The following is a 111,587-nucleotide window of genomic DNA, read 5'->3' as shown; positions in this document are numbered from 1 at the left end:
ACGACCGTGGCGCCGGGGCCGGTGCCGACGGCCCGCATCGCCTGCAGCACCATGCCCGGATCGGGCTTGGAGGGGGCGTCGTCGGCGGTCTGGACCGTGGCGAAGACGTCGCGCCAGCCGAACCGGTCGAGAATGTGGTTGATGCCGCGCCTGGCCTTGCCGGTGGCGATGCCGAGCACGACGTCGGGCCGGCCCCGGAGCGCGGCGACGGTCTCCGCCGCGCCCGGGAACAGCGGCTCGGCATGGGCCGGGTCGGAGCGCAGGGCGAAGAACACCTCTCGATAGGTCGCCGCCGCGGCGACGACCAGATCCTCCGGCGCCTCGGGCCCGAGCAGCCGACGCATGGCCGGCAGCATCGACAGGCCGACGCCGCCGAGCAGGAAGGCGCGGTCCATCGGCTCGAGGCCGTGGCGGGCCAGGGTCTCGACCAGGGTGGCGTGGATGATGTCCTGGCTGTCGAGCAGCGTGCCGTCGACGTCGAAGAGCACGAGGCGCCGGGTCATGAGGAGTTCCTCCTACTCTTCCGGGGCATCGACGATCGGGTCGTAGGACGACGTGTCGAAGCCGAGCAGGTCGAAGCTCTCGCGCATGTGCGGGGGCAGCGGTGCGGTGACGTCGAGCGTGCCGCCGCGCGGATGCGGCAGGGTGATGCGGCGGGCATGCAGATGCAGCTTCTTCGGCAGCCCCTCGGGCAGGGTTTCCATGCCCTCGCCATATTTGGGATCGCCGACGATGGGGTGGCCGATATGGGCGGTGTGGGCGCGCAGCTGATGGGTGCGGCCGGTGACCGGCTTCAGCGACAACCAGGCGACGGCGTTCGAGGCGCGGTCGACCAGGGAGTAATAGGTGACGGAGTGCACCGCCTCCTCGTCGCCGTGCTTCATGACGCGCACGCGCTCGCCGTCCATGCCGAGCTGCTTGGACAGGAACAGCGAGATGCGGCCCTGCTTGGGCGTCGGCACGCCCTTGACCAGGGCCCAGTAGATCTTGCGGGCCGACCGGGTGCGGAAGATGGCGCCGAGATCGGCCGCCGCCTTGCGGGTCTTGGCCAGGACGAGGACGCCGGAGGTGTCGCGGTCGAGCCGGTGCACCAGGCGCGGCTTCTCCCCGTCCGGCCCGGCCAGCGCCGCCAGCATGCCGTCGACATGGCGCTCGGTGCCCGAGCCACCCTGGACGGCAAGGCCGTGCGGCTTGTTGATCACCAGGACGTCGCGGTCCTCGTGCAGGATCAGCCCGCGCAGGAACTCGGCGTCCTTCTGCGCCTGCCCCGTCCGCTTCTGCGGCACCGGCGCGCCGGGCGTGTCGCTGCGCGGCAGCGGCGGCACCCGCACGCTCTGGCCGGCGGCGATGCGGTCATTGGTCTTGGCCCGCGCGCCGTCGACCCGCACCTGGCCCGAGCGCAGCAGCTTCTGCAGGTGGCCGAAGGCGAGGTCGGGGAAATGCACCTTGAACCAGCGGTCCAGGCGCATGCCGTCCTCGTCGGCTTCGACAATACGGGTTTCGACGGTGGCGGTCATTCCAGGGTCCGGGGCAGAGCAGATGTGATCGGCGCCGGTTTAGAACAAAACACCACCGCTGTCGCGATCGAACGTTCGCCGATCCGAGGTCCAGGCCCTCAGGAAGCCAGGGCCTTCAGCTCGGCCAGGTCGGGCAGGCCCTCGCAGCAATCGTTGACGAAGAAGGCGACCAGGGCCCGCGCCCGGCCGGCATCGACCCGGCAGCGCTGGATGCGGCCCTCGCGGCTCTGCGTCATCAGTCCGGCCGCCACCAGCTGGGCGATGTGATGCGCCAGCGTCGACTTGGGGATGCCGAGCTCCCGCTGGACGGCGCCGACCGACAATCCCTCCCGCCCTGCCCGGATCAGCAGGCGGAAGATCTGCAGCCGGTGCGGATGCCCGAGCTCGGCCATGCAGCGGGCCGCATCGTCGAAGGCGATCTGCGCCATGCCGGTCACCCGCAGGGCGCGAACCGGCCATCGAGCACCGGGCCGAGGCGGGCCTCGTACCGCGGCCACCCCCGATGCCGGTCGATCGTCCGCTCGATGTCGCAGCGTTCGATGCCGAGATCGGCCAGCGTCCGGTCGCTGAGCCCGTCGAGAAGCGCAATATCGGCCCGACGCCGGCGCGCCGCCCGCGCCTCGTCCAGGACCGTCCTGATCCAGTCGAACATGGCAACCTCCCTGTCACCGCCACGGTCCGTCGCGCGATGAGCGATGGACCGGACTATAGTTCCAGTTATATAGTCCTTTTATCGAGCCCGGCAAGGGCCGCAGGCAAGGAGGCCGCAATGGAATTTTCACGCGAGGCCAGGCGGCTGACCGGCGGGTGCCTGTGCGGATCGGTGCGCTACGCCGTCGACGGGCCGGTGCGCGACGTCTGGATGTGCCACTGCCGGTTCTGCCGCCGGCTGCACAGCCATGCCGCCGCCTACGCCGCCTGCGCGCCCGGCGACATCGTCATCGAGGGCGAACGCAAGCTGCGCTGGTACCGCTCCTCGCCGATGGCCCGCCGCGGCTTCTGCTCCAAATGCGGGGCCCAGATGTTCTTCGAGGCGCGCGGCGGCAGCACCCTGTCGATCGCGGCGGGAACGCTGGACGAGCCGACCGGCCTCAGGCTCGCCCGTCATATCTGCGTGGCGCAGAAGGGGGACTATTACGACATCGCGGACGACGTGCCGCAGACACCGGGTCATCCCGGCCGCCTTCCCGCCCCTTCATGACCGGATGCGCGGCCCGCCGCCGTCCCGCCTTCCCTCAGCGATCCGTGAACGCCAGCCGGGCGCCGAGAGCCACGAAGGCGGCGGCGAAGGAACGGCGCATCCAGGCGAGGACACGCGGCCGGGAGATCACCCGGTCGCGCACGGCGGCGGCGAACAGGCCGTAGACGGCGAAGACGGCGAAGGTCATCGCCATGAAGACGGCGCTGAGCAGCAGCATCTGCGCCAGCGGCCGGGCCTCGGCCGGACTGACGAATTGCGGCAGGAAGGCCAGGAAGAAGATCGACAGCTTCGGGTTGAGGATGTTGATCAGCACGGCCCGGACCACGATGCCGTCGAGCGAGAGGTTGCCCGCGGCCGGCCTGACGTCGAGCGCTCCGTCCTCGCGCAGCGCGTTCCAGGCCATGAAGAGGAGATAGGCGACGCCGGCATATTTGAAGAGCTGGAAGGCGAGCGCGCTGGCGTGGAGGATCGCCGCCAGGCCACCGATCGCCGCGGCCAGGTGCGGCACGATGCCGATCGTGCAGCCGAAGGCGGCGGCCATGCTGGCGCGGGCGCCGCGGCCGAGGCCGGTCGCCAGCGTGTAGACCACGCCCGTGCCGGGCGAGGCGACGATGATGAAGGCGGTGATCAGGAATTCGAGGCTCATGCCGATGTCCCCTGCTGCGCGCCGGGACGACCCGCGACGCGGCAGGAACTGAAGCGGATCGCGCCGCGCCGGTCTTGAACGCGATTGCAGCGCTTCGGAGCAAGAGCCGAGTGTTGATCGAAGCAGCTCGCCCGATCTGCCCGGTGCGTCAGCCGGGGTCTCGGGCGGCTGCGGCGGCATAGGCGCCGGGCGTCACGCCATAGGTGCGGACGAAGGCGCGGGTCATGTGGCTCTGGTCGGCGAAGCCGCTGGCGGCCGCGGCATCGGCGAGGCGGGCGCCGCCGGCGATCAGCCGGCGGGCGAGGCCGATCCGCCGCTGCAGGAGATAGGCGTGCGGCGTCAGCCCGGTGGCGGCGGCGAAGCCGCGCAGGACCTGGAAGCGGCTGAGGCCGCTCGCCGCGGCGAGGTCGGCCAGCGTCACCGCGGCGGCCGGCTCGTCGTCGATCCGGTGCCGGGCCTGCAGGATCGCGGCAGGCGCCGCCCGCGCCGCGTCGAGGCGGCTCCGTTCATGCGCGACCACGGCCAGCAGATCGAGCAGCAGGCTCTCGCGATGCAGCCCGGCGGCATCCGCGTCCGCATCGGCGGTGACGGCGGCGTAGAGGGCGAGGAAGCGTCCGGCGAGACCGGCCTGCCGGACCACCGGCCAGGTCAGCTCGTACTGCGCCGCCCGTCCCTCGCTGATGTCGCCGGCCGCCTGCCATACCAGGGCGGGCTCGAAATAGAGCATGCGCCAGGCGCGATCCTGCCCGCCGATCGGCGCGCCGTCGTGCACCTCGCCGGGATTGACGGTGATGACATCGCCCGGGCCGGCCTCGACCATGCCGCGGCCGCTCGACGAGCGCTGGGCGCCGCGATCGATGACGCCGACGCCGTACTGGTCATGGGTATGCCGCGGGAAGGCATGGCGCGTCTGCGCCTCCACGGCCTCGACGCCGGCAAGCCGGCAGCGCCGCATCCTGAAGCCCGACGAGGTCACGCCGTCACCGCCTGAACATCCGCCTTCCCGCAGCATAGGCCGGGCGGGCCGCGATCCCAAGCGGCCCCTCAGGGCCGCGGCGCGAGATCCCGCCGCATGAACACCCGCCGGCTCTCGTCGAGCCCCCGCGCCTCGTGCTCGCGGCGGATGGCGAGCAGGGACGCGGCCAGGGTCTCGTCGGGCAGGTCGACGAAGCCGAGGCGCCGGTAATAGGGCGCGTTCCACGGCACGTCCCGGAAGGTCGAGAGCAGCAGGGCCCCGAGGCCGAGCGAGCGCGCCGCCGCCTCGACCGCGTCGATCAGCCGGGCGCCGAGGCGCCGGCCGGCATGGCCGGGGTCGACGTCCAGCTCCTCGACATAGGCGCAGCCGTCGACGAGATCGAAGACGGCGAAGCCGACCGGACCATCCGCCCCCGCCGCCACCCGCACCCGGTCCGCCCGGATGCGGGCCTCCAGCAGATCCGACGGCAACGGGTCGCCCTCGGCGAGCCCGGCCATGCCCAGGGCGAAAAAGCGCCGGGCCGAGCGGACCTCGATAGCCTGGAGGGCCGGGATGTCGGCGAGGGAGCCGGGGCGGATGACGGTCACGGATCGTATCCTGTCACGACGGCGGGCTGCCTGCGGCAAGGCCGGGCCGGCCCGGCGACAGGCCGCCGGCGCTCCCTACCCGTCCCCGCGCTCCTTGCGCAGCCTGTCCCACCATTCCATGCGCTTCCTGACCTCGCGCTCGAAGCCGCGCTCGACCGGCTCGTAGAAGCGGCGGCGGCCGAGGGCGTCGGGGAAATAGTTCTGACCGGAAAAGGCGTCGGGCTCGTCATGGTCGTAGCGATAGCCGGCGCCGTAGCTCTCCGCCTTCATCAGCTTGGTCGGGGCGTTGAGGATGATCTTGGGCGGCATCAGCGAGCCGCCCTCCTTGGCGAGGCGCATCGCCGCCTTGTAGGCGGTGTAGGCGGCGTTGGATTTCGGCGCGGTCGCCACGTAGATCACCGCCTGGGCGATGGCGAGCTCGCCTTCGGGACTGCCGAGGAAGTCGTAGGCGTCCTTGGCGGCGTTGGCGACGACCAGCGCCTGCGGGTCGGCCATGCCGATATCCTCCACCGCCATGCGCACGACGCGGCGGGCGATGAACAGCGGATCCTCGCCGGCGTCGAACATGCGCGCGAGATAATAGAGCGCGGCGTCGGGATCGGAGCCGCGGACCGACTTGTGCAGGGCCGAGATCAGGTTGTAGTGGCCGTCCTGGCTCTTGTCGTAGATCGGCGCGCGGCGCTGCAGCACCTCCTGCAGCACGGCGGCCGAGAAGACCTCGCCGGGCTTGGCGGCGCGCCAGGCTTCCTCGGCCAGGGTCAGCGAGGCGCGGCCGTCGCCGTCGGCCATGCGGATCAGCACAGCGCGGGCCTCCTCGTCGAGCGGCAGCGCCCTGCCCTCCACCGCCTCGGCATGGGCCAGGAGCCTGGAGACCGCGTCCTCGTCGAGCGCCTTGAAGGTCATGACGCGGGCGCGCGACAAAAGCGCGGCGTTGAGCTCGAAGGACGGATTCTCGGTGGTGGCCCCGACCAGCGTGACGGTGCCGTCCTCCATCACCGGCAGGAAGCTGTCCTGCTGGGCCCGGTTGAAGCGATGGATCTCGTCGACGAACAGCAGCGTGCCGCGGCCGGTCATGCGGCGGGCGCGTGCGGCCTCGAACACCTTCTTCAGGTCGGCGACGCCGGTGAAGATCGCCGAGATCTGCTCGAAGGACAGCTTGGTGGCGCCGGCCAGCAGCCGCGCCACCGTGGTCTTGCCGGTGCCCGGCGGGCCCCAGAACACCAGGCTGCCGACCGAGCCCGAATCGAGAAGCCGCGTCAGGGCGCCGTCCGGACCGACGAGATGGTCCTGGCCGACCACCTCGGCCAGCGTCTTCGGCCGCAGCCGGTCGGCGAGCGGGCGCGGCGCCTCGCGATCCAGGCCGGCGGCGGCGAAAAGGTCGCTCACATCATCCCCCGAACACCGACGTGATCTCTCGGCCGCCGCGATTGATGGTGACGCGCCACAGCGAACGCGACCGGCCGGCGAGGCGCGCCAGCGTCTTGGCGTCGGTAACGGCCTGGCCGTTCACCGCGACGATCAGGTCGTTCTTCTGGAAGCCGAGCTGGCCGGCGGTGGCCTGCTCGTCGACCGCGGTGACGACGACGCCCGTGACGCTCAGATCCAGGCCGAGCGCCTCGGCCAAGGCCGGCGACAGGTTGGCCACGGTGGCGCCGGCCAGCGGCGAGGGCCCGTCGATCCGGGTCTCGTCGCGCGGCGTGGTCTCGGCCGCCTCGGCCAGAGCGACGTCGACGGTGACGGCCTTGCCGCGGCGCAGCACGTCGAGCCTGGCCGTGCCGCCGAGCGGACGGGTGGCGAAGCGGTAGCCGAACTCGTCAGGATCGGAAATCGGCGTGCCGTCGATGGAGACGATCAGGTCTCCGGTCTCCAGTCCGCCCTTGGCCGAGGGACCGTCCTTGGCGATTTCGGCCACCAGCGCGCCGGCCGGCCGTTCCAGGCCGAGCGATTCGGCGATCTCCGGCGTTACGCCCTGCAGCGTCGCGCCCAGCCAGGGCCGCATCACCCTGCCGGTGCCGGCCTTGGCGCTGTCGACGACGACGCGCACCATGGCGGCGGGAATGGCGAAGCCGATGCCGATGCTGCCGCCCGAGCGCGAGACGATGGCGGTGTTGATCCCGGCGAGCCGGCCGGACATGTCGACCAGGGCGCCGCCGGAATTGCCCGGATTGATGGCCGCGTCGGTCTGGATGAAGGACTGGAAGTTGGACGAGCCGACCTGGCTGCGCGCCAGCGCCGAGACGATGCCGGAAGTGACGGTCTGGCCGACGCCGAAGGGATCGCCGACGGCCAGGACCATGTCGCCGACCTGCAGCTCGTCCGACGGGGCCAGCGGCAGGGTGGCGAGCGGGGCCTTGACGTTCTTGAGGCGCAGCACGGCGAGGTCGGCGCGCTGGTCCTTCAGCACCACGTCGGCCTGCAGCTCGCGCTTGTCGAACAAGGCGACCTTGACCTGCGTCGCCTCGGCGATGACGTGGTAGTTGGTGACGACGAGGCCGTCGGCCTCGACGATGACGCCGGAGCCGAGCGAGCGCTGCACCCGCTCCCGCGGCATGGCACCGCCGCCGAAGAACTGCTGGAAGAACGGGTCGTCGAACAGCGGGTTGGCCCGCGTGCGCTCGACGCGCTCGGCATAGACGTTGACCACGGCCGGAGCGACCCGGCGCACGATCGGGGCGAAGGACAGCTGCGCCTGCGCGCTGGAGCCGGGAACGGCGCGCGGCGCCTCCTCCGCGGCGGCGGGCAGCGCGGCGGCGAGGACGGCGGCGGCGAGGACAAGGCGACGCATGGGCATGCTCCTGGCAGAACGTGCGCCCGATATATCGACAGCATGGGCGCGAAAAAAGGGCGGCCCGCCGAGCCCGTGCCGAAAGGCGTGCGCAAGCCGCCGACCCGGCGCGCGGGTCGCCGAACCTCGCCCCGCGGCGGCGCCGGAGCTCAATCCTCCAGCAGGCGATAATGCGCCGCCAGCGTCACCGCATGGACGCGGTTGCGGGCGCCCAGGCGCCGCGCCGCCGAATTGAGGTGCAGCACGACGGTGGCGACCGAGCGGTCGAGCCGGTGGGCGATCTCCTTGGCGGTCAGCCCCTCGGCGGACAGCCGCAGGCACTGGCGCTCGCGCTCGGTCACCCGCGCCACCTGGCAGCTCAGCGCCGCCGCGTCGTAGAGCGGCACCGCCGCGGCGTGGAAGACGTGGGCGAGCAGGGAGAAGTCGGCGACGACCTCGTGCGCGGCCCGCTCATAATCGGACTCGGCGTCGAAACGCACGCCGGTGACGGTGGCGTAGTCGCCGCGCGGCATGTGGATCGGCACGGTGACCCCGCAGGTCATGTCGGTGTCGTGCAGGTAGCGCACCACCGGAACATGCGCCTCGCTCATGATCCGGTTGATCACCGTGTCGGAGTTCTTGCGGTAGCACCAGATGAAGGGCGTGATCGAGCGCGAGGCCACCTGCTGGGCCGGATCGATCAGGTAGTAGCCCTGGCGGCACCAGAGCTCGGACATGTCCTCCGGCGCCCGGCGCAGGCGCAGCAGCGAGGGGCTGATCATCGTGCCGTCCGGCCGGAACGGCACGGGCGTGTAGTCGTAGATCAGCGCATCGAAGCCCATCGGCCCCATCAGCGCGAAGGCGGCGTCGATGCGGTCGTCGAGGGTGCGTCCCCGCTCGATGCGGGCTGTCAAATCCGGGATCGCGAGCACGGCGTCCAGTTCGTCCGGATGAGGTTGCAGGGGCTTCCAGGCACCACCATGACCCAGCCTATCCGAGCCTGCTGCACTGCGGCAAGAGGATCGTGACGGCGGGATGACGGGCATCGGCGGCGCAACCCTATCAGAAATGATAGCTGGTCCGACAGGGCGGCCGCCGCATAACCTGCGCCATCGACAGGGGAGAGGCGGACGTGTGGCGTGAAATCGAGCCGGACCAGCGGCATGAGATCGATGTCGACGGCCACAGGGTCGTCGCCTACAGCTTCGGCAGCGGCGAGGAGGTGGTGTTCTGCCTCAACGGCGGCCCGGGCCTGCCCTGCGACTATCTGCGCGAGGCCCATTCCTGCCTGATCGACCACGGCTACCGGGTGGTCGCCTTCGACCAGCTCGGCACCGGCGCCTCCGACCGTCCCGACGACGCCTCGCTCTGGCGGATCGAGCGCTATGTCGCAGAGACCGAGACCGTCCGCCGGGCTCTCGGGCTGGGCAGGGTCCACCTCCTCGGCCATTCCTGGGGCGGCTGGCTCGGCATCGACTATGCGCTCGCCCATCCCGAGGCGCTGAAGACCCTGATCCTGGAGGACACGGTCGCCGACATGCCGCATCTCGTCGGCGAGCTGGAGCGCCTGCGCGCCGCGCTCGGGCCGGAGACGGTGGCGATGATGCAGCGTCACGAGGCCGAGGGCACGCTCGGCCATCCCGAATATCTGGCCGCCATCACCATCCTGAACTATCGTCACGTCTGCCGCCTGGCGGAGTGGCCGGCTCCGGTGCGCCGCTCGCTCGACGACTGGAACATGGCGCCGTACGAGACGATGCAGGGACCCAACGAGTTCCTCTATCTCGGCAACCTGAAGGACTGGAACCGCGTGCCCGACCTGCCGCGCATCACCGTTCCCGTGCTCATCACCTGCGGCCAGCATGACGAGCTGACGCCGGCCTGCGCGGCGCGGATGAAGCGGGCCCTGCCGGACGCACGGCTTGCCGTGTTCCCGAATTCGAGCCACATGCCGTTCTACGAGGAGCCGGGCGCCTACTACCCCGTGCTGCTCGATTTCCTCGGGCGGCATCGCGGAGGAGCCTGAGGCCGGATGCACCGATACCGGTTCCTGCTGTTCCGCCCGTTCCAGCTGCTGCCGGTGCTGCTCGGCATCAGCGTCATCACCTTCGTGCTGGTGCGCTCGATCCCCGGCGATCCGGCGCGGCTGCTGCTCGGGCCGCGCACCACGCCGGAGGCGCTCGCCAATATCCGCGCCCAGTTCGGCCTCGATGAGCCGCTCTGGGCGCAATACTTCTATTTCATCGAGAACCTGCTGCGCGGGCAGATGGGGACCTCGATCGTCTACCGCATCGACGTGCTGCGCGTCACGGCCAACCGCATCGAGCCGACGCTGGTGCTGGTGCTGGGCAGCGTGGTGCTGGCGCTGCTGATCGCGGTGCCGCTGGCGAGCCTGGCGGCGCGCAACCGCGGCCGCCTCGCCGATCACGCCATCCGCATCGTCTCGACCGCCGGCCTCGGCTTCCCGCCGTTCTGGCTGGGGCTGATGCTGATCATCGGCTTCAGCGTCAAGCTCGGCATGCTGCCGGTGGCAGGCTACGGCTCGAGCCTGACGGAGAAGCTCAGCCACATGGTGCTGCCCTGCCTCACCATCGCGCTGGCGCTGTCGGCGGTGCTGGCGCGCAGCCTACGCGCCGCCATGATCGCCCAGATGGGCTCCAACCACGCCGTGGCGGCACGGGCGCGCGGCCTGCCGGAGGCGGCGATCTTCCGCCGCCACGTGCTGCCCAACTCGCTGGTGCCGACCATCAACCTGCTCGCCGTCAACATCGGCTGGCTGATCGGCGGCACGGTGGTGATCGAGAGCGTCTTCGCCATCCCGGGCATGGGCCAGCTCCTGGTGCGCTCGATCTTCGCACGCGACTACATGGTGGTGCAGGGCGTGGCGATGATGTTCGCGGTGGCGACCGTGATCGTCAACATCGTGGCGGACGTGCTCACCGTCGCCGTCGATCCGCGGGTGCAGCTGTGAACGCCCCGGCCCTGCCCGCGCCGCGCCGCTTCCTGCCCGCCGCCTGGCGCGGCCATGGCGGCCTCGGGCCGTTCCTGGCCGGCGCCGCCATCCTCGGCTTCTGGCTGGCCGTCGCCGTGCTGGCGCCGCTGCTGGCGCCCTACGACCCGATCCTGCAGGACGCGGCGCTGCGCCTGCAGCCGCCCTCGCTGGCCCATCCGCTCGGCACCGACAATTTCGGCCGCGACATCCTCTCGCGCATCATCTGGGGCGCGCGCGTCGACCTGCAGATCGCGGTGCTCGGGGTGATCTTTCCCTTCGCCATCGGCACGGTGGTCGGCACCGTGGCCGGCTATTTCGGCGGGTTGGTCGACACGCTGTTCATGCGCCTGATCGACATCGTCCTCGCCTTCCCCTTCCTGGTGCTGATGCTGGCGATCCTGGCCATCCTCGGTCCCGGCCTCTCCAGCTTCTTCATCGCCATGGCCCTGGTCGGCTGGGTCTCCTATGCCCGGCTGGTGCGGGCCCAGCTCCTGGTGCTGCGCCATGCCGACTTCGCCGTGGCGGCGCGCAGCCTGGGCTTCGGCCACCTGCGCATCATGTTCCGCCATCTCCTGCCGAACGCCCTGGTCGGTCCCTGCGTCTTCGCCATGTCGGACGCGGTGCTGGTGCTGCTGAACGGGGCCTCGATCTCCTATCTCGGGCTCGGAGTGCAGCCGCCAACGGCCGAATGGGGCGTCATGGTGTTCGAGGGCCAGGGCTTCATCACCACGGCCTGGTGGATCACCGCCTTTCCCGGCGTCGCCATCGTGCTGCTGGCGTTCGGCTTCAGCCTGTTCGGCGACGGCCTGGGCGAGCTTCTGGGGGCCCGCGAATGACCGCCCCGGTGCTCAGCGTCCGCGACCTCGTCATCGAAGGCGCCGGCCGGCGCATCGTCGACGGCATCTCCTTCGACCTCGGCGCCGGCGAGATCCTCGGGCTGGTCGGCGAAAGCGGCTCGGGCAAGACCATGGCCTGCCGCGGCCTGATCCGCCTGCTGCCCTCCGGCTCGCTGCGCATCGGCGGCGGCCAGGTGGTGTTCCAGGGCCGCGACATCGCCCGCCTGCCCGAAGAGGAGATGCGGCCCCTGCGCGGGCGCGGCATCGGCATGATCTTCCAGGATCCGGCCAGCCATCTCGATCCGGTCATGCGCATCGGCGAGCAGATCGGCGAGGGCCTGCGCCTGCACGGCGCCCTGTCGCGCCGCGAGGCCCGGGCGGAGGCGGTCGAGCTGCTGCGCCAGGTCGGCATTCCCGATCCGGGCCGCCGGGTCGACGACTATCCGCACCAGTTCTCCGGCGGCATGCGCCAGCGCGCCATGATCGCGGTGGCCCTGGCCTGCCGCCCCGGCGTGCTGATCGCCGACGAGCCGACCACGGCCCTCGACGTCACCGTGCAGGCGCAGGTGCTGCGCCTGCTCAAGGAGATCCGCGACAGTCGAGGCCTGTCGATCATCCTGATCACCCATGACCTCGGCGTGGTGGCGCAGACCTGCGACGCCATCGCGGTGATGTATGCCGGCCGCATCTGCGAGCGCGGCCCGGCGCGGGCGCTGCTGCGCCGGCCGCTGCATCCCTACGCGGCCGGCCTGCTCGCCTGCCAGCCGGACGGCGGCGGCAGCGGCCTGCTCGCCACCATTCCCGGCCAGCCGCCCTCTCTCGACGCCCTGCCCCCGGGCTGCCGCTTCCATCCGCGCTGCAGCCACCGCATCGGCGCCTGCGAGCGGGAGGAACCACCGATGCGCGGCTTCGAGGGCGGGCGGGCCGCGGCCTGCCACGCACCCCTGCTCGCCACGGAGGCAGCGGCATGACCCCGGCGCCGCTGCTCGAGGTCGAGGACCTCACCGTGCATTTCCCGGCGCCCGGCGGCGGCCCGCTCGGGCTGAAGCGGCGCAGCGTCAAGGCGCTCAACGGCGTGTCGCTGACGCTCCGGGCCGGCGAGACGCTCGGCATCGTCGGCGAGTCCGGCAGCGGCAAGAGCACGCTCGGCCGGGCCATCCTCGGCCTGGGGCCGATCACGTCCGGCCGGGTGCGGCTCATGGGCGAGGACGTGACGGCCGGCGGCCGCCGCGCCCGGACGACGCTCAGCCGCCGGACGGCGATGGTGTTCCAGGACCCGTTCAACGCGCTCAACCCGCGCATGACCGTCGGCCAGACCCTGCGCGAGGTGCTGCATGTGCACAGCCGGCTGCCGCGCGGCGGCGAGGCCGAGGCGGTGGCGGCGCTGCTGCAGCGCGTCGGCCTGCGCCCGGATCTGGCCGACCGCCGGCCGGCCGCCCTCTCCGGCGGCCAGTGCCAGCGCGTCGGCATCGCCCGGGCGCTGGCGGTCGAGCCGAAGCTGATCGTCGCCGACGAATGCGTCGCCGCGCTCGACGTCTCGATCCAGGGCCAGATCATCAACCTGTTCATCGAGATGAAGGCGCAGCGCGACCTCGCCACCCTCTTCATCGCCCATGACCTGTCGATCGTCCGCCGGCTCTGCGACCGCGTCGCGGTGATGTATCTCGGCCGCCTGGTCGAGGAAGGCCCGACGGACCGCGTCTTCAGCGCGCCGCGCCATCCCTACACCGCGGCGCTGCTGCGCGCCGTGCCGCATATCGATCCCGACCGGCGCCTGCCGGATGATCCGGTGCGCGGCGAGCCGCCGAGCCCGCTCGACCTGCCGGCCGGCTGCCCGTTCCACCCGCGATGCCCGTCGGCCGAGGCGCGCTGTGCCGCCGATCCGCCGCCACCGCTGCGGCGCGAGGACGGCCATGCCTCGGCCTGCCTCCTCGACGCCCGGCAGCCTCTCGTCACAGCCGCATGAAGCGGCGGAAAAAACCGGAAGGGAACCAGAGCATGATGTTGAAAGGACTGCGACGCCTGGCGGGAGCGCTCCTCGCCGCCACGCTGCTCGGCGCTCCGCTTGCACAGGCGGGCGGCGTGCTGACCATCGGCAAGGACCAGGACAGCACCACCTTCGACCCGATCAAGTCGGCCCAGAACACCGATTTCTGGGTGTTCTCCAACATGTACGACGTGCTGGTGCGCGTCGACCGCTCCGGCACCAAGCTGGAGCCGGGCCTGGCGGAGAGCTGGACGGTCTCGCCGGACGGCCTCACCTACACCTTCAAGCTGCGCGAGGCGAAGTTCTCCGACGGTTCGCCGATCACCGCCGGGGACGCTGCCTTCACGATCCTGCGCATCCGCGACGACAAGGGCTCGCTGTGGAGCGATTCCTACAAGAACGTCGCCTCGGCCGAGGCCAAGGACGATCACACCCTGGTGGTGACGCTGAAGACGCGATCGGCGCCGTTCCTGTCGACGCTGGCCATGCCGGGCGTCTCGATCGTTTCCGAGAAGGCCGTGACCGCCAAGGGCGACGCCTATGCCGAGGAGCCGGTCTCCTCCGGCGCCTTCACGCTGAAGCAGTGGAGCCGCGGCGACCGGGTGGTGCTGGAGAAGAACCCGAACTTCTGGCAGGCCGACCGCGTCAAGCTCGACGGCGTGGAGTGGATCATCGTCTCCGACGACAACACCCGCATGCTCAAGGTCCAGGCCGGCGAGCTCGACGCCGCGATCTTCGTGCCGTTCTCGCGCGTCGCCGAGCTGCAGAAGGATCCGAACCTCACCATCCACCTCGATCCCTCGACGCGCGAGGACCATCTCCTGATCAACCATTCGCACGGCCTGCTGGCCAAGAAGGAGGTGCGCCAGGCGCTGGACTACGCCGTCGACAAGCAGGCGATCATCGACACGGTGATCTTCGGCCTCGGCGAGGTCGCCAACTCCTACGTCCCGAAGGGGGCCCTCTACTACAACGCCGCCAATCCGGCCCGACCCTACGACCCGGAGAAGGCCAAGGCGATGCTGGCCGAGGCCGGGGCCAAGGACCTGACGCTGACCTATGTGGTCAATGCCGGCAACGAGGTCGACGAGCAGATCTCGGTGCTGCTGCAGCAGCAGCTCGCCAAGGTCGGCGTCACCGTCAACATCCAGAAGGTCGACCCGGGCCAGAGCTGGAACATGCTGGTGGACGGCGCCTACGACATCTCGGTCAACTACTGGACCAACGACATCCTCGATCCCGACCAGAAGACCACCTTCGTGCTGGGCCATGACAGCAACAACAACTACATGACCCACTACAACAATCCGACGGTGAAGGCGTTGGTCGAAGAGGCGCGCAGCGAGCCGGACGCGGCCAAGCGCGCGGCCATGTACAAGCAGATCCAGGAGACCGCCAAGGAGGACGTCAACTGGATCGACCTCTATTACAGCCCCTATCGCAACGTCTCGCGCAAGACCATCCAGGGCTTCGACCAGAACCCGCTCGGCCGCTTCTTCCTGGAGGATACGGTCAAGGATTGACCGGAGCACGGACAAGACCGACCGCCACGGCCCGCCGGAGAGCCCCTCCGGCGGGCCGTCTTGCTTGCGATCCCTCCCAAATTTCATATGTCAATATAAAGATGCGTTTATATCATACTTGACGCTTTGCCGTCCCCGTGCTCCATTGCCGCCGTCGAGGTTCTCCATGCGGGCCGTCCGCATGGAGCCAAGAGGGAATCCGGTGAGCCGCGAGGCAAGGCCGGGGCTGCCCCCGCAACTGTGAGCGGAGAGCCGCTGTCCGAACAGGCCACTGCCGTCCGGGATCGGAGGGTGGGAAGGCGGGACAGGGGCGACGACCCGCGAGCCAGGAGACCTGCCTCGACGGTCCTGACGTCCTCGGGCGGGGTGCCCCGGTGGTCGCGTGGCATGGCTGCGTCCGATCGGCAGGCTCTCCCGAACCCGCCGGCACCCGTGACTGCCTGCGCGCATCCGCTCGGCCTTTGCCCCCAAGAATTTGGGGTCTGCCGATGTCCAACTCCCATCTGCTGAAATCCACGCTCGATCCTCCGCGCCGCTGCTCCGCGTCCGGCCGACGATGCCGGCGCCCAGGCCGGCCATAGCCGGCCACGCCGCCTCCCCTTCCCAGTCCATCAGCGAGCCGGCGCCGTCCTGCGGCGGCCGGCCGAAGGATCACGCATGTCCATTCCCGTCAGCACCCTGGGCGCCCCGCGCATCGGCCCCCGCCGCGAACTCAAGACCGCCCTGGAATCCCACTGGGCCGGCGCCACCGACGCCGCCGCCCTGCGGGAAACGGCGGCGCGGCTGCGCGCCGCCAACTGGGGCCGCCAGAGCGCCCTCGGCGTCACCCATATCCCCTCCAACGACTTCTCGCTCTACGATCAGGTCCTCGACACCACCGCCATGGTCGGCGCCGTGCCCGAGCCCTATGGCTGGCGGGGCGGCCCGGTGCCGCTGGAGACCTATTTCGCCATGGCCCGCGGCAGCCACGCCGAGGCGCATGCGGCGGACTGCGGCCATCACCACCCCGGAGCCGGCCAGCCCGCCCTGGAGATGACGAAGTGGTTCGACACCAACTACCACTACATGGTGCCGGAGTTCCGCCGCGGACAGAGCTTCGAGCTGGCCTCGACGAAGCCGGTGGACGAGTTCCTCGAAGCCAGGCGCCTCGGCATCCCGACCCAACCCGTGCTGATCGGCCCGGTGACCTATCTCCTGCTCGGCAAGAGCCGGGACGCCTCGCTCTCGCCGCTGTCCCTGCTGCCGGGCCTGCTGCCCGTCTACGCCGAGGTGCTGTCGCGCCTCGCGGCCGCGGGCGCCGACTGGGTGCAGATCGACGAGCCCTGCCTCGTGCTCGACTCCAGCCCGGCGGTGCAGGCGGCGATGCGGATCGCCTATGACGCCCTGGCCGTGGCGGCGCCGCGGCTGAGGATCATGCTCACCACCTATTTCGGCGGCCTCGGCGACAATCTCGACCTTGCCCTCGGCCTCCCCGTGGCCGGCTTGCATCTCGACCTCGTGCGGGCGCCGGAGCAGCTCGACGCCGCCATCCGCAAGGCGCCCGAAGGCCTGGTGCTGTCGCTGGGGGCAATCGACGGGCGCAATGTCTGGCGCTCCGATCTCAACGGCCTGCTCGACCGCCTGGAGCCGGCGGTGCAGCAGCTCGGCGCCCATCGCGTCGTGCTGGCGCCCTCCTGCTCGCTGCTGCACGTGCCGCTCGACCTCGCCCTCGAAACCGACCTCGATCCGGAGCTGGCGAGCTGGCTCGCCTTCGCCGTCCAGAAGATCGGCGAGCTCGCGGTGCTGTCGCGGGCGTTGGTCGACGGCCGCGGCGCCGCCGCCGGCGAGCTCGCCCTCTCCGACGCGGCCCGGGCGTCCCGATCCTCGTCGCCGCGCATCCACGACCCGGCGGTCGCCGGGCGGATCGCCGCCGTCAAGCCCGCCATGGCGCGGCGCCAGCACCCCTACGCCCTGCGGCGCCGGACCCAGGAATGGCTCGGCCTGCCGGCCTTCCCGACCACCACCATCGGCTCCTTCCCGCAGACCGGAGACGTCCGCAAGGCGCGCGCCGCCCACGCCAAGGGAGTGATGGACGATGCCGGCTACCGCGCCTTCCTGCGCGAGGAAACCGCGCGGGCGGTACGCTGGCAGGAGGAGATTGGCCTTGACGTCCTCGTGCACGGCGAGTTCGAGCGCAACGACATGGTCCAGTACTTCGGCGAGCAGCTCGTCGGCTTCGCCTTCACCCGGCACGGCTGGGTGCAGAGCTACGGATCGCGCTGCGTGCGCCCGCCGATCATCTACGGCGACGTGTCGCGGCCGCAGCCGATGACGGTGGAATGGTCGGCCTATGCCCAGTCGCTGACGCCGCGGCCGATGAAGGGCATGCTCACCGGCCCGGTCACCGTGCTGCAATGGTCCTTCGTGCGCGACGACCTGCGGCGCGACGAGGTCTGCCGGCAGATCGCCCTGGCGCTGCGCGACGAGGTCCACGACCTGGAGCAGGCGGGCATCCGCATCATCCAGATCGACGAGCCGGCGATCCGCGAGGGGCTGCCGCTGCGCCGCCGCGACCGCAAGGCCTATCTGGACTGGGCGGTGGAATGCTTCCGGCTCGCCTCCTCGGGCGTGGACGATGCGACGCAGATCCACACCCACATGTGCTACTCGGAGTTCAACGACATCATCGACGCCGTCGGAGCCATGGATGCGGACGTGATCTCGATCGAGACCGCCCGCTCCAACATGGAGCTGCTCGACGCCTTCGCCGCCTATCGCTACCCCAACGAGATCGGCCCCGGCGTCTATGACATCCACTCGCCGCGCTGCCCGAGCGTGGAGGAGATGACGGCGCTGCTCCGCAAGGCGGCCGAGCGCCTGTCCGAGGGCCAGATCTGGGTGAACCCCGATTGCGGCCTGAAGACCCGGCGCTGGGAGGAGGTGCGCCCGGCCATCGCCAACATGGTCGCCGCCGCCCGCCTGCTGCGCGGCCAGGCCGCGACGCGGCGGGACGAGGCCGCGGCGATGTCCTGAACAGCCGTGGCGCGCCGCCGCGCTTCAAACGGGTGGGGCGACACATGGTCCGATGGGCGTTCGAGGCGTCGGCCCGCCGAACGCGGCGAAGGTCACGCGGGACTTCGGCATGAACACGCGCAACGGCATGACGGGCCGGATCCGCGGCCGGCGCCCCGGCGCAAGGGCGGCATCCCCGCCGGTGGGATTGAGGCCCGAGACGGCAGGGCTCGATCCCGCCGTCGCCGAGCCCTGCCCGGATGCCATCATGCTTCACGGCCTTCTGCGGACCGGCGGGGACGGCGGCCCGTCCGGCTGGCCGGGCCGGGCCCGGCTGCTGCTGCTCGCCTGGATCATGGGGCAGCCGGCGACGACGGACATGGCGAACGCCGCATCGCGGCTGCGCCGGCGCCTCGCCACGCTGCCGCAGCCGCACCCGGCGCTACCCCACATCCAGGCATTGCTGGACACGCTGGAGGTGGGGGCGACCATCGTCCCGCGGCGACGGGGCGGGAGGCGCCGCAACCGCATCCCCCGGGATGCCTGAAACCACGCACTGAACGGCCGCGCGGCCTGTCCCATCGGACCGGCGTTCACAGGATCCGTCATTCCAGCCCGGAGGCATTTGCATGCCGACGAAAAGTATTATGATTATTTTCTTATCGAGCCCATATCGGCCAAGGAGAGTAGCCATGGCGGCAATGACCATCTCCCTGCTCGACCCCATGAAGGAATGGATCGAAAAGCAGATTCTGGCGCAAGGCGAGTATGCCAGTGCAAGCGACTACGTGCGGGATCTGATCCGCCGAGACAGAGAGAACCGGGCCGAGGAACTGACCCTGGACGAACTGAGGACGTTGGTCGCCAACGCCAAGGCGAGCGGCATCAGTCCGCGCGGAGTCCGCGACATTTTTGCGGCTGCCAAGGCCAAGGCGCGATCGCGTGGCGCCGTGAATGAGTAGCTGCCGTCCGTCGCAGCGCGCGGACGCCGGACTCCTTGAGATTTTCCTTCATGGCATCGACACGACCTTGTCCGAAAACTCGGCATGTCGGGGCCGGAACGAGGTGCGAAAAAGCCTTCTCCGCGCTCCATTCTGCTGCCGATGGACCCTGCCGACTTGATCGGCATCCCGGCTGGGCCAGAACGTGACGAAAAAGCCGGCACATCCGGGGCCCCGAACCTGCGGCGCCATGAACACGGAAGCAACGTCGTTCTTTACGAAGAGGATCGGGACGGCGTCCTCATCGTCGCCGTCGTGCACGGCCGTTGCCCGCCGGGCCGCGTCGGGGCCTGCTCCCGCCGCCGACAACGTCGTTGCAATGCCGCCTTCATACGTTATACTTCACATAAAGATATCTTGATATCATGATTTATTGATGGGAATGCCGCGATGGCCATGTCGATCGATGCGCTGTTCGAAGACGCCCTCTCCGGCGACCGCGAGACGGCCGCCGCCGCCCTCGCCGCCGCCGCGCGCGAGCGCATCCTGGTGCTGGACGGGGCCATGGGCACTCAGATCCAGGGCCTCGGCTTCACAGAGACTCATTTCCGCGGCGAGCGCTTCGCCGGCTGCGAGTGCCACCTGCAGGGCAACAACGACCTCCTGACCCTGACCCAGCCCGAGGCGATCGAGGCCATCCACTACGCCTATGCCATGGCCGGCGCCGACATCCTGGAGACCAACACCTTCTCCTCCACCTCGATCGCCCAGGCCGACTACGGCATGGAGGCCGCGGTCTACGAGCTCAACCGCGACGGCGCGCGCCTTGCCCGGCGCGCCGCGCTGAAGGCCGAGCGCCAGGACGGCCGGCGGCGCTTCGTCGCCGGCGCGCTGGGGCCGACCAACCGCACGGCCTCGATCTCGCCCGACGTGAACAATCCGGGCTACCGGGCCGTCACCTTCGATGACCTGCGCATCGCCTATGGCGAGCAGATCCGCGGCCTGATCGACGGCGGCGCCGACCTCATCCTGATCGAGACCATCTTCGATACGCTCAATGCCAAGGCGGCGATCTTCGCCTGCACCGAAATCTTCGCCGAGAAAGGCGTCGAGCTGCCGGTGATGATCTCAGGCACCATCACCGACCTCTCCGGCCGCACCCTGTCGGGCCAGACCCCGACGGCATTCTGGCACTCGGTGCGCCACGCCCGGCCCTTCACCATCGGCCTCAACTGCGCCCTCGGCGCCAATGCCATGCGCCCGCACCTTGCCGAGCTCGCCGAGGCGGCGGACACGCTGGTCTGCGCCTATCCCAATGCCGGCCTGCCCAACGCGTTCGGCCAGTACGACGAGAGCCCCGAGGCGATGGCGGCGCAGATCGAAGGCTTCGCCGGCGAGGGCCTGGTCAACATCGTCGGCGGCTGCTGCGGCTCCACGCCCGAGCATATCCGCGCCATTGCCGCGGCCGTCGCCCGGCACAAGCCGCGAGCCATTCCCGAGCACGTGCCGCTGATGCGGCTTTCCGGACTGGAACCCTTCACGCTCACCACCGACATCCCCTTCGTCAATGTCGGCGAGCGCACCAACGTCACCGGCTCGGCCAGGTTCCGCAAGCTGATCACCGCCGGCGACTACGCGGCGGCGCTCGAGGTGGCGCGCGATCAGGTGGCCAACGGCGCCCAGGTCATCGACATCAACATGGACGAGGGCCTGATCGATTCGGAAAAGGCGATGGTCGAGTTCCTCAACCTCGTCGCCGCCGAGCCGGACATCGCCCGCGTGCCGGTGATGATCGATTCCTCCAAGTTCTCGATCATCGAAGCCGGCCTCAAATGCGTGCAGGGCAAGCCGCTGGTCAACTCGATCTCGATGAAGGAGGGCGAGGACGCCTTCCTCCACCATGCCCGGCTGGTGCGGGCCTATGGCGCCGCCGTGGTGGTGATGGCCTTCGACGAACAGGGCCAGGCCGACAGCTACGAGCGCAAGGTCGCGATCTGCACCCGCGCCTACAGGCTCCTGACCGAGGAAGCGGGCTTTCCGCCCGAGGACATCGTCTTCGACCCCAACATCTTCGCGGTCGCCACCGGCATCGAGGAGCATGCCGGCTACGGCGTCGCCTTCATCGAGGCGACCCGCGCCATCCGGCAGACCTTGCCGCATGCCCACATCTCCGGCGGCGTCTCCAACCTCTCCTTCTCGTTCCGCGGCAACGAGCCGGTGCGCGAGGCCATGCATGCCGTGTTCCTCTACCATGCCATCCAGGCGGGCATGGACATGGGCATCGTCAATGCCGGCCAGCTCGCGGTCTACGAGTCGATCGACCCCGAGCTGCGCGAGGCCTGCGAGGACGTGGTGCTCAACCGCCGCGAGGACGCGACCGAGCGCCTGCTCGCCCTGGCCGAGCGCTTCAAGGGCGCCGGCGCCCGCGAGGCCAAGGCGCAGGATCTCGCCTGGCGGGACTGGCCGGTCGAGAAGCGCCTGGAGCATGCCCTGGTCAACGGCATCACCGACTATATCGAGAGGGATACCGAAGAGGCGCGCCTGGCAGCCGAGCGGCCGCTGCACGTGATCGAGGGCCCGCTGATGGCCGGCATGAACGTGGTCGGCGACCTGTTCGGCTCCGGCCGGATGTTCCTGCCGCAGGTGGTCAAGTCGGCCCGGGTGATGAAGCAGGCCGTGGCCGTGCTGCTGCCCTATATGGAAGCTGAGAAGGCGGCCAACGGCGGCGGCGAGCGCAGGAGCGCCGGCCGGATCCTGATGGCGACCGTCAAGGGCGACGTCCATGACATCGGCAAGAACATCGTCGGCGTCGTGCTGGCCTGCAACAACTACGAGATCATCGATCTCGGCGTCATGGTGCCGTCGGCGAAGATCCTCGAGACCGCCCGCGAGCGGAAGGTCGACATCATCGGCCTGTCCGGCCTGATCACGCCCTCGCTCGACGAGATGGCGCATGTCGCCGCCGAGATGGAGCGCGAGGGCTTCGACATTCCCCTGCTGATCGGCGGGGCGACGACCAGCCGTGTCCACACGGCGGTGAAGATCCATCCGCGCTACGAGCGCGGCCAGGCCGTCTACGTCACCGATGCCAGCCGGGCCGTCGGCGTGGTCTCCAGCCTGCTGTCGCCCGAGGCCGGCCCCGACTATCGCCAGACCGTGCGGGCCGAATATGTCAAGGTCGCAGCCGCTCATGCCCGCAACGAGGCGGAGAAGCTGCGCCTGCCGATCGCCCGCGCCCGCGCCAACGCGCATGCGATCGACTGGGCCGCCTATGACCCGCCGAAACCGTCCTTCCTCGGCACGAAGGTGTTCGAGACCTACGATCTCGCCGAGCTCGCCCGCTACATCGACTGGACGCCCTTCTTCCAGACCTGGGAACTGAAGGGGCGCTATCCCGCCATCCTGGATGACGAGAAGCAGGGAGCGGCGGCGCGCCAGCTGTTCGAGGACGCCCGGGCGATGGTCGACAGGATCGTGGCCGAGCAGTGGTTCCGGCCCAAGGCGGTGGTCGGCTTCTGGCCGGCCGGGGCCGTCGGCGACGATATCCGCCTGTTCACGGGCGAGGACCGGCGCGAGACGCTCGCCACCTTCTTCACCCTGCGCCAGCAACTGGCGAAGCGCGACGGCCGGCCCAACCTGGCGCTGTCCGACTTCGTCGCGCCGGAGGACAGCGGCAAGCCCGACTATGTCGGCGCCTTCGTCGTCACCGCCGGGATCGAGGAGGAGGCGATCGCCGAGCGCTTTGCCCGCGCCAATGACGACTATGCCTCGATCATGGTCAAGGCCCTGGCCGACCGCTTCGCCGAGGCCTTCGCCGAGGCCATGCACCAGCGCGTGCGGCGCGAGCTCTGGGGCTATGCGCCGGACGAGGCTTTCGGCCCGGACGAGCTGGTCGAGGAGCCCTATCGCGGCATCCGTCCGGCGCCGGGCTATCCCGCCCAGCCCGACCACACCGAGAAGGCGACGCTGTTCCACCTCACCGACGCCGAGGCGCGGATCGGCGTCCGCCTCACCGAGAGCTTCGCCATGTGGCCGGGCTCCTCGGTCTCGGGCCTCTATCTCGCCCACCCCGACGCCCATTATTTCGGCGTGTCGAAGATCGAGCGCGACCAGGTCGAGGACTATGCCGCGCGCAAGGCCATGCCGGTGCGCGAGGTCGAGCGCTGGCTCTCGCCCATCCTCAACTACATGCCGGTCGCCGAGGCGGCCGAATAGCCCGATGAGAAAGGTGGGGGCCGTCTCTCCTGCATATTGACGGCCCCGGCAAGTACGGCCACCATATCTAGCAGTCATGGGTCTGCGGATTCGTCATTGCGCGTCCGCGGCTAAGAGGGAATCCGGTGGGCGGGCGCCTTGCGAGAGGCGCCGGCGAGGCCGGGGCTGCCCCCGCAACTGTAAGCGGCGAGTTTCCTGCCAACCAGCGTCACTGGCGAGCAAAGCCGGGAAGACCGGCAGGAGACCACGACCCGCGAGCCAGGAGACCTGCCCATGGCCGTCTGTCTGTCCTCGGGCGGGGTGCCCCGACGGATCGCCTTGCCCGCCGCGCGGCCGTCCCGCGCGGGCGCAGCATGCGTTCCTCGGCCCAAGCCTCCAGATTTGGGGTTTGCCGAATGTCCATCCATCTTGAAACCGAAGCTCCCGACCGGCGCCGGCCGGCCATGCCGGCAGAGCGGCAGCAGCCGACCGCGGGACCGGGCTACCAGGTCATCCGCCGCAACGGCGCCGTCACGCCCTTCGCGCCCGCCAAGATCGCCGTGGCGCTGACCAAGGCCTTCCTGGCGGTCGAGGGCAGCCAGGCCGCCGCCTCGCGCCGCATCCACGAGATCGTCGAGGGACTGACCGCCGAGGTCGTCGCGGCGCTGACCCGGCGGGCCGATGCCGGCCGAGCCTTCCACATCGAGGACGTGCAGGACCAGGTCGAGCTGGCGCTGATGCGCGGCGGCCATCACAAGGTCGCCCGTGCCTATGTGCTCTACCGCGAGGAACGGGCCGCCGAGCGGGCGCGCAGCACCCAGGCGATCGTGGATGCGGCGCCGGCCCTGCGGATGCGCATGGCGGACGGGAGCCTGGTGCCGCTCGACGTCCGCCGGCTGCAGGCGGTGGTGGCGGAGGCCTGCCAGGACCTCGCCGACGTCTCGACCGAGGCCATCCTCGCCGAGACCCGGCGCAACCTCTATGACGGCATCACCGAGGACGAGCTCGGGCTCGCCCCGGTGCTCGCCGCCCGCACCCTGATCGAGACCGAGCCGAACTACGCCTATGCCAGCGCACGGCTGCTGCTCGACCGGCTGCGGGGCGAGGCGCTGTCGGCCGTGCATGGCGGACACCAGGACGCCACCCAGGCAGAAATGGCCGGGCGCTACGCCGAGTATTTCCCCGCCTATGTCCGCGCCGGCATCGCCGCCGAGCTGCTCGACCCGGAGCTCGGCCGCTTCGACCTGCCGCGGCTGGCGGCGGCGCTGCTGCCCGAGCGCGACCTCTCCTTCCAGTATCTCGGCCTGCAGACCCTCTACGACCGCTACTTCCTGCACAGGCACGGCCGGCGCTTCGAGCTGCCGCAGGCCTTTTTCATGCGGGTGGCGATGGGGCTCGCCCTGCGCGAGATCGACCGCGAGGCCAAGGCGATCGCGTTCTACCGCCTGCTCTCCTCGTTCGACTTCATGGCCTCGACGCCGACGCTGTTCAATGCCGGCACCACCCGGCCGCAGCTCTCCTCCTGTTTCCTCACCACCGTCGCCGACGACCTCGACGGCATCTTCAAAGCCGTGAAGGACAATGCCCTGCTCGCCAAATATTCCGGCGGCCTCGGCAATGACTGGACGCGGGTGCGCGGCCTCGGCGCCCACATCAAGGGCACGAACGGCGAGAGCCAGGGCGTGGTGCCGTTCCTGAAGGTCGCCAACGACACGGCCATCGCGGTCAACCAGGGCGGCAAGCGCAAGGGCGCCGTCTGCGCCTATCTAGAGACCTGGCACGTCGACATCGAGGAGTTCCTCGACCTGCGCAAGAACACCGGCGACGACCGCCGCCGCACTCACGACATGAACACGGCCAACTGGGTGCCGGACCTGTTCATGGAGCGGATCGAGGCCGACGGTCCCTGGACGCTGTTCTCCCCCGACGAGACGCCGGACCTGCACGAGCTCCACGGCCCCGCCTTCAAGGCCGCCTACGAGGCGCACGAGGCCCGCGCCGCCCGCGGCGAGGTCAAGGTGTTCCGCACCGTGCGGGCCGTCGACCTCTGGCGGCGCATGCTGACCATGCTGTTCGAGACCGGGCACCCCTGGATCACCTTCAAGGATCCCTGCAACATCCGCTCGCCCCAGGGCCATGCCGGCGTGGTGCACTCCTCGAACCTGTGCACCGAGATCACGCTCAACACCTCGGACGAGGAGGTGGCGGTCTGCAATCTCGGCTCGATCAACCTCGCCAGCCACGTCACCGCCGCAGGCCTGGACCGGGACCGGCTGGCGCGGACGGTGGCGACGGCGATGCGCATGCTCGACAACGTCATCGACATCAACTTCTACACCATTCCCGAGGCGCGGCGCTCGAACCTGCGGCACCGGCCGGTCGGCCTCGGCCTGATGGGGTTCCAGGACGCGCTCTACACGCTGCGCCTGCCCTATGCCTCCGAGGCGGCCGCGCGCTTTGCCGACGAGAGCATGGAGGCGATCTCGTTCCACGCGATCGCCGCCTCGACCGACCTCGCGGCCGAGCGCGGACGCTATCCCAGCTTCGAGGGCTCGCTCTGGTCGAAGGGCATCCTGCCGATCGACTCGATCGAGCTCCTGGCCGAGGCCCGCGGCGGCCTCGATCTCGACCGCTCGGCCGGCCTCGACTGGGGCGCCCTGCGCGAGCGCGTCCGGACGGTGGGCATGCGCAACTCCAACTGCATGGCGATCGCGCCGACGGCGACGATCTCCAACATCTGCGGCGTCGCCCAGTCGATCGAGCCGGCCTACCAGACCCTCTACGTCAAGTCGAACATGTCCGGCGACTTCACCGTCGTCACCGCCAGCCTCGTCGCCGACCTCAAGGCGCGCGGCCTGTGGGACGAGGTGATGGTCTCCGACCTCAAATATTTCGACGGCTCGCTCGGACGGATCGACCGCATCCCCGACGATCTCAAGGCGCTCTATGCCACCGCCTTCGAGATCGACGCCGCCTGGCTGATCGAGGCGGCGGCGCGGCGGCAGAAATGGATCGACCAGGCCCAGTCGCTCAACCTCTACATCGCCGAGCCGAGCGGCCGCCGGCTCGATGCCCTCTACCGCCTGGCCTGGAAGCGCGGGCTGAAGACCACCTACTACCTGCGCTCGCGCTCGGCCACCCATGTGGAGAAGTCGACGCTGAAGGGCACCGACGGCAAGCTCAACGCCGTCGCGCCCGCCGCTGTCGCGGCGGAGCCGATCCTGACGCCGATCGCCTGCTCGATCGACAACCCCGACTGCGAAGCCTGCCAGTAGGCCCGCCCCCAAGAGCCCCTTTCCCGCAGGGAGAGGGCTTCCCAGCCCTTTTCTCCTCGCGATGCCCCCCTCTTCAAGGACCTGCCATGCTCGACTGGTCAGCCCCCGCCACCGCAACGCCCCTCGTCTCGCCGCCCGAAGCCCCCCTCGATCCGACCGGCCTCGGCGCGATCGAGCGCGGCGGGGCGCGCGTCTCGGTCGACGACAAGCGGATGATCAACTGCCGCGCCGACGTGAACCAGCTCCTGCCGCTGAAATACGCCTGGGCCTGGGAAAAGTACCTCGCCGGCTGCAACAACCACTGGATGCCGACGGAAGTGTCGATGCAGGCCGACATCGCCCTGTGGAAGGCGCCGGGCGGCCTGAGCGAGGACGAGCGGCGCATGCTCAAGCGCAATCTCGGCTTCTTCGCCGCCTCCGAGAGCCTCGTCGCCAACAACATCGTCCTGGCGATCTATCGCCACCTGACCAATCCGGAGTGCCGGCAATACCTGCTGCGGCAGGCGTTCGAGGAGGCCGTCCACACCCACACCTTCCAGTACATCGTCGAGAGCCTCGGCCTCGACGAGGGCGAGCTGTTCAATATGTATCGCGAGGTGCCCTCGATCACCGACAAGGCGGCCTGGGCGCTGCGCCACACCCGGCATCTCGGCGACCCGGATTTCCGCACCGGCACGCCGGCCGCCGACCAGGCCTTCCTGCGCGACCTCCTCGCCTTCTATGTGGTGTTCGAGGGCATGTGGTTCTACACCGGCTTCGCCCAGATCCTGTCCCTGGGCCGGCGCAACCGCATGGTCGGCATCGCCGAGCAGTACCAGTACATCCTGCGCGACGAGAGCATCCACCTGAACTTCGGCATCGACGTGATCAACCAGATCAAGGTCGAGAACCCGCATCTGTGGACGGCGGCCTTCCAGGACGAGACGCGCGGCATGATCCGCGAGGCGGCCGAGCTGGAGGCGGCCTATGGCCGGGACACCATGCCCCGCGGCTTCCTCGGGCTCAACGCCGCCTCCTGCGAGCAGTACATGCGCTTCATCGCCAACCGCCGCTGCGCCCAGCTCGGCCTTGCCCCGGTCTTCGCCGAGACCGACAACCCGTTCCCCTGGATGTCGGAGGCGATGGACCTGAAGAAGGAGAAGAACTTCTTCGAGACCCGGGTGATCGAATACCAGAACGGCGGCGCGCTCGCCTGGGATTGAACAGGGCCGCCCCGACGAAGCAGCCTTCCTGGTCGCGCCGGCGGAGGCGGCGGTGCTATGGCTTGCCGATCATCGGCGAGCGAGGCGGGACATGGCCGAACGCGAGATCACATGGTCGGTGGAGGGCGAGACCGTCCGCCTCGGCCTCGACGAGGCTGGCAGCGGGACGACCGTGCTGCTGCTGCCGGCGCTGAGCTCGATCTCGACGCGCGGCGAGATGGCACCGCTCGCCCGGGCGCTCGCCGAGCGGTTCCGGACCGTGCGCCTCGACTGGCCCGGCTTCGGCGACCGGCCGCGGCCGCGGCTCGACTGGTCGCCCGACCTGCTCTCGGGCTTCCTCGCCTGGGCGATCGGCGAGCTCGGGCCGCTGCACGCGATCGTCGCGGCCGGCCACGCCGCGGCCTATGCCCTGCACCACCTCGCCGCCCATCCCGGCAGCGCCGGGCGCCTGGTGCTGGCGGCGCCGACCTGGCGCGGGCCGCTGCCGACGATGATGGGCGGCCCTCGCCCGTGGTTCGGCCGGGTGCGGGCCGCCGTGGACGCGCCGGCGGTCGGCCCCCTGCTCTACGCCGCCAATCTCAGCCGGCCGGTGCTGGCGAAGATGGCGCGCGAGCATGTCTATTCCGACCCGACCTGGCTCGAGGGTCCCGGCCGCCTTGCCGCCAAGCAGGCGGTGACTGCGGCGGCGGGCGCCCGGCACGCCTCGGTGCGCTTCGTCACCGGCGCCCTCGACCGGGTCGGCGACCGGGGAGCCTTCCTGCATCTGGCCGAGACCGCCGGCGTGCCGATCCTGGTGATCTATGGCGAGGAGACGCCGCCGCGGTCCCGGGCCGAGATGGAGGCGCTCGCCGGCCTCGCCGGCGTCACGGCGCGGCGGCTGCCGCGCGGCAAGCTGGCGATCCATGAAGAGTTCGCCGAGCCGGTCGCAACTGAAATTCTAGCATTTCTTTCGGCCCCCGATCGCTGATATCAGCATGGGGTCCACCGCTGCCGAGAGTCCCGTCATGCCCAGCCCGGTCACCTGCATCGAAGATCTGCGCCGCCTCGCCGAGCGGCGCGTGCCGCGCATGTTCTACGACTACGCGGATTCCGGCGCCTGGACGGAAAGCACCTACCGGGCCAACGAGACCGAATTCGCCAAGATCCGCTTTCGCCAGCGCGTCGCCGTCGACATGCGCGACCGCACCCTGGCGACGACCATGGTGGGCGAGCCGGTGAGCATGCCGGTCGCCCTGGCGCCGACCGGCCTCACCGGCATGCAGCATGCCGACGGCGAGATCCTCGCGGCCCGGGCGGCCGAGGCGGCGGGGGTGCCGTTCACCCTGTCGACCATGAGCATCTGCTCGATCGAGGACGTGGCGGAGAACACCACCAAGCCGTTCTGGTTCCAGCTCTACGTCATGCGCGACCGGGAGTTCGTCGGCGCCCTGATCGACCGGGCCAAGGCGGCGCGCTGCTCGGCCCTGATGCTGACCCTGGACCTTCAGATCCTCGGCCAGCGCCACAAGGACATCCGCAACGGGCTGACCGCCCCGCCGCGGATGACCATCCCCAACCTGATCAACCTCGCCACCAAGCCGCGCTGGTGCCTGGGCATGCTCGGCACCCAGCGTCGCACCTTCCGCAACATCGCCGGCCACGCCAAGGGCGTGACCAATCTCGGCTCGCTCTCCGCCTGGACCGCCGAGCAGTTCGACCCGGCGCTGAGCTGGGACGACGTGAAATGGATCAAGGACCGCTGGGGCGGCAAGCTGATCCTGAAGGGCATCATCGACCCGGAGGACGCCGAGCTCGCCGCCCGCAGCGGCGCCGACGCCCTGATCGTCTCCAATCATGGCGGCCGCCAGCTCGACGGCGCGCTGCCCTCGATCGAAGCGCTGCCCCCGATCGTCCAGGCAGTCGGCGATCGCATCGAGGTGCTGATGGACGGCGGCGTGCGCTCCGGCCAGGACGTGCTCAAGGCCGTCGCCCTCGGCGCCCGCGGCGTGCTGATCGGCCGTGCCTTCCTCTACGGGCTCGGCGCCAATGGCGAGGCCGGCGTGAAGCAGTGCCTGGACATCATCCGCAAGGAGCTGGACGTCACCATGGCCCTGTGCGGCGAGCGCGACATCAAGCGGGTGACCAGCGCCATCCTCGCCCCGCCGCGGGCCGCGTGATCGTGGTCCGCCGAGCTCACGCGAAAAGGCCGGCAGCCCAGTCGATGAAGACGCGCAGCCGCGGCGAGAGCCTCTTGCTGCGTGGATAGAGCAGCGAAACCGGGCTCGGCGAGGGAGGATGGTCCGCCAGGAGGCAGACCAGTTCACCCGACGCCAGGTGAGCCTCGATGCCGTGGCGCGGGATCTGGATCAGCCCGAGTCCTGCCAGCGCCGCGGCGGCATAGCTTGCCGCGCCGGTGACGGTCATGCTGACGGGAAGCACGACATGGACAATCTCGCCGCCGACCGTGAACTCCAGCGGCAGGACCGCCCCGGTCGCGGAGGAGCGGAAGCCCACCATGCGGTGCCCGCCGAGATCGTCCATGCCGGCGGGCGTGCCGTGGCGCGCGCAATAGGCCGTCGAAGCGCAGGTGACATCGGGCAGGACCGCGAGCCGGCGTGAGATCATGTCGCTGTCGCGCAGCGCGCCGACCCGCAGCACGCAGTCCACGCCCTCCCGCACGAGATCGACGAAGCGCTCGCCCTCGCTGACGCACAAATCGATGTCGGGATAGCGGGCGAGAAAATCCGGCAGCCTCGGGAAGACATAGTCCCGGGCCAGGGTGGCCTGGACGTCGACGCGCAGCAGGCCCTTGGGCTTGATGGCCGTGAAGGCTCCCTCCGCCTCATCGAGGTCGGCGATCAGTTGCAGGCAGCGAGCATAATAGGCCTCGCCGTCCAGCGTGGGGCTGACATGCCGCGTGGTCCGCTGCAGCAGGCGAACGCCGAGCCGGGCCTCAAGGCCCTTGATGGCGTCGGTCACGGTCGCCCGGGGAAGCCCGAGATCCGAGGCCGCGAGCGTGAAGCTTCGCCGTTCGACGATCCTGGTGAAGACGCGCATCGCATCGTAGCGATCCATTGGCCGAAAATCCGAATGGTGTTGTCGAATTTTGCCGGATTATCCGAATGGCGCAAAGGCCTATCTCCCGACCGTCATCGTCACCCGGCTGATGCGAAGGAGAAGGCCAATGACCACCCCGTCCCCCAAGGTCGCCATCGTCACGGGCGCGTCCCGCGGCATCGGCGCGGCGATCGCCGAACGACTGGCGCAGGACGGCCTTGCCGTCGTCGTCAACTATGCCGGCCGCCGCCACGACGCGGACGCCCTCGTCGCGACGATCGAATCGTCCGGGGGCCGCGCCCTCGCCGTGCAGGCCGACGTCGGCGACGCCGCCGCCGTCGCCCGCCTGTTCGATGCGGCCGAGGCCGCCTTCGGCGGCGTGGACGTTCTCGTCAACAATGCCGGCGTGATGGCCCTCGCCCCGATCGGGTCGACCGACGACGCCGATTTCGACCGTCTGGTCGCGACCAACCTGAAGGGCAGCTTCAACGGCATGCGCGAGGCGGCGCGCCGGCTGCGGCCGGGCGGCCGCATCGTCAACTTCTCGAGCAGCGTCGTGGCCATGCGGCTGGAGACCTACGGGGTCTACGCCGCGACCAAGGCAGCGGTCGAGGCCCTGACGGCCGTGCTGTCGCGCGAGTTGCGCGGCCGCTCGATCACCGTCAACGCCGTCGCGCCCGGCCCGACCGCCACGGCGCTGTTCCTCGACGGGAAATCGCCCGAGTTGGTCGAGCGCATGGCCCGGATGAATCCCCTGGAACGCCTGGGCGAGCCCGAGGACATTGCCGCCGTGGTCGCCTTCCTCGCCGGCCCGGACGGCGGCTGGATCAACGGCCAGGTGATCCGCGCCAATGGCGGCATGGTCTGAGCTCGGCCCACCCGGAAACCTCGGGCGGACGGCGGACGTCCCTTGTCAAAGCAGGAAGTCGGTCGCGTGGAGAGTGACGTGACCGTTGAGCAGCACGGCGAAATCCGCGGCGCCGTCGCCGTTGACGTCGGCGCTCACCAGCGTATCGGCCCCCGAGAAGGCAAAGCGCAGTTCGCCGGCATGATGGGTGAAGGCGCCGGAGCCGAGAAAGGCGAACGCCTGGTTGCCGGCGAGCCCCGCATCGGCGTCGATGGCGTGCAGGTCGAGCCTGTCGTGCTGCTGCGTCGAGAAATCCGTGACGACGTCGCGGCCGGCAAGGCCGGGCGTGCTTTCGGCGAGGGTGCGGAAGACGAAGGTGTCGGCGCCGGCGAGGCCGGTCAGGTGGTCCGCGCCACCGCCGCCGATCACCTTGTCGGCGCCGGCGCTGCCGGTGAAGCTGTCATTGCCGCCGCCCAGGCTGACGATGCCGTGCACCTTGCCCAGATGCGTGTCGAACTTGTCGCTGCCCGCGCCGAGGCTGACATTGCCGTCGATGACGCCGGCATTGCTGACGACCACGTTGCCGCTGACGGCCTGGATGGCGTCCACCGCGCCGGAGATGAGGCCGCCGGCATGATTCTTGATCGTGTTGGTCGCGGACGCGCCCCCCTGGACGAAGATCGCCCCGATGCTGCCGTCGGTGCCGAAGATCGTGCCGGAGTTGTCGACGGTGTTGCCCGCTCCGCCGACGATCACGCCGGAGGCTCCTTCGATGTCGCCGTCGTTGACCAGGGTGTTGCCGGTGCCGGAGATGTCGAGCGCGTGGCCGAAGCCGTACGCGTCGCCGCTGCCGTCCGAGACGATGGTACCGTGATTGACGATCTTGCCGTTGTCCGCCTGCAACTGCACCCCGACCGCGCCGCTGATGCTGCCGGTGTTGGTGATCGAGGCGCCGTCCTCACGGGCGACGACGGCCTCTTCGGTGCCCTCGATGTGGCCGCTGTTGAAGAGGATGTCGTTCTGCCCGTCCATCAGCACGCCCGATTTGCCTGTGACGAGAGCGGTCGCGTGGACGACGAGCTTGCCGGTGTCGGCGAGCGTGATCGCCTGCGAATTGTCGGTCCGGACCAGGCCGTCGACGGTGATCTGGCTGCCGACGCCGCCGGCGATGCCGACGCTGTCGAAGCCGGTTTCGATGACCTTGCCGATTTTGGTGACCAGCAGATTCTCGAGATTCGCGAGGGGAACGGCGGTCGTGAAGTCGGTATCGAGCTTGACGGTGAAGTCGATCGTGGTGGTGGCCATGGTTTCTTCCAATGGATGATGCGTCGCCTGCAGCCCTGGCATCCACCATGCCCGCGGATTGTTTCGCTCCGACGTCGCCGCAACCTTCCAATGTTTCACGCCTGAAACAAAGCCTCGTCGGACCCGGGCCCGGCGGGCGATCAGGACGCGCTTTTCGGCAACCGTGAAAGGCTTTCGTCGGCAAGGCCCACGACGCCGTAATCCATGGTGGCGAGGCAGGAGTCGGCGTCCATGATGATCCGGCTGCCGCACGGCCTCCCGGCGGGGGCGAAGACAACGCCTTTCACGTCCGCCTCCGCGGCGGGTCGATCGCCGACGGACGGCGACGGGAGCAACCCACCTTCAGCCCGGAACGGGCCTGCCCCATGCCTCGAAGGGATCCGGCAGGTTGCGATGGGCGGCAGGCTCGAAGCCGGCCTCCTCGCTTTCCCCGACGAGACAGGCGTCGAGCGCGGCGCGGATCGAGGCCTCGTCCATGCCGGCGCCGATGAAGACCAGTTCCTGCCGCCTGTCGCCCCAGAGCGGCGACCAGTGTCGCTCGAGCAGGCGCCGCCATTCGGGATGGTCCGGCCAGCGCTGGCGGGGGATCGCAGCCCACCAATGACCCATCGCGCTCACCCGGGCGATCGTCCCGGCAAGCGAGAACTCGCCCACCCAGTCCGGCCGGGTCGCCAGCCAGAAATGTCCCTTGGCCCGGATCAGGCCAGGCCATGGCGCCTTGACGAAGCAGTCGAACCGGCCGGGATCAAAGGGCCGCCGGGCGCGATAGACGAAGCTGGCGATGCCATATTCCTCCGTCTCCGGAACATGCGCGGCATGACCGTAGAGTTCCTTGAACCAGAGCGGATGCTCCTCGGCCCGATCCTCGTCGAACAGCCCGGTGTCGAGCACTGTCTCGAGCGGCACGCGGCCGAAATCCGCCTCGACGATCCGGGCATCGGCATTGAGCGAGGCCACGACCTGGCGGACCTGCGCCCGCCGGGCCGGCGGGACGTCCGACATCTTGTTGATCACCACGACGTCGGCGAACTCGATCTGCTCGACCAGGAGATCCACGACGGTGCGCTCGTCCTCGGCGCCGGCCGTCTCGCCCCGGTCGCGCAGGAAATCGCCGGTGCCGTAGTCGTGCAGCAGGTTGACCGCGTCGACCACAGTCACCATCGTGTCGAGCCTGGCGACGTCGGAAAGGCTGGCGCCGCTCTCGTTGCGGAAGGAGAACGTCGCGGCGACGGGCAAGGGCTCGGCAATCCCCGTGCCTTCGATCAGGAGATAGTCGAACCGCCCCTCCCCGCTCAGCCGTCGGACTTCCGCGAGCAGGTCGTCGCGCAGCGTGCAACAGATGCAGCCATTGCTCATCTCGACCAGCGCTTCCTCGGTGCGGGAGAGGTCCGCACCGCCGCTGCGAACGAGGTCGGCATCGATGTTGACCTCCGACATGTCGTTGACGATCACCGCCACGCGGCGGCCTTCGCGATTGTTGAGGACGTGGTTGAGCAGCGTCGTCTTGCCCGCCCCCAGAAACCCCGACAGGACGGTGACGGGCAAGCGGCCGTCGTCGCAGATGAATCCCATGAGAACCACTTTCTCCCTGTGCGGTCGAAGCTCGAATTTATTCGTTACGTTATAACATAACAATTAGCAAGGACTCGTGACGGCGCAACGGCTGGCGCGGAAGCCGGCAGGGAGGGGCTCCGCCACGCGTCGTCTCAGCGAAACCTCCAAGTCGACCAAGCACTCCATTGCCCCTTTCCCGGGTCCGTCGGGTTGGATCGGTGGGGCCAGAAGCACATCGGTCAGCACCGCACCGTTCCTCCTCCGCATGCCTGATGGCGCAACCCGTTTTCCTGGAACCGATGACTTTTTATGTTTGGGACTATGGGCACAACGCTGAGATTCTTGGTGGATGCATTTCCCGCCTCCCAACCTAGTCTGGCAATCGTCTCCGGATCTCGCGAGCGACGGCAAGCCTGTCGTTTCCGGGAGGCTTCATCGCGTGGTCTCAACGTTCCTTCGGTTTGAGAGAACACAACCGGGAACAGGCTCCGGCACGGCTCGGATGGTTCGCGGCGGGTCCGGGCACAGGCAGGCATGGACGCCCCCCCGGGAACGGTCCGGTCGGCCGGCTCGGGTGTGCGGGATCGGTCCATTGCCGAGGAGTGCGCATGAACGACAGGTCGGCTTCCTTCCGGTTCCTCCTGCGCTGGCTCGCGCCTGCCTTGCTGCCGTCGCTTCTCGCCTCCGGCGCCTCGGCCCAGAATGCTCCGCCCAGCGTCATCGTCGAGCCGGTCCAGATGGCGGACGTCTCGCCGAGCGCCGAATTCGTCGGGCGCGTCGAGGCGGAGAATGCGGTCGACATCCGGGCGCGGATCGATGGCTTCGTGAAGGAGCGGCCCTTCGGCGAAGGACAGTCCGTCGAGAAGGATCAGACTCTCTTCGTCATCGAGAAGGACACCTATGAGGCCGCGGCCGCCGCGGCCCGAGCCAATCTCACCGGGGCGCAAGCCACGCTGCTCGACGCGGAAGGGCGACTGCAGCGCAATCAACAGTTGCGCCGGACCCAGGCAACTTCCCAGGCCGCACTGGACGAAGCCCAGGCAAGCCGTGACACCGCCCAGGCAGCCGTGAACGTCGCCGAGGCCGCGCTTCGACAAGCGGAGTTGAATCTCGAATATGCCACCATCAGGGCACCGTTCGCGGGTCGAGCGGGGGTCGCAGCGTTCTCGGTCGGGAGTTTCGTCGGCCCCTCCTCCGGGCCGCTGGTCCGGATCGTCCAGGTCGATCCGATCCGCGTGGTCTTCTCGGTCAGCGACCGGCTGATCCTCGACCTGCGGGAGCGCGCCGGCAACGCGAGCAAGGAGGCGCTCGCCCGAAAATACCGCCCGACCCTGAGGCTGTCGAACGACCGCGACTATGCCGCCGCCGGGGAGATCGAGTTCGTCGGCAATGAGCTGGACGCCAGAACGGGAACGCTGCCGATCCGCGCCCGCTTCCCTAATCCCGACGCGATCCTGATCCCCGGCCAGTTCGTGACCGTCGTGGTGCGCGCGGCCGAACCACGGCGCCGGCCGGTGGTCCCGCTCGGTGCGGTCCAGCTGGATCGGGAAGGACGTTTCGTCCTCGTCCTCGGCGACGGCGACAAGGTCGCCCTGCGCCGCATCCGGACGGGCAGCCAGATCGGGCAGAACTGGGTCGTCGAAGAGGGCTTGAGCGGCGGCGAGAGCCTCATCGTCCAGGGCGTGCGGAATGCCCGGCCCGGCGCGGCCGTCCGCGTTCTGCCGACCGGCGCCGACGCCGGCCAGGCGGCCGGTGCCAAACCGCAATGATCTCCTCCGCCTTCATCGAGCGGCCTCGCCTCGCGATGGTGATCGCCGTCGTCATGACGCTGGCCGGGCTTCTGGCCCTGACCCAGATTCCCGTCGCGCAGTTTCCGCCGATCACGCCGCCGGAGGTGCAGGTCACCGCCAGCTATCCCGGCGCCAATGCCGAAGTCGTCATGGAAAGCATCGGCGCTCCGATCGAGGACCAGGTCAACGGCGTGGAGGACATGATTTACATGTCGTCCTCCAGCACCAACAACGGCAGCTATTCGCTGACCGTCACCTTTGCGGTCGGCACGGACCCCGCGATCGCGCAGGTCAACGTCCAGAACCGGGTTGCGCTTGCGACGCCCCGGCTTCCTCCGGCCGTGGCCCAAACCGGCGTCTCGGTTCGCAGCCGCTCGACCAGCATGCTGATGGGCGTGGCGATCTATTCACCGAAGGGTACGCAGGACGAGATCTTCCTCAGCAACTATGCCTCGATCAACGTGCGCGAGGCGCTTTCGCGCATTCCAGGCGTCGGGGAAGCCGGCATCTTCGGCCCGGTCTACAGCATGCGGGTGTGGATGAACCCGGATCGCATGCAGGCTCTCGGCCTCACCGCATCGGACCTGACGACGGCGATCCAGGCGCAGAATGCGCAGGCCTCGGCCGGCCAGCTCGGTTCCGCCCCCGCCGTCAAGGGCCAGCCGCTGCAGCTCACGATCATGGCGCGCGGCCGGCTGAGAAGCGCCGAGGAGTTCGGCGACATCGTGGTGCAGACGAATGCCGACGGGGCGATCGTGCGGCTGCGCGACGTGGCCCGGGTCGAGCTCGGCGCCCAGTCCTACGATTCCCGATCGCAATTCAACGGACGCCCCAGCGCGACCCTGCTCGTCTACCAGTCGCCGAACGCCAACGCCCTGTCCGTCGCCGAAGCCGTCAAAGGTGAGCTCGAACGGCTCAAGGCGCAGTTTCCGGAGGACCTCGCCTATGCGGTCGTCTTCGACAACACGGCCTTCGTGACCGAGACGATCAGGGAGATCGTCGTCACGCTGCTGATCACCTTCGCCCTCGTGGTCCTGGTCACCTTTGCCTTCCTGCAGGACTGGCGTGCGACGCTCATCCCGACCTTGACGATCCCCGTCTCCCTGATCGGCGGCTTCGCGGTGCTTTATCTGCTCGGCTTCTCCGCCAACACGATCACGCTGTTCGCCGTCGTGCTGGCGATCAGCCTGGTGGTCGACGACGCGATCATCGTGGTGGAGAACGTCCAGCGCCTGATGAAGGAGGAGAGCCTCGAGCCCGGCGAGGCGACACGGCGCACCATGGAGCAGGTGACCGGGCCGATCGTGGCCACCACGCTCGTGCTCGCGGCTCTCTTCGTGCCGATCGGGTTCATCGCGGGGATCACCGGCCAGCTCTACCGGCAGTTCGCGGTCACCATCCTGGTGACGATCGTGTTCTCCACGGTCAACGCCCTGACGCTGAGCCCGGCGCTCTGCGCCATCATGCTGCGGCCGCCGGAACGCGAGCGCGGACGGCTGTTCCGCGCCTTCGACGCGATGCTCGAGGCATCCCGCTCCTGGTACCTCAAGGCGCTCGGCCATCTGGCGCGGCGGTTCCTGGTGGTCGGCGCAATGCTCGTCGCTGTGCTCGCCGGCAGCTACGCCCTCTTCCGCACGCTGCCGACCGGGTTCATCCCGTCCGAGGATCTGGGCTATCTGTTCGTCAATGTGCAGTTGCCGAACGCAGCCTCGCTGGAGCGCACGGAGGCAACGCTCGCCGATGTCGTCAAGATCCTGCGCGAGACGCCCGGCGTCTCCGGCACCATCAGCATATCGGGCAGCAGCATGATCGGCGGCGGCGGCTCGGAGACGGGCATGGTGATCGCGTCGCTCAAGCCCTGGAACGAACGCCGGCCTGCCGAGGAGACCGCTGCCGGTATCCTGACCCGGCTGCGCGGGCAATTCGCGGGCATTCCATCCGCCACCGTGGCGGCATTCAGCCCGCCCGCGATACCCGGCTTGGGGGCAACCGGAGGCTTCGACCTGCGGCTCCAGGCGCGTGCCGGGCAAAGCCAGGAGGATCTGGCCGAGGCGATGCGGGCGCTGATGTTCAAGGCCAACCAGACCCCTGGCCTTGCGGGCGTGTTCGGGACCTTCTCGGCCGACGTGCCGCAGATCTATCTCGACATCGACCGCAAGCGGGCGGAGTTGCTGGGCGTTTCCCCCGCGGCGATCTTCCAGACGCTGCAGGCCCATCTCGGCTCCGCCTATGTCGGCGATTTCAACATCCTGTCGCGCGTCTATCAGGTGCGCATCCAGGACGAGCCGGACTTCCGCGGCCGCATCGAGGATATCCAGCGTCTGCACGTACGCGGCCAGCATGGCGAATTGGTGCCTCTGCGGACGATCCTCTCCCCCTCCACCTCGTTCGGGCCCAACACGATCAGCCGCTACAACCTGTTTCCCGCTGCCGCCGTGAACGGCCAGGCCGCTCCGGGCACGAGCACCGGCCAGGCTCTCGCCACGATGGAGACGCTCGCCCGGCAAACGCTTCCCGACGGCTTCGGCTTCGAATGGACGGGTCTGGCCTTGCAGGAACGTCAGGCAGGCAACCAGACCCTCGTCATCCTGGTGATGGGCGTCGTCTTCACCTATCTCTTCCTCGTCGCACAATATGAGAGCTGGACCGTGCCGCTCTCGGTCATGCTGTCGGTCTCGGTGGCCCTTCTCGGCGCGCTTGCAGGTCTGGTCGTCGCCGGCATTCCGATCGACATCTATGCCCAGATCGGCCTCGTGCTCCTGATCGGCCTGGCGGCGAAGAATGCCATTCTCATCGTGGAGTTCGCCAAGGAACGGCGCGAGGCGGGGATGACGATCGGCGAAGCCGCCCTCGCGGGGACCCGGCAGCGTTTTCGGCCGGTTCTCATGACGGCCTTCGCTTCGGTGCTCGGCGTCCTCCCCCTGGTCCTGGCCGCCGGAGCCGGTGCGGGAAGCCGCCGATCGATCGGCATGACGCTCTTCGGCGGGCTGCTGGTCGGAACGGTGCTGGGGCTGCTCGCCATTCCCCTGCTCTACATTCTCGTTCAATCCATGCGCGAACTGATCAAGCAGCGCCTCGGACAAATGCCTCGGACATCTTGATGTTCGTGGACGTCGGCGCAGTCACACAAAAAACCCCGCAGGCTCACGCCGACGGGGTTGCTCGCAAGCCGCCTGGGCGGCGCTATGCCTCAGCCGGCGGCTCACGCCGCCTCGGCCTGCTCCTGAACCGGGCCGGAATCCTGGCCCTTGGCCGAGACGTCGCGGTCGACGAACTCGATCACGCCGACCGGAGCGCTGTCGCCATGGCGGAAGCCGGCCTTCAGCACGCGGGTGTAGCCGCCCTGGCGGGTGGCGTAACGCTTGCCGAGCACGTCGAACAGCTTGGTGACGATCGCCTCGTCCTGCAGGGCCGCGATGGCCTGGCGACGGGCATGCAGGTCGCCGCGCTTGCCGAGGGTCACCAGCTTCTCGACGATCGGACGCAGATCCTTCGCCTTGGGCAGCGTGGTGACGATCTGCTCGTGCTTGATGAGCGACGCCGCCATGTTCTCGAACATGGCCTTGCGGTGTTCGGCGGTGCGATTGAACTTGCGATGAGCCTTGCCGTGACGCATGGCGAAATCCTCAATGTTTAAGGGAGCCAAGCCCCGGTCAGTAATGTTCCTCGAAGCGCTTGGCGAGCTCTTCGATGTTCTCTGGCGGCCAGCCGACCACGTCCATGCCCAGGTGCAGACCCATCTGCGCCAGCACTTCCTTGATCTCGTTCAAGGACTTGCGGCCGAAGTTCGGCGTGCGGAGCATCTCCGCCTCGGTCTTCTGGATGAGGTCGCCGATATAGACGATGTTGTCGTTCTTCAGGCAGTTGGCCGAACGCACGGACAGTTCCAGCTCGTCCACCTTCTTGAGCAGCGCCGGGTTGAAGGCGAGCTCCGGAATGGCGGGCGCCTCGGACTCCTTGCGCGGCTCCTCGAAGTTGACGAAGACTTCCAGTTGGTCCTGGATGATGCGCGCGGCAAAGGCCAGCGCGTCCTCCGGCGTGATCGAACCGTTGGTCTCCACCGTCATGGTGAGCTTGTCATAGTCGAGGATCTGGCCCTCACGGGTGTTCTCGACCTTGAAGGCGACCTTCTTGACCGGCGAATACAGGCTGTCGACCGGAATGAGGCCGATCGGCGCATCCTCGGGGCGGTTGCGGTCGGCCGCCACGTAGCCCTTGCCGGTGTTGACCGTGAACTCCATGCGGATGTCCGCGCCCTCGTCGAGGGTGCAGAGCACGTGGTCGGGGTTCAGGATCTCGATGTCGGCGATCGTCTGGATGTCGCCGGCGAGCACCTGGCCCGGGCCCTGCTTCTTCAGCACCATCCGCTTGGGCCCTTCGGCCTGCATCTTGATGGCGACTTCCTTGATGTTGAGGACGATGTCGGTCACGTCCTCGCGCACGCCCGGAATGGACGAGAACTCGTGCAGCACGCCGTCGATGTGCACGGAGGTCACGGCCGCGCCCTGCAGCGACGACAGGAGCACCCGGCGCAGCGCATTGCCCAGAGTCACGCCGAAACCGCGCTCCAGCGGCTCGGCGACGGCGGTCGCCTGGCGCTTGGCGTCGTCGCCCGGAGCAACCTCCAGCTTCTGGGGCTTGATCAGTTCCTGCCAGTTCTTCTGAATCACAACGGCACCTTTCGGTCGGTCTTCAAGCGGCCTCTCCGGCCCTGTCCGCTCCCTGATATCGGGAGCGGAGGCATCCAACGCAATTCCGTCAGACGCGGCGACGCTTGCGAGGGCGGCAGCCGTTGTGCGGGATCGGCGTCACGTCCCGGATCGAGGTGATGGTGAAGCCCGAGGCCTGCAGCGCGCGCAGCGCCGACTCGCGGCCCGAACCGGGGCCGGACACCTCGACCTCGAGGGTGCGCATGCCGTGCTCGCTGGCCTTCCGGCCGGCGTCCTCGGCCGCCATCTGCGCCGCGTAGGGGGTGGACTTGCGCGAGCCCTTGAAACCCATCGTGCCCGAGGATGACCAGGCGATGGTGTTGCCCTGCGCGTCGGTGATGGTGATCATCGTGTTGTTGAACGTCGACGCGACGTGAGCCACGCCAGACACGATGTTCTTGCGCTCGCGGCGGCGAACGCGACCAGCGGCTTCCTTAGCCATGTCTTCTGTCCTTCAAGCGCGTCCGTAATACCAGACGCTGGGGAACGATGTTCCGGTTGATATCGGGCCGGGCAAAACCCGGCCGGTCGTGCAGGCGCCACCTCGCCAAGGCTCGCGGACGCATCCGCGAGCCGTCGCGTGCGGCGCGTGGATTACTTCTTCTTGCCGGCGATCGGCTTCGCCTTGCCCTTGCGGGTGCGGGCGTTGGTATGCGTGCGCTGGCCGCGGACCGGCAGGCTGCGGCGATGGCGCAGGCCGCGATAGCAGCCCAGATCCATCAGGCGCTTGATGTTCATCGACACTTCGCGGCGCAGGTCGCCCTCGACCAGATAGTCACGGTCGATGGTCTCGCGGATCTGCAGGACTTCCTGGTCCGTGAGCTGGTGCACGCGACGCTCCGGCGCGATGCCGACCTTCGCGACGATCTCCTTGGCCTTGGCCGCGCCAATGCCGTGGATGTACTGCAGCGCGATCTCGACGCGCTTAGCGGTGGGAATGTTGACGCCTGCGATGCGGGCCACGTTCCGATCTCCAAATCTGGTCGCTCCGTCCGCCCCGGTCCGCGACAGCATGCCGCAACCCGAGCTGGAGCTGTTTGTCGCCCTGCCCTGCCGTTCGCAGCCCCTCCGGGCCGCTGCCGCCATGGCATCGCGTGCTCACATCGCAACCGGCAAGCCGGAAGCGCAAAAACGAGCCGCCCGCCCATTCGAGCGATCGACCCGCGCGCCGTTCACGTGAGAGCCGCCTTCTAGAGATTCCCTAGAGCGACGTCAACCCCCGCGAACAACACTTCCGCGCCCGGAACGGACCGGGCACGTCTTGAACCTGCCGGCCTCGCGGCCGGGACAACCGAAGCCTCAGCGCTTGCCGTGATCGGCCAGGATCGCATCGATCTGGGCCGCCACCTCGCCGATCGCGGCCATGCCGTCGACCGTCCGCAACTCGCCGGTACGATCATAATAGTCGGTCAGCGGCGCGGTCTGCGCCCGATAGGCGACAAGACGCGTCTTGAACACCTCGGGGTTGTCGTCGGCGCGCACCGTGCCGCCGGCCGCGATCGTGTCGGCTGCCCGCTTCTCGATACGGCCGAGCAGCGCCGATTCGTCCACCTTGAACTCGATCACCGCGTCGAGCTTCAGCCCCTTGCCGACGAGCATATGCTGCAGCGCCTCGGCCTGGGCCACTGTCCGCGGAAACCCGTCGAGAATGAAGCCCCGCCTGGCGTCCGCCTCCTCGATCCGGTCGGCAACGATGCCGACGACGATCTCGTCCGACACCAGCGCGCCCGAATCCATCACCGCCTTGGCCTTGAGGCCGACCGGGGTCTCCGCCTTCACCGCGGCCCGGAGCATGTCGCCCGTCGAAAGCTGCGGAATGCCGTACTTCTCGACCAGACGCGTCGCCTGTGTGCCCTTCCCCGCCCCCGGCGGGCCCAGCAGGATCAGTCTCATCCGCGCCTGCTCCCCTTCAGCTTCGACTTCTTCACGAGGCCCTCATATTGATGCGCCAGCAAATGTCCGTGGATCTGCGCCACGGTGTCCATCGTGACACTGACGACGATCAAAAGCGAGGTGCCCCCGAGCACGAACGGAATCTGCGCATAGGAGACCATGATCTCCGGCAGGAGGCAGACCACGGCGATGTAGATCGAGCCGATGACGGTGATGCGGGTCAGAACGTAGTCGATGTACTCGGCCGTCCGCTCGCCCGGGCGGATGCCCGGAATGAAGCCGCCATGCTTCTTGAGGTTGTCGGCCGTCTCCACCGGATTGAACACGATCGCGGTGTAGAAGAAACAGAAGAACACGATCAGCAGCGCATAGAGCACCATGAACAGCGGCCGGCCGTGCGACAGATAGAGCGCGACGCTGGACAGCCAGGAGTTCGGGTCGTTGTGCGCCAGGAACTGCGCCACGGTGGTGGGCAGCAGCAGCAGCGACGAGGCGAAGATCGGCGGGATCACGCCCGACGAGTTCAGCTTCAGCGGCAGGTGCGAGGATTGGCCTTCATAGAGGCGGTTGCCGACCTGGCGCTTGGGATACTGGATCAGCAGGCGGCGCTGCGCCCGCTCGAAGAAGACGATGGCGAACACGGCGGTGATCGCCACCAGCACGGCAAAGAGCAGGAAGGGCGTCGAGATCGATCCCTGGCGGCCGAGCTCGAAGGTCTGGGCCATGTGGACCGGGAACTCGGCGACGATGCCGGCCATGATGATCAGCGACGTGCCGTTGCCGATGCCGCGGGAGGTGATCTGCTCGCCCAGCCACAGCAGGAACATCGTGCCGCCGACCAGCGTGATCGTGGTCGAAATCTTGAAGAACATGCCCGGCTGGGTGACGATGCCGCCGCTGCCCTCGAGGCCGACGGCAATGCCCCAGGCCTGGGCGGTCGCCAGCACCACGGTGAGATAGCGGGTGTACTGGTTGATGACCTTGCGGCCGGCCTCGCCTTCCTTCTTCAGCGCCTCCAGCGACGGCACGACGCTGGTCAGGAGCTGGATGATGATCGAGGCGGAGATATAGGGCATGATGGCGAGCGCGAAGATCGCCATGCGGCTGACCGCGCCGCCCGAGAACATGTTGAACAGGCCGATGATGCCCTGGCTCTGGCCGCCGAAGGCCCTGGCATATTCTTCCAGGTTGATGCCGGGCAGCGGGATGTAGGTGCCCAGCCGGTAGATGACCAGCGCGCCCAGCGTGAACCAGATGCGCTTCTTCAGCTCGTCCGCCTTGGAAAAGGCGCCCCAATTGATATTCGCAGCAAGCTGTTCGGCTGCCGATGCCATCTGATGCTCCGCCGTCTTCAACGTGCCGCGGCCCGCCGAACGGCCGGCGGGCCCTGCTCATGTAGGATCAGGCTTCGGCTTTCGCCACCGGGGCCAGCACCTTCACGGTGCCGCCCGCCTTCTCCACGGCCTCGACGGCGCCCTTGGAAGCGGCCGAAACCTCGATGGCGAGCTTCGCCTTGAGCTCGCCCGAGCCGAGCAGCTTCACGCCGTCCTTGACCCGGCGCAGCACGCCGGAGGCCACGAGGGCCTCGGCGGTCACCGGCTGCTTGGCGTCGAGCTTGCCGGCATCGACCGCAGCCTGGAGGCGATCGAGATTCACGGTCGCGTACTCGGTGCGGAAGATGTTGGTGAAGCCGCGCTTGGGCAGGCGGCGATGCAGCGGCATCTGGCCGCCTTCGAAGCCCTTGACGGCAACGCCAGTGCGGGACTTCTGGCCCTTCACGCCGCGGCCTCCGGTCTTGCCCTTGCCCGAGCCGATGCCGCGACCGACACGCATGCGCGCCTTGGTGGCGCCAGCATTGTCGCTGAGTTCGTTGAGTTTCATCGTCGCGTCTCCTTACTCGGCCTCGACCACGCGGACGAGGTGCCCGAGCTTGGCAATCATGCCTCGCACCGCCGGAGTGTCCTCCAGGGTCGAGCGGCGGCGGATCTTGTTGAGGCCCAGGCCGATCAGCGTGGCACGCTGGTCCTGGGTGCGGCGGATCGGACTGCCGACCTGCTCGACGGTGACGGTCTTCGTCTTGGCCATGGTTGGTCTCCTGTCGGCCGCGATCAATCGGTCGACTCGGCGTCGATACCCTGACGCCGGGCCTGGATCTGCGACACCTTGAGGCCGCGGCGGGCGGCGACGGAGCGCGGGCTGTCCTCGTGCTTGAGAGCATCGAAGGTCGCACGCACCAGGTTGTACGGGTTGGACGAGCCGAGCGACTTGGCGACGACGTCGTGCATGCCGACGGACTCGAACACGGCGCGCATCGGGCCGCCGGCGATGATGCCGGTACCGGCCGGGGCGGCGCGCAGCACGACCTTGCCGGCGCCGTGGCGGCCGTTGACGTCGTGATGCAGGGTGCGGCCCTCGCGCAGCGAGACGCGGATCAGGCCGCGCTTGGCCTGGTCGGTCGCCTTGCGGATGGCCTCCGGCACCTCGCGGGCCTTGCCGTGGCCGAAGCCGACGCGGCCCTTCTGGTCGCCGACGACGACCAGCGCGGCAAAGCCGAAGCGCTTGCCGCCCTTCACCACCTTGGCGACACGGTTGATGTGGACGAGACGGTCCACGAACTCGCTGTCGCGCTCTTCGCGCTGACGGTTGTGTTCACGTTCACGAGCCATTGAATCCGTCCTTAGAAATTGAGGCCGCCTTCGCGGGCTGCGTCAGCGAGCGCCTTGACGCGCCCGTGGAAGAGGTAGCCACCGCGATCGAACAGGACGTCCTTGACGCCCTTGGCGATCGCCCGCTCCGCCAGGAGCTTGCCGATCGCCGCTGCGGCCTCGACGTCGGCGCCGGTCTTCAAGCTGCCGCGCAGGTCCTTCTCGATCGAGGAAGCGGCGGCGATGGTGACGCCCTTCGCATCGTCGATGAGCTGCGCGTAGATGTGCTTGGAGGAGCGGAACACCGAGAGGCGCGGCCGTCCGTTCGCCGCCACACGCAGAGTGCGGCGGACACGCGCCTTGCGGCGCTCGAGAGCTTGCCTTGCATTTGCCATGTGTCTGGTCCGTTACTTCTTCTTGCCTTCCTTGCGGAAGATGAACTCACCCGCGTACTTGACGCCCTTGCCCTTGTAGGGCTCGGGGCCGCGATAGTCGCGGATCTCGGCCGCAACCTGGCCGACGCGCTGCTTGTCGATGCCGCTGACCACGATTTCCGTGGGCTTGGGCGCCACGATCGCGATCCCTTCCGGAATCGGATAGTCGACGTCGTGCGAGTAGCCCAGCGACAGCTTCAGCACCTTGCCGGCCACGGCGGCCTTGTAGCCGACGCCGTTGATCTCGAGCTTCTTCTCGAAGCCCTTGGTCACGCCGACGAAGATGTTCGACACCATCGTACGGGACATGCCCCACTGGGAGCGCGCCGGCTTGGAGGCGTCGAGCGGCTCCACCTTGACGGAGCCGGAATCGAGGACCACCGACACCAGCGCCGGCGCGGTGAAGGACAGTTCGCCCTTCGGGCCCTTGGCCTTGACGGTCTGGCCGTCGAGCGAGGCAGTGACGCCCGCCGGAACGGCGACCGGCTTCTTGCCGATACGAGACATGGTTTCTCCTTCCGGCTCAGAACACGGTGCAGATCACTTCGCCACCGACATTCGCGTCGCGGGCCTGGTGATCGGACATGACGCCGCGCGGGGTCGAGACGATGGACACGCCCAGACCATTGGCGACGCGCGGCAGGTTCTTCACCGACGCGTAGACGCGGCGGCCCGGCTTCGACACGCGCGCAATCTCGCGGATCACGGGCACGCCGTCATAGTACTTCAGCTCGATGGTGAACTCGCTGCGGCCGGCGCCGAAGTCGGCGACGGTGAAGCCGCGGATATAGCCCTCGGCCTGCAGCACCTCCAGAACGCGGGCGCGCTGGTTCGAACCCGGCGTGACCACCGAGCTCTTGCGGCGCATCTGCGCGTTGCGGATACGGGTCAGCATATCGCCGACAGGATCATTGATCGCCATGACGATGCCTCCTTACCAGCTCGACTTCACGAGCCCGGGCACGAGGCCCCGGGAACCGAGCTCGCGCAGGGCGATGCGCGACATCTTCAGCTTGCGATAGACCGCGCGCGGACGCCCGGTGACTTCGCAGCGATTGCGCACGCGCTCCTTCGCGGAGTTGCGCGGCAGCTCGGACAGCTTGAGGCGCGCCATGAAGCGCTCTTCCATCGACAACGTCTCGTTGTTGGCGGTGGCCTTGAGGCGTTCACGCTTGCCGGCGAACTTCTTCACCAGGGAGGCGCGACGCTTGTTCTTCTCGATCGAACTCTTCTTCGCCATTTACGGTCTCCAACGTTCCGCGTTTGAAGTCGGGTTGCCCCGCCTCACTGCCGGAAGGGGAAATTCATCAACTTGAGGAGCGCGCGCGCTTCCTCGTCGGTCTTGGCCGTGGTGCAGACGATGATGTCCATACCCCAGATCTGGTCGACCTTGTCGTAGTTGATTTCCGGGAAAATGATGTGCTCCTTGAGGCCCAGGGCATAATTGCCCCGGCCGTCGAAGCTCTTCGGGTTGAGCCCGCGGAAGTCGCGCACGCGCGGCAGCGCGATCGTGACCAGGCGGTCGAAGAACTCGTACATCCGGACCTTGCGAAGGGTGACCTTCGCGCCGATCGGCATGTTCTCGCGCACCTTGAACTGGGCGATGGCCTTGCGGGCCCGCGTCACCACCGGCTTCTGGCCGGCGATCAGCGCGAGATCGGCCGCGGCGACCGACGCCTTCTTCGAATCGGCTGTCGCCTCGCCCACGCCCATGTTGAGGACGATCTTGTCGATCGACGGCACTTCCATGGGGTTCTTGTAGCCGAACTGCTCGATCAGCTTGGGCCGCACCACATCGGCGTAATACGCCTTCATACGCGGCGTGTAGGTCGCCTCAGGCATCGATCTGCTCTCCCGAACGCTTGGCGATACGGACCTTGCGCCCGTCGTCCAGAACCTTGAATCCGACCCGCGTCGGCTTGCCGTCCTTGGGATCGGCGATCGCGACGTTGCTCAGGTCGATCGGCGCCTCCTTGGAGATCACGCCGCCGTCCTGGCTGGGGGTCTGCTTCTGGTGGCGGCGCACCACGTTGACGCCGCGGACCAGGGCCCGGTTCTCGTCCGGGAACACCTGAATCACCTCGCCCGAGCGGCCCTTGGAGCGGCCCGTCAGCACGACGACCTTGTCGCCCTTCTTGATCTTGGCGGCCATCACAGCACCTCCGGCGCAAGCGAAATGATCTTCATATGGTTCTTGGCGCGCAGCTCGCGCGGAACCGGTCCGAAGATACGCGTGCCGACCGGCTCCTTCTGGTTGTTGATCAGCACGGCCGCGTTGCGGTCGAAGCGAATCACCGAACCGTCGGGACGGCGGATGTCCTTGGCGGTGCGCACGACGACCGCCTTCATCACATCGCCTTTCTTGACGCGCCCGCGCGGAATGGCTTCCTTGATCGAGACGACGATGATGTCGCCCACGGAAGCATATTTCCGCTTCGAGCCGCCCAGAACCTTGATGCACATCACGCGACGCGCGCCGGAATTGTCCGCGACGTCGAGATTCGACTGCATCTGAATCATGACGAACCCTCTTTTTCTTCGCAGGCTGGTATCCGCATTGGCGCGGACCCGGCCCAACCCCGGGTTTGGCTGGCGCATCCGAAGACGCGCCGTCCTGTTAGCTACGGGAAAGCGTGCCTCATAGCGGCAAGCGGTCCCAATCACAAGCACAAAGGCGCTCGACCGAGCGCCCCTGTTGCCTGCCGACAATCATACCGGCCTTGCGTCCGGATCATGCCGGCCGGGCAGGCCGGCCGATCCGGTCGGTCACTCGGCCTTTTCGGCCTGGTTCACCACTACCCAGCGCTTCAGCTTGGACATCGGGCGACCTTCCTCGATCCACACGATGTCGCCGACCTTGGCGCCGTTCGCCTCGTCATGCGCATGGTAGTTCTTGGTGCGACGCACCGTCTTCTTCAGCAGCGGGTGGGTGAAGCGACGCTCCACCTTGACCACGATGGTCTTGTCGTTCTTGTCGGAAACGACGACGCCTTGCAGGACGCGTTTGGGCATCCGATCCTCCTCACGCCTTGTCGGCCGCAACGGCCTTCTGGCGCTGAAACGTCTTGATCTGCGCGATGGTCCGGCGCACGGCGCGCACGCGCGACGTGTTCTCCAGCTGGCCGGTGGCCTTCTGGAAGCGCAGGTTGAACTGCTCCTTCTTCAGCTTCGCGATCTCGTCGGCGAGCTGGTCTTCCGTCATCACCTTGATGTCGGCGGCTTTCATCTGATCCTCCGTCACTCGGCAATGCGCTGGATGAAGCGTGTCTTGATCGGCAGCTTGGCGGCGCCGAGCGTCAGGGCCGACCGCGCCACGTCCTCGGCGACGCCGTCGATCTCGAACATGATCCGGCCCGGCTTGACCCGGGCGGCCCAATGGTCCGGCGCGCCCTTGCCCTTGCCCATGCGCACTTCGGCGGGCTTGCTGGTCACCGGCACGTCCGGAAAGATCCGGATCCAGACACGGCCCTGGCGCTTCATCTCGCGAGTGATCGCGCGACGAGCCGCCTCGATCTGCCGGGCGGTGACCCGCTCGGGCTCCAGCGCCTTGAGGCCGAACTGGCCGAAGTTCAACAGCGCGCCGCTGGTGGCCACGCCGTGGATGCGCCCCTTGAAGGCTTTGCGAAACTTGGTGCGCTTGGGTTGCAGCATGGTTCTACTCTCTCAATCCCGGCCTGTGGCGATGCGGCTCACGCCGCATCGTGACGGCGCGACGTCGAACGACCGCCCTCGGCCTCCGCCATGCGCTTGTCCTGGGCCATCGGATCGTGCTCGAGGATTTCGCCCTTGAAGATCCAGACCTTGATGCCGCAGGTCCCGAAGGTGGTGTAGGCTGTCGCCGTGCCGTAGTCGACATCGGCGCGCAGCGTGTGCAGCGGCACGCGACCTTCACGGTACCATTCGAGGCGTGCGATCTCGGCGCCGCCCAGGCGACCCGAGCAGTTGATGCGGATGCCCTCGGCGCCCAGACGCATGGCCGACTGCACGGCCCGCTTCATGGCCCGGCGGAAGGCAACGCGGCGCTCGAGCTGCTGGGCGATCGAGTCGGCCACCAGCGTCGCATCGATCTCGGGCTTGCGCACCTCGACGATGTTGATGTGCACCTCGGAGTTGGTGATCTTGGCGACGGCCTTCTTCAGCTTGTCGATGTCGGCGCCCTTCTTGCCGATCACGATGCCGGGACGAGCCGACTGGATCGTGACGCGGCACTTGCGGTGCGGACGCTCGATGACGATCTTGGAAACCGCCGCCTGCTTCAGCATCTTCATCAGCGCCGAGCGGATGGCGATGTCCTCGTGCAGGAGCTGGCCGTACTCGCCCTTGTTCGCGAACCAGCGCGAATCCCAGGTCCGGTTGATGCCGAGACGCAGGCCGATCGGGTTGATTTTCTGACCCATCTCTCGCTCCTCAGGCCTTCGCTTCGACCTGACGGACGACGACCGTCAGGTTGGAGAAGGGCTTCTCGATCCGGCCGGCCCGGCCGCGGGCGCGGGCGTGGAACCGCTTGATCACGAACGCCTTGCCGACATGGGCCTCGGAGACGATCAGATCGTCCACGTCCAGGCCGTGATTGTTCTCGGCGTTGGCGATGGCGCTCTGCAGCGTCTTCTTGACGTCGCCGGCGATGCGCTTGCGCGAGAAGGTCAGGTCGGCCAGGGCCGAATCCACCTTCTTGCCGCGGATCATCGACGCGACCAGGTTGAGCTTCTGCGGGGAGACCCGCAGCATGCGCGCAACCGCCTTCGCTTCGTTGTCGGGGAGCGCGCGGGGGGACTTGGGCTTGCCCATCGCTTACTTCCTCTTCGACTTCTTGTCCGCCGCGTGGCCGTAGAAGGTCCGCGTCGGGGAGAATTCACCGAGCTTCATGCCGACCATCTCCTCGGAGATGGTCACCGGCACATGCTTCTGCCCGTTGTAGACCCCGAAGACGAGGCCGACGAACTGCGGCAGGATGGTGGAGCGACGGCTCCAGGTCTTGATGACTTCGCCGCGGCCGGAGCCGCGCGCGGCGTCAGCCTTCTTCAGGAGATACCCGTCGACGAACGGGCCTTTCCAGACTGAGCGGGACACGAGCGGTCTCCTTACTTCTTCTTGGCGTGACGCGAGGAGACGATGAACTTGTTCGTCGCCTTGTTGGACCGCGTCTTCTTGCCCTTCGTGGGCTTGCCCCACGGGGTGACGGGGTGACGGCCACCGGAGGTGCGGCCTTCGCCGCCGCCGTGCGGATGGTCGATCGGGTTCATGGCCACGCCGCGGACGGCAGGCTTGACGCCGAGCCAGCGCGAACGCCCCGCCTTGCCGAGCGAGATGTTCATGTGGTCCTGGTTCGACACCGCGCCGATGGTCGCGAAGCACCCCGACAGGATCAGCCGCTGCTCGCCCGAGTTCAAGCGGACGATGACATAGGCCCCGTCACGGCCGACGATCTGGGCATAGGAGCCGGCCGACCGGGCGATCGCCCCGCCCTTGCCGAGCTTCATCTCGACATTGTGGACGATGGTGCCGACCGGCATCGCCGCCATCGGCATGGCGTTGCCGGGCTTCACGTCGGCCTGGGCGCTGGCGACGACCGTGTCGCCGACCGCCAGGCGCTGCGGCGCCAGGATGTAGGCGAGCTCGCCGTCGGCGTACTTCAGCAGCGCGATGAAGGCGGTGCGGTTCGGATCGTACTCGATCCGCTCCACGGTCGCCGGCACGTCCAGCTTGCGACGCTTGAAGTCGACGATGCGGTAGGAGCGCTTGTGGCCGCCCGACTTGCGCCAGGAGGTGATGCGCCCGGTGTTGTTGCGGCCGCCCGACTTGGTCAGACCTTCGGTCAGCGCCTTGACCGGCGCGCCCTTGTGGAGAGCCGAACGGTCGACGAGCACCAGCTGACGCAGGCTCGGCGTAACCGGCTTGTATGTCCTGAGAGCCATCTCTCTGTCCCTTCCCGGTCCCGCCTCAGAGACCCGTCGTCACGTCGATCGTGTGGCCTTCGGCCAGCGTCACGATCGCGCGCTTCACATCGCTCTGAGTGCCGACGGTCCCGCGGAAACGCTTCGTCTTGCCCTTGCGAACGAGCGTGTTGACGCTCGTCACCTTGACGTCGAAGAGCTTCTCGACCGCGGCCTTGATCTGCGGCTTCGTCGCGTCGTCGCGGACGCGGAAGACCACCTGGTTGTGGTCCGTGAGCGCCGTCGCCTTCTCGGTAATGACCGGCGACAGGATCACGTCGTAGTGACGGGGATCGGCGGTGCTCATTTGAAGCGCGCCTCCAGCGCATCGACGGCGGCCTTGGTCAGCACGAGGCTGTCGCGGCGCAGGATGTCGTAGACGTTGATGCCCTGCACGGGCAGCACGTCGACGTTCGGAATGTTGCGGGCCGCCAGGGCGAAGTTCGTATCGACCTCGGCGCCGTCGACGATCAGGACATTGGCCAGGCCCCGCTTGCTGAAGGTCTCCTTCAGCGCCTTGGTCTTGGCCTCGCTCAGCGTCGCCTGGTCGACGATGATGAGCTGCTGGTCCTTGGCCTTGGCCGAGAGCGCAAGCTTGAGGCCGAGCGCCCGCACCTTCTTGGGCAGGTCGTGGGCATGGCTGCGCACGACCGGCCCGAAGGCGCGACCGCCGCCGCGGAACTGCGGCGCGGACGCGGCGCCGTGGCGAGCGCCGCCGGTGCCCTTCTGCTTGTAGAGCTTCTTCTTCGTCCGGTTGATCTCCGAACGGCCAAGGGTCTTGTGGGTGCCGGCCTGGCGCTTGGCCAGCTGCCAGCGGACGACGCGCTGCAGGATGTCCGCACGCGGCTCGAGCGAGAAGATCTCGTCCGAGAGCTCGACCGAGCCGGCTTCGGCGCCGTCAAACGTGGTGATGCTCAGTTTCATCGGCTCCTCCTCACTCGCCTGCGGCCGCAGCGGCGGCTTCGGGCAAGCGGAACGCGCCGGGCTTCGGCGCCGAATCCGGCAGAACCTTCTTGACCGCGTCGCGGATCGTGATCCAGCCGCCCTTGGAGCCGGGAACGGCTCCCTCGACCAGGATCAGGCCGCGTTCGACGTCGGTGCGCACGACCTTGAGGTTCAGGGTCGTGACGCGCTCATCGCCCATATGGCCGGCCATCTTCTTGCCGGCGAAGGTCTTGCCCGGGTCCTGGCGCTGGCCGGTCGAACCATGGGCACGATGCGTGATCGAGTTGCCGTGGCTGGCGCGATGGCCGCCGAAGTTCCAGCGCTTCATCGAACCGGCGAAGCCCTTGCCGATGGTCGTGCCGGTGACGTCGACGAACTGGCCGGGGACGAAATGGTCGGCCGTGATCGTTGCGCCGACCGGAATGAGATCGGAAGCAGGCACGCGGAATTCGACGATCTTGCGCTTGGGCTCCACCTTGGCCACGGCAAAGTGGCCGCGCTGGGCACGCGTCGTGTTCTTGACCTTGGCCAGGCCAGCGCCGAGCTGCAGCGCCGTGTAGCCGTTCTTGTCTTCGGTCCGATGCGCGACGACCTGACAGTCGTCCAGCTTGAGGACCGTGACCGGGACATGCTCGCCGGCGTCGTTGTAGACGCGGCTCATGCCGATCTTCTGTGCGATGACACCTGAACGCATGGCGTTCGTTCCTAATCCTCGAGGCACGATCAGAGCTTGATTTCGACATCCACGCCGGCGGCGAGGTCGAGCTTCATCAGCGCGTCCACGGTCTGCGGGGTGGGATCGACGATGTCGAGCAGGCGCTTGTGCGTGCGCATCTCGAACTGCTCGCGCGACTTCTTGTCGACGTGCGGCGAGCGGTTCACGGTAAATTTCTCGATCCGCGTCGGCAGCGGGATCGGCCCGCGAACCGCGGCGCCGGTGCGCTTGGCGGTCGAGACGATCTCGCGGGTCGATGCATCGAGGATACGATGATCGAACGCTTTGAGACGGATGCGGATGTTCTGGCCGTTCATGACCTCAACTCCGGAAGTGTGGTGCCGGTCCACCGACCGGCATTGAACCGAGAGTGCCGGCCTTGCGACCGGCACGCCGGAGATGGATCACTCGATGATGGCGGCGACGACGCCGGCGCCGACGGTGCGGCCGCCTTCGCGGATGGCGAAGCGCAGCTTCTCCTCCATGGCGATCGGCACGATCAGCGCCACGTCCATCGAGATGTTGTCGCCGGGCATCACCATTTCCGTGCCTTCCGGCAGCGTCACGATGCCCGTCACGTCCGTCGTCCGGAAGTAGAACTGCGGACGGTAGTTGGTGAAGAACGGCGTGTGGCGACCGCCCTCCTCCTTCGTCAGGATGTAGGCTTCCGCCTTGAACTTCGTGTGCGGCTTCACCGAGCCCGGCTTGCACAGCACCTGGCCGCGCTCCACGTCCTCGCGCTTGGTGCCGCGCAGCAGCGCGCCGATGTTGTCGCCGGCCTGGCCCTGGTCAAGCAGCTTGCGGAACATCTCGACGCCCGTCACCGTCGTCTTCTGCGTCGGACGGATGCCGACGATCTCGATTTCCTCGCCGACCTTGACGATGCCGCGCTCCACGCGACCCGTCACAACCGTGCCGCGGCCCGAGATCGAGAACACGTCCTCGACCGGCATCAGGAACGGCTGGTCGATCGGACGCTCCGGCTGCGGGATGTACTCGTCCACCGTCGCCATCAGCGCCAGCACCGCGTCATGCCCGATCGCCGGGTTGACGTTGTCCAGAGCCGCCTTCGCCGAACCCTTGGTGATCGGGATGTCGTCGCCGGGGAACTCGTACTTCGACAGAAGCTCGCGAACCTCCATCTCCACCAGCTCCAGAAGCTCGGCGTCGTCGACGAGGTCGACCTTGTTCAGGAACACCACAAGCGCCGGAACGCCCACCTGGCGCGCCAGCAGGATGTGCTCGCGCGTCTGCGGCATCGGCCCGTCCGCCGCCGAAACCACAAGGATCGCGCCGTCCATCTGCGCCGCGCCCGTGATCATGTTCTTCACGTAGTCCGCGTGCCCGGGGCAGTCCACATGCGCGTAGTGACGCTTCTGCGTCTCGTACTCAACATGCGCCGTCGAGATCGTGATGCCGCGCGCCTTCTCTTCCGGCGCCTTGTCGATCTGGTCGTACGCCGTGAACGTCGCGCCGCCCGTCTCCGCCAGAACCTTCGTGATCGCCGCTGTCAGCGACGTCTTCCCATGGTCAACGTGACCGATCGTGCCGATGTTGCAGTGCGGCTTCGTGCGCTCGAATTTCTCTTTGGCCATCGGGGCCTCCTTCACCAATCGCCGCCGGAACGGCGGATGAACTGTAAAACAGCGGGGGACAGATCAGGCGTACTTGGCCTGGATCTCAGCGGCCACGTTGGACGGAGCCTGGTCGTAGTGATCGAACTGCATGGTGTAGCTGGCGCGGCCCTGGGTGAAGGAGCGCAGCTGGTTGACGTAGCCGAACATGTTCATCAGCGGCACCATGGCGTTGACGACGTTGGCGTTGCCACGCATGTCCTGGCCCTGGATCTGGCCGCGCCGCGAGTTGAGGTCGCCGATGACCGAACCGGTGTACTCCTCCGGGGTCACGACTTCGACCTTCATGATCGGCTCGAGCAGAACGGAACCACCCTTCTGAAGCCCCTCGCGGAGCGCGGCACGCGACGCGATTTCGAAGGCCAGAGCCGACGAGTCGACCTCGTGATAGGCGCCGTCGATCAGCGTCACCTTGACGTCGACCACCGGGAAGCCCGCGACGATGCCCGCTCCCAGAACGGAGTTGAGGCCCTTCTCGACGCCGGGGAGATATTCCTTCGGCACCGAGCCGCCGATGACCTTCGACTCGAATTCGAAGCCCTTGCCGGGCTCGTTCGGCTCGACGATGAACTTGACGCGGGCGAACTGGCCCGTGCCGCCGGTCTGCTTCTTGTGGGTGTAGTCGATCTCGGCCCGCTTGGTGATCTTCTCGCGGAAGGCCACCTGCGGCGCGCCGACATTGACGTCGACCTTGTGGGTCCGACGCAGGATGTCGACCTTGATATCGAGATGGAGCTCGCCCATGCCCTTGATGATGGTCTGGCCGGATTCCGCATCGGTGGTGACGCGGAAGGACGGATCCTCGGACGCGAGCTTGATCAGCGCCAGCGCCATCTTCTCCTGGTCGGCCTTGGTCTTGGGCTCCACGGCCATCTCGATGACGGGCTCGGGGAACTCCATGCGCTCCAGGATGACGGGATGCGCGGGGTCGCACAGGGTGTCGCCGGTGCGGGTGTCCTTGAGGCCGACCAGAGCGACGATGTCGCCGGCATAGGCCTCGGCGATTTCCTCGCGGTTGTTGGCGTGCATCAGCACCATGCGGCCGACGCGCTCATTCTTCTCGCGCGAGGAGTTGAGCAGCGACATGCCCTTCTCCAGCTTGCCCGAATAGATGCGGCAGAAGGTCAGGACGCCGTACTGGTCGTCCATGATCTTGAAGCCGAGCACGGACAGCGGCTCGCTGTCGGAGGACTTGCGCTCGGTCTCCTGCTCGGTCTTGGGGTCGATGCCCTTGATCGCCGGCACGTCGACCGGAGAAGGCAGATAGTCGACGACCGCGTCGAGCAGCGTCTGCACGCCCTTGTTCTTGAAGGCGGAGCCGGCGAGCACCGGGTAGAAGGCCCCCTGGAGCACGGCCTTGCGGATCAGGCGCTTCAGCGTCGCCTCATCCGGCTCGACGCCGTCGAGATAGGCCGTCATGGCATCGTCGTCGAGCTCGACGGCGGCCTCGACCAGAGCGGTGCGATACTGCGCGGCCTTCTCTTCCAGGTCGGCGGGAATCGGCAGGTTGGCGTCGAACTCGGCGCCGAGCGCCTCGCCGGACCAGACCACGGCCTTCATGCGGACCAGGTCGACCACGCCCTTGAAGTTGGCTTCCGAGCCGATCGGCAGCTGGATGGCGATCGGCTTGGCGCCGAGGCGCTTCACGATGTCGTCGAGGCACTTGTAGAAGTCGGCGCCCGTCTTATCCATCTTGTTGGCGAAGACGATGCGCGGCACCCTGTACTTGTCGCCCTGGCGCCAGACGGTCTCGGTCTGCGGCTCAACGCCCTGGTTGGAGTCGAGCACGCACACGGCGCCGTCGAGCACGCGCAGCGAACGCTCGACCTCGATGGTGAAGTCGACGTGGCCGGGGGTGTCGATGATGTTCAGGCGCTTGCCGGCCCACTGGGCCGTGGTGGCGGCGGACGTGATGGTGATGCCACGCTCCTGCTCCTGCTCCATGAAATCCATGGTCGCGGCGCCGTCGTGCACTTCGCCGAGCTTGTGGCTCTTGCCGGTGTAGAAGAGGATCCGCTCGGTGGTCGTGGTCTTGCCGGCGTCGATATGCGCCATGATACCGAAGTTGCGGTAGTCCTCGATCGCGTGGGTGCGGGGCATCGTTCTGTCCTCGTCCGATCCGTTCTCTTTACCAGCGGTAATGCGAGAAGGCGCGGTTGGCTTCCGCCATGCGGTGGGTGTCTTCGCGTTTCTTCACCGCGTTGCCGCGGTTGTTGGACGCGTCGAGAAGCTCGGCCGAAAGCCGCTCCTCCATGGTCTTTTCGTTGCGAGCCCGGGCCGCGGTCAGGATCCAGCGGATGGCGAGAGCCTGGCGGCGCTCGGTGCGGACTTCGACCGGAACCTGGTAGGTCGCGCCGCCGACGCGGCGGGAGCGGACCTCGATCGCCGGGGCGACGTTGGCGAGGGCCGACTGGAAGACGGTCAGCGGGCTCTGCTTCGACTTGGCCTCGATCGTGTCGAAGGCCTGGTAGACGATGCTCTCGGCAACCGACTTCTTGCCGTCATACATGACGGCGTTCATGAACTTGGTGACGACGATATCGCCGAACTTGGGGTCCGGGATGATCTCTCGCTTCTCGGCGCGATGGCGGCGGGACATGGAAGAACTCTCCCTTACTTCGGACGCTTGGCGCCGTACTTCGACCGGCGCTGCTTGCGGTTCTTGACGCCCTGGGTGTCGAGAACGCCGCGGAGAATGTGATAACGCACGCCGGGAAGGTCCTTGACGCGGCCACCACGGATCATGACGACCGAGTGCTCCTGCAGGTTATGACCTTCGCCGGGGATGTAGCCGATCACCTCGAAGCCGTTGGTCAGGCGCACCTTGGCGACCTTGCGCAGAGCGGAGTTCGGCTTCTTCGGCGTCGTGGTGTAGACGCGCGTGCAGACGCCGCGCTTCTGCGGGCACGCTTCCAGATGGCGCGCCTTTTCCCGGTAGACGGGAGCCTGCCGCGGCTTGCGGATCAACTGGCTAATCGTCGGCATCGTTTGCCCTTCAGCTTCGAATGATGCTCCCTTGCGGGCGCACCGCTTTGTCCTGCGCTTTGTCCACGCAAAACGAAACCGCGCCTGCTTCCCCGAAGAGGGATGCGAGCGCGACACTCACAGAGGACCACGGCGCTTGCGCGCGGCGGTCATGGCCGGATCTGACTTTGATAGTCCGGAGGCAGCGTCTAAGCCATCGGTTCACATCTGACGATCTGAACGATCGAGGGGCTTACCGCCTGCCCTGAAAGTTGGCGGTACATACTCAGCCCATCGCCTCGCGTCAAGCGCAAAGGCTGTCACAGACCCGATGTTTGCGCAGGGCTCCCCTGCCCCGCCGGCGGATCCGCCCCTGCCCCGGCGGATCCTGACGTTCCAGGGGTATATGGCTATGGAATCTTGATATCAAGACCCCTGCTCCTCTCTCGAATCCTTATGCGGCTGCGGCCAAGTCTCGCGGCGCGGCGGCGAATCCCCGCCGCGGCCGTCGGGCGGCGCCCCTTCGCGTGGCGCCGTCCGGCCCGATTCGACCGAGACCGCCATGGCCGCTGCTCCCCATCCCCGCCTCGACGTCACTTCGCGCGTGACACTGCATGTCTTCTGGCTCGAGCTCGCCCTGATCGTGCCGTTGTCGAATCTCGGCCCCAAGGGATGGGCGCCGACCGCAGCACTGCTGCTCGGCATCTGTGCCCTGGTCCACGGCGCCATCGCCACCGCGACCGAGGCACCGGCGGGCGGGTCGAGCCTCACCGACTGGGACAGCGCCACTTGGCTCGCCGCGCTCGCCCTTGCCTGCCTGATGCTCTGACCGGGCGCTCGTCTTCGCAAAAAAGGGGAGCCCGGCGGACCGGGCTCCCCTGATGTCGTTCCGGCAGCCGGAGAACCGGCCGCGTCGGCCTGCAGCTCACTCGGCCGCCGGCAGCGCCTCGGCTTCCGGCTGTGCCGCAGCCGGAGCGGCCGCGGCTTCGGCCTGGCGCTGCTGCAGGATGAGGTCGTCGCGGCGCTTGGCGATCTCGCGGATGCGCGCGAACTGGGCGCCGGTGCCGGCCGGGATCAGGCGGCCGACGATGACGTTCTCCTTCAGGCCTTCCAGCGTGTCGGACTTGCCGTTGACCGACGCCTCGGTGAGGACGCGCGTGGTCTCCTGGAACGAGGCCGCCGAGATGAAGGAGCGCGTCTGCAGCGACGCCTTGGTGATGCCGAGCAGAACCGGATGGCCGGTGGCCGGCCGCTTCTTCTCCTCCAGCGCCTTGGCGTTGGCTTCGTCGAACTCCACCCTGTCGACCTGCTCGCTCGGCAGGAAGTCGGTATCGCCGGCGTCGACGATCTCGATCTTCTGCAGCATCTGGCGAACGATCACCTCGATGTGCTTGTCGTTGATCTGCACGCCCTGCAGCCGGTAGACCTCCTGGATTTCGTTGACGAGGTAGGCAGCGAGCTCCTCCACGCCCTTGATCGCCAGGATGTCGTGCGGCGCCGGGTTGCCGTCGACGATGAAGTCGCCCTTCTCCACGACGTCGCCGTCCTGGAGATGGATGTGCTTGCCCTTCGGGATCAGGTACTCGACCGCCTCCTGATCGGCTTCGTGCGGCTGGATCGTCAGCCGCCGCTTGTTCTTGTAGTCCTTGCCGAACTGGATGGTGCCGGTGATCTCGGCGATGATCGCCGCATCCTTCGGCCGCCGCGCCTCGAACAGCTCCGCCACGCGCGGCAGACCTCCGGTGATGTCGCGGGTCTTGGCGCTCTCCATCGGGATACGGGCGATGACGTCGCCGGCCGTGACCTTGGCGCCGGGGTCGACCGAGATGACCGCCTCGGAAGCCAGGAAGTAGCGGGCGTCGCCGCCGCGCGACAGCTTGGCCGTCTTGCCGTCAGGGCCCTTGATGATCAGGGCCGGCCGCAGATCCGCCGAGCGGTTCGAGGTCCGCCAGTCGGTGACGACGCGCTTGGTGATGCCGGTCGACTCGTCGGCCGTCTCCGACAGCGACACGCCGTCCACCAGATCCTCGTAGGCGATGGTGCCGTCGAGCTCGGTGATGATCGGGCGGGTGTAGGGGTCCCACTCGGCCATGCGCTGGCCGCGCTTGACCTTGTCGCCGTCGTCGACGCGCAGGCGCGAGCCGTAGGGCACGCGGTTCACCGAGCGCTCGGAGCCGTCATGGTCGAGGATGACGATGGCCAGGTTGCGCGCCATCGCGATCAGCACGCCTTCCGAGTTGCGGACGACGCTGCGGTTGCGGATCTTGATCGTGCCCTCGAAGGTCGCCTCGATGTGGCTCTGCTCGTTGATCTGCGCCGCACCGCCGATGTGGAAGGTGCGCATGGTGAGCTGGGTGCCCGGCTCGCCGATCGACTGGGCGGCGATGACGCCGACGGCCTCGCCCATGTTGACGCGCGTGCCGCGCGCCAGGTCGCGGCCGTAGCAGGTGGCGCAGACGCCGTTCTTGGTCTCGCAGGTGAGCACCGAACGGATCTTCACCTCCTGGATGCCGGCAGCCGTGATCTGGTCGATCATCGACTCGACGATCATCTCGCCCCTCGGCACGATCACCGCTCCGGTCTGCGGATCGGTGACGTTCTCGGCCGCGGTGCGGCCGAGGATGCGCACGCCGAGCGAGGCCACGATCTGGCCGGCGTCGATGATCGCACGGACACGGATGCCGCCTTCGGACTGGCAATCGGTCTCCGAGATGATGGCATCCTGCGCCACGTCGACGAGGCGGCGGGTCAGGTAGCCCGAGTTCGCCGTCTTCAGCGCCGTGTCGGCCAGGCCCTTGCGGGCGCCGTGGGTCGAGTTGAAGTACTCGAGCACGGTCAGGCCTTCCTTGAAGTTGGAGATGATCGGGCTCTCGATGATCTCGCCGGAGGGCTTGGCCATCAGGCCGCGCATGGCGCCGAGCTGACGCATCTGGGCCGGCGAGCCGCGGGCCGAGGAGTGCGACATCATGTAGATCGAGTTGATCGGCTTGTCGCGGCCGCTGTCGTCCTTCTTCACCGAAGAGATGCGGCTCATCATCTCCGCCGCAAGGCGGTCCGAGCACTTGGCCCAGGCGTCCACGACCTTGTTGTACTTCTCGCCCTGGGTGATCAGGCCGTCATTGTACTGCTGCTCGTAGTCCTTGGCGAGCGCGTCGGTCTCGGCGACGATCTTCCACTTGTTCTCCGGCACGACGATGTCGTCCTTGCCGAACGAGATGCCGGCGCGGAAGGCGTTGGAGAAGCCGAGCGTCATGATGCGGTCGCAGAAGATGACCGCCTCCTTCTGGCCGACATTGCGGTAGACCACGTCGATCAGCGCCGAGATGGCCTTCTTCGTCATCAGGTTGTTGGCGGCGTCGAAGGGCACCCTGGGGCTCTTGGGCAGGAGCTGGGCGAGCTTCACGCGGCCGGGCGTCGTGTCGTAGATCCGCGACACGGGCTGGCCGTCCTCGCCGAGGCCCCTCCAGCGCCACTTGATCTTGGTGTGCAGCGTCACCGCCTTGGCCTCGAGCGCATGCTCGAGCTCGCCGATGTCGCCGAACACCATGCCCTGGCCGGGCTCGCCGTCCGACATCAGCGTGACGTAATAGAGGCCGAGCACGACGTCCTGCGAGGGCACGATGATCGGCTGGCCGTTGGCCGGATGCAGGATGTTGTTGGTCGACATCATCAGGACGCGCGCTTCCAGCTGCGCTTCCAGCGACAGCGGCACGTGCACGGCCATCTGGTCGCCGTCGAAGTCGGCGTTGAAGGCCGTGCAGACCAGCGGATGCAGCTGGATGGCCTTGCCCTCGATCAGCACCGGCTCGAAGGCCTGGATGCCGAGGCGATGCAGGGTCGGGGCGCGGTTGAGCAGCACCGGATGCTCGCGGATCACCTCGTCGAGGATATCCCAGACCTCCGGCTTCTCCTTCTCCACCAGCTTCTTGGCCTGCTTGACCGTGGCCGAGAAGCCCTTGGCGTCGAGGCGCGAATAGATGAAGGGCTTGAACAGCTCCAGCGCCATCTTCTTGGGCAGGCCGCACTGGTGCAGCTTCAGCTCGGGACCGACGACGATCACCGAGCGGCCGGAATAGTCGACGCGCTTGCCGAGCAGGTTCTGGCGGAAGCGCCCCTGCTTGCCCTTGAGCATGTCGGAGAGCGACTTCAGCGGCCGCTTGTTGGCGCCGGTGATGACGCGGCCGCGGCGGCCGTTGTCGAACAGCGCGTCGACGGCCTCCTGCAGCATGCGCTTCTCGTTGCGGATGATGATGTCCGGCGCACGGAGCTCGATCAGCCGCTTGAGGCGGTTGTTGCGGTTGATGACGCGGCGATAGAGGTCGTTGAGGTCGGACGTGGCGAAGCGGCCACCGTCCAGCGGGACGAGCGGGCGCAGATCCGGCGGGATCACCGGCACGGCGGTGAGGATCATCCACTCCGGCTTGTTGCCCGAGTTGATGAAGGCCTCGATGATCTTGAGGCGCTTGGCCAGCTTCTTGGGCTTGAGCTCGGTGGTGGCCTCGGCGATCTCGACGCGCAGGTCCGCCGCGATCTTCTCCAGATCCATGGCGCGCAGCATCTCGCGGATGGCTTCGGCGCCGATCATGGCGGTGAAGCTGTCCTCGCCGTACTCATCCTGGGCGCGGGCATAGTCATCCTCGGAGAGGAGCTGACGCTCCTTCAGCGGGGTGAGGCCGGGCTCGATGACGACGTAGTACTCGAAGTACAGGATGCGCTCGAGATCCTTGAGCGTCATGTCCATCAGGAGGCCGATGCGCGAGGGCAGCGACTTCAGGAACCAGATATGGGCGACGGGCGCGGCGAGCTCGATATGGCCCATGCGCTCGCGCCGGACCCGCGACAGCGTCACCTCGACGCCGCACTTCTCGCAGATCACGCCCTTGTACTTCATACGCTTGTACTTGCCGCACAAGCACTCGTAGTCCTTGATCGGTCCGAAAATGCGGGCGCAGAACAGCCCGTCCCGCTCCGGCTTGAACGTGCGGTAGTTGATGGTCTCGGGCTTCTTGATCTCGCCGTAGGACCAGGACAGGATCTTTTCCGGCGACGCGATCGAGATCTTGATCTGATCGAACGTCTGGGTCTGAACAACCGGATTGAAGAGATTCATGACCTCTTGGTTCATGGCCGTCTCCGGGTTTGCTGCCGGCGGGGCCAAACACCCCTCCCGGCGCGGATGAAGAAAATGGCTCGGCCCGGAGCAGCATGGCCGCTCCGGGCAGTATCATCGGGTCAATGCGGCAAGGCCGGCAAGGTTCTCACTCGGCGGCTTCCGCTGGCGGCAACGCCTGGTCGGAGGCGCGCAGGCCCGTGAGCTCGACGTTGAGGCCGAGCGAGCGCATTTCCTTGACCAGCACGTTGAACGACTCGGGAATCCCCGCCTCGAAGGTGTCGTCGCCGCGCACGATGGCCTCGTAGACCTTGGTGCGGCCGGCCACGTCGTCCGACTTGACCGTGAGCATCTCCTGCAGCGTGTAGGCCGCGCCATAGGCTTCGAGCGCCCAGACCTCCATTTCGCCGAAGCGCTGGCCGCCGAACTGCGCCTTGCCGCCCAGCGGCTGCTGGGTGACGAGCGAATAGGGGCCGATCGAACGGGCGTGGATCTTGTCGTCGACCAGGTGGTGCAACTTGAGCATGTAGATGTAGCCCACCGTCACCTTGCGGTCGAAGGCTTCGCCGTTGCGCCCGTCATACAGTGTCACCTGGCCCGAAGCGTCATGCCCGGCCATCTTCAGGAAGTCGACGATGTCGGCCTCCTTGGCGCCGTCGAACACCGGGGTGGCGATCGGGACGCCGCGGCGCAGGCTCGAGGCCATGTCGACGAGGTCGCGGTCGTTCATCGCCGCGATCTCCTCGTTCTGGCCGTAGATCCTGTCGAGCGTGCCCTTCAGCCTGTCGACGCCCTGGCCCTTGCGGTAAGCGGCGATCGACTGGTCGATCAGCTTGCCCAGGCCCGACGCCGCCCAGCCGAGATGGGTCTCCAGAATCTGGCCGACGTTCATGCGGCTCGGCACGCCCAGCGGGTTGAGCACGATGTCGACCGGGGTGCCGTCCTCCAGGAACGGCATGTCCTCGACCGGCATGATGCGCGAGACCACGCCCTTGTTGCCGTGCCGGCCGGCCATCTTGTCGCCCGGCTGGATCTTGCGCTTCACCGCGATGAAGACCTTGGCCATCTTCATCACGCCCGGCGGCAGCTCGTCGCCGCGCTGCAGCTTCTCGACCTTGTCGAGGAAGCGCTGCTCGAGGCGCTTCTTCGACTCGTCGTACTGCTTGCGCATGGCCTCGATCTCGCCCATCAGCGCATCGTCGGCGACGGCGAAGTTCCACCACTGCGAGCGGGAATAATCCTGCATCAGCTCGGCGGTGATCACCGTCTCCTTCTTGAAGCCCTTGGGCCCGGCGATCGCGGTCTTGCCGGCGAGCACCTCGGTCAGGCGCGCATAGACGTTGCGATCGAGAATCGCCTGCTCGTCGTCGCGGTCCTTGGCGAGACGCTCGATCTCCTCGCGCTCGATCGCCTGGGCGCGCTCGTCCTTGTCGACGCCGTGGCGGTTGAACACGCGCACCTCGACCACCGTGCCGGTGACGCCCGGCGGCACGCGCAGCGAGGTGTCGCGCACATCGGAGGCCTTCTCGCCGAAGATGGCGCGCAGGAGCTTTTCCTCCGGCGTCATCGGGCTCTCGCCCTTCGGCGTGATCTTGCCGCACAGGATGTCGCCCGCCTGGACTTCGGCGCCGATGTAGACGATGCCGGCCTCGTCGAGGTTCTTCAGCGCCTCTTCCGACACGTTCGGAATGTCGCGGGTGATTTCCTCGGGCCCGAGCTTGGTGTCGCGGGCGGCGACCTCGAACTCCTCGATGTGGATCGAGGTGAACACGTCCTCCTTGGCGATGTTCTCGCTGAGCAGGATCGAGTCTTCGAAGTTGTAGCCGTTCCACGGCATGAAGGCGACGAGCACGTTGCGGCCGAGCGCGAGCTCGCCGAGTTCGGTCGAGGGACCGTCGGCGATGATGTCGCCCTTGCGCACGACGTCGCCGACGCGCACCAGCGGTTTCTGCGTGATGCAGGTCGACTGGTTGGAGCGCTGGAACTTCATCAGCCGGTAGATGTCGACGCCCGACTTGGTCGGATCGAGATCCTCGGTGGCGCGGATGACGATACGGGTGGCGTCGACCTGGTCGATGATGCCGGTGCGACGCGCGGCGATGGCCGCGCCCGAGTCGCGGGCGACCACCGCCTCCATGCCGGTGCCGACGAAGGGCGCGTCGGCGCGCACCAGCGGCACGGCCTGGCGCTGCATGTTGGCGCCCATCAGCGCGCGGTTGGCGTCGTCGTTCTCGATGAACGGGATCAGCGCCGCGGCGACGGAGACCAACTGCTTGGGCGACACGTCCATGTAGTCGACGCGGTCGGGCGTGACCATCAGCACGTCGCCGGCATGGCGGCAGGTGACGAACTCCTCGGTCAGGCGACCGTCCTTGTCGATCGGCACGTTGGCCTGGGCGACGTAGTACTTCTGCTCCTCCATGGCGGAGAGGTAGACCACTTCCGGCGTCAGCTGGCCGTCGCGCAGGCGCCGGTACGGCGCCTCGATGAAGCCGTACTTGTTGACGCGCGCGAAGGTCGCCAGCGAGTTGATCAGGCCGATGTTCGGGCCTTCCGGCGTCTCGATCGGGCAGATGCGGCCGTAATGGGTCGGATGCACGTCGCGCACCTCGAAGCCGGCGCGCTCGCGCGTCAGGCCGCCCGGACCGAGCGCCGACAGGCGGCGCTTGTGGGTGATCTCCGACAGCGGGTTGGTCTGGTCCATGAACTGGGACAGCTGCGAGGAGCCGAAGAACTCGCGCACGGCGGCGGCCGCCGGCTTGGCGTTGATCAGGTCCTGCGGCATCACCGTGTCGACGTCGACCGAGGACATGCGCTCCTTGATGGCGCGCTCCATGCGCAGCAGGCCGACGCGGTACTGGTTCTCCATGAGTTCGCCGACCGAGCGCACCCGGCGGTTGCCGAGATGGTCGATGTCGTCGATCTCGCCCTTGCCGTCGCGCAGGTCGACCAGCGTCTTCACCACCGCGAGGATGTCCTCCTTGCGCAGGATGCGCACGGTGTCCTCGGCGTCGAGGTCGAGACGCATGTTCATCTTGACGCGGCCGACGGCCGACAGGTCGTAGCGCTCGGCGTCGAAGAACAGCGACTGGAACATCGCCTCGGCCGAATCGATGGTCGGCGGCTCGCCCGGACGCATGACGCGGTAGATGTCGAACAGCGCCTCCTCGCGGGTGTTGTTCTTGTCCACGGCGAGGGTGTTGCGGATGTAGCCGCCGACCGTGATGTGGTCGATGTCGAGCACCGGCACCTCGACGAAGCCGGCCTCGTCCAGGATCTTGAGGCTCTTCTCGGTCAGCTCGTCGCCGGCTTCCAGATAGATCTCGCCGGTCTCGGTGTTGACGATGTCCTCCGAGACGTACTGGCCGAACAGATCCTCGTTGGAGACCTTGAGCGCCTTCAGGCCCTTCTCGGCCAGGGCCCTGGCGCTGCGCGCCGTCAGCTTGCGGCCGGCCTCGACCACGATCTCGCCGGTGTCGGCGTCGACCATGTCGACAGTGGGCTTGAAGCCCTTCATCCGGTTCCAGTCATAGGGTACGCGCCAGCCGTCGCCGGAGCGGGCATAGGTGATGGACTTGTAGAAGGTGGAGAGGATCTCCTCGCCGTCCATGCCGAGCGCGAACAGCAGCGAGGTCACCGGGATCTTGCGGCGACGGTCGATGCGGGCGTGCACGATGTCCTTGGCGTCGAACTCGATGTCGAGCCAGGACCCGCGATAGGGGATGATGCGGGCGGCGAACAGGAGCTTGCCCGAGGAGTGGGTCTTGCCCTTGTCGTGGTCGAAGAACACGCCCGGCGAGCGATGCATCTGCGAGACGATGACGCGCTCGGTACCGTTGACGATGAAGGTGCCGTTGGACGTCATGAGCGGCATATCGCCCATATAGACGTCCTGCTCCTTGATGTCCTTGACCGAGCGCGCGCCGGTCTCCTCGTCGACGTCGAAGACGATCAGGCGCAGCGTCACCTTCAGCGGCGCGGCAAAGGTCATGCCGCGCTGGCGGCACTCGTCCACGTCGTATTTCGGCCCCTCGAACTCGTAGTTGACGAATTCGAGCATGGCCTTGTTGGAGAAGTCGGAGATCGGGAACACCGACCGGAACACGGCCTGGAGTCCCTCGTCCGTCCGTCCGCCCTTGGGTTCCTCGACCTGCAGGAACTGGTCGTAGGAGGCCTTCTGAACCTCGATGAGGTTCGGCATCGTCGCGACTTCCCGGATCTTCCCGAAAAACCGGCGGACGCGCTTGCGGGCAGTGGTCGTCTGAGCCATGTCGCTCCTCGCTCAACCTGCAGGGCTCGCACCCCGGCCCGGGCCGGCCGGAAGGACCCCTGCGCATTCATTCCAGCGTCGGCGGGTCTCCCCGCCTCGGCAGGATTTCCGAGCCCCGCCACGCGGCGGCGTTGGGAAAGCCTGCAACTCAAAGAACTCCGGCCATTTCGACCCCGCCGGAGCCCGAGCTCCTCGACGGTACGCCGCGTCTGCCAAAACGCGGAAAGGCTCCGGGGCGAACCCCGGAGCCGAAACGCTTGCGGTGGAGGCTCTTACTTGAGCTCGACCTTGGCGCCGACCTTCTCGAGCTGGGCCTTGAGCTTCTCGGCCTCGTCCTTGGCAACACCCTCCTTGACGGGCTTGGGAGCGCCTTCGACCAGATCCTTGGCTTCCTTGAGGCCCAGGCCGGTGATGGCGCGGACTTCCTTGATGACCTCGATCTTCTTGTCGCCGGCCGCGGCCAGGACGACGGTGAACTCGGTCTGCTCCTCGACCGGAGCGGCGGTGGCGGCGCCACCCGGAACGGCGGCAACCGCCACGGCGGCGGCGGCCGAAACGCCCCACTTCTCCTCGAGCAGCTTGGCGAGCTCGGCGGCCTCGAGCACGGTCAGGCTCGAGAGGTCGTCAACGATCTTGGCAAGATCAGCCATTGTCTTTCTTCCTGTCTTTCGGTTCGTACCGGTTTATGGGTTTGAACGGCCTTACGCCGCTTCGTCTCGCTTGGCATAGGCCCCGAACACGCGGGCGAGCTTGGCCGCCGGCGCGTTGACGATCTGGGCGACCTTGGTCGCGGGAGCCTGGATGAGGCCCACGAGCTTGCCACGCAGTTCGTCGAGGGACGGCAAGGTCGCAAGCGCCTTGACGCCATCCGTATTCAGGGCGGTCTTTCCCATCGCCCCGCCCAGGATCACGAACTTGTCGTTGCCCTTGGCGAAGTCGACGGCGACCTTCGGCGCCGCCACGGGGTCGCTGCTGTAAGCCAGCAGCGTCGGGCCCTTGAGAAGGGGCGCGATCGTGGCGACGTCGGTGCCATCGAGAGCGATCTTGGCGATGCGGTTCTTGGCGACCTTCACGGTCGCGCCAGCCTGCTTCATCTCCTTGCGGAGCTTCTGCATCTGGGCGACGGTCAGGCCGGAATAGTGAGCCACCACGACGACGCCAGTGGTCTTGAAGACCTCCTGGAGTACGCCGATAAGCTCCTGCTTTTCCGCTCTATCCACCTTTTGCTCTCTCCGGTTGCGACCCGTTCGTCATGAACGGATCGCCCGTTGCACCTGCCGTCCCGGCGAGCCGGGACGACCACGGAGTGCCTGTCCCCCGCAACCGGCCGCAGGACGGCCGCAAGCAGGTGCACGGATCGAACCAAATTCCTGCCTCCGCCCTGGCGGGCGGACACGTCAAAATCGGTCTTCCCCGTCTATGCAGACCAGCCGGATTGCCCTACGGCGAAGCGGATGATTAAGCGGGTCGCCCCGCGCCTGCAGTCTCGGACAGGACATGGCCGAAACGGCGACGGGGTTGCCCCCTCGCCTTTCGGCCAGTCTTCCGCCCGGATCGCTCCGGACGGCTATCAGACCCGGATGCCGAGGCGCCCGAGTCATGAACCCTGGAGTTCAATGAGGCGCCGTACATAAGGCCTGTCGCCTCGTCTGCCAAGGGGAAAGTTCACAGTTTGTCAAGGCGATTTGTGGGCAGGGCGCGGGCCGCGCTCGCCGCCGCGCTGATTCTCGCGAGGAATCATCGGCTTAGCGCTCACAGGTCGAAGTCCGCGCGCCGCATTGCCGGAAAGCCGGCTACCTTGGCCGCTCGCCGTCGACGAGCACGCCGCCGCCGCGCGGCGCACTGTGCCGTCCGCCGGCTCGAGAGGCCGGCAGCACCGGTCCGGCGTGCGGGCTGCTCATCGGCCATGGCGGCCGCGCTGTCGGCGGGGGCAGAGAAGACGAGATGTCGGCGCCGCCCCCGCCGATGAGCCGGTCGGCGCCCATCCAACCGGCCGAACGGTCGGCGCCGCCCCGGCCATCGAGGCGGCGATTGCCGCCCGGCCGCAGAGGTCGGCGCCGATTGCCCAGAATCTGATCGCGACGAAACAGTCGCGGCTCGCGGCGGCCGCAGAGGCTGGGACGGCGGTGCGGCCGGCTTCGTGGCCGCGTCCCGATGCCGTCGGCGTCGAATGCGTGGCCGGCGCCGCCAGGGAGGCCGAGCCGGCCCCCGTCCGCGTCCCCACCGCTGTGGAGCCGCTCAGAGAGGAGCTCGCCATCATTCACGGCGGTTTCGCAATCCCGGCCGTGGCGGCGCCGACGCTGATACCGGGCATGGGAGGCCTCTCATCGTCGCCGCCCGCGTCCAGCCGGTCGCGCATCGTCCGGCCGCAAGACGGGAGCGGCGAGCGAGGCCGGATCATGGCAAGGCCATGGCGGTTTTGCGTCATCCGTTTGCATGATGTCACGAGGCGAGCCGAGCGATGTGTCGCCAGCCCTGCGAGATGCCGGGAGCCGAGCCGACATCGGACGCAGCCTTGGAGGGAGAACGGTCTGCGTCAATGGCCGTCTCGCGGTGGCATGCGCCGTGACGGACCGCAGTTGTGGCACTGGCACGGAGCGCGCAACAAAAAACCCCGCCGGAGCGGGGTTTTTCGCATTCGCTTGCCTGAACGCTCAGGCGCCGAGCACGGTCGAGGGCTCGATCTTGACGCCCGGGCCCATGGTCGAGGAGATGGCGACGCGCTGGACATAGGTGCCCTTGGCGCCGGTCGGCTTGGCCTTGAGCACGGCGTCGGCGAAGGCCTTGATGTTCTCGACCAGCTTCTCGCTCGAGAACGAAGCCTTGCCCACGGCGCCGTGCACGATGCCGGCCTTCTCGACGCGGAACTCGACGGCGCCGCCCTTGGAGGCCTGCACCGCGGCGGTGACGTCCATGGTCACGGTGCCGACCTTCGGGTTCGGCATCAGGCCGCGCGGGCCGAGCACCTTGCCGAGGCGGCCGACCAGCGGCATCATGTCGGGCGTGGCGATGCAGCGATCGAACTCGATCTTGCCCTCGGTCACGGTCTGCACCAGATCCTCGGCGCCGACGATGTCGGCCCCGGCGGCCTTGGCCTCGTCGGCCTTGGCGCCGCGGGCGAACACGGCGACGCGCAGGGTGCGGCCCGAACCGTTCGGCAGGTTGCACACGCCGCGGACCATCTGGTCGGCATGGCGCGGATCGACGCCGAGGTTCATGGCGATCTCGACGGTCTCGTCGAACTTCGCGGTGGCGCGGTCCTTGACGAGCTTCACGGCTTCGTCGAGGGCGTGCAGCTTGATGCGGTCGATGCCCTGCTTCGCCGCGCGGATACGCTTTCCGTCAGACATGCCGATCACCCAACAATCTCGAGGCCCATCGACTGGGCGGAACCCTTCACCATGGCCATGGCCGACTCGACCGAATCGCAGTTGAGGTCGGGCAGCTTGGTGGTGGCGATCTCGCGGATCTGGGCCATGGTCACCTTGCCGGCCTTGGCGCCCTTGCCGGGGGTCTGCGACCCGGCTTTGATGCCCGCAGCCTCCTTCAGGTAGAAGGTGATCGGCGGCAGCTTCATCTCGAAGGTGAAGGACCGGTCCTGATAGGCGGTGATGATCACCGGGATCGGGGTGCCCTTGACCATCTGCGCGGTCTTCGCATTGAAGGCCTTGCAGAATTCCATGATGTTGAGACCGCGCTGGCCAAGCGCGGGGCCGATCGGCGGCGAGGGGTTCGCGGAACCCGCCGGCACCTGCAGCTTGACGTAGCCTGTAATCTTCTTCGCCATCAGTTGCTCCTTTGGCGGATCGCTCCGCCGGTTGGTGACCGCGTGCCCCCGGGGAGGAGCAACGCGGCCGGAGGCTCGCGGTGCGGTCCGGCCGGGCGGCGATCAGCCCGGCCGGTCCTCCCGCGAACGAACGGATCAGACCTTCTCGACCTGCCCGTATTCCAATTCGACCGGGGTCGCCCGGCCGAAGATCGACACGGCGACCTTGAGGCGCGCCCGCGCCTCGTCGACTTCCTCGACGGTGCCGTTGAACGAAGCGAAGGGGCCGTCCGCAACGCGGACCTGCTCGCCGACCTCGAAGGACACCGAGGGCTTGGGCCGCTCGACGCCGTCGGCGACCTGGCCCTTGATGCGCTCGGCCTCCCGGTCCGGGATCGGCACGGGCTTGGCCTTGTCGGCTCCGAGGAAGCCGGTGACCTTCGGCGTGTTCTTGATGAGGTGGTGCACCTCGTCGGTGAGGTCGCACTTCACCAGCACGTAGCCGGGGAAGAACTTGCGCTCGGTGTCGACCTTGCGGCCGCGGCGCACCTCGACGACCTTCTCGGTCGGCACCAGGATCTCTTCGAAATGGTCGGCGAGGCCGCGCTGGGCGATCTGCTCGCGAATCGAGGCGGCGACCTTGTTCTCGAAGTTCGAATAGGCGTGGACGATATACCAGCGCATGGCCATGGTGGCGCCCCCTCTCAGCTGCCGAGGCCGAGCACCAGGCCGACGGCCTGCTTCAGGATGAGGTCGGTGATCATGAAGAAGACCGACGCCAGGATCGCGAAGATGAAGACCATGATCGCCGTCGTCACCGTCTCGCGACGGGTCGGCCAGGTCACCTTCGATGTTTCGCTCCGGACCTGCTGGAGGAACTGGAACGGATTGGTCTTCGCCATTGTCTGTCCGCCGTCACCTTGCCGGGAAGCCCGGCGACTTACTCCAAATCTGCCGATTTGGAAACAATGCAAGGCCGGCGATGCAGCACAGCCACATCCCCGGCCCGGAAATCCTGCGAAAAAAGCGGAGGTCGCCTCGTTCGCCATAACTGGCAGGGGCAGCAGGGCTCGAACCTACGACCTGCGGTTTTGGAGACCGCCGCTCTACCAACTGAGCTATACCCCTACGCGACGCTCGCGCCGGGCTTACATAGACGCATGACCGCGCCGACGCAACACCCCTCCGAGCCAATTCGCACAGTGTCCGCGGGCCCGTCGAACCGGCACGCGCGCTGCCGTTCTGCTCAGGCCGGTTCGACCTGCACCGCCGTACCGTAGGCCAGCACCTCGGTGATGCCGTCCATGATCTCGTTGGCGTCGTAGCGCATGGCGATGACGGCGTTTGCGCCGATCTGCATGGCGTGCTGCACCATCAGGTCATAGGCCTCCTGGCGAGCGGTCTCGGCCAGGTTGGTGTAGACGGAGATGTTGCCGCCGAACATCGACTGGATCGCCCCGCCGATATTGCCGATGACGCTGCGCGAGCGAACGGTGATGCCGCGCACGACACCGAGCTGGCGGACGATGCGGTAGCCGGCGAGGTCGTTGGTGGTCGCGACGATCATGACGGTCCTCCCAAAAGGTACGGCCGACGTGAGGAAATCACGCCGGCCGCAATCCGTTCAAGACCTGTCGGAGGCCTGCTTATTCGATGATGGCGGCGACGACGCCGGCACCGACGGTGCGGCCGCCTTCGCGGATGGCGAAGCGCAGCTTCTCCTCCATGGCGATCGGCACGATCAGCGCCACGTCCATCGAGATGTTGTCGCCGGGCATCACCATTTCCGTGCCTTCCGGCAGCGTCACGATGCCCGTCACGTCCGTCGTCCGGAAGTAGAACTGCGGACGGTAGTTGGTGAAGAACGGCGTGTGGCGACCGCCCTCCTCCTTCGTCAGGATGTAGGCCTCGGCCTTGAACTTCGTGTGCGGCTTCACCGAGCCGGGCTTGCACAGCACCTGGCCGCGCTCCACGTCCTCGCGCTTGGTGCCGCGCAGCAGCGCGCCGATGTTGTCGCCGGCCTGACCCTGGTCAAGCAGCTTGCGGAACATCTCGACGCCCGTCACCGTCGTCTTCTGCGTCGGGCGGATGCCGACGATCTCGATTTCCTCGCCGACCTTGACGATGCCGCGCTCCACGCGACCCGTCACAACCGTGCCGCGGCCCGAGATCGAGAACACGTCCTCCACCGGCATCAGGAACGGCTGGTCGATCGGACGCTCCGGCTGCGGGATGTACTCGTCCACCGTCGCCATCAGCGCCAGCACCGCGTCATGCCCGATCGCCGGGTTGACGTTGTCCAGCGCCGCCTTCGCCGAACCCTTCGTGATCGGGATGTCGTCGCCGGGGAACTCGTACTTCGACAGAAGCTCGCGAACCTCCATCTCCACCAGCTCCAGAAGCTCGGCGTCGTCGACGAGGTCAACCTTGTTCAGGAACACCACAAGCGCCGGAACGCCCACCTGGCGCGCCAGCAGGATGTGCTCGCGCGTCTGCGGCATCGGCCCGTCCGCCGCCGAAACCACAAGGATCGCGCCGTCCATCTGCGCCGCGCCCGTGATCATGTTCTTCACGTAGTCCGCGTGCCCGGGGCAGTCCACATGCGCGTAGTGACGCTTCTGCGTCTCGTACTCAACATGCGCCGTCGAGATCGTGATGCCGCGCGCCTTCTCCTCCGGCGCCTTGTCGATCTGGTCGTACGCCGTGAACGTCGCGCCGCCCGTCTCCGCCAGAACCTTCGTGATCGCCGCTGTCAGCGACGTCTTCCCATGGTCAACGTGACCGATCGTGCCGATGTTGCAGTGCGGCTTCGTGCGCTCGAATTTCTCTTTGGCCATTCGCCTGTCCCTCGTGAACTGGGACGCTGCCCAGACATCGCAAAAACGGCGGCTGGTTACTGTGGAATCCGGCGGGGTTCAAGGGGTAAGTTGCAGAAGGGTCGGCGAGACCGCGAATCAGCGCTTCGAAGCCCTGCCGCATGGTCTTTCCAGGCTGCCTGCAGGAGGTCCCCCTCTCGCCGATGCCCGGATCCGTCAACCCAGCACGTTGTCCTCCCAACGCCCGCCGATGTGCGGAAGGGACAGCGGTCCCTGCCGCCCCGTCAGCAGGGCCAGGACACGCGGCGGGGTCAGCGGCAGCTCCTGGACGCGCCGGCCGGTGGCGTCGGCGACGGCGCAGGCCACCGCCGCCCCGACATTGAGGATCGGCACCTCGCCGGCCCCCTTGACGCCGAGCGGCCCGATCGACGGCGCCCCCTCGTGCAGCTCGATCTCCACGGGTACCACGTCCTCGGCCAGCGGCAGGCGGTAGGTCTCCAGACCCGCCTGGCGGATGCAGCCATCGGGCCCGACATCCATGTCCTCGTGCAGCGCGTAGCCCAGGCCCTGCACCACGCCGCCCTGGATCTGGCCGGCGATGGCGCGGCGGTTGAGCGCCCGCCCGACATCCTGCACGACGGTGTAGCCGAGGATCTCGACATGCCCGGTCAGCGGGTCGACGGCCACCTCGCAGTCATGCACGGCGAAGACCGGAATATCCAGCGCCTCGATGAAATGGCCGGCGGCGCAGCCCGGCATCGCCGCGACGCCGGGGCCGGTGAAGGCGCCGCTGCCGGAGATCGGCCCGGTGACCGACTGGGCGCGGGCGGCGACCTCGGCGATGGTGACGCCGGAGCCCTCGATGCCGACGATCTCGACGCGGCCATGGGCGAGGACGAGATCCTCGGGCGCCGTCTCCAGCATGTCGGCGGCGAGCTTGAGCACCTTGCGGCGCACCTCGACGCAGGCGGCCGTGCTGGCGGCGCCGAGCGAGACGGTGGTGCGCCCGCCGCCGACGCCGACGTCATAGCCGGCGGCGTCGGTGTCGGCGGTGCGCACGACCACGTCCTCGGGCCGGATGCCGAGCTCGGCGGCGACGATCTGCGGCAGTGCCTGGACCATCGAGCCCGAGCCGATCTCGACGCCGGAGGTGACCAGCGTGGCGCTGCCGTCCGGGTTGAGGTTGACGGTGGCGGCCGATGGCCCGACGAAGACGAACCAGGTGCCGACCACGGTGGCGCAACCGTGGAGCCGGCCGTCGTCCGGCGGCGGCCGCGACGGCCGGCCGGCCCGCAGCGCTGCCATCTTGTCGAGCATGGGGCCGAGGACGTCGCCCTCGAACACCTGGCCGGTCGCCCCGAGGTCGCGGTCGCCCAGCACGTTGCGCCGGCGGAAGGCCAGCGGGTCCATGCCGATCGCGGCGCAGATCTCGTCGGTGTGCCGCTCCAGGGCGAAGGTGTTGTAGACGCCGTTGCAGGCGCGGAAGGCGCCGTTCGGCGCGGTGTTGGTGTAGACGGCTCGGCTCGCCAGGCGCACCGAGCCGAGCCGGTAATTGCCGCCGAGCGTGTGCGCCGTCATCGTGGTGAGGAAGATCTGCTCGCCGCCATAGGCGCCGCAATCCATCAGCACCACGGCCTCGCGCCCGACGATCTCGCCCGCGCCGGTGACGGCCGAGCGGATGCGGATCTCGGCGTTCTCACGGCACAGGCCCGTCAGCATCTCCTCGCGCCGCGAGTTGACCAGCTTGACCGGCCGCCCCGAGGCCCGGGCCAGCAGGGCGGCGAAGGGCTCCAGCGCGCAGTCGAACTTGAGCCCGAAGCCGCCGCCGACCGCCGGGACGGTGACGCGCACCTGGGCGGGCGAGACGCCGAGGAGCCTGGCCGTCATGGCGCGCACGGTCCAGGGCACCTGCGTCGACGTCTCGATGTGGAAGCGCCCGTCCTCGTAGGTGGCCAGCACGGCCCGCGGCTCGAGGGAGACATGGTTCTGCCGCCCGACGCGGAAGACGCTGTCGACGACGGTCACGTCCGGACGGGCGAAGGCCGCATCGACGTCGCCGCGCACCACCGTCGCCTCCCAGGCGACGTTGCCGGCGCGGGCGGCGCCTGCCAGCAGCACCTCGTGGTCCTGCCAGTCCGGATGCACGAGCGGCGCGCCAGGCACCAGCGCCGCGGCCATGTCGACGACCGCTGGCAGCGACTCGAGCTCGACGGCGATGGCCGCGGCGGCCGCCTCGGCCTCGGCCAACGTCTCGGCGGCGACCGCGGCAAGCGGCTCGCCATGGTAGCGCACCCGGCCCGTGGCGAACAGCGGATGGTCGGCTATGCCGATGCCGTGGCGCCCCGGGGCGTCCGCGGCGGTGACGATGGCCCGCACGCCCGGCATGGCCCGAGCCGCCGCCGTGTCGAGGCGAACGACGCGGGCGCTGGCCACCTCGGCCCGCAGCAGCACGGCCTGGAGCGTGCCGGAGCCGCTGCGATCGAGGGTGTAGCGGGTGCGGCCCTGCAGCTTGTCGCGCGCATCGCGCCGAGGCAGGTCCATCGTGGCGGTGGAGGCGGCTGGCATGGCGTCCCTCCCCGTCAGGCCGACCGGGCCGCGTCGAGCGCGGCATCGACGATGCGCTCATAGCCGGTGCAGCGGCAGATATTGCCGACAAGGGCCGCCTTGACCTGCTCGCGCGTCGGGTTCGCCGCGTCCTGGAGAAAGCGGGTCAGGGTCATGAGCATGCCGGGAAAGCACATGCCGCACTGGACCGCATCGCGCTCCTCCATAGCCTGCTGCAGGCGCGACGGTGTCCCGCTCGTGGCCAGGGCCTCCACCGTGCGCACCTCGCGTCCCTCGGCGCTCCCCAGCGGCACGAGGCAGGAGGCGACCGCCTCCCCGTCGAGGTGCACCATGCAAGCGCCGCAGAAGCCCTCGCGGCACACCGGCTTGGCGCCGGTCAGGAAGAACTCCTCGCGCAGCACGTCGAGCAGCGGCGTCATGGAGGCGCTGCGGGCGACGCGCCGCTCGCCGTTGATGGTCAGGGCTGTCATGCCGGCCTCCGCAGGGTTTCGACCGCCCGCCGCACCAGCGCCGGCAGGACTGCGACGCGATACCAGCCCGGCGCCTCGACGCCGTCCCGGCCGATGAAGTCGCCGAGATGGCGTTCGGCGGCCGCGGCCGCGGCATCCGGGTCCAGATCGCCGCCGCCCAGCACCGCCTCCAGCGCCGGCCAGCGCCGGGCCACGGGCTCGACCGAGCCAACCGCGACCGCGGCGTCGCCCGCCCCCGGCCCGGCGGCGAGGCTGACGATCGCCACCGGGTAGTCCCCGGCCTTGCGCAGCGGCAGGCGGGCATGGGCGGAGCGGAGCGGCCGGCGTGGGACGACGATGCGGCGCAGCAGCCAGCCCGGCGCCAGCGTCCCGCGGGCGGCGAGAAAGCGCTGCAGCGGCATGCGGTCCGAGGCCTGCCCGATCTGCAGCTCGACCTCGGCCCCAAGGCAGAGCAGGGCCGGCACCAGGTCGGCCGCGAGAAAGGCAGCGGTGCAGAGGTTGCCGCCGACGGTCGCCACCTGCCGGATGGCCGGATTGGCGGAGCGGCCGGCGGCCTGCGCCAGGACGCGCATCTCCGGATGGACCGCCAGCGCCGCGGCCAACTCGGCATGGGTGGCGCAGGCGCCGATAGCCACGGTGCCGTCGTCTATCTCGATCCGCCGCAGCTCGGGGATGCGGGCGATGCCGACATAGGCGCGGGTGGCGGGCTCGCGGCGCAGGGGCGCGCGCATGATCCAGGTCGCCCCGGCGAGCGGCGCCGCCTCCGGGCCGTGGCCCGCCAGGGCCGCGGCGGCGTCGGCGACCGAGGTCGCCATGTAGAACTGGTCCACGCCTGTGGCCATGGCCGTGTCCCTCTCAGGTCCGGGTGGAACGGATGCGGTCGAGGAAGATGGCGGCGATGATGACGACGCCGAGGATGACCTGCTGGATGTAGCCGTCGATGCGCAGCAGGTTCATGGCGTTCGACAGCATGGTGATGAAGAGCGCGCCGAGGATCACCGGCACGACGCCGCCGACGCCACCCTGCAGGCTGACGCCGCCGATCACCGCGGCGGCGATGCTCTCCAGCATCAGGCTGCCGCCGAGATTGGGCTCGCCCGACCCGGTCCGGGCCGTCAGCATCAGCGCGCCGAAGGCCGCCAGCACGCCGGCAAGGACATAGGCCAGCATGAGGTAGCGCCGGCTGGGAATGCCGGCCACGGCGGCGGCGCGCGGATTGTTGCCGATGAGGTAGAGCGAGCGCCCGAACACGGTGTGGCCGAGCAGGAGATGCAGGGCGAGGCACACCAGGAGCGCCAGCATCACCGGGATCGGCAGCCAGGGGATCAGCTTGCCGTTGTAGAGCAGCGTGCTGAGGGCCTCCGGCACGTCGAACACCGGTCGCCCGCCCGACATGGTGGTGGCGAGGCCCAGGCAGATGTTGAGGCTGCCGAGGGTGACGATAAACGGGTTGATGCCGAGCCCGGCGATGAAGCCGCCGTTGAACAGGCCGACCAGCAGGCCGAAGCCGAGCCCGGCCGCAAGGCCCGCCCCGACGACGAGGACGGGCTCGGCGCCCTGGGTCGCGAGGCTCGTCATCGCCAGCGCGCTGGCGACGCTGACGGCCGAGACGCTGGCGCCGAGCGAAAGGTCGAAGCCGCGCGTCAGGATCACCACCATCTGGGCCGAGGCGAACAGCACGAGATAGCTGGACTGGATCAGGATGTTGCGCAGGTTGCCGGGCGAGAGCACGCGCGGCGCCACGAAATAGATGCCGATCTCGAACAGGATCATCAGGATCGGCAAGAGCAGCACGAGAAGGAGGCGCAGCGCCCTGGCGGCCGTCGCCTCGCCGATGCGGGGGGGAGCGGCGGCGTCAGACACGGGCGGCGCTCCGCTTGGAGAGTTCGTCCAGGGCGCCGGCCAGCACCACGATCAGGCCGAGGAAGACGGTCTGGATGCGCGGATCGACGGTCAGGAGGTCCATCGCGTTGGTGAGGAGCAGCAGGAACACGGCGCCGAGCGCCACCATCTCCACCCGGCCGACGCCGCCCTTCAGGCTGACGCCGGCGATGACGGCGGCGGCGATGCTCTCCAGCGTCAGCTGGGCGTTGATCGCCGCCTGGCCCGAGCCGATCTGGGCCGTCAGCGCCAGGCCGCTGACCGCGGCGAAGACCGAGCACATCACATAGGCGCAGACGATGTGGAACTGCGTGCGCACGCCCGAGACGATCGCGGCCTGCAGATTGCCGCCGATCGCCACGATGTAGCGCCCCGCCCGCGTATGGTTCTGCAGCACGTAGACCCCCGCCACGATTGCCGCGGCGAGATAGGCCACGGGCGGCAGCTGCAGCCAGAGCGCGCGGCCGAAGCCTTCGACATAGCCCTCCGGCATGCCGTAGACCGGGATGCCGTTGGTGAGCGAGAGCGCGATGCCGGTGGCGATCGAGGCCGTGCCGAGGGTCACCATGAAGGGCGAGACCCGCAGGAAGGCGACGCAGAGCCCGTTGACCAGCCCGACCAGGGCGCCGCAGCCGAGGCCCGCGGCAACGCCGGCGAGCATGATCAGCCCCGGCGCGGCGGCCGCGTCGTCCTTGAGGGCGACCATGGCCAGCGCGCTCGACACGCTGGTCAGCGCCACCACGGCCCCGACAGACAGGTCGAAGCCGCCGACCATCAGCACCAGCATTTGCCCGGAGGCCAGGATCACCAGATAGGAGGAACTGCGCAGCACGTTGAGGATGTTGGGCAGGCTGAGGAAATGCGGCACCGCCAGCGCGAACACCGCCAGGAGCACGACAAGCATGATCGGGACGAAGCCGAGACGGCCATAAAGCGTTCGCAGTCCGGTCATCGTCATGCCCGTCCCCCGGCCGAGTGATGGGAGGTCGCCGCCGGCGCCGGATCGGACGTCCCGGCCTCCTCGCGAAAGAAATGCGACAGGATCTCGGCTTCGTTGATCGCCTCGCCCGTCAGCTCGGCCGCCATGCGGGCGCGGTGCATGACATAGACGCGGTTCGACAGGTGCATGACCTCGGGCAGTTCCGAGGAGACCAGCACAACCGCCGCGCCTTCGGCGACCAGCGCCTTCATCAGCTCGTAGATCTCGACCTTGGCGCCGACGTCGATGCCGACGGTCGGCTCATCGAACAGGAAGACCGAGACGGCGCGGGTCATGCCGCGCGCCAGGAGCACCTTCTGCCGGTTGCCGCCCGAGAACTTGGCGACGGCGCGCTCGATCTGGGGCGGGCGCAGCTTCAGCCGCGCGACGATCGCGCGCACGGTGCGCCGCTCGCTGGCCCGGCGCAGCACATGGGCGCGCGAAAAGGCGGGCAGGTCGAGCGCCGCCATGGAGGCGTTCTCGCGGACCGGACGTCCGAGCGCCAGGCCCTCGGCGACGCGATCTGAGGGGAAATAGCATACGCCGCGCCGCAGCATGTCGATCGGCCGGGCGGGGACCGCGACCGGCTGGCCGCCGACGCGGACCGTGCCGGCGGCGACCGGCTCGAGCCCGTAGACGGCCCGCACGATCTCGGACTTGCCGCAGCCGACCAGGCCGGCGATGCCGGTGATCTCGCCGGCCCGGGCATGAAAGCTCGCCTCGCGCACCGATTGGTCGGCCAGGGTCAGGCCGTCGACCTGCAGCAGCGTCGCGCCGGGCTTGTGGCCGATGCGCGGGAACAGGACGCCGACCTTTCGTCCCGTCATCAGCTCGACCAGCATCGCCTCCGACACGCCGGCGAGCGGCATGCTGGCGATGCGGCGGCCGTCGCGCAGGATGGTGATGCGGTCGCCGATCCGGTGGAACTCGCGGATGCGGTGGGAGACATAGATGATGCCGACGCCCGCGGCCTTGAGCCGGCCGATCAGGGCGAACAGGTTTTCCGCCTCGGCCTCGGTGAGGGAAGCGGTCGGCTCGTCCAGGATGAGCAGGCGCAGGTCGGCGAGCAGCGCCTTGGCGATCTCCACCATCTGCTGGTGTGCCCGCGAGAGGCCGGCGACCTTCTGCTCGGGCCTCAGGTCGAAGCCGAGGTCGGCGATGACGCTGCGCGCCTTTTCGGCCATGGCCGAGCGGCTGAGGAGGCCGCCGCGCGTCAGCTCGCGGCCGAGGAACAGGTTCTCCTCGACGGTGAGCTCCGGGACCAGGCTGAACTCCTGGAACACCGGGCTGATGCCGATCGCGCGCGCCGCATGCGGTCGCAGGCGCGACAGTTCACGGTCGCAGAACCGGTAGACGCCCGCATCGGGGGAGAAGGTGCCGGCGATGATGTTGATCAGCGTCGACTTGCCGGCGCCGTTCTCGCCGAACAGCACATGCACCTCGCCGGCGCGGACGTCGAAATCGACGCTGTCGAGGGCGACGACGCCGGGAAAGCGCTTGGAGATGCCGGTCATCTCCAGGAGCGGCCCGGCATCAGCCCGGGCCGCCGGCGGCTGTTCGGCAAGGCTCTGGTCCAAGTGCGATGTCTCCACCCGAAGCCGGATCGGGCCCCTCAGGGCGCGCTGACGGAGAAGACCGCCTTGAAGTCGGCCGGTGCCAGGACCAGGGACATGTTGATCTTGTCCATGTTGTCACGGCCGATCATGTCGGGGATGGCCTTGGCGCTCTTGACGTAGGGCTGCTTCTCCAGGATGCGCACCGCCGTGTCGATGGACATGCGGCCCTGGAGCACGGGATACTGGGTGGTGAAGCCGAGGATCTCGCCCTTCTTGAGGGCGTCGAGCATGGCCTGGTTCTCATAGGACGACATGATCAGCGCGTCCTTGCGCCCGGCCTGGGCGGCAGCGCCGATCGCCGCTTCGGCGGCCGGCGCGCAGCCCCAGATCACGTTCATGTCGGGATAGGCCTGCAGCGCGTTCTGGATGAGGCCGAGCTGCACGGCGACGCCGGAATCGCCGAACTTGTCGCCCAGCACGGCGATGTTGCCCTTGCCGTCGACGGCCTTCTTGAAGCCCTTGAGGAAGTCCTCGGCCCACCCCGAGCCGGCCGGCCCCGGAAAGGTGACGACCTTGGCCGGCTTGTCCTTGAGATAGTCGGCGAGATAGGTGCCGCTCTTCTCGCCCATCGTGTCGAAGTCGACGGTCGACTTCGCGGTCACGTCGGACTTGGACACCGGGTTGATGGTAGAGATGATCGGCTTGCCGGCCGCCACCCCCTCCTTGATCTTCTTGTCGAGGCCCGCCTCGGAGATCGGGCCGACAATGATCGCGTCGAAGTCGCCCGCCAGGCAATCGTCGAACTGGGCGAGCTGCTTGGGCAGGTTCTCATAGCCGCCGGCCTCGTAGAGCGTCATGTTGACGCCCATGCGCTTGGCCTCCTCGACCACGCCGTAGTCGACGGCGACCCAGAACGTGTCCTTCATGTGCGGGAACAGCACGCAGATGTTCCAGGGCTTGGACGCCTTCTCCAGAGGCGAATAGTCCGAGACCTTGGCGGCGCCGGAATCCAGATCATAGATCTTGGCCGGCCACCATTGATCGGCCGCATGGGCCGGACCGCCCGAAGCCGCGCAGGCCGCGGCAAGGGCAGCCGCCAGGAAGGAAACCGTATTCTTCATTCGACTACCCCTGGATGTTCTGTTTTTTGATTCGGGCTGTCGGCATCGATGCCGGCCTGCACGGACCGGCGGCGCGCCTTGCAGAGGGACGCGCTCTCAGCCTCCAGCCTGACAGCGACCCGACGAGCCTAGGGTCGGGGGCCAGGAGCTGTCTTTGCGCAGAAGGAGCCAATCCTTGTGCATGGGCGCACCGGTGGCGGGCCGCGGCTTACCGCATCGGCATCGATCGGACAGGATGGCGGACGCGAGCGGCGCCGCGCCCGGCAGCGCGTCGATCCATCAAGGACCGCAGGCCGATGACGCTCCGCTCCGCGCATGTCGTTTCGGGTCGGAGGCTATAGCGGGTGCCAAATCCGGGGCAATGGCGCCGTTGGAGCGGGTGAAGGGAATCGAACCCTCGTATTCAGCTTGGAAGGCTGCTGCTCTACCATTGAGCTACACCCGCGCGCCGTCCCGTGGCGGATGATGGTGGAGGGGGTTGGATTCGAACCAACGTAGGCTGAGCCAACGGATTTACAGTCCGTCCCCTTTAACCACTCGGGCACCCCTCCATCGCGTCATCCGCGGCCGGAGCCGCGAACGGGCGCGCCGTAGTGGTCCGGCGCGCCGTCGAGGGCGGGTTATGGTGAGAGCGGCCCCGCCTGTCAACCGGAAAAGGGTGCGCGATCACACAAGCCTGTCGCAATCCACGCAAAGGGCTTTCCCGCCGCCGCTCTCCGTGTCATCTGCTCGCCATGAGGCCGGTCCGAACGCGGCTTCGGGTGTTCGTCGGCGTTGCGGGGCGCCTGCGGCACGGAGCACGGCGATTCCCGGCCTGGAGATCGGCATGAGCGGCAGGCCACGCGGCGGGCACGGCTTCGAGCGGCGCGACGAAGGCCGCCGCCCGCCCCTCGACATCGTCGTCCTCTATGGTTGGCATCCTGTGCGCGAGGCGTTGCAGAATCCGGCGCGGCGGCCGCGGCGTCTGCTGGCGACCGAGAACGCCCTGCGCCGTCTGGAGGAGGAACGCGTCGAGCTGCGCGTCCAGCCCGAGATCGTCCGGCCGATGGTGATCGACCGGCTGCTGACGCCCGACGCCGTGCATCAGGGCCTCTATCTCGAAGCCGATCCCCTGCCCGCTCCTGCCTTCGGCGATCTCGGTCCGAACGATGTGGTTCTGGTGCTCGACCAGATCACCGACCCGCACAATGTCGGAGCGATCGTGCGCTCGGCCGCGGCCTTCGCGGTGGCGGCGATCGTGACCACCGAGCGCCATTCGCCCGCCGCCACCGGCGTCCTGGCCAAGGCCGCATCCGGCGGGCTGGAACATGTGCCGATCGTGCATGTGCGGAACCTTGGCGACGCACTGGACGAGATGGGCGCCAGCGGCGTCCAGCGTGTCGGCCTCGATTCGGCCGGCCCTGCGGTGCTCGACGCCACGCCGCTCTCAGGCCCGCTCGCCCTGGTGCTGGGCGCCGAGGACAAGGGACTGCGTGCCCGCACCCGCTCGCTGTGCGACGCCCTCGCCCGGCTCGACATGCCCGGCGAGATCAAGAGCCTCAACGTCTCGAACGCGGCGGCGCTGGCGCTCTACGTGGCCCGCCGGACCGTCGAGGCAGTCGCAGGCGAAACGCTGTCGACTGGACCCCGCCGTCTGCCGGATTGAGGTCCCGGGCGGCGCGATTTCGCATCCTGCCGGGCGGACCGATCACTGCCGGCCGCCCGGCTCGGCGATCAATTGCACACCTGGACGTCATGCACTCTGCCGCCGGAGAACATCGGCTCCCAATAGCACCCCGCAGGCGCTGCGGCTGGCGCGCCTCCGCTCGCGGAGGTGCTTCCCACGCCACCGTCCACGGTGCGATCGTGATGGTGATGATCGTGATCGGGCTTGTGCGACGCGGCCCAGACGGTCGAGGGAACAGCGGCGGCGCCGATGGCCAGCGCCAGAACGACTGCAATGCGTTTGCTCATGACAAAACCTTTCCTTGAGGAAGAAGAGGCTGAGATCATCTCAGTCTTGAGCGTGCCGACGCACTCGAAGCTCAACAACACCACGCCCTCGACTAGGGGTCATATAATCCTCTCAGATTGTCAATTTCGCGAAGTAAAATGGCAATTTCTGTGTCGTAATGTAAAGTTAGTTTAACATCAATCTCCAGGCATTATTATAATTATTCTATATTTTGCATGACACGCAAAATACCACATCTCAACCGCGACGACGGCAGCAAAATTTCTCTGCCCTCGCGATCGCCTTCACGCCGATGGGATTCTCGCCAGCGGCACCGGGCCTCGAGGGACGACTTGGGAGTGTCGCCCCTGCATGGCCTCATGTCCCCTCACCACCCCGTGACTGCCGCTCAAACATCGGTGAAAACGGTGGCGGCGGGAAAGGCGAGTTCGCGATCCTCCTCCACGACCAGCACGCTGTCATGTCGAAGCGCCGCGGAGGGATGGTGACGTCCTGGTGCGGGTCAGCTTCGACAACGGCCCCGGCCCGGTCGACGTCGCCGCCCTCCAGGATACGAAGGTCGCCGATCTCGGACACGATTGGTGTTTCTGACCCGTTGAAGGCAACCCCGATCATCCGGGTCGCCGGCGAGGATCCGCCCCGGATAGACCACACGTGATGCGAAACGCGGGCGGCATCAGGAGCGCCGCCCGCCGGTTCAGGCAGGATGCCACCAACTGCCGGCAACGACCACGCCTCGCGCGAACAGACGCTCGCCGGCTGTGACGACCTCGCCCGTGACATCCTCCAGCGGGAATGTCCCCTGGTCGAGCGACAGGATGCTGGCGTCGCCGACGCTGCCGGGCCTCAGGCTGCCGAGTTCGGGCCGACGCAGCGCCGCGGCGGCATTGACGGTCGAGGCGGCAATCACCTCGCCCAGCGGCAGGCCGAGGGCCAGGAACTTCGACAGGGTGGTGACCTGGTCATAGGCCGGCCCATCGATGCACAGGGCATGCACGTCCGAGGAGATCGTGTCGGGCTTGAAGCCCTTGGCCAGCATGGCACGGGCGGTCTGCCAGCCGAAGGAGCCCATGCCGTGGCCGATGTCGAACAGCACGCCGCGACGGCGTGCCGCGACCACGGCCGGCTTGATCTCGCCGGCGCCGTCGACCGGAGCGTTCGGAAAGGGACGGAAGCAGTGGGTCAGCACGTCGCCGGGCCTCAGGCGCTCGACCACCGCCTCGTAGGACGGCGGCGGCTCGTCGATATGGAGCATCAGCGGCAGGCCGGTCTTGTCGGCGACGTCGAGCGCCACATCGAGCGGGGCAATGCCTGCGGAGCCGCTGGCATTGCGGCCGATGCGCACCTTGATGCCGATGATGACGTCGCGGTTGGCTTGTGCCACCTCGACCGCCTCCCGCGCCGCGAGCAGCCGCATGTCCTGGCCCTCTCCGACCATGATGCGCTTGGAAAAGCCATAGATGCCGGCAAAGGATACGTGCAGATAGGCGAGGATGCGCACACCGCAGCGGTCGATCACATGCTTGCGGAAGCCGGGAAAGTTGCCCGGCCCCGCGCTGCCGGTATCGACGCAGGTCGTCACCCCGCTCGTCCGGGCGAAGGCTTCCGCATCGATGCCGAGCGAGGTGCCGCCCCAATAGACATGGGTGTGCAGGTCGATCAGGCCAGGCGTGACGATCCGGCCGGCCACGTCGCGAACCTCGGCTCCGGCGGTGTCGAGGTCGTCGCCGACCGCCGCGACCTTGCCGCCGGCGAAGGCGACATCGGCGATGCGATCCAGGGCTTGCGACGGATCGACGACCCGGCCGCGCTTGAGAACGAGATCGAAAGGCATCGAATCAGGACTTCCCGAGGTGCTGACAGGAGGATGGACCTGTCTGTTAGCATGGTTCGACCGGGCGACGGGAGGACTCGCGGTCGTCGATCCTCAGCCCGGGAGGGCCTGCCGCCCCGGCTTGCCCTGTTCTCCGAAGCCCGGCGGAATGGGGCGGATTCCGGGATCACCTTTTGTCGGCCAGGGCGCTCCTGTCGCTGCGATCCTCGGAGGACGGAGCCGCAAGCGGCGCGGCCGGCGCGAAATCCATGCTTTCGAGATTGGGGCGCGGCACCGGCAGGGCGACACGGGCCTGGGCCTGGCGGGTCTGGCGCGACGGGTTGACGGGCACGATTTTCGGAGTCGGAGCCTCGGCTTGCATCGGCTTCCTCGCAGGATCGGCGAGCATTGCGTCCACGGGGCCGCCGGCCCCTGTCGCCGGTGGCACCAGTGCGGCATCGCGGGTCGGATGGGGCGGCCGGAGCTTGTCCGGGACGATCCGAACCGGCCTGCGTGGCACCACACGTTCGGGCGCAATTCCCGGAACCACCACCGGCTCCTCGCCGACCGGGGCCGGCGGCCGCAATGCCTCGATGCGCGGCTTCGGCCGCCGGACGCGGCGCGGCACCGGGTCCGGCACCAGCACGTCGCCATACTCGTCCTCCGGATAGACGACGACCACTTCGCCATCGGGCATCCGGGCTACGATACCGCCGTCGCGCGGTGGCCGGACCATACGGCGCCCGCGCTCGTAGACGGGCGGCGGATCGTCGTCGAACCAGCCGGGATCGAGGAAGGAGCCGTCGCGCCAACCGGCGTGCGCGCTCCCCGCCGGCGCAAGTGCGGCCGCCATGAAAATGCCGATGGACCAAAGATGTATGGACGAATGCTTCATCATCGATTCCTCGACGCTCGCGCTCCGGGGGGCGGGGCGCCTACCGGAGCGCGAGCGCTCGCGTCAACGTTCTCTTAACGATTAGGAGCCGATCGGGGCCAAAACATGAAGCGTCCACCGCCATCCATGTCGTCTCACGACGCGCCATGCACCTTCGCTTGTTCCAGGCAGGGATTCCGGGTCATTTTGCCGTCGCCGGCCGATTCGTGGTCACGCCGACGTCATGGCTTCGCCTCAAAGGGCAACGATGACGTGGCGGTGCCCGACGGCCTGCCCGGACCGGCCTTCGCAGGAGAATCAGGCATGACGCCTCACGATGGATGCGCCGCTGCAATCGCCGGGATGCCGAGCCGATCCGTCGTGCCCATCGTCGGAAAAGCCGAGCAATCACAGGCCGATGGCAGGGGTTCCTGGTGCCGAATCGCAGCCCTGCGACGGGCCATGGGCCTGGCCTTGGGCACGGCTCTCGGCCTGCTTTCGGCGGTGCCCGCCGGCGCCGAGCCCTGGACCTCGCGCACTGCCGACCAGGGCACGGTCGACGCCATCGGCCTGGCGACCGCCACGGACGGCACGCCGGCAACCGAGTTCAACGGGCTGGTGCTGCTGTCGGTCTCCTGCACCGACGACAACAAGAAGGCGCTGAAGGCCCCGTCGCTGAGCTTCCTGGCCTATTCGCGGGCCGACAAGCGGCCGCGCGACATCACCGCCAGCCTCTCCGTCGACGGCAAATCGTTCAGCCTTGCCGGCCGGGCCTACAAGGAGACCCCCTATTATTTCGAGGTGAGATCGGTGCCGAAGGGGTTCCTCCAGGCCGTAGCCGAGGCTTCGCGCGTGACCGCGACGATCAAGCCCGGCGACCTCGCCTCCGCCTTCGACATGACAGGCGCGAGGGAGGTGCTGACCGGGGAACTGGAGAAGTGCCGGAAATAGCCGCGGGTCCCTGCCCCGGCCCCAAGCCTCGCCCAACCGCAGTTACTCGCCATCCCATCAGTATATCTTTTCTATAGACATTATATCATCAACTCGGCAGTATCTGGCCGACGCAACCGACCGGCTCGCCCGCGGAAGCGCCCGGAGCATCCAGCCCAGGCCGAGATGATGAACGCCCTTGCCAAGCATCCCTTCCCCGCGGCCGACCCGGCCGCTCTGCTCAAGCACGCCATGCGCCAGCTCGTCGGCGGCGTCAGCGTCATCACCGCCGGCGTCGGCGAGGAGCGCACCGGACTGACCGTGACCTCGGCCACCGCGCTGTCGGTCGAGCCCCCGACGATGATCGTCTGCGTCAACCGTTCAGCCTCGTCCTGGCCGGTGATTCAACGCCACCGCCACTTCGTGGTCAACGTGCTGGCAGCCCATCACCAGGATGTCGCGGACCGCTTCGCCGGGCGCGGCGGCGCCAAGGGGGCCGCCCGCTATGCCGAGGCGCGCTGGCGTACGCTTGCCACCGGAGCACTCGCTCTGGAGGATGCGTTGGCCGCCATCGACTGCGAAGTGGAGGAAATCATCGAGCGCCATAGCCACGGCATCGTCATCGGTGCGGTGCGTGCGTTGTCGGTCGCGCCGACCCCGTCCGATTCGCTCGTCTACGGCCGCGGACGCTACGGCGCCTATGCCGCGGCCTGATCTCCCGGAGCAAAGACCACGGCCGTCCATGTCGCCGGACCTGACGAGGGCAAGGCGTCGGCATTGGACCTTGGCCCGAGGCCATGTCATCGGCTCTGGCCGGGAGGCGATCGGCGTGGCCGAAGCCAAGATCCTGACCGCCCAGATCCCGATCCTGACCCCAGACAAGCCGGCCGAGCTCGCCGGTGCCGCTCGACGCTCGGCCGCTTCCGGCGCAACGCCCGCCCGGCGCGCGATCCCGTCCGCCGGAGGCACCGCGCCATCGGCGACCGCTGGCTCAACGGCATCCCCCCACCGCGTCACGGCGCAATCCGAGCCGGCGCCGGGCAGCCCCAACCAACCGCAAGATGATCCATGACCGACCAGCTCGACCTTCCGCCGCCCGCCACCGAAACCGACGTGCTCTGGTTCCTGCCGACCCATGGCGATGGACGCTATCTCGGCAGCGAGGTCGGGGCGCGGCATGTTTCGCTGCCCTACCTCACTCAGATCGCCAAGGCTGCCGACGACCTCGGCTACTACGGCGTGCTGCTGCCGACTGGCCGCTCCTGCGAGGACAGTTGGGTCGTGGCCTCAGCCATGGCGCCGCAGACGCAGCGCCTGCGCTTCCTGGTCGCCGTGCGGCCAGGCATGACCGAACCGGCCTTCGCCGCGCGCATGGCGGCGACGCTCGACCGCCTCTCCAACGGCCGGCTGCTGATCAATGTCGTCACCGGCGGCGACCCGGCGGAACTGCGGGGAGACGGCGTGTTCCACGAGCATGACGAGCGCTACGCGGTCACCGACGAATATCTCCATATCTGGCGCAAGCTGCTGCAGGGCGAGGAGGTCACTTTCCAGGGCCGGCACCTCGCCATCGAGAAGGGCAAGCTGCTCTACCCGCCGGTGCAGCAGCCCTATCCGCCGCTTTACTTCGGCGGTTCCTCGGCCGCCGGCAATGCGGTGGCGGGCAACCATGTCGATGTCTACCTGACCTGGGGCGAGCCGCCGGCCGACGTCGCCCGCAAGCTCGCCACCGCCAAGGCGGCTGCGGCCGCGCACGGACGAACCTTCTCCTATGGCATCCGCCTGCACGTGATCGTGCGCGAGACTTCGGCCGAGGCCTGGCAGGCGGCGGACGCCCTGATTTCGAAGCTTGACGACGAAACCATCGCCACCGCCCAGAAGGCCTTCGCCCGGATGGACTCGGTCGGCCAGAGCCGCATGTCGCAGTTGCATGGCGGCCGGCGCGACAAGCTGGAGGTCTCGCCCAACCTGTGGGCCGGCATCGGCCTGGTGCGCGGCGGCGCGGGCACGGCCCTGGTCGGCAATCCCGACGAGGTGGCGGCGCGGATGAAGGAATACATGGCGCTCGGCATAGACCGCTTCATCCTGTCGGGCTATCCGCACCTGGAGGAATGCTACCGCTTCGCCGAACTGGTGTTCCCGAAACTGCCGCTGAAGGCGACCACCGGCAATGATCTGGGCCCGGCCCGAAACGCCGGTCCGTTCGGCGAGATCATCGCCAACGTGGTGGCGCCTTCCCATCGCAAGGTCGCGGCCGGCTGAAACCAAGGCGCCGCCGGCCGGCACGGCATCCGTCGGGGCAGCAGACGCCATCGGCCTTGCGCCCGCCCGCGACTTGCGGCTCTCTTCCCGCACGCTCCGTCATCTGATGGCTGGACCCATGCCCGGACAGATCCGCCTCAACGCTTTCGAGATGAACTGCGTCGCGCACCAGTCCCCGGGCCTGTGGCGGCATCCGCGCGACCGTTCGCGCGACTACAATCGCCTGTCCTACTGGATCGAACTGGCGCGGACGCTGGAGCGAGGCCTGTTCGACGGGCTGTTCCTGGCCGATGTGCTCGGTGTCTACGACGTGTTCGGGGGCAGCGCCGACGCCGCCCTGCGGCATGCCGCGCAGGTGCCGGTCAACGATCCCCTGCTGCTGGTGCCGGCCATGGCGCAGGCGACGTCGCATCTGGGCTTCGGCGTCACCGTCAACCTCTCCTTCGAGCCGCCCTACCCCTTCGCCCGACGCATGTCGACGCTGGACCATCTGACCGAGGGCCGGATCGGCTGGAACGTCGTCACTGGCTATCTCGACAGCGCCGCCCGGGGGGCCGGCCGCGACCGGCAGACCGCCCACGACGACCGCTACGCCTTGGCCGAGGATTACATGGCGCTGGTCTACAAGCTCTGGGAAGGCAGCTGGGCGGACGATGCCGTCGCCGCCGACAAGGCTGCCGGCCTGTTCACCCGGCCCGAACGGGTGCGTCGCGTCGTGCATGAGGGGCAGCATCGCCTCGACGCCCTCCACCTCGCCGAACCCTCGCCGCAGCGCACGCCGGTGATCTATCAGGCAGGCACCTCGCCCGCCGGCCGCAGCTTCGCGGCGCGGCATGCCGAATGCGTCTTCGTCTCGGGGCCGTCCAAGCAGGTGATCGCACCACGCATCGCCGCCATCCGCGAGCTCGCCGGCCAGCTCGGCCGCAATCCCGCCGCCATCCTGATGTTCGCGCTGGCGACGGCGATCGTGGCTCCGACGGACGGCGAAGCGCAGGCGCGACTGGCCGAGTATCGCCGCTACGCCGACCCGATGGGGGCGCTGACCCTGATGTCGGGCTGGACCGGTGTCGACTTCTCCCGCCTCGCCCCGGACCAGACCGTCGAGCATGTCGAGAGCCAGGCCGGCCGCAGCGCCCTGGAGAACATCACCCGCGCCGATCCCCACCGGCGCTGGACCGTGCGGAACGTGGCCGAGCACGTCTCGATCGGCGGCATCGGCCCGGTCTTCGTCGGCTCCCCGGCGACCGTCGCCGACCAGATGGAAGACTGGGTCGACGCGACCGGCATCGACGGCTTCAACCTCGCCTTCGCCGTGCGGCCCGAGACCTTCGAGGCCGTGGCGGATCTGCTGGTGCCGGAACTGCAGCGGCGCGGCCGCTACAAGAGCGCCTATGCGCCGGGTCCGCTGCGCCAGAAGCTGTTCGGCCAAGCCCGCGTCGACGCCGCCCACCCGGCGGCGCGGCATCGGTTCGCGTGACGGCGCCTCAGCGCCGGTCCTGCGGGAACTCCAGCCCCATCTCGCGGTAGCGCTCGGGGTCGTCGGACCAGTTCTCGCGCACCTTCACGAACAGGAACAGATGTACCGGTGTCTCGGCCATGGCCGCGATCTCCTTGCGCGCCGCCATCGAGATCGCCTTGATGGTCTCGCCGCCCTTGCCGATGACGATCTTCTTGTGGCCTTCCCGGCCGACATAGATGGTCTGCTCCACCTTGGCAGAGCCGTCCTTCAGGGTCGTCCACAAGGTCGTCTCGACGGTGGATTCGTAGGGCAGCTCGTCGTGCAGCCGGAGGAACAGCTTCTCGCGGGTGATCTCGGCGGCGAGCGAGCGCAGCGGCGCGTCGGAGATCTGGTCCTCCGGATAGAGCCAGGGGCCCTCGGGTACGGCATCGGCGAGATAGGTCCGCAGGTCGTCGACACCGCTGCCGTTCAGGGCCGAGACCATGAAGGTGCGCTCGAAGGCCTGCACCCGGTTCACCGCCGCGGTCAGTTCCAGCAGCGTCTCCGGCTTCACCGCGTCGATCTTGTTCAGGACCAGCACCTTGGGCTGGTTGGAAATCGAGAGCTTTTCCAGGATCGCCGCATTGCCTTCGTCGAGGCCGCGCTGGGCATCGATCAGCAGGCAGACCACGTCGGCATCGGCGGCGCCGCCCCAGGCCGTGGTGACCATGGCGCGGTCGAGCCGGCGGCGCGGCTGGAAGATGCCGGGCGTGTCGACGAAGACCAGCTGTGCCGCACCGGCCATGGCGATGCCGCGGACGATGCCACGCGTGGTCTGCACCTTGTGGGTGACGATCGACAGCTTGGCGCCGACCAGGGCGTTCAGCAGCGTCGACTTGCCGGCATTCGGAGCGCCGATCAGGGCGACGAAGCCGCAACGCGTCGGTGTCTCAGTCATGGCCGCCCACTCCCTCGAAGCCCACTACGCCCTCGCGCGCCATGAAGGCGGCGGCGGCGGCCTGCTCGGCCAGGCGCTTGGAGCGCCCCTCGCCCATGGCCGATTGCTGCGTCTCGATATCGACGGCGATGACGAAGCGCGGGCTGTGATCGGGACCGGTGCGCGACACCACCCGATAGGTCGGCGCCTTCAGCGTGCGCGCCTGCGCCCACTCCTGCAAAACCGTCTTGGCGTCGCTCGGCGGGGCCATCGGCGAGCGCAGCCGCACGCCCCAGCCACGCTCGACCGTGACGCGGGCCGCGTCATAGCCGGCATCCAGGAACACCGCGCCGATCAGCGCCTCGCAGACGTCGCCGAGGATGGTGGTGCGCTTGCGCACGCCGGACTGGCTCTCGCCGGCGCCGAGCTTGAGATAGGGGCCGGCGTTCCACTCCGTGGCGACGGCTGCGCAGGTCTCCTTGCGCACGAGGTCGGCCAAGCGGCGCGACAGCGCCCCTTCCTCGTCGTCCGGATAGGCGCGGAACAGCATGTCGGCCACGGTGAGGCCGAGCACCCGGTCGCCCAGGAACTCCAGGCGCTGGTAGCTCTCGATGCGGGAGGCGGTGGACAGCGCGCTGATATGGGTCAGCGCGCGCTCCAGCAGGGCCCGATCGGCGAAGCGATGTCCGAGCGCGCTCTCCAGGTCCGAAAGCGGCGGCTTGGTCCGGCGGCTCATCGCACGAGTTGGAACAGGCGGTCGCCGCGCACGGTCCACGGCCATTTCCAGAAGGCCAGCGCCGACTCGCCCGGCTCGACCGAGAAGAAGATGATCTGCGCCTTGCCGACGAAGTTCTCGAAGGGCACGCTGCCCCACTCGCGCGAATCTGCCGAATTGTCCCGGTTGTCGCCCATCATGAAGTAGTGATCGGCCGGCACGACGAATTCCTTGGTGTCGTCGTAATAGCCGCGGTCGCCGTTGATCTCCATGATCTGATGGCGAACGCCGTTGGGCAGCGTCTCCCAATAGAGCGGCACCTCCTGGCGCGCCCCGCTCTCGCCGATGATCATGCGGGTCCCCGCCTGCTCGCGCTTCACCGGCTGCCCGTTGATGTGCAGGACGCCGCCGATCACCTGGATGCGATCGCCCGGCAGGCCGATGACGCGCTTGATATAGTCGGTCGCGTTGTCGGTCGGCACCTTGAACACGGCAATGTCGCCACGCTCGGGCGGCGCCGACCAGATGCGGCCGGAGAACAGCGGCAGCGACCCGGGGATGGAGTAGCGGGAATAACCGTAGCTGTACTTGGAGACGAAGACATAGTCCCCGATCTCCAGCGTCGGGATCAGCGAACCCGAGGGGATGTTGAAGGGCTGGAACAGCAGCGTGCGCACCACCAGGGCGATGATGACGGCGTGAATGACGATCTTCACGATTTCGACGACGCCGCCTTCGGACGCCTTTTTTTGTTCGCCGGCCACGCTCATCTAGCTCTCGTCGGGTTCGGGTCCGGGCAGGGTCAAGACGGCCCGGAGTGCGCTGCGTATAGACTGCGGAAAGATCAGGTGCAACGAAAGCCACAGGGGTATGGCCGCATTGCGGCACGCCGGCCGTCACGTTGCGGCCGGCACGGTCCTGGCGCGCGCCTCGATGATCACGATCGCCTGCGCCAGCGGATGCTCGTCGGTCAGCGTCACGTGGATGACGGGCTCGCATCCGGCCGGCACCAGCGCCTCGAGCCGCTCACGGGCGCGGCCGGACAGTTGCAGCGTCGGCTGGCCCGAGGGAAGGTTGATCACCCCCATCTCCTGCCAGCGGATGCCGCGGATGCCGGTGCCCAGCGCCTTGGAGCAGGCCTCCTTGGCGGCGAAGCGCTTGGCATAGGTCCCCGCCCGGTCGGCCCTGCCATCGGCCTTGGCCCGTTCGACCGGCGTGAAGCAGCGCTGGGTGAAGCGCTCGCCGAAGCGTTCCAGCGCGGACTCGATGCGGCGGATGTCGCAGAGATCGTTGCCGATGCCGATGATCATGCAGCCCTCGCCCGTCCCGCCGCCATGGCCTGGCGGACGCGCCGGATGCTCTCGGCGAGACCGACGAACACCGCCTCGCCGATCAGGAAATGGCCGGTGTTGAATTCGCTGAACCAAGGCACGGCGGCCAGGGTCTCGGAGGTGTCGTAGTCGAGGCCGTGGCCGGCATGCACCTCCAGCCCGAGTTCGGCCGCCCATTTCGCGCCGGCGGCGAGGCGCTCCAGCTCATGGTCGGCCTTGCGGTCGTCCCCGGCAGCGACGGCCTCGCACCAGGTGCCCGTGTGCAGCTCGACCACCGGCGCGCCGAGCAGCGAGGCGGTCTCGATCGGCCGCGCATCCGGCTCGATGAACAGCGAGACGCGGATGCCGGCCTCGCTCAGCCGCGCCACCACCGGCCTGAGCTGCGCGAGCCCGCCGACGACGTCGAGCCCGCCCTCGGTGGTGCGCTCCTCGCGCTTCTCCGGCACGAGGCAGACGGCGTGCGGCCGGACAGCCAGGGCGATGGTCAGCATCTCTTCGGTCGCCGCCATCTCGAAGTTGAGCGGCTTGGAAATCTCCGCCTTTAGACGCCGCATGTCGTCGTCGCGGATATGGCGGCGATCCTCGCGCAGGTGCGCGGTGATGCCGTCCGCACCGGCCTCGATCGCCAGCAGGGCCGCCCGCACCGGGTCCGGCCCGGTGCCCCCGCGCGCATTGCGGATGGTGGCGACGTGGTCGACATTCACGCCGAGGCGGAGCAGCTGGTTGGTCATGGTCAATAATCCAAGCGGGACATTGCGTTGTCCGGAAAGCCTCAGGCCTTGAGTCCGCGGCTTCCCGGCTTGACGACAGGCATGGCGGCCAGATTCGGCGGCAGCGCGTCAGGCTTGTAGGCAGGGATGTCCAGCGTCGCCAGCGTCACCAGCGGCTTGCCGATGTCGGCCCGTCCGCCCGAGCGGTCGATCAGGCAGGCCGCACCGACGACGTCGCCGGGATACCGGGCGATCGCCTCCAGGCACTCGCGCGACGACAGGCCGGTGGTGATGATGTCCTCCACCATCAGCACGCGCGCGCCTTCGGGAATGGCGAAGCCGCGGCGCAGCTGGAACTCGCCGTTCTCGCGCTCGACGAACACGGCCTTGGCGCCGAGGGCGCGCGCGGTCTCGTAGCCCGGCACGATGCCCCCGACCGCCGGCGACACCACCATGTCGATACGGCCGAAACGGGCGCGCACCTTCTCGGCCAGGGCCCGGCACAGGCGCTCGGTGCGGACGGGATCCATGAAGATGAACATCTTCTGCAGGAAAACCGGCGAATGCAGGCCGGAGGAGAGCAGAAAATGCCCCTCCAGCAATGCGCCGGCGGCGCGGAACTCCGCCAGAACCTCGTCTTCGGTCATGCGTCTGCCCTCGATGAAACACGTCGTTCGGGAAAGAACGATCCTAAAGCAACCGCTGCACGTCGCTGACGACCTTGCGCGCCCTCAGCCCATCGATGATGGCCGTCAGGTGCTTGAGGTCATAGACCTCCAGGTCGATGGTCAGCTCGGTCATGTCGAAGGACGACCGGCGCATGGTGATGTCGTGGATGTTGGCGTCGGTCTGGGCGATGACCTGGCTGATCTGGGCCAGGGTGCCGGGCTCGTTGATCGAGACCACCTTGACACGGGCGGGATAGCGTTCGCCCCGCGCCGACTCCACGTCCCAGCGCACGTCGAGCCACAGTTCCGGCCGGTCCTCGAAATCGGCCAGCGCCGCCGACTGGATCGGGTAGAGCGTGATCGCCTCGCCCGGGGTGAGGATGCCGACGATGCGGTCGCCCGGCACGGCGCCGCCCTCGGCAAAGCGCACGGGCAGGTCGCCGTTGAGGCCCCGGATCGGAATGGCGTTGGTGGCGGGGTCGCCGCCCGGCACCTTGAAGCGGACATTCTGCTCGGAAGCCAGGCCGAACCAGCTGTCGTCGAGGCCGGACGCCGCATGGGCCGACTGCTCGACCTTGAAGTCGGGATAGGCCGCGCGGAGCACGTCGTGCGAACGCATCTCGCCGCGTCCGACCGCGGTGACGACATCCTCGACGTTTCTGCGGGCGAGCCGCTTCAGCGCAGCCTTGAGCACGTCGGTCGAGAAAGGCTTGCCGGCCCGCTCGAAGGCGCGCTCGATGATACGCTGGCCGAGGCCGGCATATTGGGCGCGGCTCGCCGCCTTGGTCCTGCGGCGGATGGCGGCGCGGGCGCGGCCGGTGACCACCAGCGTTTCCCAGGCAGCCGGCGGCGTCTGCTCCGGGGCGGTGACGATCGCCACCTCGTCGCCGTTGTAGAGCTCGGAGAGCAGCGAGGCCGGCCGGCCGTTGACGCGGCAGCCGATGGCGGTGTTGCCGACATCGGTGTGCACGGCATAGGCGAAGTCGATGGCGTTGGCGCCGCGCGGCAGGGTAATCAGCTTGCCCTTGGGCGTGAAGCAGAACACCTGGTCCTGGAACAGCTCCAGCTTGGTGTGCTCCAGGAACTCCTCCGGGCTGTCGCCCTCGGCCAGCATGTCCATGGTGCGGCGCAACCAGGCGAAGGCACGGCTCTCGCCTTCCATCCGGGTGCTGTCGCCGGCCTTGTTGTCCTTGTAGAGCGCATGCGCGGCGATGCCGAACTCGGCGATGCGATGCATCTGCTCGGTGCGGATCTGCAGTTCGACACGCTGCTGGCCCGGGCCGATCACGGTGGTGTGGAGCGAGCGATAGTCGTTCTGCTTGGGCGTGGAGATGTAATCCTTGAACCGGCCGGGCACGAGCGGCCACTTGGTGTGGACCAGGCCAAGGGCGCGGTAGCAGTCCTCGGTGGTGCCGACCAGGATGCGGAAGGCGAAGATGTCGGAGAGCTGCTCGAAGGCGACCTGCTTGCGCTCGGTCTTCTTGAAGATCGAGTAGGGCCGCTTCTCCCGCCCCTTCACCCGCGCCTCGATGCCCCGCTCGGCCAGGCGCGCGCCGAGATCCCGCTCGATCTCGGCAATCAGGGCGCCGTTCTTGCGCTTCAGTCCCTCGAGGCGCTTGACGATGGTGTCGTAATGGGCCGGCTGCACTTCGTGGAAGGACAGATCCTCCAGTTCCTCCCGCATGTCCTGCATGCCCATGCGCCCGGCCAGCGGGGCATAGATGTCGAGCGTTTCCTGGGCGATGCGGGCGCGCTTCTCCGCCGGCATGAAATGCAGCGTGCGCATGTTGTGCAGGCGGTCGGCGAGCTTGACCAGCAGCACCCGCACATCCTCGACGATGGCCAGCAGCAGCTTGCGCAGGTTCTCCGCCTGCTTGGCCTCCTTGGAGACAAGGTCGAGCTTCTTGATCTTGGTCAGGCCTTCGACGAGGGCTGCGATCTCCTTGCCGAAGCGCCTCTCGATCTCGCTGCGGGTGGTGTCGGTGTCCTCGATGGTGTCATGCAGCAATGCTGCCGCGATGGTGGCATCGTCGAGCCTCAGATCGGTGAGCAGCGAAGCCACCTGCAATGGATGCGAGAAATACGGATCGCCCGAGGCGCGTACCTGCTGGCCATGCTGCTGCATGGCATAGACATAGGCGGCATTGAGCAGATCCTCGTTGACCGCCGGATTATAGGCCCGGACCTTGTCCACGAGTTCATACTGCCGCATCAGTCGGAAAGGCGCGCTCACACCGGTCACCAGATTCTGCCACCGGTTCTATTCAATATGGGTGCGGCGCAAAAGAAAAGCGGGCCGATGGCCTCGGCCCGCTGCAAAATCATCGGTCCAGGACTGCGTGGCAGCCGAAGGTCATTCCTCGTCGTCGGAGCCGGTGTCGGCCGGCGGCACCAGGCCCTCGAGCCCGCGCAGCAGATCCTCTTCCGACATGCGGTCGAAGACGATGTTGTCGTCGGACGTGCCGCCGCCGAGCAGGGCGACCGGCTCGGCCTCCGGCTCGTCCACCTCGACATATTTCTGCATCGAGTGGATCAGGTCTTCCTTCAGGTCGGCCGGAGCCAAGGTCGTGTCGGCGATCTCGCGCAGGGCGACGACCGGGTTCTTGTCCCTGTCCCGATCGACGGTGAGCGGGGCTCCGCCGGCGATCATGCGGGCGCGGTGGCTGGCGAGCAGGATCAGCTCGAACCGGTTCTCGACCTTGTCGATGCAATCTTCCACCGTGACGCGCGCCATGGCGAAGCATCTCCTAAACAGATTTCGGGATCAGCCCTGGGCAATACACTGCCGGCGCCGCCAGCGCAACCACCTCAAGCATCGACCTTCAGGACGCCGCGGCGAATCTGGTCCTCCTCGATGGATTCGAACAGAGCCCTGAAGTTGCCTTCGCCGAAGCCGTCGTCGCCCTTGCGCTGGATGAACTCGAAGAAGATCGGGCCGATTACTGTCTTGGAGAAGATCTGCAGGAGGACCCGCGTGGCGCCGCCGTCGACGACGCCCTCGCCATCGATCAGGATGCCGTGCCTCTTCATCCGCTCGAGCGGTTCGGCATGGCCGGCGACGCGGGCATGGGAGCGCTCGTAATAGGTGTCCGGCGGCTTGGGCATGAAGCGCAGTCCCCGCTCGGCGATCGCATCGGTCGAGGCGTAGATATCCTCGGTGCCGACGGCGATGTGCTGGATGCCTTCCCCCTTGTAGCGCCGCAGATATTCCTCGATCTGGCTCTTGTCGTCGGCGCTTTCGTTGATCGGGATGCGGATCTTGCCGCAGGGCGAGGTCAGCGCCCGGCTGGTGAGGCCGGTGAGCTTGCCGGCGATGCTGAAGAAGCGGATCTCGCGGAACCCGAAGGTCTCGACATAGAACCTGTACCAGGTGTCCATGTTGCCGCGCATGACGTTATGGGTCAGGTGGTCGATGTAATGGAAGCCGACACCGCGAGGCGACGGGTCGGCGGCACCGAGCCAGTCGAATTCGGCGGCATAGGGCGAGCCCTTGGCGCCGTAAGTGTCGATGAAATAGAGCAGGGACCCGCCGATGCCGATCACCGCGGGCACGTCGAGCGTCTTGTCGGCGCCGGTGTATGCGGTCGCGCCCAGCGAAACCGCCCGCCGCAGGGCATGATCGGCGTCGACGACGCGCCAGGCCATGGCCGGGGCGCAGGGGCCATGCGCCTCGACGAAGCGCGCGGCGTGGCTGCCGGGCTCGCGATTCAGCACATAGTTGATGCCGCCCTGCCGATAGAGCGAGATATCCTTGCGCCTGTGCCGGGCAACCTCGACATAGCCCATCCGCTCGAACAGGTCCGACAGCGCCGACGGGTCGGAATGGGCGAACTCGACGAACTCGAATCCATCGGTCCCGGCGGGGTTGCTGTCGCTGATCGTGGCCGGCGGAGCGTCATGCGGGAATGGACCCATCGGTCTCCTCCATCATCCCCCAGACGTCGGCCATTCTATGGCGCCTGCCGCACAAAGTCCGTGCAAACTTCGCGCATTGCCCGTGAATTGCGCATGACTCATGCTATGATAATAGAAAATACGCGGATATCATGCATGGATGAGGTCGACATTCGTATCCTGCGAGCGCTGCAGGACGACGGCCGCCTGACCAACAACGACCTGGCCGAGCGGGTCGGGCTCTCCGCCTCGCAATGTTCAAGGCGCCGCGCCGCCCTGGAAGAGGCCGGCGTCATCGCCAGCTATCACGCACGGCTGTCGCCCGAGGCGCTTGGGCTCGACGTGCTGGCCTTCGTGCATGTGACGCTGGCCACCCACTCGCCGGACAATGCCCAGCGCTTCCTGGCGCTGGTCGAAAGCCTCGACCAGGTGCAGGAAGCCTATTCGCTGACAGGAGAGGCCGACTACCTCGTCAAGCTCTCGGTTCCGACGCTGAAGGAGCTGTCGCGGCTGCTCGCCGATGTCTTCCTGCCCCACCCGTCGGTGGCCCATGTCCACTCCTCGATCGTCCTCGACCGGTTGAAACAGACCAGCCGCCTGTCGCTGGAGCACCTCGGCAGAACGCCGAAGGCGATCCCCTGATACGCGAATGTCGGTTGCCCCGGGGGCCGTCCAGTACCGCGAGATCAATCGTGTGGCTTTATCGATAATTCACTTGACGAGGCGGCCTGAGCTCTTGGCAGCTCTCTCGACACGCCACGATTTCGCCGGATATCCTTCGATATACTCTTGACACGGATGGAGAGCGAGCGCAGAGACAGTTCAGCGAATATAAGAATTGATGTAGGAGCTGCGGCCAGCCTTGACATGAGGTTGAGTTGCGAACGGAAGAACGGCCGTCGCCCTTGACTGATGTCGTTCGGGTGCTCTCCAAAACCGATTTTGACACGCTTCTATCCCATTGCCGACACCTCTGAGGAAACACAGGGCCATGCCCACTTCGCAAGAACGTATTGCACTCTTCATCGATGGCGCAAACCTCTACGCAACCGCAAAGAGTCTGGGGTTCGACATCGACTATCGGAAAATGTTGAAGGAATACCAGGGACGAGGCTATCTCGTTCGCGCTTTCTATTACACCGCGCTGATCGAAGATCAGGAATATTCCTCCATCCGACCGCTGATCGACTGGCTCGACTATAATGGCTATTCCGTCGTGACCAAGCCGACCAAGGAGTTCGTCGATTCCGCCGGCCGCCGCAAGGTCAAGGGCAACATGGACATCGAGCTTGCCATCGATGCCATGGAGCTCGCCGACCATATCGACCATATGGTGCTGTTCTCCGGCGACGGCGATTTTCGTTCACTGGTCGAGGCGATGCAGCGCAAGGGCGTGCGCGTCTCCGTGGTGTCGACCATCTCCACCCAGCCGCCGATGGTCGCAGACGAGTTGCGCCGCCAGGCCGACGAGTTCGTCGACCTCATTACCCTCCAGGCGCGGGTCGGTCGCGATCCCGGCGAACGGGCCGCCCGGCCCCAGAACGGCAGCCATCCGGGCGCACCGATGCGCCAATCCCCGGGCTTCGGCGGGCAGACGCCGGGCTTCATGGGAGCCCCGGCCGGCCACGGCAATCCCGACTGAGCCGACCGCCCCATGCCCCGCTCCGTTGCCGCGGCGCCCGGTCCATCGGGCGTACCGGAGAGCGATTGCCAGCTCTGCCCTCGCCTCGCCGGTTTCCGTGCGCGCTGGCGCGCGGCGGAGCCGACATGGTTCAATGCCCCCGTGCCTGATTTCGGCAAGGCGGAGGCGCGGTTGCTGGTGGCAGGCCTCGCGCCCGGCCTGCGCGGCGCCAACCGCACCGGCCGTCCCTTCACCGGCGACTATGCCGGCGACCTGCTCTATGCGACGCTGGCCGAGTTCGGCTTCGCCGCCGGCAGCTACGACGAACGGCCGGACGACGGCCTGACGCTGATCGACTGCCGCATCGCCAACGCCGTCCGCTGCGTGCCGCCCGAGAACAAGCCCACGGGCACCGAGATCGCGACTTGCCGCCGTTTCCTTGCCGCCTCCCTCGCCGCCATGCCGCGCCTTACGGCAATCCTGGCACTCGGCCGCATCGCCCATGACAGCGTCGTGACGGCCCTGGGCGCCCGGCCGGCACATCATGCCTTCGCCCATGGTGCCCGGCACTCGATCGGGCGCCTGCGGCTCTACGACAGCTATCATTGCTCGCGCTACAACACCAACACCGGCCGGTTGACGGAACGGATGTTCCGCGACGTGTTCGCGGCGATCCGGCGCGACCTCGACGCCGCGCCGGCGGCATAGGCCCGACAGCAGGCGCGCGCAGTCAACCGATGCCCGCCTTCACGGCGAGGAAATCGAGCAAGGCGCGCTGGCCGGGATAGATGGCGTGCACTTCTTCCATGTCCGCAGGGTTGCAGGCATCGAGCACCGGCTGGAGCCGACCGGCAGCGATGTCGTCGCGGGCCAAGAAGGCGATCAATCGGGGCGAGTACGCACCCACCAGCATCGAGCCTCCCCGTGACTGGCACTGGCCCGGACGCTGCCGTCGGCGGGGAAGCACGGCTGTCTCGCCCTCGCGCAAGAGCGGCCGGCCCTCGACGGCACAGGCATGAACCAATACCGGTGCGGTTGTGCCCCCGGAACGGCAATGGTCGCCACGGTCACGGCCATCCCTGCCGAGTTGCACCGGCGCCGGATCATGCCCTGACCGCGGCGCCCTGCTGCGCGCTCCTCAGGAGACGACCACCTTGCGGTAGAGATGCCAGGTGGCATGGCCGAGCACCGGCATGACCACGGCCAGGCCGACGAAGAACAGCAGCGAGCCGGCCAGCAGCCCGGCCGCGACGATCAGGCCCCACAGCGCCATCATCGCCGGGTTGGTGCGCACGGCCTGGAAGGAGGTGCACATCGCCGCCACCACATTGACATGGCGATCGAGCATCAGCGGGAAGGAGACGACGCTGATCAGCAGCGCCACGACGGCGAACAGGAAGCCGACGCCGTTGCCCAGCAGGATCATCGCCCAGCCGGCCGGCGTGGTCAGGACGTCGTCGATGAAGCCCGAGATGGTGGCGGGCATCTCGGCGCCCATGGTCCAGTTGTAGATCAGCATCGCCGCTCCGAGCCAGGCGATGAACCAGACCATCAGCACCAGGCCGAGAATGGCGATGCCGCCGATCGCCGGCGACTTGCGGACATCGAGAGCGTGCGACCAGGCCGTATCGAGACCGAGCTCGCGCCGGCGGCTGATTTCGTAAAGGCCGATGGCGGCGAAGGGGCCGATCAGCGCGAAGCCTGCAAGCAGCGGGAAGAGCAGCGGCAGCACGTCGTAGCCGACGGCCAGACGGCCGAGGAACACGCCGGCCAGCGGATAGATGAAGCCGAGGAACAGAAGGTGGCTCGGCTGCGCCAGGAAATCCGCCGTCCCCTGGCGCAGGGACGCTTCGATATCGGCCCAGCCGATACGGCGGACCGGCAGGGGCGCGAGGCTCACGCCGGCATCGGGAAGCAGGTGCTGGGAAAACGGCAGATGCAGATTGGTCATGGCGATCGTCCCGCCCGGTTTGAGCGGCCGCGACAAGGGCGGCGTGACGGATCCTCCGGCCGGCCGCCATTGGCGTCGAGCCTCAACTCCATGCCGATCCGTTCTACACCGCATGCAGGACCGTGTCGCCCCGCCCCCCGCTCACGTTTTGGGGAGCGGCCGGAGCACGAGGCCGCTCGGAACGAGCGCGGGACGGGGCGGCGGGAACTAGCCTTTGTCCCGCAGCAGCCGCCCCTTCTCCCGGTCCCAATCGCGCTTCTTCTCGGTCTCGCGCTTGTCGCCCAGGGTCTTGCCGCGCGCCAGCGCGATCTCAACCTTGGCCCGGCCGGCCTCGTTGAAATAGAGCTTCGTCGGCACGATGGTCAGGCCGCTGCGCTGCACGGCGCCGATCAGCTTGCTGATCTGGCGCTTGTGGAGCAGGAGCTTGCGCGGGCGCTTGCGCTCATGATTGAAGCGGTTGGCCTGCAGATATTCCGGGATATCGGCATTGAACAGCAGGAGCTCCTCGCCGGATGGTCCGGCATAGCTCTCGCCGATCGTGGCCTTGCCGAGGCGCAGCGACTTCACCTCGGTTCCGGTCAGGGCAATGCCGGCCTCGAAGGTTTCGAGGATCTCGTAGTTGAAGCGCGCCTTGCGGTTGTCGGCAACGAGCTTCTTCGCCGCCTGTCTGTCCGTCATCGATTCATCCGTTGATCAGCCCGGCATGCACCATGGCCGCCTTGATCGCCGCGCGGGTCGGCCCGGTCACGGGCAGGAGCGGCAGGCGCACCTCCTCGTTGCCGCGGCCGAGATGGGCGAGGCCGCACTTGGCCCCGGCCAGGCCAGGCTCCAGGAAGGTCGCCGCATGCAGCGGCACCAGCCGGTCCTGGATGGTCAGGGCGGCGGCATAGTCGCCCCTGAGGCTTGCCGCCTGCAGCTCCGAGCACAGCCGCGGCGCGATGTTGGACACCACCGAGATGCAGCCGACGCCGCCGGCGGCATTGAAGGCGAGCGCCGTCATGTCCTCGCCCGAGAGCTGGATGAAGTCGGGCCCGAGCGCCTGGCGCTGCTGGCTGACGCGGGCGAGGTTGCCCGTGGCATCCTTGACACCGGCGATGTTCTTCAGCTCGTAGAGCCGCTTCATCGTGTCGACCGACATGTCGACCACCGAGCGCGGCGGGATGTTGTAGATGATGATCGGGATGCCGATCGCGTCGTTGACCGCCTTGAAGTGCTGGTACAGCCCCTCCTGGGTCGGCTTGTTGTAGTAGGGCGTGACCACCAGCACCGCATCCGCGCCGGCCTTTTCGGCGTGGCGGGCAAGGTCCACGGCCTCGACGGTGTTGTTCGAGCCGGCGCCGGCGATCACCGGCACGCGGCCCTTCGCCTCGTCGATGCAGATCTCGACGACACGCTTGTGCTCGGCGTGGCTGAGCGTCGGGCTCTCGCCGGTGGTGCCGACGGGTACGAGGCCGTTCGTGCCTTCGGCGATCTGCCAGGAGACATGGTCGCGGAAGGCCTGCTCGTCCAACGCGCCATCCCGAAACGGCGTGATCAAAGCCGTGAACGAACCCGTGTATCGTGCCATCGCCATCATACCTGCTCCGCGCTCCGGCTCGGCCTCGCCCCGTCCGGAACAGGCAGGCATATACGAGCGACGGACGCAACGAAAGAGCGGCGGCCGTCAAACTGCGATGTCGTCGGCCGTCATCCTCGCCGCAGGCTCGGGCCGGAGCGCGCCCGCGGCGCCGACATCGGCACACGCTCCACCCGCGGTCGAGGCGTCGCCCCTGGAGCGGCATGGCCGGTTGCATCGCCGGGACCGCAAGGAGCAGCCGTGCCGCGGGAAACGGCCCGCGTGGAACGGCGGGGGCAGCCTGGGGGTGGGCGCGGGCGCCGCAATCTGTTAACCATGATGTGCGCCAGCCGGGCTCCGCCCGGCTTGGTTCACGGATCGTCAACGCGGAGGCGAGAAAACGGTGCTTCGACGCTGGGCGTGAATGTCGGATCGGGATGTGGGGCCGGTCCGGCTTCCCGTCCGGCCACGCAGACTCCGCGGGGTCGCCGAGCCTGTCCGATGGATGGTGCTTCGGAATCCCGCCCGGGTTTCAGCAAGAAGGCCGTCTCGATGATGCTGATGCGCATCCTGTCCGGAACATCCCTGTTCGCCCTGATCCTGGGAGGCGCCGTCGCCGCGCCGATCTCGCCGATCGGCGATGCAACGCGGCCGACGCCGCCGGTCGTGGCGGTGAAGAACACGGATGTCACCGGCTCGCTCGGCTCCGGCGTGCCGGCTGCTCCAAGCGCCCAGCTCGCCATGCTCAAGGCCGCGATCGCTGCCTACAAGCGCGGCGACCTCGGCGGCGGCGATGCGGCCGCCCGCGCGATCAGCGATCCGGCCGCCCGCGCCACTGCGGAATGGATCGCCATCCGCACCGCCTCGCGCCAGATCGGCTATCCCCGTATCGCCCGCTTCCTGACGAGCTTTCCCAACTGGCCGTCGGCCAAAAGCATCCGCGCCCGCGGCGAGGAGGCGCTCTACAATGACGGGATCGACGATGCGACCGTGCGCGCCTCCTTCGTCGCCCAGCAGCCGCAGACCGACGAAGGCAAGGTCGCCCTGGCGCGTGCCCTGCTCCGGGCCGGCGACCGCAACGGCGCGGCCAGGCTGATCCGCGACGCCTATCGCAACGACAGCCTCTCCGGCTCGCTCGAGAGCGACATCCTCAAGGGATTCGGCGGACTTTTGAGCCGCGCGGACCTGCGCTATCGCGCCGATCGCATGATCTATGACGGCAATTACGGCGAAGGCCTGCGCGCCGCCCAGCGTGCCGGCGCCGACGTTACGGCGCTGGCCAAGGCTCGCATCGCGGTGGTGAGGAAGGCGGGCAATGCCGGCGCTCTGCTGGCGGCCGTGCCGGCAAGCATGCGCTCGGACCCGGCCTATCTCTTCGCCCGCGTCTCCTATCTGCGCCGCGCGGACAAGGGGAAGGAAGCCGCCGCGATCCTGCTCAAGGCTCCGCGCGACGCCGAGTCCCTGGTTCGCCCCGACGAATGGTGGACGGAACGCCGCCTGGTTGCGCGCCAGCTTCTCGACGCCGGCGATTTCCGCACCGCCTACACCATCGTCTCCGCCTATACCGGCGAGAGCGACCAGACACGCATGGAGGCGGAGTTCCATTGCGGCTGGATCGCGCTGCGCTTCGTCGGCGACTCCAAGACCGCGGCCCGGCACTTCGCCCGGGTGTCCGAGATCGCCTCGCGGCCGATCTCGCAATCGCGCGGCGCCTACTGGCAAGGCCGGGCAGCCGAGGCCATGGGCGACAAGGCCGCCGCCAACCGCTACTACGGCGCCGCCGCACGCTATTCGACCACCTATTACGGCCAGATCGCTCGAGCGCGGCTCGGCCTGTCCAGCCTCGACCTCCGCCCCCTGCCCGAGGCCTCCGCGGCGACCCGCGCCGCCTTCAACGGCCTGCTGGCGCCGCGTGCCATCGCCATGCTCTACGACCTCGGCGAGCGTGACTTCGCGCGCATCCTGGTCACCGACATGGCCAACCGGCTGCAGGACTCCGAACAGATCGCCCTGCTCGCCGGCCTCGTCTCGCGCAACAACGACCCCAAGGCGTTGCTCGGCATCGGCAAGTCCGCCACCCAGCGCGGCCTGCCGCTGGAAACCATCGCCTTCCCGACCAGCGGCATCCCCTCCTACCGCTCCGTCGCCGACGTCGAGCGCGCCGTCGTCTACGGCATCGCCCGCCAGGAGAGTGAGTTCAGCCACGACGTCGTCAGCCATGCCGGCGCCCGTGGCCTGATGCAGGTGATGCCCTCCACGGCCAAGGCCACCGCCAAGGCGGCCGGCCTGGCCTTCGACGCCAGCCGCCTGACCCGCGATCCCGCCTACAACGCGCAGATCGGCTCGGCCCATCTCGGCGAGCTTATCGGCAAGTTCAACGGCTCCTACATCATGGCCTTCGCTGCCTACAATGCCGGCCCCACGCGCGTGGCCGAATGGGTCAGCACCTATGGCGACCCGCGCGACTCGCGTATCGACCCGATCGACTGGGTGGAGCGCATTCCCTATTCCGAGACGCGCAACTACGTGCAGCGGGTGATGGAGAACGTGCAGGTCTATCGTGCCCGCCTCGGCTCCAAGTCAGCCCTGCTGATCGACAAGGATCTGCGCCGCGGCGCAGTGCGCTGAGGCGCCGGCTGCGGCCGCCCGCAGGGTGCGGCGCCCCGCTCGCCCTGTCCGGTGCCGCCGGCCGGAACGCGCACTCCGTCATAGGCTTCCATCGGACATAGGCTTCCACCGGATCAGGCTCCGCCGGTGGATTTTCGGGAACCCGGCCGGCACAATGCGGTCAGGCCGTCCGGCCGGCGGGCGGCGCAACCCAACCGTGCCCGCTCATGATCCTCGACGCTCCCTGGACCGACTTCTGGTATTCCTCCGCCGACGGCCTGAAGCTCTACGCCCGCGACTATGGCCGGCGCGACGCGGCCGCCTCGCCGGTGATCTGCCTGCCGGGGCTGGCGCGCAGCTCGGTCGATTTCCACGAACTGGCCTCGGCCCTGGCGACCGACTCCGACCATCCGCGCCGGGTTCTTGCCCTGGACTATCGCGGCCGTGGCCGCTCGGATCGTGATCCCGACCCGAAGAAATACGACCTCGCCGTGGAGAATGCCGACGTACAGGCGCTGCTCGCCGCCGCCGGAATCGAACGCGCCGCCTTCATCGGCACGTCGCGCGGCGGCATGCATGTCATGCTGCTGGCGGCGACGCGCAAGGCTGCGATCGCCGCGGCGGTGCTGAACGATATCGGCCCGGTGATCGAAATGGCCGGCCTGCTGCGGATCAAGACCTATGTCGGCCGCCTGCCGGCGCCGGGGAGCTTCGAGGATGCGGCAGCGGTGCTGAAAGCCGCCATGGCCGGCAGCTTCCCGGCCTTCTCAGGCGCGGACTGGGAGCGCCTCGCCCGGCGCAGCTTCGTGGCGCGGAACGGCCGCCTCGAAGCCGACTATGATCCGGCGCTGACCGCCGCCCTGGAGGCGCTGTCGCCGGACAGGCCCCTGCCCCCGCTCTGGCCTTTCTTCGACGCCCTCGCGGGCGTGCCGCTGCTGGCGATCCGGGGCGAACGCTCCGACATCCTGTCGGAGGAGACGCTGGTCGCAATGCGGACGCGAAGGCCCGACATGGAGACGCTGATCGTACCCGGGCAAGGCCACGCGCCGGTGCTGTGGGCGGACGAGGTGATCAGGGTGATCGCAGGTTTCATCCAGCGGTCGGCAAGGTAACCCGGATCGACGGATCGAAGGACCGGCGGCTTGCCATGAGGCACCTAAACGCAGAAAAGCCCGGCTTGCACCGGGCTTTCCAAGAAGTACGGCTGATCTGAATCAGAAGGTCCGCTTGAGGCGGAGGCCACCCTGCCAGGCGTCGCTGCTGCCGCCCAGGACATTATCCTTATAGTCGGAATTGTTGACATCGACGTTGGTGTAGGACACCTCGGCGCCGAGCGTCAGGCCGGGCGTGATCGTGTAGGTGGCATTGGCACCCACGGTGTAGGCCGAGAAGTCAGGAGCAGTGATAACCCCGCGCAGCGTACCCTGGCTATAGTCGACATAGCTGCCGAACCCGACCAGGACCAGAGCCGGCGTCACGTTCACGCCGATTTCACCGGTAACCGACCAGCCCGTGCCAGCGTCAGTCCGCCCGTCGAGGCTGACGGCATAATCATACGCGCCGAACGAATAGTTGTTGCCGTTGATGTTGAGGCTATAAGACGGGGAGCCGAGATAGTTGGCAGCGCCATCGGCATACACGCCTTCCACCACGACCCAGCCGCCGCCCGCGAACGGCAGGTTGACAACCAGCGAACCGCCGGCCGCCCAGCCCCACTCGCTACCCGCGTTTTCGTTCTCAAAGGTCGTCTGATGCGAAGCGGCGAAGGCCGCGACCTTACCCCAGCTCTGCTCGAACTTGAGCTGGCCGACGACGTCGGGAACCCGCTTGCCGCCGTAACCGAGAGCGGTGACCGTCTCTTCCTGGACGATGCCGGGATTGAGCGGGTCCGGAACCAGGACCTTGATCGATTCCGAATCGAGCATCGCCTGATGCTCGCCGCCGTCTTCGATCGACAGCGTTGCCGAGAAGCCACCGCCGAAGGTCGCGGTGTAGGCGAGCAGGTTCACTGTCGACTGCGACGTGTAGTACGGCGCGAAGATCGTGTCGCCGTAGTCGTTGTCGTAGATGCCGAAGAACGTGTGAGCGTAACCGGCGGTCAGGCCACCGAGCTGGATGAACGCCTTGTCGATGCTGAAGTCGGATCCGCCATCGGGACCGACGAAGCCGGACTTGCCGGCGCGGGCGTTGATCTGGAAGAACGAGCGCAGCAGGCCGTATTCGGTCTGGGTGCGGGCATCGAACTTCACGCGGCCTTCCGTCGTGAAATCGTAGGCGTTGGTCTGCCGGTAGCCGGCGGTGTCATAGAAGCGGTAATCGGCACGGATTTCGCCCGAGATGCGCAGGCAGGTGTCGGTGCCGGGGATGTAGAAGAAGCCCTCACCGAACTCGGTGCAGACCTTAACGTATTCAACCGCTTCCGCCTTCGTCATCGGCAGATCGGCAGCCTGGGCAGCACCAACGGTCACCAGACCGGCAGCGGCGCCGAGGAGAAGAGACTTCATCGTCATAGGATGACCTCCAAGACTATTATCGTTTGATCCGAAGCACCGCTTTCACGCTTTGGCTTCCGACCGGTTCGCGAGACCCCGGTTTCCCCAACTTTGCGGTCGGCGTTCCGGACACGACCCAACTTTGTGAATCGATGATCGCAGCCTACTCATCGGCGCAGACGGAACAACAGGCATCGCCCCGGTTTTGCCCAGATGCCGTCTCTTTGCCGCCGTGTGTCACCAAAAGGCCACAGCGTTTCGGGCTGACGGGGACGCTTCGTAAACAAGGCGTTACCAGTTCCTTACCGCATCCTTAACGCGATCCAACAGCGGGACAGATCTTTACGATTCTTCAATCGGTTCGCCCGCCGGCTCGTACAATTTCCGGCTTCGGCCGGGCCCCGGTCCGAGGCAAGATTGTGTTCGGATCCGTCCGGATGCGAAGTCCGTTTCAGCGGGCCGGGCGGCCACCGAGGCTGGGCGAACTCGGCAGCGTGAGCGGGGCGCCCCGCATTCGGGAACCGGCGTTGCGCAACCCCGCGCCCCAACGGCCGAGGCCGCGTCGGCGACTCGCCTGCGGCCGCTTTCCCGGTGCTCGTTCCGGCCTTGGACAAGAAGCTGAAATCTCGCCGATTTCCGACCTATCCCAGCGAGGCGTCCCATTGCACCACCTTCTGCGAGCGGACTCGCGGCGGTGTCCAATAATATCCGCCCCGCCGAAACCGGATATGGCCGAATAATATATGGAGCCCGGTCCGCACGGGGATTTGCGTATTCATTCAGTATCATACACGTGCGCTCCCCGACCGCGAAATCTCGGAGTCCGTGTACTACGCGGCCTTCGCTCCCCCTCCATTCCGCCGTTGTTGGGATGATCGTTGGGTTCTTCGGTGTGCCGACTGCAGATTCGATATTTATTTCAATCGATTAATCGTCCCTCACGGCGGAAGCGGTTGAATATGTGAAGGTCTGCACCGAGTTCGGTGAGGGCTTCTTCTACATCCCCGGCACCGACACCTGCCTGCGGCTCAGCGGCGAACTCCGCGCCGAGTACCTCGCCTTCGGCTCGGACTATTGGGGCGCCGGCACCAAGGACGGCGACCGCTACGACTTCCGGACGGAAGCCCGGCTGAAGTTCGACGCCCGCACCCAGACCGAGTACGGCCTGCTGCGCTCCTACATCCAGATGAACATCTATTCGGGCAACACCAACCGCCCCGGCGGCGACGGCAACTCGTTCCAAGGCAAGATCGACAAGGCCTTCA

General features: G+C 68.0%; 109 protein-coding genes, 3 tRNA genes, 1 pseudogene and 2 riboswitches (2 of these 115 only partly in view). Of the genes and pseudogenes, 31 read left to right on the top strand and 82 right to left on the bottom strand.

All coding sequences use genetic code 11. The features are described 5' to 3' along the window. From AC27L4_RS23020 to AC27L4_RS23005, 4 genes are all read right to left on the bottom strand, one after another. A protein-coding gene (locus AC27L4_RS23020; protein ID WP_487144703.1) for an HAD-IA family hydrolase crosses the window boundary here: on the bottom strand, positions 1-503 show its 5' portion. It extends 181 nt beyond the left edge of the window; 503 of the gene's 684 nt are visible here — the first part of the coding sequence; its start codon is at positions 501-503; its stop codon lies off the left edge, out of view. Positions 504-515: 12 nt separating this feature from the next. Then, the gene (locus tag AC27L4_RS23015) at positions 516-1,517 is read right to left on the bottom strand and encodes an RluA family pseudouridine synthase (protein ID WP_487144702.1); all 1,002 of its coding nucleotides are present in this window, start codon (positions 1,515-1,517) and stop codon (positions 516-518) included. Between the two features lie 98 nt (positions 1,518-1,615). After that, positions 1,616-1,945, bottom strand: a complete 330-nt coding sequence (locus tag AC27L4_RS23010) for an ArsR/SmtB family transcription factor (RefSeq protein ID WP_487144701.1) — start codon at positions 1,943-1,945, stop codon at positions 1,616-1,618. Between the two features lie 5 nt (positions 1,946-1,950). Continuing rightward, positions 1,951-2,169, bottom strand: a complete 219-nt coding sequence (locus AC27L4_RS23005; RefSeq protein ID WP_487144700.1) for a YjiS-like domain-containing protein — start codon at positions 2,167-2,169, stop codon at positions 1,951-1,953. A 117-nt stretch (positions 2,170-2,286) separates the two neighbouring features. Between AC27L4_RS23005 and AC27L4_RS23000 the strand changes: the two genes are divergently transcribed. Next, a complete protein-coding gene (locus tag AC27L4_RS23000; RefSeq protein ID WP_487144699.1) occupies positions 2,287-2,718 on the top strand; it encodes a GFA family protein in 432 nt (143 codons plus the stop codon). 34 nt (positions 2,719-2,752) lie between these two features. On the opposite strand, the gene AC27L4_RS22995 is transcribed toward AC27L4_RS23000, so the two are convergent. The 6 genes from AC27L4_RS22995 to AC27L4_RS22970 all read right to left on the bottom strand — a co-directional run bounded on the left by AC27L4_RS22995 (position 2,753) and on the right by AC27L4_RS22970 (position 8,605). Next, positions 2,753-3,364, bottom strand: a complete 612-nt coding sequence (locus AC27L4_RS22995) for a LysE family translocator (RefSeq protein ID WP_487144698.1) — start codon at positions 3,362-3,364, stop codon at positions 2,753-2,755. Between the two features lie 148 nt (positions 3,365-3,512). Continuing rightward, on the bottom strand, positions 3,513-4,340 hold the full coding sequence (locus AC27L4_RS22990; protein ID WP_487144697.1) for an AraC family transcriptional regulator: 828 nt from the start codon (positions 4,338-4,340) through the stop codon (positions 3,513-3,515). 68 nt (positions 4,341-4,408) lie between these two features. Further along, positions 4,409-4,927: a GNAT family N-acetyltransferase gene (locus tag AC27L4_RS22985; protein ID WP_487144696.1), complete on the bottom strand. Its 519-nt coding sequence runs from the start codon at positions 4,925-4,927 to the stop codon at positions 4,409-4,411. A gap of 75 nt (positions 4,928-5,002) precedes the next feature. Further along, positions 5,003-6,313, bottom strand: a complete 1,311-nt coding sequence (locus AC27L4_RS22980) for a replication-associated recombination protein A (protein WP_487144695.1) — start codon at positions 6,311-6,313, stop codon at positions 5,003-5,005. Position 6,314: 1 nt separating this feature from the next. Further along, positions 6,315-7,718 (bottom strand): Do family serine endopeptidase, encoded by a 1,404-nt coding sequence (locus AC27L4_RS22975; RefSeq protein WP_487144694.1) that lies wholly within the window; start codon positions 7,716-7,718, stop codon positions 6,315-6,317. 143 nt (positions 7,719-7,861) lie between these two features. Beyond that, positions 7,862-8,605: a LuxR family transcriptional regulator gene (locus tag AC27L4_RS22970; protein ID WP_487144693.1), complete on the bottom strand. Its 744-nt coding sequence runs from the start codon at positions 8,603-8,605 to the stop codon at positions 7,862-7,864. A gap of 218 nt (positions 8,606-8,823) precedes the next feature. On the opposite strand from AC27L4_RS22970, the gene AC27L4_RS22965 reads away from it, so the two are divergent. The 14 genes from AC27L4_RS22965 (at position 8,824) to AC27L4_RS22900 (ending at position 29,788) form a co-directional block, all read left to right on the top strand. Continuing rightward, the gene (locus AC27L4_RS22965; RefSeq protein ID WP_487144692.1) at positions 8,824-9,717 is read left to right on the top strand and encodes a proline iminopeptidase-family hydrolase; all 894 of its coding nucleotides are present in this window, start codon (positions 8,824-8,826) and stop codon (positions 9,715-9,717) included. Between the two features lie 6 nt (positions 9,718-9,723). Continuing rightward, entirely contained in the window at positions 9,724-10,662 is a 939-nt protein-coding gene (locus tag AC27L4_RS22960; protein ID WP_487144691.1) for an ABC transporter permease, read from the top strand. Next, positions 10,659-11,519 (top strand): ABC transporter permease, encoded by an 861-nt coding sequence (locus tag AC27L4_RS22955; protein WP_487144690.1) that lies wholly within the window; start codon positions 10,659-10,661, stop codon positions 11,517-11,519. The genes AC27L4_RS22960 and AC27L4_RS22955 overlap by 4 nt, the downstream gene beginning before the upstream one ends. Next, positions 11,516-12,490 carry an ABC transporter ATP-binding protein gene (locus AC27L4_RS22950; protein ID WP_487144689.1) on the top strand — a complete coding sequence of 325 codons (975 nt, stop codon included), beginning with the start codon at positions 11,516-11,518 and terminating at the stop codon, positions 12,488-12,490. Before AC27L4_RS22955 ends, AC27L4_RS22950 begins: the two co-directional genes overlap by 4 nt. Continuing rightward, complete coding sequence (locus AC27L4_RS22945) at positions 12,487-13,485, top strand: ABC transporter ATP-binding protein (protein ID WP_487144688.1); 999 nt, start codon at positions 12,487-12,489, stop codon at positions 13,483-13,485. Before AC27L4_RS22950 ends, AC27L4_RS22945 begins: the two co-directional genes overlap by 4 nt. A 32-nt stretch (positions 13,486-13,517) precedes the next feature. After that, a complete protein-coding gene (locus AC27L4_RS22940) occupies positions 13,518-15,029 on the top strand; it encodes an ABC transporter substrate-binding protein (RefSeq protein ID WP_487144687.1) in 1,512 nt (503 codons plus the stop codon). Positions 15,030-15,169: 140 nt separating this feature from the next. Then, positions 15,170-15,385, top strand: a riboswitch (cobalamin riboswitch). Positions 15,386-15,686: 301 nt separating this feature from the next. After that, positions 15,687-18,041, top strand: a complete 2,355-nt coding sequence (gene metE / locus AC27L4_RS22935; RefSeq protein ID WP_487144686.1) for a 5-methyltetrahydropteroyltriglutamate--homocysteine S-methyltransferase — start codon at positions 15,687-15,689, stop codon at positions 18,039-18,041. A gap of 247 nt (positions 18,042-18,288) precedes the next feature. Continuing rightward, positions 18,289-18,567, top strand: a complete 279-nt coding sequence (locus tag AC27L4_RS22930; RefSeq protein WP_487144685.1) for a hypothetical protein — start codon at positions 18,289-18,291, stop codon at positions 18,565-18,567. 145 nt (positions 18,568-18,712) lie between these two features. Further along, positions 18,713-18,982 (top strand): ribbon-helix-helix domain-containing protein, encoded by a 270-nt coding sequence (locus AC27L4_RS22925; RefSeq protein ID WP_487144684.1) that lies wholly within the window; start codon positions 18,713-18,715, stop codon positions 18,980-18,982. Between the two features lie 429 nt (positions 18,983-19,411). Further along, a complete protein-coding gene (metH, locus tag AC27L4_RS22920; RefSeq protein ID WP_487144683.1) occupies positions 19,412-23,176 on the top strand; it encodes a methionine synthase in 3,765 nt (1,254 codons plus the stop codon). 61 nt (positions 23,177-23,237) lie between these two features. After that, positions 23,238-23,465: riboswitch (cobalamin riboswitch) on the top strand. Positions 23,466-23,619: 154 nt separating this feature from the next. Next, positions 23,620-26,430: a ribonucleoside-diphosphate reductase subunit alpha gene (locus AC27L4_RS22915; RefSeq protein ID WP_487145239.1), complete on the top strand. Its 2,811-nt coding sequence runs from the start codon at positions 23,620-23,622 to the stop codon at positions 26,428-26,430. Between the two features lie 86 nt (positions 26,431-26,516). After that, positions 26,517-27,632 carry a ribonucleotide-diphosphate reductase subunit beta gene (locus AC27L4_RS22910; protein ID WP_487144682.1) on the top strand — a complete coding sequence of 372 codons (1,116 nt, stop codon included), beginning with the start codon at positions 26,517-26,519 and terminating at the stop codon, positions 27,630-27,632. Positions 27,633-27,723: 91 nt separating this feature from the next. Beyond that, positions 27,724-28,599, top strand: coding sequence for an alpha/beta fold hydrolase (locus AC27L4_RS22905; RefSeq protein ID WP_487144681.1), 876 nt, complete (start codon positions 27,724-27,726; stop codon positions 28,597-28,599). A 37-nt stretch (positions 28,600-28,636) separates the two neighbouring features. Continuing rightward, the gene (locus AC27L4_RS22900) at positions 28,637-29,788 is read left to right on the top strand and encodes an alpha-hydroxy acid oxidase (protein WP_487144680.1); all 1,152 of its coding nucleotides are present in this window, start codon (positions 28,637-28,639) and stop codon (positions 29,786-29,788) included. A 16-nt stretch (positions 29,789-29,804) separates the two neighbouring features. Here AC27L4_RS22900 and AC27L4_RS22895 read toward each other — a convergent pair whose 3' ends face one another. After that, entirely contained in the window at positions 29,805-30,686 is an 882-nt protein-coding gene (locus tag AC27L4_RS22895; RefSeq protein ID WP_487144679.1) for a LysR family transcriptional regulator, read from the bottom strand. Between the two features lie 109 nt (positions 30,687-30,795). On the opposite strand from AC27L4_RS22895, the gene AC27L4_RS22890 reads away from it, so the two are divergent. Beyond that, complete coding sequence (locus AC27L4_RS22890; RefSeq protein WP_487144678.1) at positions 30,796-31,536, top strand: SDR family oxidoreductase; 741 nt, start codon at positions 30,796-30,798, stop codon at positions 31,534-31,536. A 45-nt stretch (positions 31,537-31,581) separates the two neighbouring features. Here the strand turns inward: AC27L4_RS22890 and AC27L4_RS22885 are convergent, their stop codons facing one another. The 3 genes from AC27L4_RS22885 to zigA form a co-directional block, all read right to left on the bottom strand. Continuing rightward, positions 31,582-32,820, bottom strand: a complete 1,239-nt coding sequence (locus AC27L4_RS22885) for a calcium-binding protein (protein WP_487144677.1) — start codon at positions 32,818-32,820, stop codon at positions 31,582-31,584. Positions 32,821-32,960: 140 nt separating this feature from the next. Then, complete coding sequence (locus AC27L4_RS22880) at positions 32,961-33,107, bottom strand: hypothetical protein (protein WP_487144676.1); 147 nt, start codon at positions 33,105-33,107, stop codon at positions 32,961-32,963. A 55-nt stretch (positions 33,108-33,162) separates the two neighbouring features. Then, the gene (gene zigA, locus AC27L4_RS22875) at positions 33,163-34,392 is read right to left on the bottom strand and encodes a zinc metallochaperone GTPase ZigA (protein ID WP_487144675.1); all 1,230 of its coding nucleotides are present in this window, start codon (positions 34,390-34,392) and stop codon (positions 33,163-33,165) included. Between the two features lie 590 nt (positions 34,393-34,982). Here zigA and AC27L4_RS22870 point away from each other — a divergent pair. Both AC27L4_RS22870 and AC27L4_RS22865 read left to right on the top strand, forming a co-directional pair. Further along, positions 34,983-36,143 (top strand): efflux RND transporter periplasmic adaptor subunit, encoded by a 1,161-nt coding sequence (locus AC27L4_RS22870; RefSeq protein ID WP_487145237.1) that lies wholly within the window; start codon positions 34,983-34,985, stop codon positions 36,141-36,143. Continuing rightward, positions 36,140-39,265 carry an efflux RND transporter permease subunit gene (locus tag AC27L4_RS22865; RefSeq protein ID WP_487144674.1) on the top strand — a complete coding sequence of 1,042 codons (3,126 nt, stop codon included), beginning with the start codon at positions 36,140-36,142 and terminating at the stop codon, positions 39,263-39,265. Before AC27L4_RS22870 ends, AC27L4_RS22865 begins: the two co-directional genes overlap by 4 nt. A 101-nt stretch (positions 39,266-39,366) precedes the next feature. On the opposite strand, the gene rplQ is transcribed toward AC27L4_RS22865, so the two are convergent. The 31 genes from rplQ to rpsL all read right to left on the bottom strand — a co-directional run bounded on the left by rplQ (position 39,367) and on the right by rpsL (position 58,057). Continuing rightward, positions 39,367-39,780 (bottom strand): 50S ribosomal protein L17, encoded by a 414-nt coding sequence (gene rplQ, locus AC27L4_RS22860; RefSeq protein WP_487144673.1) that lies wholly within the window; start codon positions 39,778-39,780, stop codon positions 39,367-39,369. Positions 39,781-39,817: 37 nt separating this feature from the next. Further along, positions 39,818-40,891: a DNA-directed RNA polymerase subunit alpha gene (locus AC27L4_RS22855; protein WP_487145236.1), complete on the bottom strand. Its 1,074-nt coding sequence runs from the start codon at positions 40,889-40,891 to the stop codon at positions 39,818-39,820. Positions 40,892-40,922: 31 nt separating this feature from the next. Continuing rightward, on the bottom strand, positions 40,923-41,315 hold the full coding sequence (gene rpsK, locus AC27L4_RS22850; RefSeq protein ID WP_307283788.1) for a 30S ribosomal protein S11: 393 nt from the start codon (positions 41,313-41,315) through the stop codon (positions 40,923-40,925). 152 nt (positions 41,316-41,467) lie between these two features. Then, positions 41,468-41,836 carry a 30S ribosomal protein S13 gene (gene rpsM, locus AC27L4_RS22845; protein WP_487144672.1) on the bottom strand — a complete coding sequence of 123 codons (369 nt, stop codon included), beginning with the start codon at positions 41,834-41,836 and terminating at the stop codon, positions 41,468-41,470. 336 nt (positions 41,837-42,172) lie between these two features. Continuing rightward, positions 42,173-42,766 (bottom strand): adenylate kinase, encoded by a 594-nt coding sequence (locus AC27L4_RS22840; protein WP_487144671.1) that lies wholly within the window; start codon positions 42,764-42,766, stop codon positions 42,173-42,175. Then, a complete protein-coding gene (gene secY / locus AC27L4_RS22835) occupies positions 42,763-44,100 on the bottom strand; it encodes a preprotein translocase subunit SecY (protein WP_487144670.1) in 1,338 nt (445 codons plus the stop codon). Before secY ends, AC27L4_RS22840 begins: the two co-directional genes overlap by 4 nt. Positions 44,101-44,167: 67 nt before the next feature. Next, positions 44,168-44,647, bottom strand: coding sequence for a 50S ribosomal protein L15 (gene rplO, locus AC27L4_RS22830; protein ID WP_487144669.1), 480 nt, complete (start codon positions 44,645-44,647; stop codon positions 44,168-44,170). Between the two features lie 12 nt (positions 44,648-44,659). After that, positions 44,660-44,851, bottom strand: a complete 192-nt coding sequence (gene rpmD, locus AC27L4_RS22825; protein ID WP_487144668.1) for a 50S ribosomal protein L30 — start codon at positions 44,849-44,851, stop codon at positions 44,660-44,662. Positions 44,852-44,874: 23 nt separating this feature from the next. Next, positions 44,875-45,432 (bottom strand): 30S ribosomal protein S5, encoded by a 558-nt coding sequence (gene rpsE / locus AC27L4_RS22820; protein WP_487144667.1) that lies wholly within the window; start codon positions 45,430-45,432, stop codon positions 44,875-44,877. Positions 45,433-45,443: 11 nt separating this feature from the next. Beyond that, positions 45,444-45,806 carry a 50S ribosomal protein L18 gene (gene rplR, locus AC27L4_RS22815; protein WP_487144666.1) on the bottom strand — a complete coding sequence of 121 codons (363 nt, stop codon included), beginning with the start codon at positions 45,804-45,806 and terminating at the stop codon, positions 45,444-45,446. Positions 45,807-45,818: 12 nt separating this feature from the next. Then, positions 45,819-46,352 (bottom strand): 50S ribosomal protein L6, encoded by a 534-nt coding sequence (gene rplF / locus AC27L4_RS22810; RefSeq protein WP_487144665.1) that lies wholly within the window; start codon positions 46,350-46,352, stop codon positions 45,819-45,821. A gap of 16 nt (positions 46,353-46,368) precedes the next feature. Then, positions 46,369-46,767: a 30S ribosomal protein S8 gene (gene rpsH / locus AC27L4_RS22805; protein WP_487144664.1), complete on the bottom strand. Its 399-nt coding sequence runs from the start codon at positions 46,765-46,767 to the stop codon at positions 46,369-46,371. 12 nt (positions 46,768-46,779) lie between these two features. Then, positions 46,780-47,085, bottom strand: a complete 306-nt coding sequence (gene rpsN / locus AC27L4_RS22800; RefSeq protein WP_487144663.1) for a 30S ribosomal protein S14 — start codon at positions 47,083-47,085, stop codon at positions 46,780-46,782. 44 nt (positions 47,086-47,129) lie between these two features. Beyond that, on the bottom strand, positions 47,130-47,687 hold the full coding sequence (rplE, locus tag AC27L4_RS22795) for a 50S ribosomal protein L5 (protein WP_487144662.1): 558 nt from the start codon (positions 47,685-47,687) through the stop codon (positions 47,130-47,132). Continuing rightward, on the bottom strand, positions 47,680-47,997 hold the full coding sequence (gene rplX / locus AC27L4_RS22790; RefSeq protein WP_487144661.1) for a 50S ribosomal protein L24: 318 nt from the start codon (positions 47,995-47,997) through the stop codon (positions 47,680-47,682). Before rplX ends, rplE begins: the two co-directional genes overlap by 8 nt. Then, entirely contained in the window at positions 47,997-48,365 is a 369-nt protein-coding gene (gene rplN / locus AC27L4_RS22785; RefSeq protein ID WP_487145235.1) for a 50S ribosomal protein L14, read from the bottom strand. Before rplN ends, rplX begins: the two co-directional genes overlap by 1 nt. A 246-nt stretch (positions 48,366-48,611) precedes the next feature. After that, positions 48,612-48,857: a 30S ribosomal protein S17 gene (rpsQ, locus tag AC27L4_RS22780; RefSeq protein WP_487144660.1), complete on the bottom strand. Its 246-nt coding sequence runs from the start codon at positions 48,855-48,857 to the stop codon at positions 48,612-48,614. Positions 48,858-48,867: 10 nt separating this feature from the next. Beyond that, entirely contained in the window at positions 48,868-49,071 is a 204-nt protein-coding gene (rpmC, locus tag AC27L4_RS22775; protein ID WP_487144659.1) for a 50S ribosomal protein L29, read from the bottom strand. 11 nt (positions 49,072-49,082) lie between these two features. Continuing rightward, positions 49,083-49,496 carry a 50S ribosomal protein L16 gene (gene rplP, locus AC27L4_RS22770; protein WP_487144658.1) on the bottom strand — a complete coding sequence of 138 codons (414 nt, stop codon included), beginning with the start codon at positions 49,494-49,496 and terminating at the stop codon, positions 49,083-49,085. Between the two features lie 38 nt (positions 49,497-49,534). After that, positions 49,535-50,242 (bottom strand): 30S ribosomal protein S3, encoded by a 708-nt coding sequence (gene rpsC / locus AC27L4_RS22765; RefSeq protein WP_487144657.1) that lies wholly within the window; start codon positions 50,240-50,242, stop codon positions 49,535-49,537. A 10-nt stretch (positions 50,243-50,252) separates the two neighbouring features. Beyond that, the gene (gene rplV, locus AC27L4_RS22760; RefSeq protein WP_487144656.1) at positions 50,253-50,633 is read right to left on the bottom strand and encodes a 50S ribosomal protein L22; all 381 of its coding nucleotides are present in this window, start codon (positions 50,631-50,633) and stop codon (positions 50,253-50,255) included. A 3-nt stretch (positions 50,634-50,636) separates the two neighbouring features. Further along, on the bottom strand, positions 50,637-50,915 hold the full coding sequence (gene rpsS, locus AC27L4_RS22755) for a 30S ribosomal protein S19 (protein WP_487144655.1): 279 nt from the start codon (positions 50,913-50,915) through the stop codon (positions 50,637-50,639). An 11-nt stretch (positions 50,916-50,926) separates the two neighbouring features. After that, positions 50,927-51,760, bottom strand: coding sequence for a 50S ribosomal protein L2 (gene rplB / locus AC27L4_RS22750; protein WP_487144654.1), 834 nt, complete (start codon positions 51,758-51,760; stop codon positions 50,927-50,929). A gap of 25 nt (positions 51,761-51,785) precedes the next feature. Next, complete coding sequence (locus AC27L4_RS22745; protein ID WP_487144653.1) at positions 51,786-52,085, bottom strand: 50S ribosomal protein L23; 300 nt, start codon at positions 52,083-52,085, stop codon at positions 51,786-51,788. Then, complete coding sequence (gene rplD, locus AC27L4_RS22740) at positions 52,082-52,702, bottom strand: 50S ribosomal protein L4 (protein ID WP_487144652.1); 621 nt, start codon at positions 52,700-52,702, stop codon at positions 52,082-52,084. Before rplD ends, AC27L4_RS22745 begins: the two co-directional genes overlap by 4 nt. A gap of 10 nt (positions 52,703-52,712) precedes the next feature. Further along, positions 52,713-53,417, bottom strand: a complete 705-nt coding sequence (gene rplC / locus AC27L4_RS22735) for a 50S ribosomal protein L3 (protein WP_487144651.1) — start codon at positions 53,415-53,417, stop codon at positions 52,713-52,715. Between the two features lie 29 nt (positions 53,418-53,446). Then, a complete protein-coding gene (gene rpsJ, locus AC27L4_RS22730) occupies positions 53,447-53,755 on the bottom strand; it encodes a 30S ribosomal protein S10 (protein ID WP_487145234.1) in 309 nt (102 codons plus the stop codon). Between the two features lie 87 nt (positions 53,756-53,842). Further along, complete coding sequence (gene tuf / locus AC27L4_RS22725; RefSeq protein WP_487144638.1) at positions 53,843-55,033, bottom strand: elongation factor Tu; 1,191 nt, start codon at positions 55,031-55,033, stop codon at positions 53,843-53,845. A 63-nt stretch (positions 55,034-55,096) separates the two neighbouring features. Further along, positions 55,097-57,172 (bottom strand): elongation factor G, encoded by a 2,076-nt coding sequence (gene fusA, locus AC27L4_RS22720; RefSeq protein ID WP_487144650.1) that lies wholly within the window; start codon positions 57,170-57,172, stop codon positions 55,097-55,099. Positions 57,173-57,200: 28 nt separating this feature from the next. Continuing rightward, on the bottom strand, positions 57,201-57,671 hold the full coding sequence (rpsG, locus tag AC27L4_RS22715) for a 30S ribosomal protein S7 (RefSeq protein WP_487144649.1): 471 nt from the start codon (positions 57,669-57,671) through the stop codon (positions 57,201-57,203). A 14-nt stretch (positions 57,672-57,685) separates the two neighbouring features. Beyond that, positions 57,686-58,057, bottom strand: coding sequence for a 30S ribosomal protein S12 (gene rpsL, locus AC27L4_RS22710; RefSeq protein WP_307286714.1), 372 nt, complete (start codon positions 58,055-58,057; stop codon positions 57,686-57,688). A gap of 541 nt (positions 58,058-58,598) precedes the next feature. Between rpsL and AC27L4_RS22705 the strand changes: the two genes are divergently transcribed. Next, positions 58,599-58,865: a hypothetical protein gene (locus tag AC27L4_RS22705; protein WP_487144648.1), complete on the top strand. Its 267-nt coding sequence runs from the start codon at positions 58,599-58,601 to the stop codon at positions 58,863-58,865. A 96-nt stretch (positions 58,866-58,961) separates the two neighbouring features. Here the strand turns inward: AC27L4_RS22705 and rpoC are convergent, their stop codons facing one another. From rpoC to AC27L4_RS22605, 20 genes are all read right to left on the bottom strand, one after another. Then, positions 58,962-63,161 carry a DNA-directed RNA polymerase subunit beta' gene (rpoC, locus tag AC27L4_RS22700; RefSeq protein ID WP_487144647.1) on the bottom strand — a complete coding sequence of 1,400 codons (4,200 nt, stop codon included), beginning with the start codon at positions 63,159-63,161 and terminating at the stop codon, positions 58,962-58,964. A gap of 133 nt (positions 63,162-63,294) precedes the next feature. Further along, positions 63,295-67,416, bottom strand: coding sequence for a DNA-directed RNA polymerase subunit beta (gene rpoB, locus AC27L4_RS22695; RefSeq protein WP_487144646.1), 4,122 nt, complete (start codon positions 67,414-67,416; stop codon positions 63,295-63,297). 272 nt (positions 67,417-67,688) lie between these two features. After that, a complete protein-coding gene (gene rplL / locus AC27L4_RS22690; protein ID WP_487144645.1) occupies positions 67,689-68,066 on the bottom strand; it encodes a 50S ribosomal protein L7/L12 in 378 nt (125 codons plus the stop codon). A gap of 51 nt (positions 68,067-68,117) precedes the next feature. Beyond that, entirely contained in the window at positions 68,118-68,636 is a 519-nt protein-coding gene (gene rplJ, locus AC27L4_RS22685; RefSeq protein WP_487144644.1) for a 50S ribosomal protein L10, read from the bottom strand. Between the two features lie 1,434 nt (positions 68,637-70,070). After that, complete coding sequence (gene rplA / locus AC27L4_RS22680; protein ID WP_487144643.1) at positions 70,071-70,766, bottom strand: 50S ribosomal protein L1; 696 nt, start codon at positions 70,764-70,766, stop codon at positions 70,071-70,073. A gap of 5 nt (positions 70,767-70,771) precedes the next feature. Beyond that, positions 70,772-71,203 (bottom strand): 50S ribosomal protein L11, encoded by a 432-nt coding sequence (rplK, locus tag AC27L4_RS22675; RefSeq protein WP_487144642.1) that lies wholly within the window; start codon positions 71,201-71,203, stop codon positions 70,772-70,774. 135 nt (positions 71,204-71,338) lie between these two features. Beyond that, positions 71,339-71,872 carry a transcription termination/antitermination protein NusG gene (gene nusG / locus AC27L4_RS22670; RefSeq protein ID WP_487144641.1) on the bottom strand — a complete coding sequence of 178 codons (534 nt, stop codon included), beginning with the start codon at positions 71,870-71,872 and terminating at the stop codon, positions 71,339-71,341. 14 nt (positions 71,873-71,886) lie between these two features. Beyond that, complete coding sequence (gene secE / locus AC27L4_RS22665) at positions 71,887-72,084, bottom strand: preprotein translocase subunit SecE (protein WP_487144640.1); 198 nt, start codon at positions 72,082-72,084, stop codon at positions 71,887-71,889. A 150-nt stretch (positions 72,085-72,234) separates the two neighbouring features. Beyond that, positions 72,235-72,310, bottom strand: a tRNA-Trp gene (locus AC27L4_RS22660). A gap of 118 nt (positions 72,311-72,428) precedes the next feature. Continuing rightward, positions 72,429-72,749 carry a YbjQ family protein gene (locus AC27L4_RS22655; RefSeq protein WP_487144639.1) on the bottom strand — a complete coding sequence of 107 codons (321 nt, stop codon included), beginning with the start codon at positions 72,747-72,749 and terminating at the stop codon, positions 72,429-72,431. A gap of 79 nt (positions 72,750-72,828) precedes the next feature. Next, positions 72,829-74,019 carry an elongation factor Tu gene (gene tuf / locus AC27L4_RS22650; RefSeq protein WP_487144638.1) on the bottom strand — a complete coding sequence of 397 codons (1,191 nt, stop codon included), beginning with the start codon at positions 74,017-74,019 and terminating at the stop codon, positions 72,829-72,831. A 195-nt stretch (positions 74,020-74,214) separates the two neighbouring features. After that, positions 74,215-76,563, bottom strand: a complete 2,349-nt coding sequence (locus AC27L4_RS22645; protein WP_487144637.1) for a xanthine dehydrogenase family protein molybdopterin-binding subunit — start codon at positions 76,561-76,563, stop codon at positions 74,215-74,217. Between the two features lie 14 nt (positions 76,564-76,577). Next, entirely contained in the window at positions 76,578-77,033 is a 456-nt protein-coding gene (locus tag AC27L4_RS22640; protein WP_487144636.1) for a (2Fe-2S)-binding protein, read from the bottom strand. Beyond that, positions 77,030-77,875 carry an FAD binding domain-containing protein gene (locus tag AC27L4_RS22635; RefSeq protein ID WP_487144635.1) on the bottom strand — a complete coding sequence of 282 codons (846 nt, stop codon included), beginning with the start codon at positions 77,873-77,875 and terminating at the stop codon, positions 77,030-77,032. Before AC27L4_RS22635 ends, AC27L4_RS22640 begins: the two co-directional genes overlap by 4 nt. A gap of 13 nt (positions 77,876-77,888) precedes the next feature. Next, positions 77,889-78,896 carry an ABC transporter permease gene (locus tag AC27L4_RS22630; protein ID WP_487144634.1) on the bottom strand — a complete coding sequence of 336 codons (1,008 nt, stop codon included), beginning with the start codon at positions 78,894-78,896 and terminating at the stop codon, positions 77,889-77,891. Further along, complete coding sequence (locus AC27L4_RS22625) at positions 78,889-79,872, bottom strand: ABC transporter permease (protein ID WP_487144633.1); 984 nt, start codon at positions 79,870-79,872, stop codon at positions 78,889-78,891. Before AC27L4_RS22625 ends, AC27L4_RS22630 begins: the two co-directional genes overlap by 8 nt. Continuing rightward, positions 79,869-81,470, bottom strand: coding sequence for a sugar ABC transporter ATP-binding protein (locus AC27L4_RS22620; protein WP_487144632.1), 1,602 nt, complete (start codon positions 81,468-81,470; stop codon positions 79,869-79,871). The genes AC27L4_RS22625 and AC27L4_RS22620 overlap by 4 nt, the downstream gene beginning before the upstream one ends. Before the next feature lie 35 nt (positions 81,471-81,505). Next, positions 81,506-82,570 carry a TMAO reductase system periplasmic protein TorT gene (gene torT / locus AC27L4_RS22615; RefSeq protein WP_487144631.1) on the bottom strand — a complete coding sequence of 355 codons (1,065 nt, stop codon included), beginning with the start codon at positions 82,568-82,570 and terminating at the stop codon, positions 81,506-81,508. A 371-nt stretch (positions 82,571-82,941) separates the two neighbouring features. Next, positions 82,942-83,015 (bottom strand) — tRNA-Gly (locus AC27L4_RS22610). Positions 83,016-83,036: 21 nt separating this feature from the next. Next, a tRNA-Tyr gene (locus AC27L4_RS22605) sits at positions 83,037-83,121 on the bottom strand. A 275-nt stretch (positions 83,122-83,396) separates the two neighbouring features. Between AC27L4_RS22605 and AC27L4_RS22600 the strand changes: the two genes are divergently transcribed. Then, positions 83,397-84,215 (top strand): TrmH family RNA methyltransferase, encoded by an 819-nt coding sequence (locus AC27L4_RS22600; RefSeq protein ID WP_487144630.1) that lies wholly within the window; start codon positions 83,397-83,399, stop codon positions 84,213-84,215. Positions 84,216-84,283: 68 nt separating this feature from the next. On the opposite strand, the gene AC27L4_RS22595 is transcribed toward AC27L4_RS22600, so the two are convergent. The 3 genes from AC27L4_RS22595 to AC27L4_RS22585 all read right to left on the bottom strand — a co-directional run bounded on the left by AC27L4_RS22595 (position 84,284) and on the right by AC27L4_RS22585 (position 87,232). Further along, entirely contained in the window at positions 84,284-84,523 is a 240-nt protein-coding gene (locus AC27L4_RS22595; RefSeq protein ID WP_487144629.1) for a hypothetical protein, read from the bottom strand. Positions 84,524-85,221: 698 nt separating this feature from the next. Next, the gene (locus AC27L4_RS22590) at positions 85,222-86,358 is read right to left on the bottom strand and encodes an amidohydrolase/deacetylase family metallohydrolase (RefSeq protein WP_487144628.1); all 1,137 of its coding nucleotides are present in this window, start codon (positions 86,356-86,358) and stop codon (positions 85,222-85,224) included. 166 nt (positions 86,359-86,524) lie between these two features. Then, the gene (locus AC27L4_RS22585) at positions 86,525-87,232 is read right to left on the bottom strand and encodes a hypothetical protein (protein WP_487144627.1); all 708 of its coding nucleotides are present in this window, start codon (positions 87,230-87,232) and stop codon (positions 86,525-86,527) included. 441 nt (positions 87,233-87,673) lie between these two features. Between AC27L4_RS22585 and AC27L4_RS22580 the strand changes: the two genes are divergently transcribed. From AC27L4_RS22580 to AC27L4_RS22560, 5 genes are all read left to right on the top strand, one after another. Continuing rightward, positions 87,674-88,162: a hypothetical protein gene (locus tag AC27L4_RS22580; RefSeq protein ID WP_487144626.1), complete on the top strand. Its 489-nt coding sequence runs from the start codon at positions 87,674-87,676 to the stop codon at positions 88,160-88,162. 168 nt (positions 88,163-88,330) lie between these two features. After that, the gene (locus AC27L4_RS22575) at positions 88,331-88,855 is read left to right on the top strand and encodes a flavin reductase family protein (protein ID WP_487144625.1); all 525 of its coding nucleotides are present in this window, start codon (positions 88,331-88,333) and stop codon (positions 88,853-88,855) included. Positions 88,856-88,970: 115 nt separating this feature from the next. After that, the gene (locus AC27L4_RS22570) at positions 88,971-89,213 is read left to right on the top strand and encodes a hypothetical protein (protein WP_487144624.1); all 243 of its coding nucleotides are present in this window, start codon (positions 88,971-88,973) and stop codon (positions 89,211-89,213) included. After that, a complete protein-coding gene (gene ssuD / locus AC27L4_RS22565) occupies positions 89,210-90,403 on the top strand; it encodes an FMNH2-dependent alkanesulfonate monooxygenase (RefSeq protein WP_487144623.1) in 1,194 nt (397 codons plus the stop codon). The genes AC27L4_RS22570 and ssuD overlap by 4 nt, the downstream gene beginning before the upstream one ends. A 118-nt stretch (positions 90,404-90,521) precedes the next feature. Further along, a complete protein-coding gene (locus AC27L4_RS22560) occupies positions 90,522-91,880 on the top strand; it encodes an LLM class flavin-dependent oxidoreductase (RefSeq protein ID WP_487144622.1) in 1,359 nt (452 codons plus the stop codon). Between the two features lie 7 nt (positions 91,881-91,887). Here the strand turns inward: AC27L4_RS22560 and era are convergent, their stop codons facing one another. From era to hppD, 9 genes are all read right to left on the bottom strand, one after another. Further along, positions 91,888-92,799 (bottom strand): GTPase Era, encoded by a 912-nt coding sequence (gene era, locus AC27L4_RS22555; RefSeq protein ID WP_487144621.1) that lies wholly within the window; start codon positions 92,797-92,799, stop codon positions 91,888-91,890. Further along, a complete protein-coding gene (gene rnc, locus AC27L4_RS22550) occupies positions 92,792-93,514 on the bottom strand; it encodes a ribonuclease III (RefSeq protein WP_487144620.1) in 723 nt (240 codons plus the stop codon). The genes era and rnc overlap by 8 nt, the downstream gene beginning before the upstream one ends. After that, on the bottom strand, positions 93,511-94,263 hold the full coding sequence (gene lepB, locus AC27L4_RS22545) for a signal peptidase I (protein WP_487144619.1): 753 nt from the start codon (positions 94,261-94,263) through the stop codon (positions 93,511-93,513). Before lepB ends, rnc begins: the two co-directional genes overlap by 4 nt. A gap of 126 nt (positions 94,264-94,389) precedes the next feature. Next, entirely contained in the window at positions 94,390-94,803 is a 414-nt protein-coding gene (acpS, locus tag AC27L4_RS22540; RefSeq protein ID WP_487144618.1) for a holo-ACP synthase, read from the bottom strand. Then, on the bottom strand, positions 94,800-95,555 hold the full coding sequence (locus AC27L4_RS22535) for a pyridoxine 5'-phosphate synthase (protein ID WP_487144617.1): 756 nt from the start codon (positions 95,553-95,555) through the stop codon (positions 94,800-94,802). The genes acpS and AC27L4_RS22535 overlap by 4 nt, the downstream gene beginning before the upstream one ends. 41 nt (positions 95,556-95,596) lie before the next feature. Continuing rightward, positions 95,597-96,181: an orotate phosphoribosyltransferase gene (gene pyrE, locus AC27L4_RS22530; RefSeq protein ID WP_487144616.1), complete on the bottom strand. Its 585-nt coding sequence runs from the start codon at positions 96,179-96,181 to the stop codon at positions 95,597-95,599. 43 nt (positions 96,182-96,224) lie between these two features. Beyond that, positions 96,225-98,417: a RelA/SpoT family protein gene (locus tag AC27L4_RS22525; protein ID WP_487145233.1), complete on the bottom strand. Its 2,193-nt coding sequence runs from the start codon at positions 98,415-98,417 to the stop codon at positions 96,225-96,227. Positions 98,418-98,555: 138 nt separating this feature from the next. Next, on the bottom strand, positions 98,556-98,936 hold the full coding sequence (gene rpoZ / locus AC27L4_RS22520) for a DNA-directed RNA polymerase subunit omega (protein WP_487144615.1): 381 nt from the start codon (positions 98,934-98,936) through the stop codon (positions 98,556-98,558). A 74-nt stretch (positions 98,937-99,010) separates the two neighbouring features. After that, the gene (hppD, locus tag AC27L4_RS22515) at positions 99,011-100,117 is read right to left on the bottom strand and encodes a 4-hydroxyphenylpyruvate dioxygenase (protein ID WP_487144614.1); all 1,107 of its coding nucleotides are present in this window, start codon (positions 100,115-100,117) and stop codon (positions 99,011-99,013) included. 135 nt (positions 100,118-100,252) lie between these two features. Here hppD and AC27L4_RS22510 point away from each other — a divergent pair, with 135 nt between their 5' ends. From AC27L4_RS22510 to AC27L4_RS22500, 3 genes are all read left to right on the top strand, one after another. Then, a complete protein-coding gene (locus AC27L4_RS22510; protein WP_487144613.1) occupies positions 100,253-100,738 on the top strand; it encodes an Lrp/AsnC family transcriptional regulator in 486 nt (161 codons plus the stop codon). Between the two features lie 349 nt (positions 100,739-101,087). Beyond that, the gene (locus tag AC27L4_RS22505) at positions 101,088-101,738 is read left to right on the top strand and encodes a LabA-like NYN domain-containing protein (RefSeq protein ID WP_487144612.1); all 651 of its coding nucleotides are present in this window, start codon (positions 101,088-101,090) and stop codon (positions 101,736-101,738) included. A 12-nt stretch (positions 101,739-101,750) separates the two neighbouring features. Then, entirely contained in the window at positions 101,751-102,425 is a 675-nt protein-coding gene (locus tag AC27L4_RS22500; protein ID WP_487144611.1) for a uracil-DNA glycosylase, read from the top strand. Positions 102,426-102,447: 22 nt separating this feature from the next. Here AC27L4_RS22500 and AC27L4_RS22495 read toward each other — a convergent pair whose 3' ends face one another. From AC27L4_RS22495 to dapA, 4 genes are all read right to left on the bottom strand, one after another. Further along, entirely contained in the window at positions 102,448-102,630 is a 183-nt protein-coding gene (locus tag AC27L4_RS22495) for a hypothetical protein (protein ID WP_487144610.1), read from the bottom strand. A gap of 225 nt (positions 102,631-102,855) precedes the next feature. Beyond that, positions 102,856-103,668, bottom strand: a complete 813-nt coding sequence (locus tag AC27L4_RS22490; RefSeq protein WP_487144609.1) for a DUF2189 domain-containing protein — start codon at positions 103,666-103,668, stop codon at positions 102,856-102,858. Between the two features lie 207 nt (positions 103,669-103,875). Next, entirely contained in the window at positions 103,876-104,346 is a 471-nt protein-coding gene (smpB, locus tag AC27L4_RS22485; protein ID WP_487144608.1) for an SsrA-binding protein SmpB, read from the bottom strand. Positions 104,347-104,350: 4 nt separating this feature from the next. Further along, positions 104,351-105,244 (bottom strand): 4-hydroxy-tetrahydrodipicolinate synthase, encoded by an 894-nt coding sequence (gene dapA / locus AC27L4_RS22480; protein ID WP_487144607.1) that lies wholly within the window; start codon positions 105,242-105,244, stop codon positions 104,351-104,353. A gap of 480 nt (positions 105,245-105,724) precedes the next feature. On the opposite strand from dapA, the gene AC27L4_RS22475 reads away from it, so the two are divergent. Both AC27L4_RS22475 and AC27L4_RS22470 read left to right on the top strand, forming a co-directional pair. After that, positions 105,725-107,851, top strand: a complete 2,127-nt coding sequence (locus tag AC27L4_RS22475; protein WP_487144606.1) for a lytic transglycosylase domain-containing protein — start codon at positions 105,725-105,727, stop codon at positions 107,849-107,851. Positions 107,852-108,057: 206 nt separating this feature from the next. After that, the gene (locus AC27L4_RS22470) at positions 108,058-108,942 is read left to right on the top strand and encodes an alpha/beta fold hydrolase (protein ID WP_487144605.1); all 885 of its coding nucleotides are present in this window, start codon (positions 108,058-108,060) and stop codon (positions 108,940-108,942) included. Between the two features lie 102 nt (positions 108,943-109,044). Here AC27L4_RS22470 and AC27L4_RS22465 read toward each other — a convergent pair whose 3' ends face one another. Continuing rightward, on the bottom strand, positions 109,045-110,340 hold the full coding sequence (locus tag AC27L4_RS22465) for a porin (protein ID WP_487144604.1): 1,296 nt from the start codon (positions 110,338-110,340) through the stop codon (positions 109,045-109,047). A 937-nt stretch (positions 110,341-111,277) separates the two neighbouring features. Here AC27L4_RS22465 and AC27L4_RS22460 point away from each other — a divergent pair. Further along, positions 111,278-111,587, top strand: a pseudogene (locus AC27L4_RS22460) (porin); its annotated part runs 881 nt beyond the window's last position; the annotation flags it as partial.

It is taken from the genome of Labrys sp. Lb11 (genome assembly GCF_057554225.1).
Note: the sequence above shows the minus strand (reverse complement) of the source record. Positions and strands in the feature narration are given on the sequence as shown.

Excerpts from the sequence above, each read along its gene's own strand:
- era (WP_487144621.1), bottom strand. The coding sequence starts at position 92,799 with ATGACTGAGACACCGACGCGTTGCGGCTTCGTCGCCCTGATCGGCGCT.
- AC27L4_RS22995 (WP_487144698.1), bottom strand. The coding sequence starts at position 3,364 with ATGAGCCTCGAATTCCTGATCACCGCCTTCATCATCGTCGCCTCGCCC.
- AC27L4_RS22465 (WP_487144604.1), bottom strand. The coding sequence starts at position 110,340 with ATGACGATGAAGTCTCTTCTCCTCGGCGCCGCTGCCGGTCTGGTGACC.
- AC27L4_RS22600 (WP_487144630.1), top strand. The coding sequence starts at position 83,397 with ATGAGCGGCAGGCCACGCGGCGGGCACGGCTTCGAGCGGCGCGACGAA.
- rpsJ (WP_487145234.1), bottom strand. The coding sequence starts at position 53,755 with ATGAACGGCCAGAACATCCGCATCCGTCTCAAAGCGTTCGATCATCGT.
- metE (WP_487144686.1), top strand. The coding sequence starts at position 15,687 with ATGTCCATTCCCGTCAGCACCCTGGGCGCCCCGCGCATCGGCCCCCGC.
- rplQ (WP_487144673.1), bottom strand. The coding sequence starts at position 39,780 with ATGCGTCACGGCAAGGCTCATCGCAAGTTCAATCGCACCGCCGAACAC.
- secE (WP_487144640.1), bottom strand. The coding sequence starts at position 72,084 with ATGGCGAAGACCAATCCGTTCCAGTTCCTCCAGCAGGTCCGGAGCGAA.
- AC27L4_RS22495 (WP_487144610.1), bottom strand. The coding sequence starts at position 102,630 with ATGCTGGTGGGTGCGTACTCGCCCCGATTGATCGCCTTCTTGGCCCGC.
- rplR (WP_487144666.1), bottom strand. The coding sequence starts at position 45,806 with ATGGCAAATGCAAGGCAAGCTCTCGAGCGCCGCAAGGCGCGTGTCCGC.
- rpsE (WP_487144667.1), bottom strand. The coding sequence starts at position 45,432 with ATGGCTCGTGAACGTGAACACAACCGTCAGCGCGAAGAGCGCGACAGC.
- rplP (WP_487144658.1), bottom strand. The coding sequence starts at position 49,496 with ATGCTGCAACCCAAGCGCACCAAGTTTCGCAAAGCCTTCAAGGGGCGC.
- AC27L4_RS22910 (WP_487144682.1), top strand. The coding sequence starts at position 26,517 with ATGCTCGACTGGTCAGCCCCCGCCACCGCAACGCCCCTCGTCTCGCCG.
- AC27L4_RS22900 (WP_487144680.1), top strand. The coding sequence starts at position 28,637 with ATGCCCAGCCCGGTCACCTGCATCGAAGATCTGCGCCGCCTCGCCGAG.
- rpsN (WP_487144663.1), bottom strand. The coding sequence starts at position 47,085 with ATGGCGAAGAAGAGTTCGATCGAGAAGAACAAGCGTCGCGCCTCCCTG.
- AC27L4_RS22925 (WP_487144684.1), top strand. The coding sequence starts at position 18,713 with ATGGCGGCAATGACCATCTCCCTGCTCGACCCCATGAAGGAATGGATC.
- pyrE (WP_487144616.1), bottom strand. The coding sequence starts at position 96,181 with ATGACCGAAGACGAGGTTCTGGCGGAGTTCCGCGCCGCCGGCGCATTG.
- AC27L4_RS22885 (WP_487144677.1), bottom strand. The coding sequence starts at position 32,820 with ATGGCCACCACCACGATCGACTTCACCGTCAAGCTCGATACCGACTTC.
- rplD (WP_487144652.1), bottom strand. The coding sequence starts at position 52,702 with ATGAAACTGAGCATCACCACGTTTGACGGCGCCGAAGCCGGCTCGGTC.
- AC27L4_RS22575 (WP_487144625.1), top strand. The coding sequence starts at position 88,331 with ATGAACGCCCTTGCCAAGCATCCCTTCCCCGCGGCCGACCCGGCCGCT.
- AC27L4_RS22895 (WP_487144679.1), bottom strand. The coding sequence starts at position 30,686 with ATGGATCGCTACGATGCGATGCGCGTCTTCACCAGGATCGTCGAACGG.
- AC27L4_RS22705 (WP_487144648.1), top strand. The coding sequence starts at position 58,599 with ATGGCCGCTGCTCCCCATCCCCGCCTCGACGTCACTTCGCGCGTGACA.
- AC27L4_RS22500 (WP_487144611.1), top strand. The coding sequence starts at position 101,751 with ATGCCCCGCTCCGTTGCCGCGGCGCCCGGTCCATCGGGCGTACCGGAG.
- AC27L4_RS23005 (WP_487144700.1), bottom strand. The coding sequence starts at position 2,169 with ATGTTCGACTGGATCAGGACGGTCCTGGACGAGGCGCGGGCGGCGCGC.
- rplC (WP_487144651.1), bottom strand. The coding sequence starts at position 53,417 with ATGCGTTCAGGTGTCATCGCACAGAAGATCGGCATGAGCCGCGTCTAC.
- rpsG (WP_487144649.1), bottom strand. The coding sequence starts at position 57,671 with ATGTCCCGCCGCCATCGCGCCGAGAAGCGAGAGATCATCCCGGACCCC.
- rpsH (WP_487144664.1), bottom strand. The coding sequence starts at position 46,767 with ATGGCGATCAATGATCCTGTCGGCGATATGCTGACCCGTATCCGCAAC.
- lepB (WP_487144619.1), bottom strand. The coding sequence starts at position 94,263 with ATGAGCGTGGCCGGCGAACAAAAAAAGGCGTCCGAAGGCGGCGTCGTC.
- AC27L4_RS22930 (WP_487144685.1), top strand. The coding sequence starts at position 18,289 with ATGCTTCACGGCCTTCTGCGGACCGGCGGGGACGGCGGCCCGTCCGGC.
- rpoZ (WP_487144615.1), bottom strand. The coding sequence starts at position 98,936 with ATGGCGCGCGTCACGGTGGAAGATTGCATCGACAAGGTCGAGAACCGG.
- torT (WP_487144631.1), bottom strand. The coding sequence starts at position 82,570 with ATGAAGAATACGGTTTCCTTCCTGGCGGCTGCCCTTGCCGCGGCCTGC.
- hppD (WP_487144614.1), bottom strand. The coding sequence starts at position 100,117 with ATGGGTCCATTCCCGCATGACGCTCCGCCGGCCACGATCAGCGACAGC.
- rplA (WP_487144643.1), bottom strand. The coding sequence starts at position 70,766 with ATGTCTGACGGAAAGCGTATCCGCGCGGCGAAGCAGGGCATCGACCGC.
- AC27L4_RS22865 (WP_487144674.1), top strand. The coding sequence starts at position 36,140 with ATGATCTCCTCCGCCTTCATCGAGCGGCCTCGCCTCGCGATGGTGATC.
- tuf (WP_487144638.1), bottom strand. The coding sequence starts at position 74,019 with ATGGCCAAAGAGAAATTCGAGCGCACGAAGCCGCACTGCAACATCGGC.
- rpoC (WP_487144647.1), bottom strand. The coding sequence starts at position 63,161 with ATGAACCAAGAGGTCATGAATCTCTTCAATCCGGTTGTTCAGACCCAG.
- rpoB (WP_487144646.1), bottom strand. The coding sequence starts at position 67,416 with ATGGCTCAGACGACCACTGCCCGCAAGCGCGTCCGCCGGTTTTTCGGG.
- fusA (WP_487144650.1), bottom strand. The coding sequence starts at position 57,172 with ATGCCCCGCACCCACGCGATCGAGGACTACCGCAACTTCGGTATCATG.
- AC27L4_RS22870 (WP_487145237.1), top strand. The coding sequence starts at position 34,983 with ATGAACGACAGGTCGGCTTCCTTCCGGTTCCTCCTGCGCTGGCTCGCG.
- tuf (WP_487144638.1), bottom strand. The coding sequence starts at position 55,033 with ATGGCCAAAGAGAAATTCGAGCGCACGAAGCCGCACTGCAACATCGGC.
- AC27L4_RS22645 (WP_487144637.1), bottom strand. The coding sequence starts at position 76,563 with ATGCCAGCCGCCTCCACCGCCACGATGGACCTGCCTCGGCGCGATGCG.
- rplL (WP_487144645.1), bottom strand. The coding sequence starts at position 68,066 with ATGGCTGATCTTGCCAAGATCGTTGACGACCTCTCGAGCCTGACCGTG.
- AC27L4_RS22640 (WP_487144636.1), bottom strand. The coding sequence starts at position 77,033 with ATGACAGCCCTGACCATCAACGGCGAGCGGCGCGTCGCCCGCAGCGCC.
- AC27L4_RS22915 (WP_487145239.1), top strand. The coding sequence starts at position 23,620 with ATGCCGGCAGAGCGGCAGCAGCCGACCGCGGGACCGGGCTACCAGGTC.
- AC27L4_RS22975 (WP_487144694.1), bottom strand. The coding sequence starts at position 7,718 with ATGCCCATGCGTCGCCTTGTCCTCGCCGCCGCCGTCCTCGCCGCCGCG.
- AC27L4_RS22510 (WP_487144613.1), top strand. The coding sequence starts at position 100,253 with ATGGATGAGGTCGACATTCGTATCCTGCGAGCGCTGCAGGACGACGGC.
- AC27L4_RS22490 (WP_487144609.1), bottom strand. The coding sequence starts at position 103,668 with ATGACCAATCTGCATCTGCCGTTTTCCCAGCACCTGCTTCCCGATGCC.
- AC27L4_RS22960 (WP_487144691.1), top strand. The coding sequence starts at position 9,724 with ATGCACCGATACCGGTTCCTGCTGTTCCGCCCGTTCCAGCTGCTGCCG.
- rplV (WP_487144656.1), bottom strand. The coding sequence starts at position 50,633 with ATGGGCAAGCCCAAGTCCCCCCGCGCGCTCCCCGACAACGAAGCGAAG.
- AC27L4_RS22470 (WP_487144605.1), top strand. The coding sequence starts at position 108,058 with ATGATCCTCGACGCTCCCTGGACCGACTTCTGGTATTCCTCCGCCGAC.
- metH (WP_487144683.1), top strand. The coding sequence starts at position 19,412 with ATGGCCATGTCGATCGATGCGCTGTTCGAAGACGCCCTCTCCGGCGAC.
- AC27L4_RS22950 (WP_487144689.1), top strand. The coding sequence starts at position 11,516 with ATGACCGCCCCGGTGCTCAGCGTCCGCGACCTCGTCATCGAAGGCGCC.
- AC27L4_RS22905 (WP_487144681.1), top strand. The coding sequence starts at position 27,724 with ATGGCCGAACGCGAGATCACATGGTCGGTGGAGGGCGAGACCGTCCGC.
- nusG (WP_487144641.1), bottom strand. The coding sequence starts at position 71,872 with ATGGCCATGCGCTGGTATATCGTCCACGCCTATTCGAACTTCGAGAAC.
- AC27L4_RS22560 (WP_487144622.1), top strand. The coding sequence starts at position 90,522 with ATGCCCGGACAGATCCGCCTCAACGCTTTCGAGATGAACTGCGTCGCG.
- rplK (WP_487144642.1), bottom strand. The coding sequence starts at position 71,203 with ATGGCGAAGAAGATTACAGGCTACGTCAAGCTGCAGGTGCCGGCGGGT.
- AC27L4_RS22535 (WP_487144617.1), bottom strand. The coding sequence starts at position 95,555 with ATGACCAACCAGCTGCTCCGCCTCGGCGTGAATGTCGACCACGTCGCC.
- rpmD (WP_487144668.1), bottom strand. The coding sequence starts at position 44,851 with ATGGCCAAGACGAAGACCGTCACCGTCGAGCAGGTCGGCAGTCCGATC.
- rpsQ (WP_487144660.1), bottom strand. The coding sequence starts at position 48,857 with ATGCCCAAACGCGTCCTGCAAGGCGTCGTCGTTTCCGACAAGAACGAC.
- AC27L4_RS22745 (WP_487144653.1), bottom strand. The coding sequence starts at position 52,085 with ATGAGCACCGCCGATCCCCGTCACTACGACGTGATCCTGTCGCCGGTC.
- dapA (WP_487144607.1), bottom strand. The coding sequence starts at position 105,244 with ATGATGGCGATGGCACGATACACGGGTTCGTTCACGGCTTTGATCACG.
- AC27L4_RS22635 (WP_487144635.1), bottom strand. The coding sequence starts at position 77,875 with ATGGCCACAGGCGTGGACCAGTTCTACATGGCGACCTCGGTCGCCGAC.
- rpsC (WP_487144657.1), bottom strand. The coding sequence starts at position 50,242 with ATGGGTCAGAAAATCAACCCGATCGGCCTGCGTCTCGGCATCAACCGG.
- AC27L4_RS22580 (WP_487144626.1), top strand. The coding sequence starts at position 87,674 with ATGGGCCTGGCCTTGGGCACGGCTCTCGGCCTGCTTTCGGCGGTGCCC.
- smpB (WP_487144608.1), bottom strand. The coding sequence starts at position 104,346 with ATGACGGACAGACAGGCGGCGAAGAAGCTCGTTGCCGACAACCGCAAG.
- AC27L4_RS22505 (WP_487144612.1), top strand. The coding sequence starts at position 101,088 with ATGCCCACTTCGCAAGAACGTATTGCACTCTTCATCGATGGCGCAAAC.
- AC27L4_RS22840 (WP_487144671.1), bottom strand. The coding sequence starts at position 42,766 with ATGAGACTGATCCTGCTGGGCCCGCCGGGGGCGGGGAAGGGCACACAG.
- rplB (WP_487144654.1), bottom strand. The coding sequence starts at position 51,760 with ATGGCTCTCAGGACATACAAGCCGGTTACGCCGAGCCTGCGTCAGCTG.
- rplX (WP_487144661.1), bottom strand. The coding sequence starts at position 47,997 with ATGGCCGCCAAGATCAAGAAGGGCGACAAGGTCGTCGTGCTGACGGGC.
- AC27L4_RS22940 (WP_487144687.1), top strand. The coding sequence starts at position 13,518 with ATGATGTTGAAAGGACTGCGACGCCTGGCGGGAGCGCTCCTCGCCGCC.
- AC27L4_RS23015 (WP_487144702.1), bottom strand. The coding sequence starts at position 1,517 with ATGACCGCCACCGTCGAAACCCGTATTGTCGAAGCCGACGAGGACGGC.
- AC27L4_RS22585 (WP_487144627.1), bottom strand. The coding sequence starts at position 87,232 with ATGAAGCATTCGTCCATACATCTTTGGTCCATCGGCATTTTCATGGCG.
- rnc (WP_487144620.1), bottom strand. The coding sequence starts at position 93,514 with ATGAGCCGCCGGACCAAGCCGCCGCTTTCGGACCTGGAGAGCGCGCTC.
- rpsL (WP_307286714.1), bottom strand. The coding sequence starts at position 58,057 with ATGCCGACGATTAGCCAGTTGATCCGCAAGCCGCGGCAGGCTCCCGTC.
- rpsK (WP_307283788.1), bottom strand. The coding sequence starts at position 41,315 with ATGGCTAAGGAAGCCGCTGGTCGCGTTCGCCGCCGCGAGCGCAAGAAC.
- rplF (WP_487144665.1), bottom strand. The coding sequence starts at position 46,352 with ATGTCTCGTATCGGCAAGAAGCCGGTCGCCGTTCCGGCGGGCGTCACT.
- rplO (WP_487144669.1), bottom strand. The coding sequence starts at position 44,647 with ATGAAACTCAACGAACTCAGCGACAATGCTGGCGCCACCAAGGCGCGC.
- AC27L4_RS22945 (WP_487144688.1), top strand. The coding sequence starts at position 12,487 with ATGACCCCGGCGCCGCTGCTCGAGGTCGAGGACCTCACCGTGCATTTC.
- zigA (WP_487144675.1), bottom strand. The coding sequence starts at position 34,392 with ATGGGATTCATCTGCGACGACGGCCGCTTGCCCGTCACCGTCCTGTCG.
- rpmC (WP_487144659.1), bottom strand. The coding sequence starts at position 49,071 with ATGAAAGCCGCCGACATCAAGGTGATGACGGAAGACCAGCTCGCCGAC.
- AC27L4_RS22625 (WP_487144633.1), bottom strand. The coding sequence starts at position 79,872 with ATGACGATGACCGGACTGCGAACGCTTTATGGCCGTCTCGGCTTCGTC.
- AC27L4_RS22890 (WP_487144678.1), top strand. The coding sequence starts at position 30,796 with ATGACCACCCCGTCCCCCAAGGTCGCCATCGTCACGGGCGCGTCCCGC.
- secY (WP_487144670.1), bottom strand. The coding sequence starts at position 44,100 with ATGGCATCGGCAGCCGAACAGCTTGCTGCGAATATCAATTGGGGCGCC.
- AC27L4_RS23010 (WP_487144701.1), bottom strand. The coding sequence starts at position 1,945 with ATGGCGCAGATCGCCTTCGACGATGCGGCCCGCTGCATGGCCGAGCTC.
- AC27L4_RS22655 (WP_487144639.1), bottom strand. The coding sequence starts at position 72,749 with ATGATCGTCGCGACCACCAACGACCTCGCCGGCTACCGCATCGTCCGC.
- AC27L4_RS23000 (WP_487144699.1), top strand. The coding sequence starts at position 2,287 with ATGGAATTTTCACGCGAGGCCAGGCGGCTGACCGGCGGGTGCCTGTGC.
- AC27L4_RS22475 (WP_487144606.1), top strand. The coding sequence starts at position 105,725 with ATGGATGGTGCTTCGGAATCCCGCCCGGGTTTCAGCAAGAAGGCCGTC.
- acpS (WP_487144618.1), bottom strand. The coding sequence starts at position 94,803 with ATGATCATCGGCATCGGCAACGATCTCTGCGACATCCGCCGCATCGAG.
- AC27L4_RS22590 (WP_487144628.1), bottom strand. The coding sequence starts at position 86,358 with ATGCCTTTCGATCTCGTTCTCAAGCGCGGCCGGGTCGTCGATCCGTCG.
- AC27L4_RS22595 (WP_487144629.1), bottom strand. The coding sequence starts at position 84,523 with ATGAGCAAACGCATTGCAGTCGTTCTGGCGCTGGCCATCGGCGCCGCC.
- rplN (WP_487145235.1), bottom strand. The coding sequence starts at position 48,365 with ATGATTCAGATGCAGTCGAATCTCGACGTCGCGGACAATTCCGGCGCG.
- ssuD (WP_487144623.1), top strand. The coding sequence starts at position 89,210 with ATGACCGACCAGCTCGACCTTCCGCCGCCCGCCACCGAAACCGACGTG.
- rplE (WP_487144662.1), bottom strand. The coding sequence starts at position 47,687 with ATGCCTGAGGCGACCTACACGCCGCGTATGAAGGCGTATTACGCCGAT.